At 67.8% G+C, this 109702-nt stretch carries 109 protein-coding genes, 1 tRNA gene and 2 pseudogenes (1 of these 112 cut by a window edge); 57 read left to right on the forward strand and 55 right to left on the reverse strand.

The window, feature by feature from the left end; genetic code table 11:
- Positions 1 to 36: 36 nt before the first annotated feature.
- Positions 37 to 113: transfer RNA gene (locus tag ACIQ1T_RS10320), tRNA-Met, on the forward strand.
- Positions 114 to 379: 266 nt separating this feature from the next.
- On the forward strand, positions 380 to 1069 hold the full coding sequence (locus ACIQ1T_RS10325; protein WP_395944461.1) for a sce7726 family protein: 690 nt from the start codon (positions 380 to 382) through the stop codon (positions 1067 to 1069).
- Here ACIQ1T_RS10325 and ACIQ1T_RS10330 read toward each other — a convergent pair.
- From ACIQ1T_RS10330 to ACIQ1T_RS10345, 4 genes are all read right to left on the reverse strand, one after another.
- On the reverse strand, positions 1066 to 2148 hold the full coding sequence (locus ACIQ1T_RS10330) for a hypothetical protein (protein ID WP_395944462.1): 1083 nt from the start codon (positions 2146 to 2148) through the stop codon (positions 1066 to 1068). The two genes, ACIQ1T_RS10325 and ACIQ1T_RS10330, sit on opposite strands and share 4 nt — an antisense overlap.
- Before the next feature lie 14 nt (positions 2149 to 2162).
- A complete protein-coding gene (locus ACIQ1T_RS10335) occupies positions 2163 to 2660 on the reverse strand; it encodes an ImmA/IrrE family metallo-endopeptidase (RefSeq protein WP_395944463.1) in 498 nt (165 codons plus the stop codon).
- 16 nt (positions 2661 to 2676) lie between these two features.
- Positions 2677 to 3183: a hypothetical protein gene (locus ACIQ1T_RS10340; RefSeq protein ID WP_395944464.1), complete on the reverse strand. Its 507-nt coding sequence runs from the start codon at positions 3181 to 3183 to the stop codon at positions 2677 to 2679.
- 390 nt (positions 3184 to 3573) lie between these two features.
- Positions 3574 to 3804: a helix-turn-helix domain-containing protein gene (locus ACIQ1T_RS10345; protein ID WP_395944465.1), complete on the reverse strand. Its 231-nt coding sequence runs from the start codon at positions 3802 to 3804 to the stop codon at positions 3574 to 3576.
- A 137-nt stretch (positions 3805 to 3941) separates the two neighbouring features.
- On the opposite strand from ACIQ1T_RS10345, the gene ACIQ1T_RS10350 reads away from it, so the two are divergent.
- The 4 genes and pseudogenes from ACIQ1T_RS10350 (at position 3942) to ACIQ1T_RS10365 (ending at position 6754) form a co-directional block, all read left to right on the forward strand.
- The gene (locus ACIQ1T_RS10350) at positions 3942 to 4322 is read left to right on the forward strand and encodes a hypothetical protein (RefSeq protein WP_395944466.1); all 381 of its coding nucleotides are present in this window, start codon (positions 3942 to 3944) and stop codon (positions 4320 to 4322) included.
- A 538-nt stretch (positions 4323 to 4860) separates the two neighbouring features.
- Positions 4861 to 5007: pseudogene (locus ACIQ1T_RS10355) on the forward strand (sigma factor-like helix-turn-helix DNA-binding protein); the annotation flags it as partial.
- A gap of 126 nt (positions 5008 to 5133) precedes the next feature.
- Positions 5134 to 5874, forward strand: coding sequence for a hypothetical protein (locus ACIQ1T_RS10360; protein ID WP_395944467.1), 741 nt, complete (start codon positions 5134 to 5136; stop codon positions 5872 to 5874).
- 1 nt (position 5875) lies between these two features.
- Positions 5876 to 6754 (forward strand): hypothetical protein, encoded by an 879-nt coding sequence (locus tag ACIQ1T_RS10365; protein ID WP_395944468.1) that lies wholly within the window; start codon positions 5876 to 5878, stop codon positions 6752 to 6754.
- A gap of 486 nt (positions 6755 to 7240) precedes the next feature.
- Here ACIQ1T_RS10365 and ACIQ1T_RS10370 read toward each other — a convergent pair whose 3' ends face one another.
- On the reverse strand, positions 7241 to 8404 hold the full coding sequence (locus ACIQ1T_RS10370; RefSeq protein ID WP_395944469.1) for a tyrosine-type recombinase/integrase: 1164 nt from the start codon (positions 8402 to 8404) through the stop codon (positions 7241 to 7243).
- A gap of 558 nt (positions 8405 to 8962) precedes the next feature.
- Between ACIQ1T_RS10370 and ACIQ1T_RS10375 the strand changes: the two genes are divergently transcribed.
- The gene (locus ACIQ1T_RS10375) at positions 8963 to 10144 is read left to right on the forward strand and encodes a glycosyltransferase family 4 protein (RefSeq protein WP_395944470.1); all 1182 of its coding nucleotides are present in this window, start codon (positions 8963 to 8965) and stop codon (positions 10142 to 10144) included.
- A 303-nt stretch (positions 10145 to 10447) separates the two neighbouring features.
- On the opposite strand, the gene ACIQ1T_RS10380 is transcribed toward ACIQ1T_RS10375, so the two are convergent.
- The 3 genes from ACIQ1T_RS10380 to ACIQ1T_RS10390 are packed head-to-tail and all read right to left on the reverse strand — an operon-like array spanning position 10448 to position 14254.
- Entirely contained in the window at positions 10448 to 12751 is a 2304-nt protein-coding gene (locus ACIQ1T_RS10380; RefSeq protein WP_395944471.1) for a TonB-dependent receptor plug domain-containing protein, read from the reverse strand.
- Entirely contained in the window at positions 12748 to 13695 is a 948-nt protein-coding gene (locus ACIQ1T_RS10385) for a FecR family protein (protein ID WP_395944472.1), read from the reverse strand. Before ACIQ1T_RS10385 ends, ACIQ1T_RS10380 begins: the two co-directional genes overlap by 4 nt.
- Positions 13696 to 13732: 37 nt before the next feature.
- Positions 13733 to 14254 carry an RNA polymerase sigma factor gene (locus ACIQ1T_RS10390; protein ID WP_395944473.1) on the reverse strand — a complete coding sequence of 174 codons (522 nt, stop codon included), beginning with the start codon at positions 14252 to 14254 and terminating at the stop codon, positions 13733 to 13735.
- A gap of 363 nt (positions 14255 to 14617) precedes the next feature.
- Between ACIQ1T_RS10390 and ACIQ1T_RS10395 the strand changes: the two genes are divergently transcribed.
- The 4 genes from ACIQ1T_RS10395 to ACIQ1T_RS10410 all read left to right on the forward strand — a co-directional run bounded on the left by ACIQ1T_RS10395 (position 14618) and on the right by ACIQ1T_RS10410 (position 16963).
- Positions 14618 to 14788: a hypothetical protein gene (locus tag ACIQ1T_RS10395; protein WP_395944474.1), complete on the forward strand. Its 171-nt coding sequence runs from the start codon at positions 14618 to 14620 to the stop codon at positions 14786 to 14788.
- 71 nt (positions 14789 to 14859) lie between these two features.
- Positions 14860 to 15255: a hypothetical protein gene (locus ACIQ1T_RS10400; RefSeq protein WP_395944475.1), complete on the forward strand. Its 396-nt coding sequence runs from the start codon at positions 14860 to 14862 to the stop codon at positions 15253 to 15255.
- A gap of 269 nt (positions 15256 to 15524) precedes the next feature.
- Complete coding sequence (locus ACIQ1T_RS10405) at positions 15525 to 16247, forward strand: cytochrome c oxidase assembly protein (RefSeq protein WP_395944476.1); 723 nt, start codon at positions 15525 to 15527, stop codon at positions 16245 to 16247.
- On the forward strand, positions 16244 to 16963 hold the full coding sequence (locus ACIQ1T_RS10410) for a cytochrome b (protein WP_395944477.1): 720 nt from the start codon (positions 16244 to 16246) through the stop codon (positions 16961 to 16963). Before ACIQ1T_RS10405 ends, ACIQ1T_RS10410 begins: the two co-directional genes overlap by 4 nt.
- 7 nt (positions 16964 to 16970) lie before the next feature.
- Here the strand turns inward: ACIQ1T_RS10410 and ACIQ1T_RS10415 are convergent.
- Positions 16971 to 17576 (reverse strand): annotated as a pseudogene (locus ACIQ1T_RS10415) (c-type cytochrome); the annotation flags it as partial.
- A gap of 136 nt (positions 17577 to 17712) precedes the next feature.
- Between ACIQ1T_RS10415 and ACIQ1T_RS10420 the strand changes: the two are divergent.
- From ACIQ1T_RS10420 to ACIQ1T_RS10435, 4 genes are read left to right on the forward strand one after another with little or no spacing between them, the layout of a single operon-like run.
- Positions 17713 to 18078, forward strand: a complete 366-nt coding sequence (locus ACIQ1T_RS10420) for a c-type cytochrome (protein WP_395944478.1) — start codon at positions 17713 to 17715, stop codon at positions 18076 to 18078.
- Positions 18068 to 19045, forward strand: a complete 978-nt coding sequence (gene coxB / locus ACIQ1T_RS10425; RefSeq protein WP_395944479.1) for a cytochrome c oxidase subunit II — start codon at positions 18068 to 18070, stop codon at positions 19043 to 19045. Before ACIQ1T_RS10420 ends, coxB begins: the two co-directional genes overlap by 11 nt.
- Positions 19042 to 21582, forward strand: coding sequence for a cbb3-type cytochrome c oxidase subunit I (locus tag ACIQ1T_RS10430; RefSeq protein WP_395944480.1), 2541 nt, complete (start codon positions 19042 to 19044; stop codon positions 21580 to 21582). The genes coxB and ACIQ1T_RS10430 overlap by 4 nt, the downstream gene beginning before the upstream one ends.
- Before the next feature lie 2 nt (positions 21583 to 21584).
- A complete protein-coding gene (locus ACIQ1T_RS10435; protein ID WP_395944481.1) occupies positions 21585 to 21896 on the forward strand; it encodes a hypothetical protein in 312 nt (103 codons plus the stop codon).
- Positions 21897 to 21930: 34 nt separating this feature from the next.
- Here ACIQ1T_RS10435 and ACIQ1T_RS10440 read toward each other — a convergent pair whose 3' ends face one another.
- Both ACIQ1T_RS10440 and ACIQ1T_RS10445 read right to left on the reverse strand, forming a co-directional pair.
- Positions 21931 to 22311, reverse strand: a complete 381-nt coding sequence (locus ACIQ1T_RS10440; protein ID WP_395944482.1) for a hypothetical protein — start codon at positions 22309 to 22311, stop codon at positions 21931 to 21933.
- A 4-nt stretch (positions 22312 to 22315) separates the two neighbouring features.
- Complete coding sequence (locus ACIQ1T_RS10445) at positions 22316 to 23143, reverse strand: TIGR02587 family membrane protein (RefSeq protein ID WP_395944607.1); 828 nt, start codon at positions 23141 to 23143, stop codon at positions 22316 to 22318.
- Between the two features lie 146 nt (positions 23144 to 23289).
- On the opposite strand from ACIQ1T_RS10445, the gene ACIQ1T_RS10450 reads away from it, so the two are divergent.
- Positions 23290 to 24183, forward strand: a complete 894-nt coding sequence (locus tag ACIQ1T_RS10450) for an SDR family oxidoreductase (protein ID WP_395944483.1) — start codon at positions 23290 to 23292, stop codon at positions 24181 to 24183.
- 213 nt (positions 24184 to 24396) lie between these two features.
- Here ACIQ1T_RS10450 and ACIQ1T_RS10455 read toward each other — a convergent pair whose 3' ends face one another.
- Entirely contained in the window at positions 24397 to 25458 is a 1062-nt protein-coding gene (locus tag ACIQ1T_RS10455) for an NAD(P)-dependent alcohol dehydrogenase (RefSeq protein WP_395944484.1), read from the reverse strand.
- A 138-nt stretch (positions 25459 to 25596) separates the two neighbouring features.
- Positions 25597 to 26493, reverse strand: a complete 897-nt coding sequence (locus ACIQ1T_RS10460) for a LysR family transcriptional regulator (RefSeq protein WP_395944485.1) — start codon at positions 26491 to 26493, stop codon at positions 25597 to 25599.
- Between the two features lie 100 nt (positions 26494 to 26593).
- Between ACIQ1T_RS10460 and ACIQ1T_RS10465 the strand changes: the two genes are divergently transcribed.
- Together ACIQ1T_RS10465 and ACIQ1T_RS10470 are read left to right on the forward strand one after the other, a co-directional pair.
- Positions 26594 to 27082 carry a cupin domain-containing protein gene (locus ACIQ1T_RS10465; protein ID WP_395944486.1) on the forward strand — a complete coding sequence of 163 codons (489 nt, stop codon included), beginning with the start codon at positions 26594 to 26596 and terminating at the stop codon, positions 27080 to 27082.
- 54 nt (positions 27083 to 27136) lie between these two features.
- Positions 27137 to 28123 carry an aldo/keto reductase gene (locus ACIQ1T_RS10470; RefSeq protein WP_395944487.1) on the forward strand — a complete coding sequence of 329 codons (987 nt, stop codon included), beginning with the start codon at positions 27137 to 27139 and terminating at the stop codon, positions 28121 to 28123.
- 15 nt (positions 28124 to 28138) lie between these two features.
- On the opposite strand, the gene ACIQ1T_RS10475 is transcribed toward ACIQ1T_RS10470, so the two are convergent.
- Entirely contained in the window at positions 28139 to 29467 is a 1329-nt protein-coding gene (locus tag ACIQ1T_RS10475) for a metallophosphoesterase (protein WP_395944488.1), read from the reverse strand.
- Between the two features lie 242 nt (positions 29468 to 29709).
- On the opposite strand from ACIQ1T_RS10475, the gene ACIQ1T_RS10480 reads away from it, so the two are divergent.
- The 7 genes from ACIQ1T_RS10480 (at position 29710) to ACIQ1T_RS10510 (ending at position 39074) form a co-directional block, all read left to right on the forward strand.
- The gene (locus ACIQ1T_RS10480; protein WP_395944489.1) at positions 29710 to 31950 is read left to right on the forward strand and encodes a TonB-dependent receptor; all 2241 of its coding nucleotides are present in this window, start codon (positions 29710 to 29712) and stop codon (positions 31948 to 31950) included.
- A 159-nt stretch (positions 31951 to 32109) separates the two neighbouring features.
- Complete coding sequence (locus ACIQ1T_RS10485; RefSeq protein ID WP_395944608.1) at positions 32110 to 33612, forward strand: CoA-acylating methylmalonate-semialdehyde dehydrogenase; 1503 nt, start codon at positions 32110 to 32112, stop codon at positions 33610 to 33612.
- Between the two features lie 7 nt (positions 33613 to 33619).
- Positions 33620 to 34795, forward strand: coding sequence for an acyl-CoA dehydrogenase family protein (locus ACIQ1T_RS10490; RefSeq protein ID WP_395944490.1), 1176 nt, complete (start codon positions 33620 to 33622; stop codon positions 34793 to 34795).
- The gene (locus ACIQ1T_RS10495; protein WP_395944491.1) at positions 34792 to 35853 is read left to right on the forward strand and encodes an enoyl-CoA hydratase/isomerase family protein; all 1062 of its coding nucleotides are present in this window, start codon (positions 34792 to 34794) and stop codon (positions 35851 to 35853) included. The genes ACIQ1T_RS10490 and ACIQ1T_RS10495 overlap by 4 nt, the downstream gene beginning before the upstream one ends.
- A gap of 26 nt (positions 35854 to 35879) precedes the next feature.
- The gene (mmsB, locus tag ACIQ1T_RS10500) at positions 35880 to 36788 is read left to right on the forward strand and encodes a 3-hydroxyisobutyrate dehydrogenase (protein ID WP_395944492.1); all 909 of its coding nucleotides are present in this window, start codon (positions 35880 to 35882) and stop codon (positions 36786 to 36788) included.
- 74 nt (positions 36789 to 36862) lie between these two features.
- Complete coding sequence (locus ACIQ1T_RS10505; RefSeq protein WP_395944493.1) at positions 36863 to 37801, forward strand: flavin reductase family protein; 939 nt, start codon at positions 36863 to 36865, stop codon at positions 37799 to 37801.
- A gap of 91 nt (positions 37802 to 37892) precedes the next feature.
- Positions 37893 to 39074: an acetyl-CoA C-acyltransferase gene (locus ACIQ1T_RS10510; protein ID WP_395944494.1), complete on the forward strand. Its 1182-nt coding sequence runs from the start codon at positions 37893 to 37895 to the stop codon at positions 39072 to 39074.
- Here ACIQ1T_RS10510 and ACIQ1T_RS10515 read toward each other — a convergent pair.
- The 4 genes from ACIQ1T_RS10515 to ACIQ1T_RS10530 all read right to left on the reverse strand — a co-directional run bounded on the left by ACIQ1T_RS10515 (position 39071) and on the right by ACIQ1T_RS10530 (position 44518).
- Positions 39071 to 41479: an ATP-binding protein gene (locus ACIQ1T_RS10515; protein ID WP_395944495.1), complete on the reverse strand. Its 2409-nt coding sequence runs from the start codon at positions 41477 to 41479 to the stop codon at positions 39071 to 39073. The two genes, ACIQ1T_RS10510 and ACIQ1T_RS10515, sit on opposite strands and share 4 nt — an antisense overlap.
- 86 nt (positions 41480 to 41565) lie before the next feature.
- Positions 41566 to 42132, reverse strand: coding sequence for a hypothetical protein (locus ACIQ1T_RS10520; RefSeq protein WP_395944496.1), 567 nt, complete (start codon positions 42130 to 42132; stop codon positions 41566 to 41568).
- A gap of 66 nt (positions 42133 to 42198) precedes the next feature.
- Positions 42199 to 42606, reverse strand: a complete 408-nt coding sequence (locus ACIQ1T_RS10525; protein ID WP_395944497.1) for a CBS domain-containing protein — start codon at positions 42604 to 42606, stop codon at positions 42199 to 42201.
- 67 nt (positions 42607 to 42673) lie between these two features.
- On the reverse strand, positions 42674 to 44518 hold the full coding sequence (locus tag ACIQ1T_RS10530; protein WP_395944498.1) for a von Willebrand factor type A domain-containing protein: 1845 nt from the start codon (positions 44516 to 44518) through the stop codon (positions 42674 to 42676).
- A gap of 165 nt (positions 44519 to 44683) precedes the next feature.
- Here ACIQ1T_RS10530 and ACIQ1T_RS10535 point away from each other — a divergent pair, with 165 nt between their 5' ends.
- Positions 44684 to 46546: a monovalent cation:proton antiporter-2 (CPA2) family protein gene (locus ACIQ1T_RS10535; protein ID WP_395944499.1), complete on the forward strand. Its 1863-nt coding sequence runs from the start codon at positions 44684 to 44686 to the stop codon at positions 46544 to 46546.
- 4 nt (positions 46547 to 46550) lie between these two features.
- Here ACIQ1T_RS10535 and ACIQ1T_RS10540 read toward each other — a convergent pair whose 3' ends face one another.
- Positions 46551 to 47162, reverse strand: coding sequence for a hypothetical protein (locus ACIQ1T_RS10540; protein ID WP_395944500.1), 612 nt, complete (start codon positions 47160 to 47162; stop codon positions 46551 to 46553).
- Positions 47163 to 47390: 228 nt separating this feature from the next.
- Here ACIQ1T_RS10540 and ACIQ1T_RS10545 point away from each other — a divergent pair, with 228 nt between their 5' ends.
- The 3 genes from ACIQ1T_RS10545 (at position 47391) to ACIQ1T_RS10555 (ending at position 49717) form a co-directional block, all read left to right on the forward strand.
- On the forward strand, positions 47391 to 48416 hold the full coding sequence (locus tag ACIQ1T_RS10545; protein ID WP_395944501.1) for a S1/P1 Nuclease: 1026 nt from the start codon (positions 47391 to 47393) through the stop codon (positions 48414 to 48416).
- Between the two features lie 160 nt (positions 48417 to 48576).
- Positions 48577 to 49383 carry an RNA methyltransferase gene (locus tag ACIQ1T_RS10550; protein ID WP_395944502.1) on the forward strand — a complete coding sequence of 269 codons (807 nt, stop codon included), beginning with the start codon at positions 48577 to 48579 and terminating at the stop codon, positions 49381 to 49383.
- 10 nt (positions 49384 to 49393) lie between these two features.
- Complete coding sequence (locus ACIQ1T_RS10555; RefSeq protein ID WP_395944503.1) at positions 49394 to 49717, forward strand: YnfA family protein; 324 nt, start codon at positions 49394 to 49396, stop codon at positions 49715 to 49717.
- Positions 49718 to 49806: 89 nt separating this feature from the next.
- Here ACIQ1T_RS10555 and ACIQ1T_RS10560 read toward each other — a convergent pair whose 3' ends face one another.
- Positions 49807 to 50658, reverse strand: coding sequence for a hypothetical protein (locus tag ACIQ1T_RS10560; protein WP_395944504.1), 852 nt, complete (start codon positions 50656 to 50658; stop codon positions 49807 to 49809).
- 372 nt (positions 50659 to 51030) lie between these two features.
- Here ACIQ1T_RS10560 and ACIQ1T_RS10565 point away from each other — a divergent pair, with 372 nt between their 5' ends.
- Positions 51031 to 51588, forward strand: coding sequence for an OmpA family protein (locus ACIQ1T_RS10565; protein ID WP_395944505.1), 558 nt, complete (start codon positions 51031 to 51033; stop codon positions 51586 to 51588).
- 72 nt (positions 51589 to 51660) lie between these two features.
- On the opposite strand, the gene ACIQ1T_RS10570 is transcribed toward ACIQ1T_RS10565, so the two are convergent.
- Together ACIQ1T_RS10570 and ACIQ1T_RS10575 are read right to left on the reverse strand one after the other, a co-directional pair.
- A complete protein-coding gene (locus ACIQ1T_RS10570) occupies positions 51661 to 52371 on the reverse strand; it encodes an NAD-dependent deacylase (protein ID WP_395944506.1) in 711 nt (236 codons plus the stop codon).
- Between the two features lie 158 nt (positions 52372 to 52529).
- The gene (locus ACIQ1T_RS10575) at positions 52530 to 53432 is read right to left on the reverse strand and encodes a LysR family transcriptional regulator (RefSeq protein WP_395944507.1); all 903 of its coding nucleotides are present in this window, start codon (positions 53430 to 53432) and stop codon (positions 52530 to 52532) included.
- A gap of 164 nt (positions 53433 to 53596) precedes the next feature.
- Between ACIQ1T_RS10575 and ACIQ1T_RS10580 the strand changes: the two genes are divergently transcribed.
- From ACIQ1T_RS10580 to ACIQ1T_RS10605, 6 genes are all read left to right on the forward strand, one after another.
- The gene (locus ACIQ1T_RS10580) at positions 53597 to 54703 is read left to right on the forward strand and encodes an S-(hydroxymethyl)glutathione dehydrogenase/class III alcohol dehydrogenase (RefSeq protein WP_395944508.1); all 1107 of its coding nucleotides are present in this window, start codon (positions 53597 to 53599) and stop codon (positions 54701 to 54703) included.
- A gap of 71 nt (positions 54704 to 54774) precedes the next feature.
- A complete protein-coding gene (locus ACIQ1T_RS10585; protein ID WP_395944509.1) occupies positions 54775 to 55161 on the forward strand; it encodes a VOC family protein in 387 nt (128 codons plus the stop codon).
- Between the two features lie 10 nt (positions 55162 to 55171).
- Positions 55172 to 55426, forward strand: a complete 255-nt coding sequence (locus ACIQ1T_RS10590; RefSeq protein ID WP_395944510.1) for a FitA-like ribbon-helix-helix domain-containing protein — start codon at positions 55172 to 55174, stop codon at positions 55424 to 55426.
- The gene (locus tag ACIQ1T_RS10595) at positions 55423 to 55836 is read left to right on the forward strand and encodes a type II toxin-antitoxin system VapC family toxin (RefSeq protein ID WP_395944511.1); all 414 of its coding nucleotides are present in this window, start codon (positions 55423 to 55425) and stop codon (positions 55834 to 55836) included. The genes ACIQ1T_RS10590 and ACIQ1T_RS10595 overlap by 4 nt, the downstream gene beginning before the upstream one ends.
- The gene (gene fghA, locus ACIQ1T_RS10600; RefSeq protein ID WP_395944512.1) at positions 55837 to 56673 is read left to right on the forward strand and encodes an S-formylglutathione hydrolase; all 837 of its coding nucleotides are present in this window, start codon (positions 55837 to 55839) and stop codon (positions 56671 to 56673) included.
- 33 nt (positions 56674 to 56706) lie between these two features.
- Positions 56707 to 56934, forward strand: a complete 228-nt coding sequence (locus ACIQ1T_RS10605; RefSeq protein ID WP_395944513.1) for a hypothetical protein — start codon at positions 56707 to 56709, stop codon at positions 56932 to 56934.
- Positions 56935 to 56939: 5 nt separating this feature from the next.
- Here the strand turns inward: ACIQ1T_RS10605 and ACIQ1T_RS10610 are convergent, their stop codons facing one another.
- On the reverse strand, positions 56940 to 57245 hold the full coding sequence (locus ACIQ1T_RS10610; protein ID WP_395944514.1) for a hypothetical protein: 306 nt from the start codon (positions 57243 to 57245) through the stop codon (positions 56940 to 56942).
- A gap of 150 nt (positions 57246 to 57395) precedes the next feature.
- Here ACIQ1T_RS10610 and ACIQ1T_RS10615 point away from each other — a divergent pair, with 150 nt between their 5' ends.
- Positions 57396 to 58007 (forward strand): superoxide dismutase, encoded by a 612-nt coding sequence (locus tag ACIQ1T_RS10615; RefSeq protein WP_395944515.1) that lies wholly within the window; start codon positions 57396 to 57398, stop codon positions 58005 to 58007.
- A gap of 87 nt (positions 58008 to 58094) precedes the next feature.
- Positions 58095 to 59030 (forward strand): MBL fold metallo-hydrolase, encoded by a 936-nt coding sequence (locus tag ACIQ1T_RS10620; RefSeq protein WP_395944516.1) that lies wholly within the window; start codon positions 58095 to 58097, stop codon positions 59028 to 59030.
- Positions 59031 to 59061: 31 nt separating this feature from the next.
- Here the strand turns inward: ACIQ1T_RS10620 and ACIQ1T_RS10625 are convergent, their stop codons facing one another.
- Positions 59062 to 59271, reverse strand: a complete 210-nt coding sequence (locus ACIQ1T_RS10625; RefSeq protein WP_395944517.1) for a hypothetical protein — start codon at positions 59269 to 59271, stop codon at positions 59062 to 59064.
- Positions 59272 to 59538: 267 nt separating this feature from the next.
- Here ACIQ1T_RS10625 and rpsD point away from each other — a divergent pair, with 267 nt between their 5' ends.
- From rpsD to ACIQ1T_RS10640, 3 genes are all read left to right on the forward strand, one after another.
- On the forward strand, positions 59539 to 60156 hold the full coding sequence (gene rpsD, locus ACIQ1T_RS10630; RefSeq protein WP_395944518.1) for a 30S ribosomal protein S4: 618 nt from the start codon (positions 59539 to 59541) through the stop codon (positions 60154 to 60156).
- 197 nt (positions 60157 to 60353) lie between these two features.
- Positions 60354 to 60737 carry a hypothetical protein gene (locus ACIQ1T_RS10635; RefSeq protein WP_395944519.1) on the forward strand — a complete coding sequence of 128 codons (384 nt, stop codon included), beginning with the start codon at positions 60354 to 60356 and terminating at the stop codon, positions 60735 to 60737.
- Positions 60738 to 60895: 158 nt separating this feature from the next.
- On the forward strand, positions 60896 to 63280 hold the full coding sequence (locus ACIQ1T_RS10640) for an EAL domain-containing protein (protein WP_395944520.1): 2385 nt from the start codon (positions 60896 to 60898) through the stop codon (positions 63278 to 63280).
- A gap of 9 nt (positions 63281 to 63289) precedes the next feature.
- On the opposite strand, the gene ACIQ1T_RS10645 is transcribed toward ACIQ1T_RS10640, so the two are convergent.
- Positions 63290 to 64387 carry an NADH:flavin oxidoreductase/NADH oxidase gene (locus ACIQ1T_RS10645; protein WP_395944521.1) on the reverse strand — a complete coding sequence of 366 codons (1098 nt, stop codon included), beginning with the start codon at positions 64385 to 64387 and terminating at the stop codon, positions 63290 to 63292.
- Between the two features lie 274 nt (positions 64388 to 64661).
- Between ACIQ1T_RS10645 and ACIQ1T_RS10650 the strand changes: the two genes are divergently transcribed.
- Entirely contained in the window at positions 64662 to 65042 is a 381-nt protein-coding gene (locus ACIQ1T_RS10650; RefSeq protein ID WP_395944522.1) for a hypothetical protein, read from the forward strand.
- Here the strand turns inward: ACIQ1T_RS10650 and ACIQ1T_RS10655 are convergent.
- The 8 genes from ACIQ1T_RS10655 to map form a co-directional block, all read right to left on the reverse strand.
- A complete protein-coding gene (locus tag ACIQ1T_RS10655; RefSeq protein WP_395944523.1) occupies positions 65026 to 65463 on the reverse strand; it encodes an acyl-CoA thioesterase in 438 nt (145 codons plus the stop codon). The two genes, ACIQ1T_RS10650 and ACIQ1T_RS10655, sit on opposite strands and share 17 nt — an antisense overlap.
- Positions 65463 to 65816 carry a Grx4 family monothiol glutaredoxin gene (gene grxD, locus ACIQ1T_RS10660; protein ID WP_395944524.1) on the reverse strand — a complete coding sequence of 118 codons (354 nt, stop codon included), beginning with the start codon at positions 65814 to 65816 and terminating at the stop codon, positions 65463 to 65465. The genes ACIQ1T_RS10655 and grxD overlap by 1 nt, the downstream gene beginning before the upstream one ends.
- Before the next feature lie 130 nt (positions 65817 to 65946).
- A complete protein-coding gene (locus ACIQ1T_RS10665) occupies positions 65947 to 66855 on the reverse strand; it encodes an oxidoreductase (RefSeq protein WP_395944525.1) in 909 nt (302 codons plus the stop codon).
- A 4-nt stretch (positions 66856 to 66859) separates the two neighbouring features.
- Positions 66860 to 67102: a BolA/IbaG family iron-sulfur metabolism protein gene (locus tag ACIQ1T_RS10670; protein WP_395944526.1), complete on the reverse strand. Its 243-nt coding sequence runs from the start codon at positions 67100 to 67102 to the stop codon at positions 66860 to 66862.
- Between the two features lie 67 nt (positions 67103 to 67169).
- Positions 67170 to 67694, reverse strand: a complete 525-nt coding sequence (locus tag ACIQ1T_RS10675) for a GNAT family N-acetyltransferase (protein ID WP_395944527.1) — start codon at positions 67692 to 67694, stop codon at positions 67170 to 67172.
- Positions 67691 to 68698: a N(4)-(beta-N-acetylglucosaminyl)-L-asparaginase gene (locus ACIQ1T_RS10680; protein WP_395944528.1), complete on the reverse strand. Its 1008-nt coding sequence runs from the start codon at positions 68696 to 68698 to the stop codon at positions 67691 to 67693. The genes ACIQ1T_RS10675 and ACIQ1T_RS10680 overlap by 4 nt, the downstream gene beginning before the upstream one ends.
- On the reverse strand, positions 68698 to 69438 hold the full coding sequence (gene radC, locus ACIQ1T_RS10685) for a DNA repair protein RadC (protein ID WP_395944529.1): 741 nt from the start codon (positions 69436 to 69438) through the stop codon (positions 68698 to 68700). The genes ACIQ1T_RS10680 and radC overlap by 1 nt, the downstream gene beginning before the upstream one ends.
- Before the next feature lie 51 nt (positions 69439 to 69489).
- Entirely contained in the window at positions 69490 to 70308 is an 819-nt protein-coding gene (map, locus tag ACIQ1T_RS10690) for a type I methionyl aminopeptidase (RefSeq protein ID WP_395944530.1), read from the reverse strand.
- A 325-nt stretch (positions 70309 to 70633) separates the two neighbouring features.
- Here map and ACIQ1T_RS10695 point away from each other — a divergent pair, with 325 nt between their 5' ends.
- Positions 70634 to 72001: an OmpP1/FadL family transporter gene (locus ACIQ1T_RS10695; RefSeq protein ID WP_395944531.1), complete on the forward strand. Its 1368-nt coding sequence runs from the start codon at positions 70634 to 70636 to the stop codon at positions 71999 to 72001.
- Positions 72002 to 72093: 92 nt separating this feature from the next.
- Here ACIQ1T_RS10695 and ACIQ1T_RS10700 read toward each other — a convergent pair whose 3' ends face one another.
- Positions 72094 to 73623: a DEAD/DEAH box helicase gene (locus tag ACIQ1T_RS10700; RefSeq protein ID WP_395944532.1), complete on the reverse strand. Its 1530-nt coding sequence runs from the start codon at positions 73621 to 73623 to the stop codon at positions 72094 to 72096.
- A gap of 228 nt (positions 73624 to 73851) precedes the next feature.
- Positions 73852 to 74724 carry a hypothetical protein gene (locus tag ACIQ1T_RS10705; RefSeq protein WP_395944533.1) on the reverse strand — a complete coding sequence of 291 codons (873 nt, stop codon included), beginning with the start codon at positions 74722 to 74724 and terminating at the stop codon, positions 73852 to 73854.
- A 55-nt stretch (positions 74725 to 74779) separates the two neighbouring features.
- On the opposite strand from ACIQ1T_RS10705, the gene ACIQ1T_RS10710 reads away from it, so the two are divergent.
- From ACIQ1T_RS10710 to ACIQ1T_RS10720, 3 genes are all read left to right on the forward strand, one after another.
- On the forward strand, positions 74780 to 75109 hold the full coding sequence (locus tag ACIQ1T_RS10710; RefSeq protein ID WP_395944534.1) for a DUF1491 family protein: 330 nt from the start codon (positions 74780 to 74782) through the stop codon (positions 75107 to 75109).
- A 194-nt stretch (positions 75110 to 75303) separates the two neighbouring features.
- Entirely contained in the window at positions 75304 to 75606 is a 303-nt protein-coding gene (locus tag ACIQ1T_RS10715) for a hypothetical protein (RefSeq protein WP_395944535.1), read from the forward strand.
- A gap of 377 nt (positions 75607 to 75983) precedes the next feature.
- Positions 75984 to 76385 carry a hypothetical protein gene (locus tag ACIQ1T_RS10720; protein WP_395944536.1) on the forward strand — a complete coding sequence of 134 codons (402 nt, stop codon included), beginning with the start codon at positions 75984 to 75986 and terminating at the stop codon, positions 76383 to 76385.
- 30 nt (positions 76386 to 76415) lie between these two features.
- Here the strand turns inward: ACIQ1T_RS10720 and ACIQ1T_RS10725 are convergent, their stop codons facing one another.
- A complete protein-coding gene (locus ACIQ1T_RS10725; RefSeq protein ID WP_395944537.1) occupies positions 76416 to 77816 on the reverse strand; it encodes an alpha/beta fold hydrolase in 1401 nt (466 codons plus the stop codon).
- A gap of 385 nt (positions 77817 to 78201) precedes the next feature.
- Positions 78202 to 78606, reverse strand: coding sequence for a winged helix-turn-helix transcriptional regulator (locus tag ACIQ1T_RS10730; protein WP_395944538.1), 405 nt, complete (start codon positions 78604 to 78606; stop codon positions 78202 to 78204).
- Positions 78607 to 78728: 122 nt separating this feature from the next.
- Here ACIQ1T_RS10730 and ACIQ1T_RS10735 point away from each other — a divergent pair, with 122 nt between their 5' ends.
- Both ACIQ1T_RS10735 and ACIQ1T_RS10740 read left to right on the forward strand, forming a co-directional pair.
- Entirely contained in the window at positions 78729 to 79481 is a 753-nt protein-coding gene (locus ACIQ1T_RS10735) for an SDR family oxidoreductase (RefSeq protein ID WP_395944539.1), read from the forward strand.
- Positions 79482 to 79588: 107 nt separating this feature from the next.
- Entirely contained in the window at positions 79589 to 81205 is a 1617-nt protein-coding gene (locus ACIQ1T_RS10740; RefSeq protein ID WP_395944540.1) for a family 43 glycosylhydrolase, read from the forward strand.
- Between the two features lie 6 nt (positions 81206 to 81211).
- Here the strand turns inward: ACIQ1T_RS10740 and ACIQ1T_RS10745 are convergent, their stop codons facing one another.
- The gene (locus ACIQ1T_RS10745) at positions 81212 to 82957 is read right to left on the reverse strand and encodes a sensor histidine kinase (RefSeq protein WP_395944541.1); all 1746 of its coding nucleotides are present in this window, start codon (positions 82955 to 82957) and stop codon (positions 81212 to 81214) included.
- A gap of 161 nt (positions 82958 to 83118) precedes the next feature.
- Here ACIQ1T_RS10745 and ACIQ1T_RS10750 point away from each other — a divergent pair, with 161 nt between their 5' ends.
- Positions 83119 to 83556: a SufE family protein gene (locus tag ACIQ1T_RS10750; RefSeq protein WP_395944542.1), complete on the forward strand. Its 438-nt coding sequence runs from the start codon at positions 83119 to 83121 to the stop codon at positions 83554 to 83556.
- 91 nt (positions 83557 to 83647) lie between these two features.
- Here the strand turns inward: ACIQ1T_RS10750 and ACIQ1T_RS10755 are convergent, their stop codons facing one another.
- Positions 83648 to 85723 carry a TonB-dependent siderophore receptor gene (locus ACIQ1T_RS10755; protein ID WP_395944543.1) on the reverse strand — a complete coding sequence of 692 codons (2076 nt, stop codon included), beginning with the start codon at positions 85721 to 85723 and terminating at the stop codon, positions 83648 to 83650.
- Positions 85724 to 85771: 48 nt separating this feature from the next.
- Between ACIQ1T_RS10755 and ACIQ1T_RS10760 the strand changes: the two genes are divergently transcribed.
- The gene (locus tag ACIQ1T_RS10760; RefSeq protein WP_395944544.1) at positions 85772 to 86965 is read left to right on the forward strand and encodes a DUF1624 domain-containing protein; all 1194 of its coding nucleotides are present in this window, start codon (positions 85772 to 85774) and stop codon (positions 86963 to 86965) included.
- Between the two features lie 51 nt (positions 86966 to 87016).
- On the forward strand, positions 87017 to 87475 hold the full coding sequence (locus ACIQ1T_RS10765; RefSeq protein ID WP_395944545.1) for a hypothetical protein: 459 nt from the start codon (positions 87017 to 87019) through the stop codon (positions 87473 to 87475).
- A gap of 2 nt (positions 87476 to 87477) precedes the next feature.
- Here ACIQ1T_RS10765 and ACIQ1T_RS10770 read toward each other — a convergent pair whose 3' ends face one another.
- Positions 87478 to 88191: a DUF6456 domain-containing protein gene (locus ACIQ1T_RS10770; protein WP_395944546.1), complete on the reverse strand. Its 714-nt coding sequence runs from the start codon at positions 88189 to 88191 to the stop codon at positions 87478 to 87480.
- On the reverse strand, positions 88188 to 88559 hold the full coding sequence (locus tag ACIQ1T_RS10775) for a chromosomal replication initiator DnaA (RefSeq protein WP_395944547.1): 372 nt from the start codon (positions 88557 to 88559) through the stop codon (positions 88188 to 88190). The genes ACIQ1T_RS10770 and ACIQ1T_RS10775 overlap by 4 nt, the downstream gene beginning before the upstream one ends.
- Before the next feature lie 340 nt (positions 88560 to 88899).
- On the opposite strand from ACIQ1T_RS10775, the gene ctrA reads away from it, so the two are divergent.
- Positions 88900 to 89601 (forward strand): response regulator transcription factor CtrA, encoded by a 702-nt coding sequence (ctrA, locus tag ACIQ1T_RS10780; RefSeq protein WP_395944548.1) that lies wholly within the window; start codon positions 88900 to 88902, stop codon positions 89599 to 89601.
- 57 nt (positions 89602 to 89658) lie between these two features.
- On the opposite strand, the gene ACIQ1T_RS10785 is transcribed toward ctrA, so the two are convergent.
- From ACIQ1T_RS10785 to fliI, 5 genes are all read right to left on the reverse strand, one after another.
- On the reverse strand, positions 89659 to 90570 hold the full coding sequence (locus ACIQ1T_RS10785; protein WP_395944549.1) for an oxygenase MpaB family protein: 912 nt from the start codon (positions 90568 to 90570) through the stop codon (positions 89659 to 89661).
- 173 nt (positions 90571 to 90743) lie between these two features.
- Entirely contained in the window at positions 90744 to 92594 is a 1851-nt protein-coding gene (gene ilvD, locus ACIQ1T_RS10790; protein WP_395944550.1) for a dihydroxy-acid dehydratase, read from the reverse strand.
- 109 nt (positions 92595 to 92703) lie between these two features.
- Complete coding sequence (locus tag ACIQ1T_RS10795) at positions 92704 to 93825, reverse strand: endo-1,4-beta-xylanase (RefSeq protein WP_395944551.1); 1122 nt, start codon at positions 93823 to 93825, stop codon at positions 92704 to 92706.
- An 81-nt stretch (positions 93826 to 93906) separates the two neighbouring features.
- Positions 93907 to 94317 carry a flagellar export protein FliJ gene (locus ACIQ1T_RS10800; protein WP_395944552.1) on the reverse strand — a complete coding sequence of 137 codons (411 nt, stop codon included), beginning with the start codon at positions 94315 to 94317 and terminating at the stop codon, positions 93907 to 93909.
- 129 nt (positions 94318 to 94446) lie between these two features.
- Positions 94447 to 95793 carry a flagellar protein export ATPase FliI gene (gene fliI, locus ACIQ1T_RS10805; protein ID WP_395944553.1) on the reverse strand — a complete coding sequence of 449 codons (1347 nt, stop codon included), beginning with the start codon at positions 95791 to 95793 and terminating at the stop codon, positions 94447 to 94449.
- Between the two features lie 208 nt (positions 95794 to 96001).
- On the opposite strand from fliI, the gene ACIQ1T_RS10810 reads away from it, so the two are divergent.
- On the forward strand, positions 96002 to 97504 hold the full coding sequence (locus ACIQ1T_RS10810) for a methyl-accepting chemotaxis protein (protein WP_395944609.1): 1503 nt from the start codon (positions 96002 to 96004) through the stop codon (positions 97502 to 97504).
- Between the two features lie 46 nt (positions 97505 to 97550).
- On the opposite strand, the gene ACIQ1T_RS10815 is transcribed toward ACIQ1T_RS10810, so the two are convergent.
- Complete coding sequence (locus tag ACIQ1T_RS10815) at positions 97551 to 98174, reverse strand: LysE family translocator (RefSeq protein WP_395944554.1); 624 nt, start codon at positions 98172 to 98174, stop codon at positions 97551 to 97553.
- A 40-nt stretch (positions 98175 to 98214) separates the two neighbouring features.
- Positions 98215 to 99117, reverse strand: coding sequence for an EamA family transporter (locus ACIQ1T_RS10820; protein ID WP_395944555.1), 903 nt, complete (start codon positions 99115 to 99117; stop codon positions 98215 to 98217).
- Between the two features lie 84 nt (positions 99118 to 99201).
- On the opposite strand from ACIQ1T_RS10820, the gene ACIQ1T_RS10825 reads away from it, so the two are divergent.
- From ACIQ1T_RS10825 to ACIQ1T_RS10840, 4 genes are all read left to right on the forward strand, one after another.
- The gene (locus ACIQ1T_RS10825) at positions 99202 to 99684 is read left to right on the forward strand and encodes an Lrp/AsnC family transcriptional regulator (protein WP_395944556.1); all 483 of its coding nucleotides are present in this window, start codon (positions 99202 to 99204) and stop codon (positions 99682 to 99684) included.
- A 260-nt stretch (positions 99685 to 99944) separates the two neighbouring features.
- Positions 99945 to 100925 (forward strand): cysteine synthase A, encoded by a 981-nt coding sequence (gene cysK, locus ACIQ1T_RS10830; RefSeq protein ID WP_395944557.1) that lies wholly within the window; start codon positions 99945 to 99947, stop codon positions 100923 to 100925.
- A gap of 51 nt (positions 100926 to 100976) precedes the next feature.
- Positions 100977 to 102197 (forward strand): DUF2336 domain-containing protein, encoded by a 1221-nt coding sequence (locus ACIQ1T_RS10835; protein ID WP_395944558.1) that lies wholly within the window; start codon positions 100977 to 100979, stop codon positions 102195 to 102197.
- 151 nt (positions 102198 to 102348) lie between these two features.
- On the forward strand, positions 102349 to 102777 hold the full coding sequence (locus ACIQ1T_RS10840) for a MucR family transcriptional regulator (RefSeq protein WP_395944559.1): 429 nt from the start codon (positions 102349 to 102351) through the stop codon (positions 102775 to 102777).
- 118 nt (positions 102778 to 102895) lie between these two features.
- Here the strand turns inward: ACIQ1T_RS10840 and ACIQ1T_RS10845 are convergent, their stop codons facing one another.
- From ACIQ1T_RS10845 to ACIQ1T_RS10875, 7 genes are all read right to left on the reverse strand, one after another.
- Positions 102896 to 104014 carry a DUF2336 domain-containing protein gene (locus ACIQ1T_RS10845; RefSeq protein WP_395944560.1) on the reverse strand — a complete coding sequence of 373 codons (1119 nt, stop codon included), beginning with the start codon at positions 104012 to 104014 and terminating at the stop codon, positions 102896 to 102898.
- Positions 104011 to 104928 (reverse strand): hypothetical protein, encoded by a 918-nt coding sequence (locus ACIQ1T_RS10850; RefSeq protein ID WP_395944561.1) that lies wholly within the window; start codon positions 104926 to 104928, stop codon positions 104011 to 104013. Before ACIQ1T_RS10850 ends, ACIQ1T_RS10845 begins: the two co-directional genes overlap by 4 nt.
- Before the next feature lie 65 nt (positions 104929 to 104993).
- Positions 104994 to 105749 (reverse strand): ABC transporter permease, encoded by a 756-nt coding sequence (locus ACIQ1T_RS10855; RefSeq protein WP_395944562.1) that lies wholly within the window; start codon positions 105747 to 105749, stop codon positions 104994 to 104996.
- A complete protein-coding gene (locus tag ACIQ1T_RS10860; protein WP_395944563.1) occupies positions 105746 to 106525 on the reverse strand; it encodes an ABC transporter ATP-binding protein in 780 nt (259 codons plus the stop codon). The genes ACIQ1T_RS10855 and ACIQ1T_RS10860 overlap by 4 nt, the downstream gene beginning before the upstream one ends.
- Positions 106518 to 107561, reverse strand: coding sequence for an ABC transporter substrate-binding protein (locus ACIQ1T_RS10865; protein WP_395944564.1), 1044 nt, complete (start codon positions 107559 to 107561; stop codon positions 106518 to 106520). Before ACIQ1T_RS10865 ends, ACIQ1T_RS10860 begins: the two co-directional genes overlap by 8 nt.
- A 44-nt stretch (positions 107562 to 107605) precedes the next feature.
- A complete protein-coding gene (locus ACIQ1T_RS10870; RefSeq protein WP_395944565.1) occupies positions 107606 to 108787 on the reverse strand; it encodes a TonB family protein in 1182 nt (393 codons plus the stop codon).
- A 594-nt stretch (positions 108788 to 109381) separates the two neighbouring features.
- Positions 109382 to 109702: the 3' portion of an alpha/beta hydrolase gene (locus ACIQ1T_RS10875; RefSeq protein WP_395944566.1), read on the reverse strand. Its footprint extends 693 nt past the window's final position; 321 of the gene's 1014 nt are visible here — the last part of the coding sequence; the start codon falls outside the window, past its right edge; it ends in the stop codon at positions 109382 to 109384.

Genomic DNA, 109702 nt, shown 5'->3' on the forward strand with positions numbered 1-109702 from the left:
TCTCGAACAGTTCTTCCTCACGAAACTACCGTTTGCCGCGGGATGGAGCAGCCCGGTAGCTCGTCAGGCTCATAACCTGAAGGTCGTAGGTTCAAATCCTACTCCCGCACCCAAGATTTAGCCCGCTATTCCAATAGGATAGCGGGCTTTTTATTGCCTGAAATCCTGCGGCGAAATCCAGCTCTGGAAGCCACGTGGAAGCACTCGGCTCGCAAATGCAAGCGCGACACAGTTCGATATCACACCTGCGAGAGGTGTTCCGCTTCCCGCCATGTCTTGGACCGCGCAGAGCCCAAGGGCTGGGAGGGGGCAAAGTCTGCTGGGGCCTAGGCAAAATCGCGAGGTTGAAAGATGTTTTGGTGTTTGAGACAACCGAGAGATGACAAGGTCCAACAGCTTCGTGTTCGGCGCCAAGGCTCCGAGCGAGCAGATGATCAAAGGATTTGTCCTGGATCATCTGCGGACCGAAAATCCGGCGTGGGCACGTTCAGTCGTAGCGAGTGAGTTTTGCTTAGGCGAAACGGGGGTGCGCGTGGACTTGGCTCTGCGTGGTGTCGAGTTCCTGGGCATCGAGATCAAAAGCGAACTAGACACGCTTAAGCGACTCCCGACGCAAATCGAGGCCTACAAGGGCTACTTTGACCGTGTCGTGCTCGTGGTGGCGTCGTGCCACGTTAGACATCTCGACTGGTCCGCGTTGCGCGAGGTCGATGTTTGGACAATGTCGGCGAGCGGAAGAGTTGACGTGGTAGCCTCACGAACCAAGTTACCAGTCGCCAAATGCCTCTCGGACCTCCTTACGGCGGAAGAAATGAGAAGGGTGGCTGGGGGCGCTTCGGCGGAGGACTACCAAGCCGCATTTTTCGACGTGTTCTCGCGTCGCCACGGCGATACGAGCAGGGCATTTTGGGATCTCGTGGAAACGCGCCCCATTGCCGTGGACGATCTCCATGAGCTCAGTCGTTTTCGGAAGGAACGTGACCGAGCGGTGGCTTGGGCCCGCCAGCAGCAGCAAGATTGGTCTTCGTGGAGTGCCTCTCTAGCCCAAGTCGCGCAGCAGGTGGCTTAGTCGGACCAATCCTCGTCTGTGTCGTACAATCCTGCCGGGTTGCCATGCCACAGTTGCCGATGGAGATGGATGTTTATCCTGGCCGCTGCTGCGCTCTGCTGCGATTTGATCCCGTCCACGGCCTTCTTGGATGTCTTTTCAATCATCTGGCACCCCCAAACGTGAAGGTCCTTATCCCAACAGTCAGCCTTCACGGCCTTCTTTGCCTGCGCGATATATGCGGCGGGCCGTTCTGCACGCGTCACAGTATCGGACCGGAAAAAGTCCCACTTTGAGCCGCCGGCATAGTCGATCCGCGGCGAAGGGCTGCCACCTCCGCCGAGTTGCTTCTCGGCACGAGCACTTCCCCGGTCGCTGTAGATCAGTCCGGCCTCCCCGGAGGCTTTTTTGACATTGTCAAAATGGGTGCGTTCAAAGATGGCCTGATCCTTCACGCCGACAAACGACGATGGGAAGGAAGAGGCGGAGACGCACAGCGTCGCCTTTGGCAGATGGCCTCTCACCCGTTCGATGGTCTTAACCGTGACGGCCACGTTCCCCAGCAGGTCTTCATTTTGCCGACCGAGATCGAGGACGAAGCAAAGATCGCTTCCACCGTCAGTCGCGGAGCCGACGATTTGAGCGATGCCCTCCGCTGCAGCAATCATCCGTTTAGTGACGTGGACCGCCATTCCCCGGCCGAGTGCCGCAAAGCGCTCTGTCTGAGAAGGAATCTCCTTGGGATCCATTAGCTGTATGGCCGGGATGAGATTGTTATGCTCTTCGATGAAGGCGCACCAGTTCTCATACCCATTGGAGGAAGCCCGTAAGGCCGCTAGTTGCTGAAAGACGGGCCTGCCATGGTCTTCGTCCAAACCGGCCGGGCAGACATCGGCAATGTAAGGGCGGCTCCCATAGGCCTTCTCAACCCGTCCGAGGGACTTCTCAAGTGTCGCGGCCGTGAACCAGTTCTTCAACTGAATGACAGGGAGGAGGGCGTCCTTATCCTGGCTGGGGAGTTCCTCTAGCGCCTGCATCTCGGCACCATTTAACGCGAGGATCGGAATGTAAGCGGTGGAATTCCAGTCACGCAGTCCCAAACACATTCCCCCTGCTAGGCTAGCCCTAGTCGAATCCTCATTGCACCCTCCGATACTTCGAACTTCTCGGCAAGGTAGCTTGTTATGTCTGTTACCTCGAGAGATCGGGCGCGATCAAGCCAGGCGGAAACCAGATCGTCTGGCATGAGAATATCGGCAGCCAAGCGGTTTGCCTGCGCCTCCTTCCAGTCGGAGACCTCGGAACGATAGAGGATGTCGTCTGTGATGCCGTCGCCTATGAATTCCTCATGAAGCAGGAAGTGACTTATCTCGTGGGCGATGGTGAAGCGCTGGCGGCCTGGGCTGTCGTGCCGATTGACGCGGACCACATAACCTGACGGTGCTGATGGGTCCGGTCGAATTTCGCCCGAAATTCCGGCAGGGAGTGTCGCGGCTCGGAGTTTCAAGCCCAACTCTTCGGCAATAGCCGAAAGTTTCACTGGGGCGCGATCCTGCCTACGCCGGATAAGGTCCTTGCGTACTGGATCGAGATTTCGCCACTCGGTGCTCATAGGTCTGCTCCCATCGCTAAAGATCGCCCACGGGAACGTCATTTTCGGTCGTACCTTCCGGCACGGCGCGACGGGCTGCTGATTGGAGGATCACCTCGTCCAGGCGACGCTCAAACTCAAGTCGGAGGTCGCCAGATGCCAGTTCATCGCCCAGGTAACTTTTGACGAGGCTTTCGATGTGAGTTCGCAGGTCGCCATTTCTGATCTGCGCGCTCACATGACCCTTCGCGGCAGATTTTGCTACCGAGCGAAATGCCGCGAATCCCCAAATGGCGAGTGCGGCGATAAAGATGCCGATGATTGTGAGAAGCACAGCAGCTGCCGATAAGAGTGTGGCGGCGAGGTCTGCGTAGCTCATTCCGACCGGACTCAGGCGGAAGCCGACCCCTTGGAAAACGAGAATGACGACCGCAGTCACCAATGCGGATCCTGCTCCGATGGCAAGGGACTTAATCATTGGTTTGAAGTTGGGTCCTTGGCTGAGGCCGGAGATGGCGCCGAATGAATCGTTACCCGTGATCAATGCCATCGTTCTGGGAAATCAGAAATGCTGGATGATAAAGCGTGGTGGGAGACTAGGCCGCGTGGGCAAATAGCTCCCGGCGATTGAGGGCAAGATAAAAGCCGCAAGGTGCGGGTGGGGTTCGGGGCGGAAAAGGCGAGCATCTTCAATCACATTCGACAAGGCGCGTTCTAGCTCTTCACCTTTGAATTGCCTGTATGTCTTTGAAAATAAAGGCGAAAACGCACCTTATTCAACCTGCAACGCATACTGAAGAGCGCCAGGACGGTGCCGGTCGGTCAAGGGCGGCTTCGCCGTCGCTGCCGCGATGGGCGCATATTGCGCCCACCCCTGACGGCCCGGCCCCTATCCTGGCTGATGGCTACCATGCGTTGCTGACGGCCTGCTGCCTCAAGCTTTCAGTCGGACCCCAGGTCCACCCGTTCCGTCCGCAGCCAAAAACACCACTCCCTCTGCCTCTAGCGCGGATTGCAGGCGCTCCAGCGTGCTGGTCTGCATCCCTCCACGGTTCGTTTCGAAACGGTGGATGGTCGAATCCGCGACATTGGCACGTTCAGAAAGCACCCGAACGCTGATCCCAAGGCCTGCACGGGCCATACGTATCTGAGCAGGGCTAATCATTCTCGGCGAAAATCTCCGACAAATTGCAGAATTCTGTTGACTGAGTCGGTGAATTCCGATGAACTCTAGCCGAAATACTCCGAGATTCCACCGCTTAGCATGGCTGAGCGGCCGAGCGGCTGCGCGGGAGGTCACGCATGTCTTATGATCAGAGACTCACTTGGCATCGAAATTGGCTGGCGCTGGATGACCAGCACAATCGTCACCTCGATGCGTGGTGCGAGCTGAATGGTAGGCTGGAGCGGCAGCCAGGGTGGTTTGCGCTGACAGACGCTGAAAAGGACGCCGCGCAACATGCCAGCGGCCTTTCCGAAGTGGAGGCGCTCCTTCGCATTCTCCATCGACGGCTCATTCGGTTATTGCGCAAGATGCCCACCAGTCCGAGCCGCGATTACGATGACATATTGGCGAACCTCCGCGTTGCCGAGCGGCTTAGTCCTCCCGAAGAGCACCCGGTGGTCCATGGCATACTGAAGCGAGCGGTTCGCGACCTCGATGCGATCCGCAGGGCGCCATGAGCAACCGGCGCCGCAAGCCAGATAGGGCGCTCGCTCGCGCCCTCGTCAGGAATGCGCGTGCCTTCCATGAGATGGGGCAGGCAGCTCGGGGCCGGTCAGGCGGGTCATCCGCCTACTACCTCGCTATCACTATCGAACTCGGGCTGAAGGCCTACCTCCTGCATCGCGGCATCACTGACCAGTGAAACCGCGTTCACATCAGGTATGATCTCACCAAAGCACTCCGGTGCGCGCGCATGGCAGGCCTCAGGGACATCTCAGAAGGCATCCAAGAGATGGCTGAGGTTCTCTCCCCGCTCTACGCCTCTGGAGCGCTTTCCAGAGGCGTGGGCGGGCCGTCCGAGCCCCTACCGTCCCGAGGTGGCCGACCGAGCCATTCGTGCTCTGCTCGACAATGTGCAGGCCTTCACTGGCGACGAAGGGAGGGAACGTCGGTGACCAACCCCGAAGCTCCATTGAAACGTCAGGGCCTTTGCGGCGCCAAGTCCAACGAGCATCGGCTTCTTATTCGGGCCATCACTGAGCTCCCCAAGGAGACCGTGATGTCTTCGTTCTGCATCGGATGGCCGGGTTGGATTACGACCAGATAGCGGAGCTGCTCGGCATGGACCGCGAACGCGTCCAGGCACGACTCGCTGGCGCGCTTGTGCAGATATCGGAAACGCTCCGAGCGGCCGAGGGCTGAGCGGTGGGCGGCGATCCGACCTCGACACAGGCGCGCTGCCGTGGCGCAAACGGACGCGTGACCCTCTTTGATTGCTCCTTTCCGAAGAGAGTGCAATGAAGCGCGTTCGTGTGGGGGATCGTCATGATGGCTGACTGGCTCGAGACGCTGGAATCCTTGGTCAAGGATGAATGGAAGGAACACGGGGTCGCCCTGTTGTTGAGCCGTGTGCCTGCCTTGATGGCCGGGTGCGGATTCAGCATGGAGGAAATACTTAAGGGCAGAAAATGGAGAGTTTTCCTTGAGACGGATCCCCAGGTAGAGGGGCGGTTCAGGGTGATTCAAAATGAGGGGCATTCCATTGTGTGGGGTGTCGTGCCCGCAGACGCGCAGGTGTCGGAGCCGTACAGTCGGTATTTCCGAACCCGGACAAGCGCCAAGCCCATTCGTTTCGCCCCCGCAGCGTGGAAAGCTTTTACTCTTCCCATTCCCGAGGACCGCCGCCGATGGATTGTCGATGAGCCGTCCATCGGATTCGCTGATCACCCGGCGGAGAATGTGCCGGAGACAGGCTATGAGATCGAGCGACGATTCATCGTTCCGGAGGAGACTGGCGGCGATAACGAGGTGTTCAAAGCCGAGGTTCAAGCCAGCATCGCATCTTGGGCCTCGGAACTTCAGATAGAGGTGTCTCGGTTTGGCCTCGGGCGAAAAAGAGTTCCCGTATCCAAGGCTCAACGTCCGGCGACGATCATAGCTGAAGGCGGGGCTGAGACGGCGCTGGATCAGTTAATCGGCTTGCTTCAGCCTGCGGAACGAACGCGCATTTCTCTGCCTCTCGATGTCGTCGAGCGCCTACGTTCGATCAGGTTGGCGTCCGAGCACTAGGATGCTGATCGGCGTTGCGGGCGTGCCCACGCCGCATTTCAACACTTTCCAGAAACAAAGCGGGAAACTCGCGGGTTCGGGGCATTCCGTCTTTGGCGTGCCCAGCAAACCTGAGAATGGGGCCTGGAAAACCGGTGCCTCAACTGCGCGGACGTTGATCGACCGCGCCATCGCTCTGATCAATGCCGATAATCGCAATGCGGCTGAGGGGTTCGGGGTCATCTGTCTCGCCCATGAATGGGACGATCTCGACGCCTTCGAAAGTGAGTTGTTTCCGGCGGCCCTCGTGCTGCGTGTGAAACTTCCCTTTCCGCTAGTCATCGACGGAGAGGCCGGGCGTGTGGCGTTCAACACAGTGCTTGGCACCATCGGAAAGGAAGTTCCGACTCTGATCCGAGCGACGCGGGCAATGAGATCAGAAGTTGAGGCGCGACGAAATCGCAGTCCGGTTTTGCTTCCAGTCGGCAACTTTAAATCTGACGCGTTAAGGCCGTCGATCGAAGGGCTGTCGAAGGCCTTACTGCAAGCCGGTAACCCCGCAGAAAAGGTTCAGACGGCATGCCGCGAAATTGAGGCTCGGCATCCCTTCAAGCCGAAAGGCAGTGACAAGGGATTCCGCGACGACGCCGATGTGATTTTCCGGTCTCCGGGGCGCGATCTTCACGGCCGACTGTGGGAAAAACCCGGCGAAGGCCATGACGCGCGGTGCGCGTTGAACGGATGGTTCCGTTTGGGGGGACCAATCGCCTCGGGATTTCACTTCGACTGCACCCGCCCACCTCGGTTGGAAGGACGATTTTGCAACTGCCACGGAGCCGAGGGTGAGTTTGTGGGCAAGCCGCATCTCAACATCGCGCCGAATGATTATGTGAGGATTTAGTGATTTGGGCGACAGCCTTGCTGTCGCCCGAAATCCCTTGTTGCCAGCCTTGGTCTTGGACCGTCGTGTCTTATGCGCAGCAACTCAACGATGGGGGGATCTGCAGAACCAGCCCATCGATCTCAGTCGCAACACAAGGCGATTGCATTTCGCAACATCTGCAATCGCCATTCGCAAGGCACGTCCCGCAAACGCGGTTAGTGCGCACGTGGCTTAAAACCTACTTGTGTCACGTAGAACCTAACGGATCATTGCGCAAGATGGTTCTACAGCAGCGTCGGCGCAAACCCGTTGCGGTTCTCGCAATCGGTTCCGATGGTCACGTATACATATGGTGATGATCCGAAAGCCAAACAAGCTGACCGAATGCATTGTAGCAAAACTGGTGTGATGGTCCTGCAATGTCCAAAACGGACGTGAGCAAAATGGATCGCATCCAGACCCTCATTAAAAATGTCTCTCCATTTGGTTGGTCTTCCGCACCAGTCACCCCAGCGCCATCGCCAACCGTCCCGCGATGCGGGTTGCCGCTTCCCTGACCGGATGATCCGCCAGGTGCGCATATCGAGCGGTGGTCTGGACCTGCGTATGGCCGAGCAGCTTGCCGATCATCGGCAAGCCTTCGCCCGCCAACACGCCGTCCGATGCATAGGTGTGCCGCAGGTCGTGGATGCGAACATCCTCCAAGCCAGCGGTCTTTCGGATGCGCCGCCACGGATGCTGAAGGTCGGTCAGGTGGCGCCCTTCCAGCTTGCCGACGATGACATAGGGATTGCCATCGACCTCGGGCAGCTTGCGCAGGAGCTCGACCACGGCGTCGCCGAGATAGACTGTCTTCGGTCCGGTCTTGCTATCCGGGAGCCGGAAGCGGCCCGCTTTAAAGTCGATGTAGCTCCACTTGAGCGTCTGGATTTCGCGAAGGCGGCAGCCGGTTAGAAGCAGCAGTTTAAAGGCGGCGACAGCGAAGCGGCTTTCCGCGCCTGTGCGCTCGGCCTCTTGAAGGGCCGCGCCCAGGCGCTCGATCTCTTCGGGCGACAGGAAGCGCTCTCGCTTGCGCTCGGGGAAACCCTTCACGTCGTCACAGGGGTTGGTGCGCTTGTCCCTCATGCCCCACACCTCCGCCAAGTTCATCATCTTGGAGAGGACGCCCAGCACCCGGTTCGATTGATAGGGGGTGTGCGCATACTTCCCATGAAGCTCCGCCACATCGGCCGAGGTCACCGTCCGCACCCGCTGCTTGCCGAAGAACGGGTTGATGAAGAACTCGACGGCGCGCTTGTATTCGTAGGCGGTGGTCGGCTTGCAGCGCACCGCGACGTGCTCCTTCAGGAACCGTGCGCCCAACTCCTGGACCGTCGCCGCCTGGCGCTCCAAGTCCCGAAGCGTTGCCGGATCGTCACCGCCGCCGCGCACGGCGCCCAACATGCGGTTGGCCTCGCGCCGGGCGATCTCCGCCGTCACCACGCCATGCTGGCCCAGCGCCATGCGCCGGGTGCGGCCGTGTCTCCGATACTGGATCAGATAGAAGCGTTTGCCGTTCGGCATGACGCGAACGCCGAACCCCGGCAGTTCGCCGTCGAAAACGATGTAGTCCTTGGCGCGCGCCTCTAGGCGGTCCACCACGCGCTTGCTCAACTTCTCGCCAGCCATCTCCAAGTCCTTTCCCAGCACATCCACCGCCTCTCAGGCCGGTCGATCCGTGGAAGCAAGACGGAAGCGTTCGGCGGAAAAGCAGGGCGAAATAGATCGCAGGAACGGTGATTCAGATAGGCGAGGTCGTCAACAGAAAGTCAGGCGTAGTAGGGCTTTGAGCGATAGTAAGAAGTGCAATCGCACAATGCGAAAACAGTAGATATCGTTCTCATAACCTGAAGGTCGTAGGTTCAAATCCTACTCCCGCACCCAAACAAATAAGCCGTCAGATCAACGATCTGCCGGATTTTTGCTGAACAAAATCCAGCACCCAAGTCCGACAGACAGGCGTGGAAGGCCGCCCGGCGCGCAAGCCAAGGCACAGCGGGGTCTGGATCCCGATGCGGGGAACTCGTCGCACCATCGGCCTGCAACCGACTGACCGCGGCGTCCGTCCGGTCCGTAGGGAAGACCCCGCTCACGGCATGTCGGTGTCCTCGTCGTAAGGCGTCTGAGCCTCGGCGGCGTCTTCCCGACATCTGCCGGGTGCGTGTCCGGCCTTGTCCGGAGAAATCCATGTATCCGTCGCTGCAGCCCTTCTCTTCCGAGGCCTCCGTCCTGCCCTTCGCCCGTCGAGGGCGGGTTGCGACGACGGGCGGTCGGCCGGATCAGGCCGTGCGGACCGCGATCCTGCTGCCGCCGGGATGTCGGTTTTCCGCGTCCCGTCCGAACTCGATGGAGACGGTGGTCCGGACCCTGGCCGGTGCGACGGGGACGGCTCACATCAGGATCTTCTGCGACGAGGGCGCCGACGACCATGGCCTGTCCAATGTCGAAACCCTGCCGGTCGGACCGAAACGGCTGAGCGTCCTCAAGGCGCGGCTGCAGGCCTTCCGCCCCGAGATCGTCGAGCATCACCAGCAGGTGAAGCAGGCGGTCGGGATCGCGGCGGCCCTGCCGAAAGTCCGCCACGTCCTCTACCGGCACAATGCGCTCAAGGCCCCGCAGAACTGGATCGACCGTCTGCGCTACAATGCGCGCTACAGCCGGATGGATGGGCTGATCTTCGTCAGCGAGGCCGAGCAGCGGGCCTTCGCCCATGTCTATCCCGCGCTCGCCGACCGCGCCTGGGCTGTGCCGAATCCGATCGATGCGCGGCTCTGGGCCGCCGCGCCCGAGATCCGCGAGCCGGTGATCGCCTTCGCGGGACGGGCGATGGCCGCCAAGGGGCTGTCAGAGATCTGCGCCGCCCTGCCTCAGGTTCTGCAGGCGCATCCGACCTGGCGGGCGGTGCTGCTGCTCAACGACTGGGAGCAGCATCGCGCCTGGGCCGAGCCTCATGTGGCGCCCCTGTCGGTGTTCGGCGACCGGGTCGAGGTCCTGCATTCGGCGCCGCTCTCGGAGGTCCGGCGGCGGCTCCGTTCGGCGGCGATCGCCCTGACGCCGTCCCTCTGGAGCGAGCCCTTCGGTCTGGCGGCCGTGGAGGCCCATGCCGCCGGCGCCGCCCTGATCTCGTCCGGCCGGGGCGGCCTGCGCGAGGCCAGCGGCCCTCATGCCCATTATCTCGTGGAGGTTACGCCCAGGACCCTGGTGACGGCCATGGACTGGCTGATCACTCATCCACTCGAACGTCAGGCCATGGCGCGTGCGGCCCAGCAGAGGGTGATGGAAGCCCATTCGCCGGGACGGCGGGCTCGGGATCTGTTGCGGGCGCGTCGCCAGATTCTGGCGGGGGCGTCGAGCCCTGTGGCGTTCTGAGGGAGGCGCTGGAGGGGAAGTCTCGACGACGGCGCCGTCCGGGAAGGAAGGGCCACCGCCGTTCGGCGATGGCCCACATCCCGCATCGTGGACAGGGGGGCGGTTGGCACGTGCGGGATGAGCGGCGAGGGGGGAAGAGGATCCCTCGCCGATCGGGTCAAAAGAGGCTGAAGAGGGGGGCGGCGGCGGAAATGCGGACGGGCGTCAAATGTCTTCCTAAAGGTCGCCGCGTTGCGGCTTTCGAGGGAAGACGCCGCCCAGGGCGATCGACCTTACGGTCCAGTCGAAAAAGGCGACGGACGCTCAGAAGGCGGTTTCGAACCCGAGCCTGACGGTCAGGGGGCGCAAGGGGACGGCCTGCGGATCATAGAGCTGGTAGGGCGAGCCGATGCCGTAGCGGACGGCGGCTGCGTCCAGAGGGTTGGAGACCCTCAGACTCAGGGCGCGCCGTTCGTCGCCCAGGCGCGCCGTCAGTTCGGTGCGGATGTAGCCGCCCTGGGCGGCGTCGAGGCCCGGACCCAGACCCAGTCTGGATTCGCCGATGTAGCGCAGGTCGGCGCCCAGGCTGAGCGGCAGTCCAGCGACCGGCCCGGCGTCGTAATCCACGCTGAGCTGGGCGCCGATCGGGGCGACGTTGGGAATCTCCGCACGCGTGACGCCGATGATGGAGGGCCGGTCGATCCTGACGAGACTGTCGTTGACGAACAGGCCGCCGCGGATCTCGAGCCTCGGCGACGGCGCCCAGGCCGCACGCGCCGACACGAACCGGATCCGCCCGTCGCCGATATTGCCCGTCACCAGGTCCCCGCCCTGAGTGGCGACGTCCGCCTGGATGTCGCGCCAGTCCAGACGACCGATGGAGACCTCGGCCGTGATCTGCGCGGCGTCGGGCGTGCGCAATCCGGCTTCGATGAGACGGACCCGGTCGGCGGCATAGGTCTGGACGCCGGCGTCGCCCTCGGTCACGCCTCCCGGGCGGACGGCCCGGTCGAAGCGCGCGAACACAGACCAGTCGAACGGCGTGGTCCATCGCGCGGAAATCGTGGGCGTGACGTCCAGGCTGACGCCGTCGTCATCCGGGCGACCTCGGACCGCATTGGGGCCGATCAGGGTGGCGTCGTAGACGATGCGGACCGCTGCCAATCGCCCTCCGAAGGCCAGACGCAGATCGGGGGACGGGCGGGCGACGACCTCCCCGAACACGGCGGCTTCGGCGAAGCTCCGCCCCAGATCCGAACCGTAGACGGGCGTGGGATCTGGAGAGAGATCGAGCCCGCGTCGTTTCGCCGTGGTCTCTCCGAGCGCAAGCGCGCCGCCGCCGGTCCACGACCAGAAGCCGGCCGCTCTGGTTTCCGCCCTGAATTCGCTGGACAGCGCCCAGACCGACTGATCGCGGTCGACGACGGATGGCGAGGCGTCGCCGAGGCCCGTCGCATCGAAACGCTCATGGAGGTCCTGATACGAGACACTGGTCGCCGAGGTCAGTCGGAGATCGCCGAGGTCGCGACTGGCCGTAATCCCGCCCAGCCACAGGCTGCTGCGATAGGGTTCGGCGACGGCGCGGGTCTTGACCATCCGACGGTCCTGGGCGCGCACCGTCTGGGCGTCGTCCGACGAGATGGACTGGGCGACGCCGAGGAGGTCGACCGTCCATCCCGCCCGCACAAACCGAAGCGCCGCCCTGCCGCCAACCGTGTCGATATGGTCGGCGTTGTCGGTCGCCCTCACGGGGTTGTCGAGAAAGCCCCCGTCACGCCGCGCGTAGGCGACCAACCGAAGCGCCGCATCGCCGCCGAGCGGACGGTTGGCGACAAGCGTGGCGTCGCCGCCCGGCGCGCCCCCCGATGTCGCCGACAGCCCAACCAGGACCCGCGAGGTGATCTGTCCGAGGTCGGGCGATGTCGGATGCAGTCTGACGACGCCGCCGATCGAGCCGGCTCCGAAACGGGCGCCCTGGGGGCCTTCGAAGACCTCGAGACGGTCCATGTCGACGAGGGCGAGATCGGGGTCCGGCGAGCCGTAGTTGAGCCGGAGGTCGCCGAGATATTGACCGATCGTGGATTGAAGCGGTCCGTTGAACGCCGAATCCGCGACGCCTCTGACGAACAGCTTGTTGCGCCCCTGACCTTGCCGGGTCGAGTCCACGCTGGCGGACAGGTCGGCGACGGTCTCGCTGGACGCCAGACCTTCGGCGCGCCGGAGACCGCTCGGTGAGACGAGCACCTGCCCCGTGGCCTCGGCCAAGCCGCCGCGACGCACCGACGCCGTTACCATCACATCCTCCAGAACGGCCGTCGGCGGCGGGGTCGGCGGCGCGGATCTCGTGCTGGGCAAGGCTTCGATCCGATAGACGCCTGGTCCGGACCGGATTGCGCGCGCGCCCGCCGGGCGCAACAGACGCGCGAAGGCGTCCTCGGTCGTCATCCGCCCGGAGACCCCCGGGGTCCTTCGGGTGCGAAGCGGTTCCGGGACGACGACATCGACGCCTGCCTGGGCTGCAATCGCGTTGGCGCCGTCGACCACAGTGCCCGGCCCAACCTGGAAGACGGGGCGCGGCTGAGGCGCCTGAACGAGCATGGCCGCGACGATGACGGCAGGGGCGATCACCGCGCCGGTCGTCCGCTGATCCGCCAGCCCGCATTCGTGTGGGCGACCTCGGCGTCGAGGAGAAGTTCGAGCCTGCGTCTCAACGCCTCCGGATCCCCTGTAACGGTCACGCTCCCGGAAAAGCGGCCTTCCCCCATCGACGGTGTTACGGCCACGGGCTCGCCGAGCGCGCGCGCGAGGTCGTCGGCCACGACAGACACCCGCTCGTTGTTGTAGGTCAGCCGGCCTTCGCGCCAGGCGCCGACGGCGTCGAGGGCGACGGAGCGGCGATCGAATCCCTGGCCGTCAGCTATGACCGCGTCGCCGGGGCGCAGGGTCAGACTTCGGTCGTCCTGATCGACGCGGACCAAGCCTTCGGAGACGGCCACCCGCGCGCCGTCGTCGGCCAGGCGGGTGACATCGAACACCGTACCCAGATCCGTGACGGCGATCTCGCCCACAGCCAGCGTGAAGGGGCGCCGGTCGTCGTGGGCGACCTCGAACAGGACGCGTCCCGCTTCAAGCTCCGCGATTCTCGGGTTGCGGCGGTCCAGTCGCAGACGCGTCGCGCCGGCGACCTGGAGGACCGTTCCGTCGGCCAGGGTAAGCGCCCGCTGTTCGCCGGCGGCGGTCTCGACCAGCCAGGGTTGAGGGCGGGTGATCCAGCCATATCCCCCGGCGCCGAGGGCGACTGCGGCCACCGACGCCGCTGCGGCCATCCCGAACCAGCGCGTCGAATGACGAGAGGTCCGGCGCTTGGGTCTGCGGAACGGCACGACAACCGGATCGGACAGCACCTCGACCGCGTCGGCGTCTGCGGCGGCCAGCCGCCAATAGGTCTCCTTGTGGGCCGGGTCCTGGTCGAGCCAGGCCTGCCAGTCCTCCCAGCCGTCGAACTCCGGGTCGTTGACCTGCACCAGCCAGTTGACCGCAGCGCGATTGATGGATTGCGGAGTGTGGTTCATCGGCATGTCCTCAGGACGCCGCCGTGGCGCAATTGCCTCATGCTTCGTCTCCGTCGAGGCCAAGAATGGCGGCATAGGCGCGCCTCAGATGCTTCTCGACCGTGCTCAACCCCATCCGCAGATCCTCAGCAATATGGCGCTGGGTTTCGCCGTCGATCCGATGGCGACGAAAGATGGCGGCCGCCGGATCGCCGAGCGCCTCCAGGCGCGCATGGACCTGAGCCAGAGTCTCTCGGGCGATGAGGGCGCGCTCGGCCTCCGGCGCCTGGGTCGTCGAGGGGAGGCCCCCATAATCCGTTTGGACCCAGTCGCCGTCTCGTGCCGAGGAGCGACGGCGGCCGCGCTTGTGATCCAGCACGGCCGTATACACCATGTGGTAGAGGTAGGCGCGGGGATTGCCGACGGGCGCGCGAGCGGCCCTGAGACGAATCCAGACCTCTTGGAGGATGTCCTCGGCCTCGTTCACAGCGCCCATCGCTCGGGCGCGGCGCTCGAGGTCCGGCCTCAACTCCCGAAAAGCCGCCTCGAGACCGGCGGCCTGTGATGATGGCGCATCCATGTCCGCCCTATACGCATATCGGGGCGGAGGTCGGCAATATGGGGACCGTCGCATGTCCCATCGACATTCGCTGTCGTGACGGCGCGGACCTGAAATCGGTCAAGCCGAGAATGTGATCGGAGATGTGGGGCATCGTATGGATCGTGCTCGCGCACCCAAATCAAAAAGCCCCGGCTGGTCAAAGCAGGGGCTTTCTGCTGTCCCACCCGACCGCCAAGACAAACCAAAGGCCGATCCCCAAGAACCGCTCGGAAGCCGCGCGAGTGGAGGCGTCGACGATGCCGGGGTCGTGACAGGGGCGGCGGTGAACAGGCGCCGGCGTGCGGCGTTCTGTCCGGACAGCGAATGCAACGGAGACCGATCATGGCGTCCGAGACCGATCCGAAATCCCCTGACGAACCCCGCGATCTGGTCCGGGATCTGACCGATCCCGGCCGCGTGTCGTCGGCGTTGCGCGAGCGCGACAAGATCGCCGCGCGACGGCGAGGCCGGCGGATCTGGGGCGATCAACGCGATCGCATCCTGTCGGCCTAGGCCGGCGGAGGCGTCGAATGGCGGCGAAACTGAAAGTCTTTTGCTGGTCCGACGGATTTCACGCTTTCAGCGTGGCGACGCGTTCGCGGCCCAAGGCGCTCGAGGCCTGGGGCTCCAGACAGGATCTGTTCGCCACCGGCCTGGCCCGCGAACTCAGCGGCGGGCCGGACTATGAGGCTGCGTTGGCGGACCCGGGCGCGGTGATCGAACGCGGTCTGTCCGTCGACATCGGCAAACTGGGCAGGGCGGCCAAACCGAGGGCGGCCTCCGGCCCGTCCAAGGCCAAACGTGAGAAGATCGCCCGACTTGAAGCCGCGCTGGAAGCCCTGGACATCGACCACGCACAGGCCGGGGGCGCGCTCGACGACCAGATCGCCCAGATCGAGGCCCGGCGCGCCGCCTTGAACCTGGACCACGCCAGGGCCCGCAAGCGGCGGCTGGCGGAACTGAAGAAGGCGAGGGGCTGACGCCTGTGTGACGGCGCCGTTGGCAACGGCCGCCGCCAATGAAAATCGGCCTTCGGATGACGCTGGACAGGTCGGTCGGGCTTATCGGCGCCTTCTGCGATCAGGTGTCGCCGCGGTCAGGGCAGGGAGGTCGCCGGTCTCCCCCTCGCCGGGTTCGGCGACCGAAGGTCGCACGCGATCAACCGTTTCCTGCGGGAACCCGCGCCGCGCCCGGGCCTTTCCCAAGCGAAGCTTCAGGGGATGCGCGTGCTTTCAAACGAGCCAGGGTCATGAGCGCCGCGCCTGTGTGGACGCCCTATTGCGGTCCGGCGCCTGACGCCGGAGACTGGCGCTGGAATCTGGATCCGGTGCTGCTGGCCTTGCTGGTTCTGGCGACGGGGCTGATCGTCTGGCGGTTGCAGGGAAGGCGGCGCGCCTTCGGTCTGGCCGCCATGGCGGTGCTGGCGCTCGGTTTCGTCTCGCCCTTGTGCGCCCTGAGCTCGGCCCTGTTTGCGGCGCGGACCGTGCATCATGTCCTGCTGGTGGCGGTCGCCGCGCCCCTGCTGGCGGCGATCCTGCCCGAGCGGCGCGCTGGATCTCTGCTGCTGGCGACGGCCGTCCAGGCGGCGGTGTTCTGGGCCTGGCACGCGCCGGGCGCCTATGCGGCGGCCCTGTCGAACGACGGGCTCTACTGGATCATGCAATCGAGCCTGGTGGCCAGCGCGGTCTGGTTCTGGGCGGCGGCGCGAGCGGCGTCGGCGCCGACCGCCGTGGTCGCCCTGCTGGCCGCCATGCTGGCCATGGGCCTGCTGGGCGCGGTGCTGACCTTCGCCGGCCAGGCGGTGTATGCGCCCCACGCCTATACGACCCTGGCCTGGGGTCTGACGCCGCTGGAGGATCAGCAGGCGGCGGGACTGATCATGTGGGCTCCGGCGGCGGCGCTCTATCTGGTCGCGGCCCTGTGGCGGCTGGGCCGGATGCTGGGGCCGGATGTCGAGGCGCGTCCGGCGTGATCGAAAAACTGTTCAGGCAACTGCTGGAATGGGCGGCCGGTCACCATGACGAGGGCCGCTATTCGCCGGTCGGCGTCGGTTTCCACTGGATCATGGCCGGACTGGTGATCTTCCAGATCGGCTGGGGCTTCTGGATGGGACGCCAGCCGGTGGGCGGCGCCATGGTCGCGGCCTATGACCTGCATTTCGCGATCGGGGTGCTGATGCTGATCCTGGTGATCGGACGTCTGTCGTGGCGACTGATGGCGCCGGACCTGATCAACGACGCCGACAAGCCCGGTTGGGAGAGCATGGCCGCCCATGTGACCCACTATGTCTTCTACACCTGCCTGTTCGGCCTGCCCCTGACGGGCTGGGCCATGGTGTCGGCGACCGACCGGACGCGCCAGCTGGAGACCCTGGGCTTCATCAAATGGCCGATGTTGCCGCTGCAGGACCTGTCGAACACCCAGCTATGGGCGATCGAGGCGGCGGCGGAATGGATGCACTGGGGCATGGTGGCGACCCTGATCCTGATGATCCCGATCCACGCCGGGGCGGCGCTCAAGCACCATCTGATCGATCGGGACGACGTGTTTCACGCGATGCTGCCGGTCGTGCCGCAGCTGCGACCGAAGCGGACCCGCTGGCAGCGGCGCTGGCGGGCGCTGGAGCGGAAGGTCGCGACGACAGCCAGGTCGCTATGGCGCGCGCTTCTGCGTCCGAAAGCGGTTTGACGGCGGCGGCCATGACGCCGCGCGGATCGTTGCGGCGGTCGCCGGACTTCCAGCGCTCGATCTGTTCCAGCGTATAGGCGAAGGGCTGACCCACGATCTGCGGATTGCCGCCCCGGCCCGTACCCTGGCCATCAGCGCCGTGACAGGAGGCGCAGGCCACGACGCCCCGCGCGGGATCGCCGTTCAGATAGAGGGCCGGCGCGGGGGCGTTCGACGCGGGCGCGGTCGCGGGGGCCGGCAGGGCCGCGTAATAGGCCGCGACCTCTCGGCGGCCCTTCTGGTCCAGCGCCTTGGCGATGCGGGTCATGGCGTCGTCGGGACGCAGGCCCGAGGCGTAGTCCTCCATCTGTTTCTGCAGATAGCCGGCGTCCATCCCCGCCAACCGGGGCGCAGCCAGGCCGTCGCCGCCGCCGTCCAGCCCGTGGCAGGTGAAACAGGCGTTGGCCGCCCCGCCCGCGCCGCCGCTCATGGCGATGATCCGCCCGTCGGCGCTGAAGGCGCGGTCCGTCTCGCCCGGCGTGGAATCGCAGGCGGCGACCAGGCCGCACAGGGCCAGACCGAGGGGAGCGAAGGAGAGATGGGACAGGCGCACGTCGAACGAACCCGTCCTCATGGTGAAGGTTCCGGCCGGCCCGCGCCCTGGACGGCGTGTCGCAGGGGGGAACCTCCGTCCCGGCGAGGGATTGGTCTGGTGAAGCTTCAGGGGCGGGGATGAGTTGTTCGACGATCGCGGCAGGATGAGAACGGCCGTGCTCGCCGCCCTCGCGGTCGCCGCGCCCGGTCTGGGGGCCTGTGTCGACAAGGCCGACCTGCCGCGTCCGGTCGTACAGGGTGATCCCGCGCGCGGCCTGGCCGTGATCCAGTCCGTCGGCTGCGCCGCCTGCCACAAGACGCCCGGGGTGGCCTGGCCCGAGGGGCGGACGGCGGGCGATCTGGCCGGTTTCGGCGCCCGGCCGATGATCGCCGGACGCCTGCCGAACCAGCCTGACGTCCTGACCCGCTGGCTGATCGACGCCCCCTCGCTGGATCCCGGAACCGCCATGCCGCCCATGCCCCTGACACAAGCCCAAGCCCGCGACGTCGCGGCCTATCTGTATTCGCTCGATGAAGACTGAGACCGCCCCCGGAACCGCCGGCTGGCCCCCGCCCGTACTTGATCCGGCGGGCCCCTTCGCCGCGCCGATCGAGACGGTGGCCTGGGTGCTGTTCGTCATGGCCGCCGTGGTCATGACCGTGGTGTTGATCGCCCTGGGCGTCGCCCTGTTCGGTCCGCGCAAGTGGAAGCAACGCGTCGGCGGCGAGCGGCTGGTCTGGATCGCGGGCCTGGTCTTTCCCGTCGTGGTTCTGACGGGTCTGCTGATCTACGGCCTGAGCACGACGGCGCGGATCGCCGACGGCCCCCGGCCGGGCGAGATGCGGGTGCGGGTGACGGGCGAGATGTGGTGGTGGCGCGTCGCCTATCTGGACGACCAGGGGCGCGAGATCGTCCAGGACGCCAACGAGGTCCATATCCCCGTCGGCCAGCCGGTCGTGTTCGAGCTGGAGAGCGCCGATGTGATCCACAGCTTCTGGGTGCCGCGCCTGGGCGGCAAGACGGACATGATCCCCGGCCGGCGCAACTTCATGCGGCTGCAGGCGGACGAGGCGGGGACGTTCGGCGGCCAGTGCGCCGAATACTGCGGCGGGCCGCACGCCCTGATGGGGCTGGTCGTCGTGGCCCATGCGCCGGAAGACTACGCCGCCTGGCGCGAGCGGCAGGCGCGTCCGGCCGCCGCCGTGGCCTCGACCCAGGCGCCCCTGGCCCTGATCGACCAGGGGCGGAACGTCTTCGACGCCTCGGGCTGCGCCGCCTGTCACACGATCCGCGGAACCGAGGCCAATGGTCTCGCCGGCCCGGACCTGACCCATGTGGGATCGCGCCAGACCCTGGGGGCGGGCATCCTGCCCAACAATCAGGGGACCATGGCCGGCTGGATCTCGGACAGTCAGAGCCTGAAGCCCGGCAACCGCATGCCGGCCTATCCGGTCCTGGCGGGCCGGGACCTGCGCGCCGTCGCCGCCTATCTGGAAAGCCTGAAATGAGTTCGGAAACCGGGTTCGATCCCGAACTCTACAAACGCTTCCCGACCCAGGAGCCTCGTCCCGAGGGCGAGCTGGAGCAGCTCGAAGAGGTGTGGTGCGGCCCGCGCAGTCCGTGGGAGTGGATCACCGCGATCAACAACAACTTCATCGGCGTCTATTACGTCGGCGCGGCCATGCTGTTCTTCGTGCTGGCCGGGGTGCTGGCCCTGCTGATGCGGACCCAACTGGCCCTGCCGATGACGGGCTTCCTGGCGCAGGAGACCTACAACCAGATCTTCACCATGCACGGCACGGTGATGATGTTCCTGTTCGCGGTGCCGGCGGTCGAGGCCCTGGGCGTGCTGCTGCTGCCGCAGATGCTGGGGGCGCGCGACCTGCCGTTCCCGCGCCTGTCGGCCTATGCCTTCTGGGCCTATCTGGTCGGAGGGCTGGCCTTCTTCTGCTCTCTGTTCTTCGGCCTGGCGCCGAACGGCGGCTGGTTCATGTATCCGCCGCTGACCGGCATGGCCTATTCGCCGGGGATCAACGCCGACTTCTGGCTGCTGGGCATCGGCTTCATCGAGATTTCGGCCATCGCCGGCGCCATCGAGATCATCGTCGGCGTCCTGAAGACCCGTGCGCCGGGCATGAGCCTGGACAAGCTGCCGATCTTCGCCTGGGCCATGCTGATCTTCGCCTGCATGATCATCATCGCCTTCCCGTCGGTGATCCTGTCGACCCTGTTGCTGGAGCTGGAGCGCGCCCTGGGCTGGCCCTTCTTCGACGCGGCCAAGGGCGGCGATCCGATGTTGTGGCAGCACCTGTTCTGGTTCTTCGGCCACCCTGAGGTCTACATCATCTTCCTGCCGGCGGCGGGGGCCATGTCGACCCTGATCCCGGCCGTGGCCCAGACGAAGCTGGTCGGGCACAGACTGGTGGTCCTGGCCATGCTGGCGACCGGCTTCATCAGTTTCGGCGTCTGGGCCCACCACATGTTCACAACCGGGATGCCCCAGATCTCGATCAACTATTTCAGCGCCGCCTCGATGGCCGTCAGCGTCCCGGCGGGGGTGCAGGTCTTCGCCTGGATCGCCACCCTGGCGGCGGGGAAGATGCGGTTCAACACGCCCGGCCTGTTCGCGGTCGGCGGGCTGACGACCTTCGTCATGGGCGGGCTGACCGGCGTCATGGTGGCCATGGTGCCGTTCGACTGGCAGGCCCACGACAGCTATTTCATCGTCGCCCACCTGCACTATGTCCTGATCGGCGGCATGGTCTTCCCGATGTTCGCGGCCATCTATTACTGGACGCCGATGTCCAGCGCCCGGCCCCTGTCGGAACGCTGGGGCAAGTGGATCTTCTGGCTGATGTTCATCGGCCATAACGTCACCTTCCTGCCCATGCACCTGACCGGGCTGATGGGGATGCCGCGACGGGTCTATACCTATCTGCCCGAGCGGGGCTGGGATCTGCCGAACATGATCTCGACGGCGGGGTCGTTCCTGTTCGGTCTGGCGGTGCTGTTGTGGGTGATCGACATGATCCGCAACTTCCGCCCCTTCGGAAGCAAGGAGGCGGGCAATGTCTTCGGCGGGCCGGGCCTGGAGTGGCTGCCGGCGGGTCTCTATTCACTGCGGTCCATTCCCGTCATCACCAGCCTGTATCCGGGCTGGGAGCAGAAGGGGCTGGCCAGGCAGGTCGAGGCGGGCCGCTATTTCCTGCCCGGCGCGCCGCGCGGCGAACGCGAGACCATCGTGACCAGCCCGCTGAACGCCGAGCCCCAGTATCTGCTGCGGATGCCCCGGCCCTCGAGCTGGTATGTCTGGGCGGCCATCTTCACCGCAGGCTTCTTCCTGATCCTGACGATCCAGGCCTATCTGGTTTCGGTGATCTGCGGCGTTCTGGCCGTCTACTGCATCCTCAAATGGTGCTGGACCCTGGACCGGCCCAGCGGAGACGCCACGGTGGACATCGGCGGGGGCGTGCGTGTGCCGACCTATGTGTCGGGCCCGTCGAGCCACGGCTGGTGGGCCATGGTCATCACCCTGATCGTGTCAGGCATGGTCTCGGTCATGGCCGGGTTTTCCTACATCTTCCTGTGGAGCCGCCGCCCCGATCTTTGGCAGGCCCCGCCCGAGATCATGTCCCTGGTCCTGGTCCTGGGGCTGGCCGCCGCCGCCGCCGTCCTGGCCTGGCTGTCGTTGAAGGCCCTGGCCTTCGATCGACCGCGCAGCGGCCTGATCGCGGCGGTCCTGATGCTTCTGGCCAGTCTGGCGATCATCGCGGCCTGGGCTGTCGAATTCGACGCCTGGTGGAGCGTGGGTCTTCGGCCCGACCTCAACAGCCAGGGCGCCACCGTCTTCGGCCTTCTGGCCTGGCAGGGGATGTTCGCGGGCATCGTCGGCCTGATGGGTCTGTTCGCCCTGGCGCGCTGGACCTTCGGTCTCGTGAATTCCAGCCGGCCGGCGACCTATCAGCTGATCGCCCTGTTCATCGGCTTCTCGGCGGCCCAGGGCGCCTACGGGGCTGTTCTGACCCACCTCTTCCCGGGTCATTGACCATGCGCCGCTGGCTGATCCTCCTGGGCGGGCTGCTGATCTGGGCGACCCATTTCCTGGGCCTCTATCTGATCACCTCGGTCGCCGACGTGGTCGCCACAGCCGACGATCCCGTCTGGCGCCTGGCAGGCGCAGGCTTCAGTCTCGTCTGTATCGCGGGCGCGGCCGGTCTGGGCGTCGCCATCGCCAGGGCGGGACGACGCGGGCCGCAACCCGATCCGAGGCGGTTCGAGCATTCGGTGGCGCTCGGCGGTTGCGTCATCGGCGGCATAGGCGTCGCGTTTCAGACGCTTGCATTGCTCATCGTCGGCTGAGGCCGGCCTGGTCCGGCGGGGCCGGGGTCCAGCCTCAGGGCGCGGACCAGCCCCTGACCGTGACGACGGCGGCGCGCGGGTCGGCGTCGAAGCGCAGATAGGCCTTGGCGTGGCCGTGACCGGGGACATAGTCCAGCGTCGCCGTCGCGACCTCTCCGTCCAGCTCGCCTTCGATCGCGACGGCGGCGGCCGTGTCGTCCCCGTCATTGACGACCTTGACCGTCGCGACCTGGCCTGCCGTTGTGGACTGGATCTCGACGATATGCGCGCTCAAGGCCGGCGGGGCGGGCGGCTGGATCGCCTCCCAGACGATGACGCCCAGGGCCGAGAGGGTGACGAGGGCGCCGACCAGCGCCATGGCCCACTGAAGGCTGGGACGAACGACGGTGGTCCGGGGCGATTTCTTTGTCGGCATGATCTCAGACCAGAAGGCGAGCGGCGGCTGCGCCGATGGCGGCGGGGAAGCCCAGTATCACCGTCGTCTGGACGACGCCGGTCAGGCCGTGGCCGTCGGTGCGTCCGAACACGAAAAGGGCGAACAGGCTGATCCCCAGGGCGATGGCGTATCCGGGCAGGGTGAAGTGGAAGAAGGCCTTTGCGGGATGGTCCGCCTCCTCCTGCCCTGCGAACCCGGCGTTGAACACGATCAGATGGAGCAGCAGCAGGGAGACGACGACCAGGGCCAGGACATGGATGGTCGTCGCCTTGTAGGCGATCAGGATCATTTCCTCGGTCGGGGCGACATTGAGGGCGAAAAACAGGGCGCCGGCCGCCATCAGAAAGAGCTCGCCGACATAGGAGGCGTGGTCTTCGTCGCCTTCGCCGCCGCCTTCGCCGCTTAGCTGCCGCCGCGCCAGCAGGGCGCCCATGGCGCCGGGGACGGCCTGCAGGGCGACCATGCCCAGAGCCTCGCGCGGCGGGGCGTCCCACTGGACCACGGCGAACAGGATCAGCAGGATCGAGGCGGTGATGAAACCCACGGCCAGGGCGACCGCCGTGTCCAGCACGTCATTCAAGACGCCCGTCCGCTTGGAGAAGCCGGCGTAATAGGCCAGGCCGTACAAAAGGGGCAGGCCCGCGGTCATGAACAGCAGCAGGCGCCACCGATCCATCGTCACGCCCTGAGTCCACATCTCCATGGTCATCAACAGAGGGATGTTGAACACCAGGGCGCCCGCGAACGCGCGGCCGAGGTCCCGCATATAGGCGCGTTCACGACGCGGATCGAAGAAGGCGGGAAGGGTCATCGCCACGCCAACGCTCAAGGTCGAGCTTTGGCTCCGGCGCCGCTTCCACCTCGTTCCTGACGCTGGAGCGGCGGGGCGCGGCCCGGGGGGAACGGGCGCCGGGGCGTCGAGTTGTCTCAGGGAACCCCCGGAGCCAAGGAGCCCACATGGCCGACCGTTTGAGTCTGCAGGATCCCCGCGATCAATACCCCAGGCCGCCCTTCCCGAAACAGCCGCAGTCCGCGCCCGGTCTGGCCGCAAGGATGGACCCCGAGCCGGATCACGGCGAGACCAGCTACAAGGGGTCGGACAGGCTGGCGGGGCGCAAGGCCCTGATCACGGGCGGCGATTCAGGCATCGGCCGGGCGGCGGCCATCGCCTATGCGCGTGAAGGCGCGGATGTCGCCATTTCCTATCTGGCGTCCGAGGAAAAGGACGCCGCCGAGGTCGTCGCCCTGATCGAGGCCGAGGGGCGCAAGGCCGTGGCCCTGCCGGGCGATGTGACCGATGAAGCCTGGTCGCGCGAACTGGTCGAGAAGGCCGTCGCCGGACTGGGCGGGTTGGACATTCTCGTCATCAACGCCGGGCGCCAGCAGTATCGGGAGACGATCGCCGAGGTCTCCAGCGAGGACTTCGACAAGACGCTGAAGACCAACCTCTACGCCCTGCACTGGATCGCCCAGGCGGCGGTTCCGCACCTGCCGCCCGGCGCTGCGGTGATCACCACGGCCTCGATCCAGGCCTATGATCCGTCCGCCATCCTGCTGGACTACGCCACCACCAAGGCCGGGATCGTGGCCTACACCAAGGCCCTGTCCAAACAGCTGATCGAGAAGGGCGTCCGCGCCAATGTGGTCGCACCCGGACCGTTCTGGACCGTCCTGCAGCCGTCGGGCGGCCAGCCGACCGAAAAGGTCGCCAAGTTCGGCGCGCAGAGCGCCTTCGGACGTCCCGGCCAGCCGGTCGAGATCGCGCCGGTCTATGTGCTGCTCGCCTCTCAGGAGGGCAGCTATATCACCGGCGAGGTGTTCGGGGTCACGGGCGGCGCCGGCGTCGCCTGATCGAGCGAGGGGCCGGTCGTCCAGCCGGCCCTTTTTCGCGACGCCGCCATCCAGAAGCTGCAGGCCAGGAAAACAGCCTCCTGCCGACCACGCCCGAGAACCACGCGATCGACAGCCGTGCTGGACCTGATGAAGCGCGACGCGGCCTGCGCCAGGCGCGCCGTGCGGAAAGATCCCGGCGCGACGGAGCGTCGTCGCGCCGGGAGCGCGGCGTCAGGCCGCTTCGGCCGTCAGCGAGGCCATGTCGATGACGAAGCGATAGCGGACGTCGGACTTTTCCATCCGGTCGAAGGCGTCGTTGATCTGATCCATGCGGATCGTCTCGCACTCGGGATGGATCGATTTGGACGCGCAGAAGTCGAGCATCTCCTGGGTCTCGGCGATGCCGCCGATGGGCGAGCCGGCGATGCGGCGACGGCCCAGCAGCAGGGGGGTGGTGCTCATCTCGTCCATGGGGCCGATCTGGCCCACGATCACCAGGGTGCCGTCCACGTCCAGCAGCGGGGTGTAGAGGTTCAGGTCATGCTTGACCGGCACGGTGTCGATGATCAGGTCGAAGCCCGAGCCTGCGCTCTTCATCGCCGTCTCGTCGGTCGAGATCAGCAGGGCGTGGGCGCCCAGGGCCTTGGCGTCGGCGGCCTTGTCGGGGCTGCGGCTGAGGACGGTGACATGGGCGCCGAGGCCGACGGCCAGCTTCACCGCCATATGGCCCAGGCCGCCCAGGCCGATCACGCCGACGCGGCTGCCGGGGCCGACGCCCCAGGTCTTGAGCGGCGAATAGGTGGTGATGCCGGCGCAGAGCAGGGGGGCGGCGCGGGACATGTCGAGCGCCTCCGGCACGGACAGGACGAACTCCTGGCGCACGACGATGGCCTTGGAATAGCCGCCGGCGGTCGCCTCGCCCGTGATCCGGTCCTGACCGTTGTAGGTGCCGGTATTGCCTTCGCGGCACAGCTGCTCCTCGCCTTTGGCGCACTGGTCGCACTTCTGGCAGCTGTCGACCATGCAGCCGACGCCGACGCGGTCGCCTTTCTTGAAGCGGGTCACGTCGGCGCCGACGGCGCTGACCACGCCGATGATCTCGTGGCCGGGCACCAGGGGATAGGACGACCAGCCCCAGTCGTTACGGGCGCTGTGCAGGTCCGAATGGCAGACGCCGCTGTAGAGGATGTCGATGGCGACGTCGTTGGCGCGCAGGTCGCGACGATCGAAATGGAAGGGGGCGAGCGGCGCCTCGGCGGACGCGGCGGCATAGCCGATGGTCTTCATGGTCAATATCCCGATGAGGTGAGGAGACCGGCGGGCCAGCGGCCGGCCGAAGTCACGATCAGACTAGTCTCTGTTTGATCTCCCGATTAGTGCGGCTTGCGCACATGGACCTATCGTGTCCGTTCATGAATGGAGCGGGTCTGGTCAGGGACCGCGATAGCGCAGGGCCTCGACCAGCAAGGCGAAGGCCGGGGTCGGCTGGCGGCGGCTGGGGTAATACAGGTGATAGCCGGGAAAGGGCGGGGACCAGTCCTCCAGCACGCGCACCAGCCGCCCGTCGTTCACATGGGCCGTCGTCTGGCCTTCCAGCAGGCAGGCCAGGCCGAACCCGGCGGTGGCGGCGGTGATGATCATCTGGGCGTCGTTGAAGGCCAGCTGGCCGTTGACCCGCGCCTTGACCTCGCGCCCGTCCTTCTCGAACTCCCAGGCATACAGACCCCCCAGGGTCGGCAGACGCAGGTTGATGCATCGGTGGTCGGTCAGGTCGTGCGGCGTCAGCGGCGCCGGGTGGTCGGCGAGATAGGACGGCGCGGCGACCACCGACATACGCACCTCCGGGCCGATGCGGACGGCGATCATGTCCTGAGCCACCTGCTCGCCCAGGCGGACCCCGGCGTCGAACCGTTCCGAGACGATGTCCGTCAGCCCCTGGTCGAAGCTCATGTCGACGTTGATGTCGGGATACTCCCGAAGCAGGGGCTCCAGCGCCGGCCACAGGATGGTCCGGGCCGCATGCTCGCCGGTCGTGATGCGGATATTGCCGGCCGGCTTCTCGCGCAATTCCGTCAGGGCGGACAGGCGGGCGTCGATCTCCTCGAAGGCCGGCTGCAGGGTTTCAAGCAGACGTTCGCCGGCCTCGGTCGGCGCCACGCTGCGGGTCGTGCGGGTCAGCAACCGGAGCCCGAGCCGCGTCTCCAGCCGCCGAACCGTATGGCTGAGCGCCGACTGCGACGTGCCCAGCCGACCGGCCGCCTTGGTGAAGCTGCGCGCCTCCGCCACCGCCATGAAGGCCGCCAGATCCCCCAGTTCTTCCCGTCGCACTCATGAACTCCCGATATAGGCCCTTGTCGATCATAGCGTCTAATAGGCAGGTGGCGCGCCGTCTATCTTGAAGACAGCCCGACGCCGAGACATCGAATCCATGCGCCGAATAGTCCTTGCCCTGCTGATCCTGGCCGCGCCTTCGGCCGTTCAGGCTCAGAGCCAGACCCAATGGAGCCCCGCCATGAACATCCAGCGCAGCGGTGAAAAGCCGTCGGCTGTTCCGCCCGCCGACTATTTCACCGGCACGGTGCGTCTCGACGCCCCCTTCCAGGCGCCGGCCCCTGCACGCGTCGGCGGTGCGACCGTCACCTTCGAACCCGGCGCGCGCACCAACTGGCACACCCATCCGCTGGGCCAGACCCTGATCGTCACGTCCGGCCTGGGCTGGGTTCAGCTGGAGGGCCAGCCGGTCCAGGAAATCCGGCCGGGCGACATCGTCTGGATCGCGCCGGGCGAACGCCACTGGCACGGCGCCACGGCGACGACCGCGATGAGCCATATCGCCATCGCCGAGTCCCAGGACGGCAAGGCCGTCGAATGGATGGAGCCCGTCACCGACGAACAGTTCCAGCCCGCCTCGCACTGACCTGCGAACACCTGCGGAGGCCGTGCCGCCGCAGACTATTGATGAGGAACGGATATGAAGACGCGCACGCTCGGAAACAGCGGCCTGAAGGTGTCGGCCATCGGCTTCGGCTGCATGGGGCTTAATTTCGGCTATGCGGCCGCCCTGGGCAAGGCCGAGAGCATCGCCCTGATCCGTCAGACGGTCGAGCGGGGCGAGACCTTCTTCGACACGGCGGAGGTCTATGGTCCCTATACCAACGAGGAGATCGTCGGCGAGGCGTTGAAGGACGTCCGCGACCAGGTGGTGATCGCCACCAAGTTCGGCTTCGCCTTCGCGGACGGCAAACAGACCGGCATCGACAGCCGGCCCGAGACCATCCGCGCGGCGGCCGAGGGTTCGCTGAAACGTCTCGGGATCGAGACGATCGACCTGCTCTATCAGCACCGGGTCGATCCCAATGTGCCGATCGAGGATGTGGCCGGGACGGTCAAGGATCTGATCGCGGAGGGCAAGGTCCGCCATTTCGGCCTGTCCGAACCGGGCGCCGCCACGGTGCGTCGCGCCCACGCGGTCCAGCCGGTCGCCGCCCTGCAGAACGAATATTCGATGTGGACGCGCGGGCCCGAGACCAACGGCATTCTGGAGGCCTGCGAGGAGTTGGGCATCGGCCTGGTGGCCTACAGTCCGCTGGGCAAGGGCTTCCTGACCGGGGCCATGAAGGGGGCGAAGATTCCCGAGGGTGACTTCCGCAAGCTGCTGCCGCGCTTCACCCCGGAAGCGATGGAGAAGAACCAGGCTCTGATCGACCGCATCACCCAGATCGCGGCGGACAGGCAGGCGACGCCGGCCCAGATCGCCCTGGCCTGGCTGCTGGCCCAGAAGCCTTGGATCGTGCCGATCCCCGGCACGACCAAACTGAGCCGTTTCGAGGAGAATATCGCCGCCGCCGACCTGGAGCTGACCGAGGCCGATATGGCCGCGATCGGCCAGGCCCTGACGGAGATCGACGTCGAGGGCGCCCGCTATCCCGAGCATCTGATGGCCACGGTCGGCCGCTGATCGATCGGCGCGGCCTCAGCGCGAGGCGAGCAGGGCCTTGCCGGCGACCGACTTGAGCTTGAGGTCCGGCGCCTCTGTGAAGACCAGATCCGAAACGCCGAAATACTCGACCTGATTGGTCGCGCACCAGTCGGTCGTCACGATACGCACCGGGGCGGCGTGTTCCTGTTCGAACGTCTGGGCGTACAGGAAGTCGCCGTTGCGCTGATCCAGCGGCATGGGACGGTCCTGATTGGCGCGACGCATGAACTGGGCCAGCCGGTCAGGCGTCACTTCGGCGACCATAAGCTTGCCGTCGAACCGCACCACAGCGTCGAAGTCGAAGCGCGAGACCGGTCCGTTCGCCAGGCTCGCGCCCAAGGTGGTGTGACCTATGAAACCGGCCTGGGCGCCCGTGGCCCGGGCCAGGGCGGCGGCGACGGCGCGACCGGTATCGCCCAGCGAGAGCGCCCGAGGCGAAACACCCAGGACGGTCGTTTCGTCGGCGGTCAGCGTGTCGTGCAGTGTGGCCGCGATCCGGTCCGCCACGTGGGCGGACGGCCTAGCCCCGGCCGACACCGGGATGGAGACGGCGTCACCGGCCCCGCCGAAGGTCAGGACGGTGTAGGCGCTGCTCCACGATCCGGTGTGGACATACAGGCTGCGGCCCTGGCGATGCTGGAACAGCAGGTGATTGTGCCCTCCTACCATATGGGCTCCGTCAGGCAGCAGGGGCAGGATGTCGCGATCGCCGGCGACGCCCGCGTGGCTCATGACCATCATCAGGTCGGCGCCCGCCAGGGCCTGGGTCAAGTTCGCACGGGCCCACGCGCCCGGCGGGGGAATGTCCAGCCTGGGGCGACTGGCCGCCGGATAGGTGTTCAGCGCGTCGGTGGCCACGCCGACGATCCTCAGCCGGCGTCGACCCAGCGCCAGGTCGGCGACGGCGGGGGCGAAGGAGCGGCCCGTACGGGCGTCGACGATGTTGGTGACAACCGTTGCACCCAGATCCCGCAGACGGGCGACCACCTCGGCCAGGTCGGGCGTGATGTCATTGTCGTGGTTGCCCAGGTTGACGACCGTCGGCGCGAGCTTTGGCAATTCGGCAAGGAAGGCCCAGTCGATCGCGCCGCCGGACCGGACCGCGACCACATTGCCGTGTTCGAAGACATCGCCGTTTACGGCGATGACGTGGGGCGTCGTTCCGGTCGCGACCTCGGCCTCCAGCGCGGCGAGCAATTGGCCGGTCCGGTCATAGGCGGAATGCAGGTCTGACATCGCCAGGACCCGCAAGGACGCGGTTTCGCGCCGCGCGGCCTCGATCGCGCGGGCCGGCGTCGCGGAGATCAGGGCCGTGGCGGCCATTCCGCCTAGCAGGCGCCGACGATGCAATGGAGAAGATGAAACGGACACGATTCGATGCATTTTCACCGTTCGCTTCCCTTCGCAATGGCTTGACGTCGGATTGGCGTCGGGAAACGCACGGTTTCGTGCGGTCTGTGGTCGCGTCGTGAAAAGTTCATCCAGAGTATCGCTTCTGCGATGGAGATTCGATGCGCTGAGGCCTAGGTCACGGCCGCCTTCCAGCCTTCGGGAATATTCCACACATGACACGCCGCCTCACCGCCCTCGCCGTTTCGGCCAGCAGCCTCGCGCTCCTCCTCGCGGCGCCGGCCATGGCGCAGTCGGTCGCCACCGCTCAGGACGCCGCGGCCGTCGACGAGATCGTCGTCACCGCGCAGCGCCGCAGCGAGAACATCCGCGACGTGCCCTTCGCTGTCACCGCCCTGAACACCCAGACCCTGACCGAAATCTCAGCCGGCGGCGCCGACATCCTGTCGCTTTCGGGACGGGCGCCCAGCCTGCAGGTCGAAAGCTCTAACGGTCGCTACGCGCCGCGCTTCTACATCCGCGGCCTCGGCAACGTGGACTTCGACTTCACCGCCTCGCAGCCGGTCTCGGTGGTGATGGACGACGTGGTGCTGGAGAGCGTCTACCTGAAGGGCTTCCCGATGTTCGACGTGCAGCAGCTCGAAGTGCTGCGCGGTCCGCAAGGCACCCTGTTCGGCCGCAACACCCCGGCCGGCGTGGTCAAGATCGACACGGTTAAGCCGTCGGACGAATTTACCGGTTTCGGCTCGGTTACCTACGGCAACCTGGGTTCGACCCGTGCAGAGGCGGCGGTCACCATGCCGGCCGCCGACACCCTGCAGGTTCGCGGCGCCATCCTCTGGAATCACCGCGACGACTGGGTCAACAACGCCTACAATCCGTCCTTCGCCGACGCCAACGATGACGACCTGGGCGGCTTCGACGACATCGCCGCCCGTCTCCACGTGGCCTGGCAGCCGACCGACCGCCTGTCGACCCTGCTGACCCTGCAGGCCCGCGACTATGAAGGCACCGGCACGATGAACCGCGCCAACGCCCTGACCACCGGCTCGAACGAGCTGAACGGCAATTTCGACCGCGACACCGTCTATTATGACGGCGGCCGCAACAACTTCCAGAAGCAGAAGACGACCTCCGAGTCGCTGAAAGTGGCCTATGACTTCGGTCCCGCCACCCTGACCGGCGTCGTCGCCTCGTATCAGGGGTCGTCCTCGGGCGACGGCGACATCGACGGCGGCGTGGCCTCGGCCCCGACCGGCACGCCCTACAAGACGCCGTTCAACTCCGAGACCGGCACCCTGGACAGCGACCTGCAGCAATACACCTACGAACTGCGCCTGGCCTCGAACGGCGAAGGCCGCCTGGGCTGGCAGGTCGGCGCCTTCTACTGGGACGAGCGGTTCAACCTGGTCTCGGGCACCTTCAACGGCACCGGCAATCCGGCCCCTACGCGCGTGACCGACATCGTGCAGAAGTCGGATTCCTGGTCGGTCTTCGGTCAGGGCAGCTACAGGCTGACCGAGGCCCTGAAGGTGACGGCGGGCGTCCGCTACACCGACGACAGCCGCGACTACAACGGCCGTATCGTGCTGGGCGCGGGCGCGGGCGGCACGGGCGCGATCTCGGTGGGCGACGAGAAAATCAGCTGGGACGTCAGCGCCCTGTATCAGGTCAACGATGACCTGAACCTGTTCGCCCGCGTGGCCAGCGGCTATCGCGGTCCGTCGATCCAGGGCCGCAACCTGCCGGTCCTGACCACGGCCGATTCCGAGACCGTCATGTCTTACGAAGCCGGCTTCAAGGGCCGCCTGTGGGACGGTCGCGCTCGCGTGAACGGCGCGGCCTATGTCTATGAAGTCAGCGACATGCAGTTCACCGCCATCGGCGGCGCTGACAACTCCAACCGTCTGATCAACGCCGACAAGGGCGAGGGCTACGGCCTGGAGCTGGACGGCGACGTCTATCTGGGCGCGGGCTTCAGCCTGGCGGCCGGCGCCTCGTGGAACCACACCGAGATCAAGGACAGCGACCTGCTGGTCGCCATCTGCGGCTCGGCCTGCACCGTCACCGATCCGATCGTCACCGTGGGCACGACGCGTCGCGCCAACATCGACGGCAATCCCTTCCCGCAGGCGCCGGAATACACCGCCAATCTGACGCTGAACTACGTGCGTTCGATGGGCAATGACACCGAACTGTTCGCTTCGACCGACTGGGTCATGCAGAAAGACTTCAACCTGTTCCTCTATGAATCGGTCGAATTCATGCAGGACACGGCTTTCGAGGGCGGTCTGCGCGCCGGCTGGCGTAACCTGGCCTCCGGCCTCGAAGCGGCGGCCTATGTCCGCAACCTCACCGATGAGGAAAACGTCATCGGCGCCATCGACTTCAACAACCTGACCGCCTTCGTCAACGAACCCCGCACCTACGGCGTTCAACTGACCAGGCGCTTTTAAGGTCCGTATGGGCCTGACAGGACGGCCGTCGCGGGCGACTGCGGCGGCCGTCTTGCGTGGCGGGGCGGAAAGCCTGTTCCGTTTTTCCGCTGCAAGAGGCCGATCCTGCCTGCTATGACGGTTGCAACAGCAATAACGTCACAGGGAATCTCAGGTATGGTGCGCGACATTCGCCACTTCATCGACGGCGCGGCCTTCGATGGCGCGTCGGGTCGTTTCGGCGACGTCTTCAATCCCAACACCGGCGAGGTCCAGGCCCGCGTCCAACTGGCCAGCGTCGGCGAGGTCGATCGCGCAGTCCAGGCGGCGCAGAACGCCTTCGACGGCTGGGCCAGCACCAATCCGCAGCGCCGCGCCCGCGTCATGTTCGACTTCAAGCGTCTGGTCGAGGCGCGGATGGACGAACTGGCCGAGCTGCTGTCCAGCGAACACGGCAAGGTCATCGCCGACTCGAAGGGCGACATCCAGCGCGGGCTGGAGGTTATCGAGTTCGCCTGCGGCATCCCCCACGCCCTGAAGGGCGAATACACGCAAGGGGCCGGCCCCGGCATCGACGTCTATTCGATGCGCCAGCCGCTGGGCGTTGTGGCGGGCGTCACCCCGTTCAACTTCCCCGGCATGATCCCGATGTGGATGTTCGGCGTGGCCATCGCGGTGGGTAACACCTTCGTGCTGAAGCCGTCCGAGCGGGATCCGTCCCTGCCGGTGCGCCTGGGCGAACTGATGTTGGAGGCCGGGGCGCCGAACGGGGTGCTGAACGTGGTGCACGGCGACAAGACCGCCGTCGACGCCATTCTGACCCATCCGCTGGTCCACGCCGTCAGCTTCGTCGGCTCGTCCGACATCGCCCACTATGTCTATCAGACCGGCGCCGCCAACCATAAGCGGGTCCAGGCCATGGGCGGGGCCAAAAACCACGGCATCGTCCTGCCCGACGCCGACATGGCCCAGGTGGTCAAGGATCTGACCGGCGCCGCCTTCGGCTCGGCCGGGGAACGCTGCATGGCCCTGCCGGTCGTGGTGCCGGTCGGCAAGAAGACCGCCGACGAGCTGCGCGAGCGTCTGGTGGCGGAGATCCCGTCCCTGAAGGTCGGCGTTTCCACCGACGCCGAGGCCCATTACGGCCCGGTGGTGACCCAGACCCACCGCGAGCGGGTGCTGGGCTGGATCGACAAGGGGGTGCAGGAAGGCGCCGAACTGGTCGTCGACGGGCGGGAGTTCAGCCTGCAGGGACACGAGAAGGGATACTTCATCGGTCCGTCGCTGTTCGACCATGTGACGCCGGACATGTCGGCCTATCAGGAAGAGATCTTCGGTCCGGTTCTGCAGATCGTCCGTGCAGAGACGTTCGAGGAGGCCCTGGCCCTGCCGTCGAACCATCAGTACGGCAACGGCGTCGCCATCTTCACCCAGAACGGCCGTGCGGCCCGCGATTTCGCGGCGCGGGTCAATGTCGGCATGGTCGGGATAAACGTGCCGATCCCGGTGCCGGTCGCCTATCACACCTTCGGCGGCTGGAAGCGCTCGGCCTTCGGCGACATCAACCAGCACGGCATGGAGGGCGTCCGCTTCTGGACCAAGACCAAGACCGTGACGGCCCGCTGGCCTGACAGCGCGCTGGAGCACGCCGACAGTTCGTTCGTCATTCCGACCATGCGCTGAGGTCGGCATGGACTTTCAGCTGAACGACGACCAGCGCGCCATCCAGGACGCGGCGCGCGCCTTTGCGGAGGCCGAACTGGCCCCGCATTCGGCCAAGTGGGACGAGGAGAAGCATTTCCCCGTCGCCACGATGAAGGCGGCGGCCGAGATGGGCTTTTGCGGCATCTACACCGGCGAAGAGCATGGCGGCCTTGCCCTGGGCCGGGTCGAGGCCGCGGTGATCTTCGAAGAACTGGCGCGCGGCGACGTGGCGACGGCGGCCTTTCTGTCGATCCATAATATGGCGACCTGGATGATCGACCGGTTCGGCTCGGACGAGTTGCGCGGCCGGTTCATCGCCGATCTGGTCAGGATGGGGCGGCCCTCAAGCAGCGAAGCGGTAGGGGGGCAAACATGTATCGCCTCCTACTGCCTGACCGAGCCGGGGTCGGGTTCGGACGCGGCGGCGCTGCGGACCACGGCGGTCCGCGACGGCGACCATTATGTGCTGAACGGCTCCAAGGCCTTCATCTCCGGCGCGGGGACCAGCGACCTCTATGTCGTCATGGTCCGCACGGGCGGGGAGGGGGCGAAGGGGGTGTCGGCCGTCGTCGTCGAGGCCGGAACGCCCGGCCTGTCGTTCGGCGCGCAGGAGAAGAAGATGGGCTGGAACGCCCAGCCGACCGCCATCGTCCAGTTCGACGACTGCCGCGTTCCCGTCGCCAATCTGTTGGGCGAAGAGGGGGCGGGGTTCCGTTATGCGATGGCCGGTCTGGACGGCGGACGGCTGAACATCGCCGCCTGTTCGCTGGGCGGGGCGCGGCTGGCGCTGGAGACGGCCCAGGACTATGTCGCCACGCGCAAACAGTTCGGCAAGCCGGTCGGCGACTTCCAGAACACCCAGTTCAAACTGGCCGACATGGCCACCGATCTGGAGGCGGCGCGGCTGATGGTGTTGCGCGGCGCCTGGGCCATCGACACCGACCATCCGGAAAAGACCAAATGGTGCGCCATGGCCAAGCGTCTGGCCACCGACGCCTGTTTCCAGATCGCCGACGAGGCCCTGCAACTGCACGGCGGCTACGGCTATCTGAAGGACTATCCGCTGGAACGGATCGTGCGCGACCTGCGGGTCCACCGCATCCTGGAAGGCACGAACGAGATCATGCGCGTCATCGTGGCGCGGGAGTTGACTAGAGCATGACCACTGAATCCGAGATCATCGCCCGCATCGAGAACGGGGTGGGACGGATCACCCTGAATCGGCCCAAGGCGATCCACGCCCTGACGCACGGGATGTGCGAGGCGATGATGGCGGCGCTGGCGGACTGGAGTTCGAATCCCTCCGTCTCCTCCATATTGATCGACCATGCGGGCGAGCGGGGCTTCTGCGCCGGGGGCGACATCCGGATGATCGCCGAGAGCGGCGCCGGCGACGGCGTGGACGCGCGCGCCTTCTTCCTGGCCGAGTATCGGCTGAACGACCTGCTGTTCCACTATCCCAAGCCGGTGACGGCCGTCGTCGACGGCATCGTCATGGGCGGGGGCGTCGGGATTTCCGAGCCGGCCGATGTGCGGATCGCCACCGAACGGACCACCTTCGCCATGCCGGAAACGGGCATCGGCCTCTATCCCGAGGTCGGGGCCGGCTGGTTCCTGCCGCGCCTGCCGGGCCAGACCGGGACCGGGACCTGGATCGGGCTGACGGGCGCGCGGTTGAAGGCGGCGGATACGGTGGCTCTGGGCCTGCACACCCACTTCGTGCCCAGCGAGGGCGTCGAGGCGCTGAGGGCCGATCTGCTGGCCGAACCCGCCGACCCGGAAGCGGTCGCGGCGCGGCACGCCAGGGACGCCGGGCCTGCGCCGCTTGCGCCCCATCGCGAGGCCATTGATCGGCTGTTCGCCTTCGACACGGTCGAGCAGATCTTCGCGGCTCTGGAGGCCGACGGATCGGACTGGGCCCTGGCCCAGTTGGCGACGATGAAGACCAAGTCGCCGACCTCGCTGAAGGTGACGCTGCGCCATATTCGCGAAGGGGCCAAGGCCGCCTCGTTCGGCGCCAATATGGCCGTCGAATACGCGCTCAGCGGCCGGATCGGCTCGACCCACGACTTCCAGGAAGGCGTGCGCGCGGTGATCGTGGACAAGGACAACGCCCCGCAATGGTCCCCGGCGGACCTGTCGGGCGTTCAGGCGGCGACGCTGGACGCCCTGTTCGCGCCGCTGCCGGATGACGAGAAATGGACGCCCTTCGTCAGATAGGGGCGCCGAACAAAGGGAGAGAGACAATGACGAAGATCGCCTTCATCGGCCTGGGAAACATGGGCGGCGGCATGGCGGCCAATCAGGCGAAGGCCGGCCATGCGGTCGCCGCCTTCGACCTGAGCGCGGCGGCGCTGGACAGGGCCGGGGCCGCCGGCTGCGCGCCGGTCGGATCGGTGATCGAGGCCGTGCGCGACGCCGAGGTGGTGATCACCATGCTGCCCGCCGGCCCCCATGTGCTGAAGATCTATTCGGAACAGATCATCGGCGCGGCGCCCAGCAGCGCCCTGCTGATCGACTGTTCGACCATAGATGTGGAGACGGCGCGCAAGGTGGCGGGGCTGGCCAAGGCGGCGGGCTACGCCTTCGCCGATGCGCCTGTGTCGGGCGGCACGGCGGCGGCCGATGCGGGCACATTGGCCTTCATGGTCGGCTGCGACGAGGGCGACTTCGCCCGCGTCGAGGCGGCGCTGGATCCGATGAGCCGGATCACCATCCGCGCCGGCGACCACGGGGCGGGGCAGGCGGCCAAGATCTGCAACAACATGCTGCTCGGGATCAGCATGATCGGCACGTGCGAAGCCGTGGCCCTGGCCGAGAAGCTGGGTCTGGACCCGGAGCGGTTCTTCGAGATCGCCTCCAAATCCTCGGGCCAGTGCTGGAGCGTCAGCAGCTATTATCCCTGGCCCGGCCCGGTGCCGACCGCCCCGTCGAACCGCGACTATCAGGGCGGGTTCGCCACGGCCATGATGCTGAAGGATCTGAAACTGGCCCAGGACGCGGCGGCCAAGGCCGGCGCCTCGACGCCCCTGGGCGCCCAGGCCGAGGCCCTCTACGCCCTGTTCGACGGTCTGGGGCATGGCGGACGCGACTTCTCGGCCCTGCTGCAGATGTTGCGCGGACAGTTGAAGGCTCTGGACGAAACATCGGTCTGAGGCATGGCGTCGGCGGGCGGACTTCCCTTATTAGGGACGCTCTCTCGCCTTTCAGTCTCGGACCGTCCCGCCCCATGATCGCATCGCCGCCCCGGATCGGAGGCCTGGACGTCGAAGCCTGGGGCGATCCCGAGGATCCGGTCGTCCTGCTGGTCGGGGCGCCCGAGCGTCTGTCGGCGGACTGGAAACGGTCGGTGCGGGCCCTGGTCGAGGCCGGGCGTCACGTCCTGCTGACGCGCGGCGGCGAGGACGAGTTCGCCCTGCGTCAGGCCCTGGTCGAGATGTCGTCGCGGCCCGCCATCCTGTGCGCGGCCGAGGCCCTGCCGGTCGTGGCGCCCGCCTTGGCCGTCACCGGCCCGGCCCTGGCCAGTTGCCTGATCGTGGTCGGAGAGGCCTCGGCGGACGCCCTGGCGGCGCTGAACGGCCTGCCGGTCCTGATCGTAGCGCGCGACGCCGAAGACGAAACCATAGACGCCGCTCAGGTCGGTTTCCTGGAGGAGCAGGCGCCGCGCGAGGCCCTGCATTATCAGGCGGGCTCCGACCCCCGCACCCTGCGCGACGCCCTGGGCTGTTTCGCGACCGGGGTGACGGTGGTGACGACCACGGACGAGGAGGGACGGCCCGTCGGCCTGACCGCCAACTCCTTCTCCTCGGTGTCGCTGGATCCGCCGCTGATCCTGTTCTGCCTGGCGCGCAGCTCGTCCAATCTGGAGCGGTTCCGCCAGGCCGAGCATTTCGCCATCAATGTCCTGCACATCGGCCAGCAGCCGATGTCGGGCGCCTTCGCCCGCTCGAACGCCGAGCGGTTCGAGGGCGTGGTCTGGGAGGCCTGGGAGACGGGCGCGCCCATCCTGTCCGGCTCCCTGGCCAGTTTCGAATGCGCCACCCATCAGGTGGTCGAGGCCGGGGACCATCTGGTCTTCATCGGCCGGGTGACCCGCGCCCGGTTCGAACCGCGCCGCGACCCGCTGCTCTATTTCCGCGGACGATACCGGCGGCTGCACTTCGCCTGATCGCTGGATCACCTGATAGACGGGGGGCGCGCCGGTTCACATTCTGGACCCGGATGGCTATCTCTTGCGCCAAACAAGAGGAAACCCGTCCATGTCCGATCCCGTCGTCATCGTCTCCTACGCCCGCACGCCCATGGGCGGCTTTCAGGGCGTCCTGTCCGACGCCAAGGCGACCGATCTGGGGGCTGCGGCGGTAAAGGCGGCGCTGGATCGGGCGGGCCTGTCGCCGGACAGGGTCGAGCAAATTATCATGGGCTGCGTCCTGCCCGCCGGTCTGGGCCAGGCGCCGGCGCGTCAGGCGGGCATGGGGGCGGGCCTGCCGATCTCGACCGAGGCGACGACGATCAACAAGATGTGCGGCTCGGGGATGCAGGCGGCCATGATGGCGCGCGACGCCCTGCTGGCCGGCTCGGCCGAGGTGATCGTGGCGGGCGGCATGGAGTCGATGACCAACGCCCCCTATCTGATGCAGAAGCACCGGGGCGGCGCCCGGATCGGCCACGATGTCATCTCCGACAGCCTGTACCTGGACGGGCTGGAAGACGCCTACGAACCCGGCAAGCTGATGGGCCAGTTCGCCGAGGACACGGCCAAGGCCTATCAGTTCACCCGCGAACAGCAGGACGCCTACGCCGTCGCCAGCGCCGAACGGGCCAAGGCGGCCCAGACCTCGGGCGGCTTCGACGCCGAGATCGCCCCGGTCGAGGTCAAGACGCGCAAGGGCGTGGTAACGGTCGACCGTGACGAACAGCCGACGAAATCCGATCCGTCCAAGATTCCCAATCTGCGTCCCGCCTTCGGCAAGGACGGCACCATCACCGCCGCCTCGGCCGCCTCGATCTCGGACGGCGCCGCCGCCCTGGTGATGATGCGCCAGTCGACGGCGGACGCCCTGGGTCTGACGCCGGTCGCCCGCGTGGTCAGCCAGGCCGCCCACGCCCACGAACCCAGCCTGTTCACCACCGCGCCGGTCTTCGCCCTCAGGAAGGCGCTGGAGAAGGCGGGCTGGGCCGCCGACGCGGTCGATCTGTGGGAGGTCAACGAGGCCTTCGCCATCGTGCCGATGATCGCCATGCAGGAGCTTGGAATCCCGCACGACAAGATCAACGTCAACGGCGGCGCCTGCGCCCTGGGTCATCCGCTGGGCGCGTCCGGCGCGCGGGTCCTGACCACGCTTCTGTCGGCCCTGAAGGCGCGCGGCGAGACCCGGGGCATGGCCGCCCTGTGCATCGGCGGCGGCGAGGCGACGGCGATGGCGGTCGAGCTGATCTAGGCCGCGAAAGCGGCCTTCATCGGCTGAACGGTCTGCGCCGGGCGCTTCACCGGCAGGTCGAAGCTGACGACCGTGCCTATGCCCGGTTCGCTCTCCATCACCAGCTGGCCGCCGTGCATCTCGATCAGCGACTTGGTCAGGGCAAGGCCCAGGCCGGTCCCTTGCGTGGTCTTGGAATGCTGTCCCTCGACCTGTTCAAAGGGTTGGGCCAGGCGAGCCAGATCCTTGGCGGCGATGCCGATGCCGGTGTCCGTGCAGGCGATGCGGACCCGGTCCTCGCCCGCCGCACCCTTGAATGGGCGAACCGACAGGGTGATGGCGCCGCCGTCGGGCGTGAACTTCACCGCGTTGGAGATCAGATTCAGCATGATCTGTTTCACGCCGCGATGATCGGCCTCGATGTCGGGCAGGTCGTCGGCCTCGATCGACAGGGTCAGGCCTGAATCCTGGGCCTTGCCGCGCATCAGGCGCACCGCGTCCTCGCACAGCTCGCGCAGCGACACCGCCTCGTAGTGCAGGGTCATCTTGCCGGCCTCGATCTTGGCCATGTCGAGGATGTCGTTGATCAGGCTGAGCAGGTGCTGGCCCGACTTCAGGATGTCGCCGGCATAGCCCTTGTACTTTTCACCCACGGGACCGAACAATTCGGCGGCCATGATCTCCGAGAAGCCGTTGATGGCGTTCAGCGGGGTGCGCAGCTCGTGGCTCATATTGGCCAGGAACTCGGACTTGGCCTGGTTGGCGGCCTCGGCCCGGGTCATGGCGATCTCGTATTTGCGCGCCAGCTGGGACAGCATTTCCTGGCTGGATTCCAGTTGAACGACGGTGCGGCTCAGATCCTCGACGGCGCGACGGCGCTCGGCCTCCTCGCGCTTGATGGCGGTGATGTCGGCGGCGGTGACGACGGAGCCGCCTTCCGAGGTGAATCTTTCGGCCAGCTGCAGCCAGCGTCCGTCGTGCAGTTCGACCTCGCGCAGACCGGCGCGGCCGTCGGTCGGCGCGTGCTCGGCCTTGATGGCCAGGGCGGCGATCCGGTTCAGATCGTCCTTCAGCGCGCCCCGCCGCACGACGCCGTGCTCGAAACCGAAGGCGTCCTCGAACCCCTGGTTCCACAGGATCAGCCGTCCCTGGCGGTCGAACAGGACGAAGGCGTCCGAGATGCTCTCGACCCCGTCGCGCAGCCGGCTTTCGGCGGCCTGGGCGGCGGCCTTGGCGCGGCGGGCCTCGGTGATGTCCAGGGCCACGCCCAGTATGGCTGAAAAGCCGGTGTCGCCGCGTTCGCCGCGCGCCTGGCCGCGCGCGTCGATCCAGCGTGTGCGGCCCTCTTCTCCCGGCACGGGGAAGGTCACCTCGAAGGCGCCATAGGACGAGGCCTGGCGCAGGGCGTGGCGCACCTCCTCGCGGAACCGCGGATGGACGCGGTTCATGACGTCCTCGGCCGGCACGACGCCGCCGCCCTGGAAGCCGAGCAGGGTGGCCATATAGTCGGACAGGGTGACTTCTTCGCCCTCCAGGTCCCATTCCCAGACGCCGCAGCGCGCGGCCTCGACGGCGATGCGGAAGCGTTTCTCGGACGAGGCCCATTCACGACGGGCGCGGGCGCGGCGCGCGCCCTGCAGCAGGAACAGGACCAGGGCGCCCAGGCCCACCACCAGCGGGGCGCCCAGGACCCAGGCCTCGTCCAGCAGGGCGGCGACGCCGCCGGGCGGTCCCGCCTCGACAGCCACGACATAGGGGCCGGCCGGCGCGATCGGGGCGGCGACGACGGAGCGTTCGCCTTGCGCCGTTGCGACGCTCTGCGGCCGATCCATGGAAGCCAGGGCCTCGGGGGTCAGGGCGTCGGGGGGCACGCCGACGACCGTCTGGGCCGTCCGGCCGATCTCGTCGGCGCGCGACGAGGCCAGGACGACGCCGGCGGAAGACACGATCCGCATCGCCTGGTCTTCCGGCAGGGGAGGCGCGATCCGCGCCTCCAGCCGCCGTCCCGAGGCGTCGGCGCCCGGCACGACCAGGACGCCCTCGCCCTGGGTCGCCAGGACGGCGCCGTCGGCGGCGATGACGGCGAAACCGACGTCGGGCGCGACGCGGCGGGCGGCTTCGACCGCAGCTATGGGTTCGGCGTTCTGGCGCAGGGCGGCGGAGCCGGCGTCCAGGCCCGCGCGGGCGGACCGCATCAGGACGGCGGTCTGGCTGGCGGCGAGGCGCGCGTTCAGCGTCAGGTTCTCGTCGCGCAGGATGTGGGTCTCACGCGCGGGCCGCCCCGCCTCGCGCGACAGCAGCAGGGCGTAGCCGGCCATGCCCAACGCCAGGGTCAACACGCCGATGCGCAACCAGGCCGGGGCGCCGGAGGCGCGGTCGGTGGCGCGTCGCCCCCGCCGATCTTCCCGCCGCTCCTGGCCCCGCAAGGCGTTCTCCCACACAAATCAGCTATCGGGGGAATCTAGGCTGCGTCGCGGATTCCTGTCGAGGCTTGGTTAATGCTTTCTGAAGCTCAGGCGGCCGCGGCTGGGGATGGAAGACGCGCCGGGGCCGTTTCCAGCACATTGGTGACGGCCTGAAGCGTGTCGCGGGCCTGGCGCGCCAGGGCCAGGACGGCCGGAGGGGCGTCGTCCGGGCTTTCCGCCACCAGCTCCATCAGGTCGTCGGCGATCTGCATCAGCTTGGGCGCGGCGGCGATCAGCCGCGCCTGGAACTCGATACGCTGGGGATCGCGGTCGTATTCGGCGCCGGGCACGCGCCAACCGCCCCAGTCGGCGGCGTCGGTGACCACGACCGGATAGGTGCCGGGGAAGGGATGGTGCAGGCAGTCCTCTTCGGTCTGCCACTTGTTGCGGGCCCGCAGCAGGCGCCAGGCCCCCATGTCGGCGCCGGCCGGATCCTCGGCGGCCAGCATCAGTTCGGCGGCGGTGAACTCGCGGCCCAGGCCGACGTCATAGGTGACGCGCACGGGTTCGTCGAAACCCTTGGCCCAGACCGGCTGGACCTTTTCGACGGTCGCCCAGGCGCCGACGCATTCGACCCAGACCTTCTGACCCTTCTGGAACTGCGCGCGCGCCATCCACCCTCTCCGACCATTTCAAGGCAGGATGAACGACGAGCGTTAGCGGCCCGTGAGGGCAAAGGGTTAACGCGAGATGCTCTCCAGCGTCTCGCCGGCGTATTTCTCCTTCACCCGGGTCGACAGGTCGCCCAGCGAGATCACGCCCACGATCCGGCCATGCTTGTCGACCACGGGGGCGCGGCGGATCTGACGCGAACCCATCAGGTCCAGCACCGACTTCAGATCATCGGTGTCCAGAACCGTCTGCGGGTCGCGGGTGATGTATTCGACGACCGGGGCGGTCGGCGCGCCGCCGCCGGCGACGGCGCGCACGACGATGTCGCGGTCGGTGATCGTACCGATCAGCTGGTCGCCGTCGGCGACGGGCACGAAGCCGAAGCCGCCCTTGGCCATGCGGGCGGAAACCTCCTGGATGGTGTCGCCGGGGCGGGCCAGATGCACGTCCCTGGTCATTACGTCGCGGATCTTCATGGCGGGTCTCCTCGCGTTTGCCGTCGCGCTGAGAACCCGCCGCGAAGGGGGCGGTTCCTGCAGGGGCCTAGGGTTCCCGACGCTCGGGCAGGGCCTGGGCGGCGCGGACCATCTGCACGAATTCGGCCCGGTCGCCGTAGGGATCCTCGCCCCGCGCGCCCTGCGCCTGGTCCAGCACCCGGTCCCAGCCGTAGTCGGCGGCCAGCCACGGATCATTCCTCAGCTTCTGGCCGAAGGCGGCGACGGCCAGGGCCCAGCGCGTGGCCTCGGGCGGCTGGGCGCCGACGGGGCCGGAGGCCGGATTGGCCAGGGGCTGGGAGATCAGTTCCGACCGGTCGCGACCCGGCTGTTTGTAGCGGATCTGGACGAAGCCGATCTCGCCGTTCGGGTCGCCGCGTGGCGCGGGGCGGTTGTCGGCGTAGCGGCGCTCGGGAACCTGGGTCGGGCCGCCGACGGGGGTGATCTCGTACAGGGCGGTGACGCTGGCGCCCGATCCGACCTCGCCCGCGTCGATCCGGTCGTTGTTGAAGTCCGCCTCGTTCAGCAGCCGGGTCTCATAGCCGATCAGCCGCCATTCGGCGACGCGGGCGGGGTTGAACTCGACCTGGATCTTGACGTCGTCGGCGATGGGGAAGGCGCCCTTGTCGAAGGCCGGGCCGAACAGGCGGCGCGCCTCGTTCAGGTCGTCGACATAGGCCGCCGTGCCGTTGCCGGCCTGGGCGATCGCCTGCATCCGCGCGTCCTGATAATTGCCGCGCCCGAAGCCGTAGACCGAGAGATATATCCCCGTGCCGCGTTTCTCGGCGACATAGTCCTCCAGCCGCTTGTTGTCGGTGACGCCGACGTTGAAGTCGCCGTCGGTGAACATCAGGATGCGGTTGACCTTGGCGCGGGCGAAGCCGGCCTGGGCCTGGTCGTAGGCGTTGGTCATGCCGGTGGCGCCGGCCGTGCCGCCCGAGGCGCGCAGGCTGGCCACGGCGCAGCGCATCTTCAGCTTCTCGTCGCCGGGCGTCGGCTGCAGGGTCGTGCCCGCCCCCTCGGCGTAATAGGTGACCGACAGGCTGTCCTGCGGGCGCAGCCGGTCGATGGCCAGGTTCATCGCCTTCTTGGCCAGGTCCAGCTTGTCCGGGCTGTTCATCGAGCCGGACACGTCGACCAGGAAGGTCAGGTTCAGCGGGCGGCGCTCCCCCTCGGGCAGTTCATAGCCCTGCAGGCCGATATGGGCGATCTGGCGTTCCGGCGCCCAGGGCGCGGCGGCGACGGCCGTGGTCACGGCGAAGGGCCGCCGCTGCGTGTCCGGCCGGGCGTAGCCGTAGTCGAAATAGTTGATCAGCTCCTCGACCCGCACCGCATCGGCGGGCGGCCGCGTGCCTTGATCGATGAAGCGGCGGACATTGGAATAGGCGGCCGTGTCCACGTCGATGGAGAAGGTCGAGACCGGCTCGTCCGCCGTCCGCTTGACCGGATTGGGCGTCGCGTCGGGATAGTGTTCGGTGTCAGCCCGGGGCGGCTGGCCGGGAATGATGCGCGAGCCGGACACGACGACCGCGCTCGCACCGGCGACGGCAGGCTGCATTGGAGCGGGCGGAGGTGGTGGCGGCGGAGGAGGAGGCGGTGCGGGCGGGGGCGGCGGGCCGGGAACGATAACGGGCGGCCCCGAATATTCGACCCGATCCTCCTTCCGTGAAGGTGCGATCGTCACGGGGGCGGGCGTGGCGACCGCCATCGTACGTCCTAGCGGTCGGACGACGGGCGGTGGGGGCGCCAGATCGAACCCCAGCGGCGCGCAGGCAGCAGGGGTCGGCTCGCCGTCCATAGGCTTGGCCAGCGCCACGGTGGGCAGGGCGGCGGGCGGGGCGGCGACGGACAGGCCCAGGGCGGCGACGACGGCGGTTCTGGCGAGACGCGACATGGTGTCCTCCGGTTGTTCTTGTCGCCACTCCGCGGACAGGCTGGGGCGAAACTGTGGCGTTTCGGTCGCTGGCGTGACGCTGATCCACGACCGTGTCGTCGGCGCCATCTCGCAATCCGGCGCGACCATCCCCACAATGGGGGTTCGGAACTTCAAGGGGGCGAGATGGCCGAAGCAGGTACGGGACTGGATCTGGGGGCGGCCGCCGCCCTGTTGGCGGCCGGCGTGGTCGCCGTGCCGGTGTTCAAACGGGTCGGCCTGGGCTCGGTCCTGGGCTATCTGGCGGCCGGTCTGGCCATCGGCCCGTTCGGCCTGAAACTGTTCCGCGAACCCGAGACCATCCTGCACGTCGCCGAGTTCGGCGTGGTCATCTTCCTGTTCATCATCGGTCTGGAGATGCGGCCCAAACGCCTGTGGGGCCTGCGCAAGGAGATCTTCGGTCTCGGCGCCGCCCAGGTCCTGGTCTGCGGCCTGATGATGACGCTGGCGGCCATGGCCGTGGGCGTGCCCGCCGCCGTCGCCTTCGTCGGGGCCATGGGCTTCGTCCTGTCCTCGACCGCCGTCATCATGCAGATGTTGGAGGAGCGGGGGGAACTGGCCGGCCCGTCGGGCCAGCGCGCCGTCTCCATCCTGCTGCTGGAAGACCTGGCCATCGTGCCCCTGTTGGCCATCGTCGCCGTCCTGGCCTCGCTGACCGGCGTGGCGGACGAACACGCCCCGCCCCTATGGCAGACCATCGGCTTCGCGGTTGCGGCCATCGGCGGAGTGCTGCTGGCCGGCAAATATCTGGTCGATCCGATCTTCCGCCTGCTGGCCCGCTACGGCGGGCGCGAGGTGATGACGGCCGCCGCCCTGCTGGTCGTGGTCAGCGCCGCCGGGGCCATGGCCCTGGGCGGCCTGTCGATGGCCATGGGCGCCTTCCTGGCCGGGGTGCTGCTGTCGGAATCGACCTTCAGGCATCAGCTGGAATCGGACGTCGAGCCGTTCCGCGCCATCCTGCTGGGCCTGTTCTTCCTCAGCGTCGGCATGTCGCTGGACGTGTCGGTGGTGATCGACGACTGGCGCATCGTCCTGGGCGGCGTGCTGGGCTTCATGGTGGTCAAGTCCATCGGCATCTACGGCGTCGCCCGCCTGTTCAAGGCCTCGCACCGCGAGTCGCTGGAGCGGGCGGCCCTGTTCGCCCAGGGCGGCGAGTTCGCCTTTGTCCTCTATGGCGCGGCGGTGGTCGCGGGCCTGTTCTCGTCGACGGTCGGCGCCATGCTGACGGCCATCGTCATCCTGTCCATGGCCCTGACGCCCCTGACCACCCTGCTGATGACCCGTCTCCTGCCCAAGGACGAACAGTCGCCGGAGGATGCGGACGGCGTCGACTTCGCCAGGGATCTGCGCGGCCAGGTGCTGATCATCGGCTTCGGCCGCTTCGCCCAGGTGGTCGCCCAGCCGCTGCTGGCCAAGGACGTGGACGTCTCGATCATCGAGAACGACGTGGAGATGATCCAGGCCGCTTCGCAGTTCGGGTTCAAGGTCTATTACGGCGACGGCACCCAGCTGCACACCCTGCGCGCCTCAGGGGCGGACGAGGCCGAGATCGTCCTGGTCTGCGTCGACAAGCCCGAGGCCGCCGACCGGATCGTGGAACTGGTCAAGTCCGAGTTCCCGACCACCAAGATCATGGCCCGCGCCTTCGACCGCGGCCATTCGATGCGGCTGATCCAGGCCGGGGTCGACTACCAGATCCGCGAGACCTTCGAATCGGCGCTGAAATTCGGTGAGCGGGCCCTGGTCGAACTGGGTCTGGAGGAGGCCGAGGCCGCCGAGACCATCGGCGACGTCCGCCGACGCGACGAGGCGCGTCTGGATCTGCAGCTGACCGGCGGCCTCAAGGCGGGCCGTCAGCTGATGCGCGGCAATATGCCGACGCCGCAGCCCGCGCCCTATATCAAGCCGCGCCGCGAAGGCCGTCTGCTGAACGAGGACGAGGCGGGCCCGCCGGCGCCGAAGGCGCGCAGCGAACCCGCCGACGCCTGACGCCTTACTGGGCGCCGACTTCCTGGGCTTGGGCGCCGATCAGCTCGGCCCGGGCGCGCAGGCCGGCGTCCTGGGACACCGCCGTGGCGATGGCGTTGAAGCGGTCGACCGCCAGGCCCGAGCCTTCGACTGCGGCGGTCAGCTGGGCGCTCTGCTCCGGCGTGGCCTGACCGTTCTGGACGGTGGCGGTGACGGCGCGGATCTTGACCATGGCCTGGGTGAACTGGGTCAGTTCGGCTTCGGTCACGCCGGCGGCGACCGAACCGGCGACCGGCGCCGGGGCCTTCAGCGCATTGATGCGGGCGTTGACGACCGGGCTCTCTGCGGCCGCAGTCGAGATGGCGTTGAAGCGCACGACCTCAAGGCCGGACTCCTGGACGGCGGCGGCCATTTCGGCCTGCTGCTCCGGCGTCGGCTGGGCGCCGTTCAGGGCGTCGCTGACGGCCCGGACGCGGGTGATGGCGGAGTCGTACTGACGCAGTTCCTCGTCGGTGAAGGTCGAGGCTTCGGCGGCTGCGGGGGCAGCCGCCGGCGCGGTTTGGGCCTGGGCCTGGGCGCCGGCGGCGGCCAGGAGGGCGGCGGTGGAGACGATAAGGGCGAGACGGGGCGCGCGCATGGCGTGTCCTTTCGGTCTGGCGTCCACAGGGCGCCGCAGGATGCGGCGACGGCGCAGTCACGCCGACGCTCCCCGCAGGATGTGGAGCCTGAAAAGGGACAAAAGGAACGGAGAGCCCGACAAGCATAGGCATATGGCCCCATGTTGCAATGCAACAGACGGGGCGATGGGCTGGAGAGCCGATCACCGATGCGTTAGAGGGCCTGATCTTCGCAAGGGTTCGTCCTCATGAAACGTCTCGCCATCGCCGCCGCCGCCCTGGCCCTCGTCGCCGTCGCCGCGCCCGCCGTCCAGGTCGACGCCTGGGGCAACACCGGCCACCGGCTGATCGGCGTGGCGGCCATGCGCGGCCTGCCGGACGACGTGCCGGCCTTCCTGAAGACCCCGGGCGCGATCGCCGACGTCGGCGAACTGGCGCGCGAGCCTGACCGCTGGAAGGGCGCCGGCCAGCCGCACGACCGCGAACGCGACACCGCCCACTTCATCGACCTGGACGACAACGGCCATGTCTTCGACCAGCGCGGCATGACCCTGGCCGAGCTGCCTCGCCTGAAGTCGGAATATGACGCCGCCCTGACCAGGGCCGGTCTGGACGTCGACGACGCCGGCTACCTGCCCTACGCCATGATCGACGCCTGGCAGAACCTGGGCCGCGACTTCGCCTACTGGCGCGTGCTGAACGCCGCCGAGAAGCGCGAGACCAATCTGGAGCGTCAGGCCTGGTACCGGGCCGACCGCATCCGTCGCGAGGCCCTGATCCTGCGCGACATCGGCGTGATGGGCCATTATGTCGGCGACGGCTCGCAGCCGCATCACACCACCATCCACTTCAACGGCTGGGGCGACTTCCCCAATCCGGAAGGCTTCACCAACTCGCGCCAGACCCACGCCGCCTTCGAGGGCGCCTTCACCGGCCGGGTCGCGCGTCTGGACGCCATCGAGGCGGCCATGCCCGCCTCGAACGTCGAGGGCTTCGATCCCAAGGCGCGGATGACGACCTATCTGACCACGACAGTCGGGACGGTGGTTCCCTTCTATCGTCTGGAGAAGGCCGGCGGCTTCGCCGAGGGCGACGCGCGCGGCGCGGCCTTCGCCACCGAACGCCTGGGCGCCGGCGCGGGCGAACTGCGCGACTGGATCATCGCCTCCTGGCGCGCTTCCGCCACGGCCCAGATCGGCTGGCCGGCGGTCAAGGTCGCCGAGGTCGAGGCCGGAACCGCCGATCCCTGGATCGCCATGGTGGGCGAGGACTGATCGGGATTTGGCCGAGAGGCGGATGAATGGTGCTAGTGAGGAGTGCTAGTGAGCAAGGGGTGAGCCGAAGCGTCGGTTCGTGCGGCGCCCGCTCACCTCTCGCTCACTAGAACTTTTCACCAGCACTCATCCCTCCACGCCGCGTCAGTACCCATACTCCATGTCCGACCTCGCTCCCCCCGCCGTCATCCTCGACAAGTCGCAGATGGCCGAGAACATCGGCGCCGTGGCGCGGGTGATGGCCAATTTCGGCCTGACCGACCTGCGCCTGGTCTCGCCGCGCGACGGCTGGCCCCAGGAACGGGCCTGGGCCACGGCCTCGGGCGCCGACTGGGTGCTGGAGGGCGTGCGGGTGTTCGACAGCGTCGCCGAGGCCATCGCCGACCTGAACACCGTCTTCGCCACCACGGCCCGCCCGCGCGAGACGCGCCAGCCGGTCCGCACCCCGCGCGAATCCAGCCGCGTCCTGTATGACGACACGGCCTCGGGTCTGAAGACCGGCCTGTTGTTCGGCGGCGAACGGGCGGGGCTGGAGACGACCGACATCGCCCTGTGCGCCGGCATCACCACCATACCGATCGACCCGAAACACCATTCGCTGAACCTGGCCCAGGCGGTGGCGATCAACGCCTATGAGTGGCGCACCCTGATCCTGGACGCCCCGCCGCCGCGCTTCCGCGAGGCCGAGCCGCCGGCGTCGAACGAGCTGCTGATCGGTATGTACGAACATCTGGAGGAGGAGCTGGAGAACGGCGGCTTCTTCTATCCGCCCGAGAAGAAGCGTTCGATGAGCCAGAACCTGCGGGTCATGCTGGGCCGCGCCGCCTTCTCCGAACAGGAGGTCGCCACCATGCGCGGCGCCATCCACGCCCTGTCGCGCGGCCGCGGCCGGGTGCTGGCCAAGCTGGCGGCGGAACGGGCGGCCAAGGCCTCATCAAGCACCGAGCCGCCGCGCGGCGAGGGTTAGGGGAACGAGGATGAAGCTTCTGCTGATCTATCCGTTGGCGGCGCTGGCGGAGATCGGCGGCTGTTTCGCCTTCTGGGCCTGGCTGAAGCTGGATCGGTCGCCGCTGTGGCTGGCGCCGGGCTTGGTCTGTCTGATCGCCTTCGCCTGGCTGTTGACCCTGGTCCCCAGCGATGCGGCGGGCCGGGCCTTCGCCGCCTATGGCGGTGTCTATATCTGCGCCGCCCTGGTCTGGATGGCGGTGGTCGAGAAGACCACGCCCGACCGGTGGGATCTGATCGGCGGGGCGGTCTGCCTGGTCGGAGCGGGGCTGATCCTGTTCGGCCCGAGGGGCTGAATGGTGAGGCGTGCTAGTGCTAGTGAGCCGTTCTAACCCGCGTCGAGATATTCGCTCACCTCTTGCTCACTAGCACTAGCACGGATCGCTCACCCCGCCCCCAGCAGGTCCGACCAACGCCAGCTGCCCTTGCCTAACGCGATCCGCGCGCCGTCCGGCCGATCCTCAAGATCCAGCACGGCAAGGCCCGTCATCCGCTGGTTCTTGCACTCGGCCGGGGCGAAGGCGACCTCCAGGGCGATGGCCTGACGCACGCCGGCCAGACCCTTGCCCGACTGGTTGCGGCTCTGCAGCCAGTCGCCGTCCCAGACCAGCATGGCGCGGCCCGAGGCGTTCATTTCGTGGCTGGCGGCGATGACGGCGCGGCGGACGGCGGTGTCGTCGCGCACCGCGTCCTGCACCCAGCGCACCATGTCGCAGGATCCGCCGCCCGAACCTGAGCCAGAACCGGTCCCGCCAGACCCGCCGCCGCCTCCGACCCCGTTGCCTCCGCCGCCGCCCGGCCCGGACCCGACCGTGGTCGCACCCGCTATCTGGGCCGCGCCGAGCAGGGGTAGGGGCGGTCCCGGCGGCGCAGGCGCGGCGGGCAGGGGCTCCACGTCCGGCGGAACCCGGTCGACCACCAGCCGGGGGCGGGCGGCGGCGACAGCGGGCGGGGCGCGACGGGGCGCGGGCTTTTCGGGGGCGGGCGCCTCGGTCGCCGCGGCGGGGGCGTCGGGCGTGGGCGAGGGATCCGGCGCGGGAACGCGGGCGGGCGGCGGCGGGGGAGGCGGCGGCGGGGGAGGCGGCGCGACCAGTTCGACCAGGATCGGCGGCGCCTGCGGCGTGGCCAGGCTGGGCGTCTCCGGTCGGACGGCGGCCATCATCAGCACCAGGGCCGCGTGCCCGACCACCACCGGCGCGACCGCCAGGGCTCGCCGTCGCGTGCCGGCGCCGCTCAATCGCCTATCCGTGATGCGGTGTGAAACGTCGTTCGCATGGTCATTTCCAACGAACCCCTGTAAAAAATCGCAACGACCTGTTGAAAACATCCGGTCGCGTCAGGAACGTGGCGTCTCTGGAATACAACCGCCAAGATGTCGTGGATCGGCGATAGATCAGCCGGTCCGCCGAACAGCGAAGCCTGTTGGCGGCCCAACGTCTGATCTCGCGCCCAGGTTCCGAAGTTTCGCAATGTTCGTGCTGAAATCCGCATTTCCTTATGGCCAAGCTGACATTTTTCAGCCCGAAGCACGTCATTACTCCGCCTTCTCGCCTACCACAGTTTCACCTGGCGCATGAACTGGGCGTGGCGCCCCCAGCAAGAAGGAGACATGAACTTGAGCAGATCGAAACTCAGGACGGCAGTCCTCGGCGGCGCCCTCATCGCCCTCGGCTTCGCGGCCAGCGGCTGCGCCAGCCATCGTTTCGTGCGTGATCAGGTCGAGGTGGTGGATACGCGGGTGACCGGTGTCGAGGGCACGGCGGGCCAGGCCCTCCAGCGCGCCAACGACGCCCACAAGCTGGCCGAGGGCAAGTTCCTCTACCAGGTCGTCCTGTCCGACGACTCCGTGAAGTTCCCGACCGACGCCTCGGCCCTGTCGCCGGAGGCCGAACAGCGCCTGGCCCAGTTCGCCCAGCGTCTGCAGGGCGAGAACAAGAACGTCTATCTGGAAATCCAGGGCTTCACCGACGCGACCGGTCCGGCCGAGTACAATAATCAGCTGGGCGACCAGCGCGCCGAGGCCGTGCGTCGCTTCCTGAACCGTCAGGGCGTTGCGCTGAACCGGATGGCGACCATCTCCTACGGCCCGGAAAACCCGGTGGCCTCGAACGACACGCCGGAAGGCCGTTCGCAGAACCGCCGCGTGACCATCGTCGTCCTCGCCTAACGGCTGAAGACGCACGTCCCCGCCTGCGCGGGGATGACGGCGGTCGCTTCGCAGCGGCCGCCGTTTTGGCGTCTACAGGGTGTCGAAGAAGGCCGGCACGGCCTGGGTCGCGGGGCCATAGACCCCCTCGTCGAACAGGCGCGCCCCTTGCGTCGGCTCCAGATTGATCTCGACCGTCCGCGCCCCGGCGTAACGCGCCAGCTGGACGAAGCCCGCCGCCGGATAGACAGCGCCCGAGGTGCCGATGGAGACGAACAGGTCGCAGCTCGCCAGGGCCTGTTCGATCCGCTCCATGGCCAGGGGCGTCTCCCCGAACCAGACGATATGCGGCCGCATCCGTCCCTGCGGATGATGGGGCGAGGCTTCGTCCGCCGTCATGTCGCCGGGCCAGTCCATCACCGTGTCCGACCGGGTGCAGCGCGCCTTCAGCAGTTCGCCGTGCATGTGGATCAGCTCGAACCCCCTGGCCGGCGGCGTCTCGGCGTGGGCCCGGTCGTGCAGGTCGTCGACATTTTGGGTCACCAGCAGGAAGTCGCCGCTCCACCGCGCCGCCAGATCGGCCAGGGCCCGGTGCGCCGCATTGGGCGCCACCTCGGCCAGCTGCCGCCGCCGCAGATTGTAGAAGTCCTGCACCAGGGCCGGATCGGCGGCATAGCCTTCAGGCGTGGCCACATCCTCGACCCTGTGTCCGCACCACAGGCCGTCGTCGGCGCGGAAGGTGGGCACGCCGCTCTCGGCCGATATGCCGGCGCCGGTCAGGACGACGAGGTTGCGATGGGTCATGGTTCTGATTAGCGCGTCCCGCGCCCCCGGTCAGCCTGCGTCCGGCTGTGACGTAGGCATGGTCTAAACCTGACTATATGGATACGTACCTGCGAACCAATCTCAAAAATCTGCACTAAAGTGCACTAAAAAATTTTTCGGCGGTCAGAGGACGAGCTTTATGGGGTCTGCTCCGCCGACCCGTTTAACGTCGCCAGACTGGCCCTCAGCCAGTCGATCATCAACCGCACCTTGGGGGGGACATGGCGGGGATTGGGATGGACGGCCCAGACACCTTCGTCGGGCGGGCGATGTTCGGGCAGGACGGCGATCAGGGCGCCGGTCTGCAGCGGCTCGGTCACATAGAAATCTGGAAGTTGGCACAGGCCCAGTCCCTGGATCGCGGCGTCCAGAACGGCCGCGCCCGAGTTGCAGCGCCAGCGGCCCTGGGGGCGGAACTGGATCTCGCGCCCGGCCTCGCTGAACCGCCAGTGTTCCGAGGATCCGGTCAGCAGGTCGTGGGCCGGCAGTTCGGCCAGATCGCGCGGCGCGCCCCGCCGGGCCAGATAATCGGGGCCGGCGCACAGGATCAGCCGCCGCGAGGCCAGCCGTCGCGCGATCAGCCGCGAGTCGGTCAGATGGCCGAACCGGATGGCCAGATCATAGCCGTCGCCGACCAGATCGCGCAGTCGGTTGTCCAGATCCAGTTCGATCGACAGTTCGGGATGATCGCGGGCGAACCGGTTGACCGCCGGGGCCACGAACCGCTCGCCGTAGGAGACGGAACAGGTCATCCGCAGCAGGCCGCGCGGGGCGCTGTCGTCCGGCTGGACGGCGGCCAGGGCCTCGTCCCGTTCGTCGATCAGGCGGCGGCAGCGGGCCAGGAAGTCGCGGCCCGCATCGGTCAGTTCGACCCGGCGCGTGGTGCGGTTCAGCAGCCGGGTCTGCAGCCGGTCCTCCAGCCGCGCGATCTCGCGACTGACCGCCGAGGTCGACAGGCCCAGCCGTTTCGCAGCCGCCGAGAAACTGGCCTGTTCGGCCACGGCCGTGAATTCGTCGATCCCGTCCCAGCGACTGCTCATGCGGACGGTGCAGCATGATTGTCCCTGTCAGGCAATAATGTTTTGCGTTTGTCGCCGTTTCGCCAAGCCCCGACCCGGCCTAGAACAAGCGCAACAGACAACTGTCCCTCATGTAGCGAGCCGCCGCGCGGCGAGCGTTAGGGACGTCCGAAGGACCAGGAATTATGAAAACCCGCGCCGCCGTCGCCTTCGAGGCCAAACGCCCGCTTGAGATCGTCGAGGTCGATCTGGAAGGGCCGCGCGCCGGCGAGGTGCTGGTCGAGATCAAGGCCACCGGCATCTGCCACACCGACGCCTATACGCTGGACGGCCTGGACTCCGAGGGCATCTTCCCCTCGATCCTGGGCCACGAGGGCGCGGGCGTGGTGGTCGAGGTCGGACCGGGCGTGACCTCGGTCGAGGTCGGCGACCACGTCATCCCGCTGTACACGCCGGAATGCCGCCAGTGTAAGTCGTGCCTGTCGCGCAAGACCAACCTCTGCACCTCGATCCGTTCGACGCAAGGGAAAGGCCTGATGCCCGACGGCACCAGCCGCTTCAGCTACAAGGGTCAGGCCATCGCCCACTATATGGGCTGCTCGACCTTCTCGAACTTCACTGTCCTGCCCGAGATCGCCCTGGCCAAGATCCGGAAGGACGCGCCGTTCGACAAGGCCTGCTACGTCGGCTGCGGCGTGACCACCGGCGTCGGCGCCGTGGTCAATACGGCCAAGGTCGAGCCGGGCGCCAACGCCGTGGTCTTCGGCCTGGGCGGCATCGGCCTGAACGTGATCCAGGGGCTGAAGATGGTCGGCGCCGACATGATCATCGGCGTGGACATCAACGACACGAAGGAAGAATGGGGCCGTCGCTTCGGCATGACCCATTTCGTCAATCCGAAGAACGTCTCGGACGTGGTCGCCCATCTGGTCGAGATGACCGGCGGCGGCGCCGACTACACCTTCGACTGCACCGGCAACACCGTGGTCATGCGTCAGGCCCTGGAAGCCTGCCACCGCGGCTGGGGCGAGAGCGTCGTCATCGGCGTCGCCGAGGCCGGCAAGGAGATCGCCACCCGCCCGTTCCAACTGGTCACCGGCCGGGTCTGGCGCGGTTCGGCCTTCGGCGGCGCGCGTGGCCGCACGGACACGCCGAAGATCGTCGACTGGTACATGGACGGCAAGATCGAGATCGACCCGATGATCACCCACACCTTCGGTCTGGAAGACATCAACAAGGCCTTCGACCTGATGCACGCGGGCGAAAGCATCCGCTCGGTGGTGGTGTTCTGATCGAGGTCAGTTGCCAAAAGCAACCGACTGATATCTGATCGCCCGACCAAAAGGGAGGGAAGGGAAGACAAATGTTCACCCACGTCACCGTCGGCGCCAACGACATCGAGGCGTCGCGCAATTTCTATGACGCCGTGCTCGGCGCCCTGGGCGCCGAACCGGGGCAGGGGCCGGATCCCAAGGGGCGCTACTGGTGGCGCACCCGCCTGGGCGCCTTTGCGATCGGCAAGCCCATCGACGGCGAGCCGGCCTGTCACGCCAACGGCGGCACCATCGGCTTCGCCGCCAAGGAAGCCGCCATGGTCGAGGCCTTCCACGCCGCCGGCGTGGCGTCGGGCGGGACTTCGATCGAGGATCCACCCGGCCTGCGCGAAGGCCCGTTCGGCGGCCTGTATCTGGCCTATCTACGCGACCCCTCGGGCAACAAGATCTGCGCCATGCACCGGGTGAAACCCTGATCTGGAACGGATGATAGCACCATGCTATCATCCGGGCATGGCTCAGGTCCTGGTTCGTAATCTGGATGATGCGGTGGTGGCGCGACTGAAGCGTATCGCCGAACGCGAGAACATGTCTCTGGAGCAGAAGTTCAGAGACATGGCGACCCGCGAGGTGCATCTGGCCGAAGAGCGGTTCGAGGCTGTGGCGGCGCGTGTGCGAGAGCAGCTGCGCGGAGCCACCTTGGACAGCACGGCTCTGATCCGCGAGGACCGGGATCGGTGAGCCGGGTCGTCCTGGACGCCAGCCTGATCATGAAATGGTACCTGCCCGACGATCCTCTGTTCGAGGACGCTCTGGCTTTGCGTGACGGCATGGATGGGGTGGCGCCCGCCTTCGTTCAGATCGAGCTGGCGAACGCGCTCTGGAAATATGTGCGGGCCGGGCTGCTGGACATCGACAGCGCCTGCGCCGTGGTGTCCAGCGTTGCGGGGCGGCTGGAGCTGGTTGCGGACGAGGATCTGATCGAGGCGGCGCAGAGGCTGAGCGCGTCGCTCGATCATGCGGTTTACGACTGCCTCTATATTGCCCTGGCTCGACGTGACGGGCTGGTCCTGGCCACTGTGGACAAGCGTCTGGCCGCTCGCGCCGCTGATCTCGGCGTCGATGTTCGTTATCTGTCTAAGGCTGTCTGAATGTTAGAAACCACCAAGACCCACGCCGTCCACGGCGGAACCCTGCGCTATCTGAAGCACGACAGCGCGACCACGGGCACGCCGATGACCCTGTCGGTCTTCGTTCCGGCGGGCGAGGGGCCGTTCCCGGTCCTGATCTGGCTGTCGGGCCTGACCTGCACCGAGGATAATTTCACCACCAAGGCCGGCGTCTATCAGGCCGCCGCCGAACATGGCGTCATCATCGTCGCTCCCGACACCAGCCCGCGCGGGGAAGGGGTCGCTGACGATCCGGCCTATGACCTGGGCCAGGGCGCGGGCTTCTATCTGGACGCCACCCAGGCGCCCTGGACGCCGCACTTCCGTATGGAATCCTATGTGACCGGCGAACTGATCGCCCTGATCGACGCCGAATTCCCGACCGCCGGCGTCCGCTCGATCTCGGGCCATTCGATGGGCGGGCACGGGGCCCTGACCCTGGCGCTGAACCATCCCGACCTGTTCCGGTCGGTCTCGGCCTTCGCCCCGATTTCATCCCCGACCCGCTGCCCCTGGGGCGAGAAGGCCTTCACCGCCTATCTGGGGGAAGACCGCGCCGCCTGGGCCCGCCACGACGCCGCGCTTCTGATGGAGGCGGGCGCCGCCAAGGGCGTCTATGACGACATCCTGATCGACCAGGGCGACGCCGACAGCTTCCTGACCGACCAGCTGAAGCCCGAACTGCTGCAGGCCGCCGCCGAGGCTGCAGGCCAGACCGTCACGATCCGGATGCAGCCCGGCTACGACCACTCCTATTTCTTCATGACCAGCTTCATCGCCGACCACGTCGCCTTTCACGCCGCGCGGCTGAAAGCCTAGGCGCGGTCAGGTCGGCGGTGCTACAGGGGCGCGATGAGCGCCTCCGATCCCTATGAGCCCATGTTCTCCGCCCTGTGTCGCGAGGTGGGCTTCTGCCTGCACGACAAGGGCCAGAAACGCGTCATCGCCGCCCTGCCCAAGGGGCTGGATGCGGCGGTCAAGGCGGTCTTCGCCGCCGAGGGCGTGGACGAGCCGAACGCGCCGGGCGATCTGAAGCGCGCGGTGCGCGAGTGCCTGAAGTCGAACCTGCCGGCCGACTGATCGGCTCAGGGCGTCGGGACGACTTCTGTCCGGGTTCCGGACGGTGTCGTCACGGTGGCTGTGCGCGTCGTCACGGGCGCTTGGCCCGCCTCCTCAACCGTCGTGGTGGTGACCGTCTTCGAATAGAAGGTCTGGCTGACGCGGCAACTCGGGCCGGTGAAGTCGGTGAGGCCCAGGGCCGGCTCGGGGGTGCAGGTCGCTTCGGAACGCGCGGCCAGATCGGCAGCGGCCTGATCGAACCTCTGGAGGCTGGCGCAACCCGTCGCCGATACGGCGAGGGTCAGTAGGCCGGCGAATCCGATACGCGACATGACGTCCTCCGGTTGACGCATGGACAATCGCGCGCCTTGTCGGTCATTGCAAACAGCCAAGCTGAACAAAAACCCGACGAAATCGCTTGGGTCGTGCGCCAGACGCCCTAAATGGGTGTCAGAGAACCAACCGTCTTCAGGAGATCGACCATGGCCTTCACCCTGCCCCCGCTGCCCTACGCCTATGACGCGCTGGAGCCGGCCATCGACAAGGAGACGATGACCTTCCACCACGACAAGCACCACCAGACCTATGTCGACAACCTGAACAAGGCCGTCGACGCCGACGCCTCGCTGCAGGGCAAGTCGCTGGAAGAAATCTTCACCAGCATCTCGACCGCGCCCAAGGCCGTCCGCAACAACGGCGGCGGTCACTGGAACCACAGCCTGTTCTGGGAACTGCTGGCCCCGGCCGACCAGGCCGGCGAACCCTCGGCTGAACTGGCCGCCGCCATCGACAGCGACCTGGGCGGCTTCGACAAGTTCAAGGAAGACTTCAACGCCGCCGGCGCCGCGCAATTCGGTTCGGGCTGGGCCTGGCTGATCGTGCAGAACGGCAAGCTGAAGATCACCTCGACCCCGAACCAGGACAATCCGCTGATGGACGTCGTGGACGAGCGCGGCGAAGTCATCCTCGGCGCCGACGTCTGGGAGCACGCCTATTATCTGAAGTACCAGAACCGCCGCGCCGACTATCTGAAGTCGTTCTGGACGGTCGTGAACTGGAACAAGGTCAACGAACTGTACGCCGCCGCCAAGTAAGGCGCGCCTTCGGTTCGATAAGATGACGCCCGCCGGAACCTCCGGCGGGCGTTTTCGATTCAAGCTGGACCACGAGGAGAGAAGCGAATGCGTATTCTGATGGCGACGGCCGCGACGGCCGCCCTGATGCTGGCGGCCTGCAATCCGCAGGCGACCGAGCCCAAGGCCGGAGAGCCCGCTCCGCCCAATCCGACCCAGACCGTCGCCGCCCCGGCCGAGAAGCCGGTTTACAGGTTCAAGATCGGCGCCCTGGACGCCATCGCCCTGTACGACGCCCAGAACCCCGTGCCGAACGACAACAAGGTGTTCGGCGTCGGCCTGACGCCCCAGGCGGTCGCCGCGCCCCTGACAGCCGCCGGTCAGCCGGCCGATCCGATCATGCTGGAGATTCACCCGCTGCTGGTGAAGAACGGCGCGCGGACCCTGCTGTTCGACACCGGCCTGGGCGCCGGCAAGGGCCAGTTGATGCAGAGCCTGCGCACGGCCGGCGTCGATCCGGCCGCGATCACCGACGTCCTGATCTCGCACGGGCACGGCGACCATGTCGGCGGCCTGGTCGCCAACGGCGCCCTGGCCTTCCCCAACGCGGCGATCCGGATGTCCGAGGCCGAATGGGCCTCGATCCGCGCCAATCCCGAGATGGCCGATCTGGTGCGGGTGATCACGCCCAGGGTCCAGGCCTTCCAGCCGGGCGGCGAGGTCGCGCCGGGCGTCACCGCCCAGGACACGGCCGGCCATACGCCGGGCCATGTCGCCTATCTGATCGCCGACGGCCAGAACCAGCTGCTCTACACCGGCGACCTGATGCACCACTGGCTGCTGTCTGTCGAACATCCGGACTGGAACACCGGCTATGACGACGACCAGGCGGCGGGCAAGAAGGCCCGGCTGGACGAGATCACGGCCCTGCGGGCCTCCGGCGCACACATCTACGCCTATCATTTCCCCTTCCCGGGCCTGGGGCGAATCCAGACGCGGGAGGACAAGGCGGTCTTCATCTCGGAGGCGCAGCCGGCGAAGTAGGGCGTCTGGCGCCGGGCGCCGGGTGCGCCGCTCAGGCGGGCCTGGCGTCCAGATGGACGATGCGGCTGCGGTCGGCGCGGCGATCCGCGCGTCGCTGGCGCAGGGTGGCGTGCAGGGCGTCGGCCAGGGCCAGAAGCTGGTGGTCGGGCAGGGGCTCGACCAGATGATCGACGTGCGCCTTCAGGATGCGGAAGCCCCGGTCGGAGATGCCGTGTTCCAGGTCCTTGGCTTGTTGTCCCATGTTTGCCTCCTTGAGGGACGCAATGTTCAGTTGCAGACCCACAGGGGAAGGCGGGCGAGAGCGGCTTGGTTCCCCGCCATCGTGCTTAACGGGCGGGGAAGTCCCGGCGGCGCTTGACTCGCGCCGATCCTCTGGCCATAAGCCCCGCCTTTCCCGCATCCCGTCAAACGGAGGCGTGGAAACCTATACGGACGATGCGTGGACCGCCGTTGAGATCGCATTCCCAATCGAGGGGACGCCGGGCCGCATCAGTGAAAAGAGAATAGAATGTCCAAGCGCCACAGCGCCAAGTACAAGATCGACCGGGCCATGGGTGAGAACCTGTGGGGCCGCGCCAAGTCGCCGGTCAACAAGCGTTCTTACGGTCCCGGCCAGCACGGTCAGCGTCGCAAGTCGAAGGTTTCGGACTTCGGTCTGCAACTGAAGGCCAAGCAGAAGCTGAAAGGCTACTACGGCAACATCACCGAGAAGCAGTTCGCCAAGACCTACGACGAAGCCGCGCGTCGCAAGGGCAACACCTCGGAAAACCTGATCGGCCTGCTGGAATCGCGTCTGGACGCCATCGTCTACCGCGCCAAGTTCGTCCCGACCGTCTGGGCCGCCCGCCAGTTCGTCAGCCACGGCCACGTCCTGGTCAACGGCAAGAAGGTCGACATCGCCTCCTACCGCGTGAAGCCGGACGACGTCGTCACGGTGAAGGAAAAGTCGCGCAGCATGGCTCTGGTGCTCGAAGCCCAGCAGTCGTCGGAACGCGACATCCCGGATTACCTGGAACTGTCGGACCGTTCGTTCTCGGTTCGTTATGTTCGCGTTCCGGAACTGTCGGACGTGCCTTACGCCGTGAAGATGGAACCGAACCTGGTCGTCGAATACTACGCTTCGTAAGCTGCGCCTACGAAGCCCTCTCCGAGTGGGCTATCGTCCTTCGGGCTGCTTGAGCCCGTTGGTCGCCGCCCTGGAGATTTGAGTTGGAAGGGCCCCGGATCCGTCCGGGGCCCTTTGTCTTTCAGCCTGTTCCCTTTGGGGGCGAACAGGCGCATTCTCGGGCTGTTCAGGGTTCGATGGAGCAGGGGAGGCCGCCGGTGAAGCGCGCCGTCTTCAGACGCATGGCGATCATCGCCGCTGCAGCAGCGGGCCTGTCGGCCTGCGCGGGAAGCCTTGATCAGCCGACTGTCTCGACCGCCGGAATGCCGGGCGCGCTGGAGCCGATCCACGCCGCCGCCTTCACCAAGGACCAGGCCGTCTTCTGGGTCAGTTCGAACGGCTGCACCGACAAGGACGACCTGATCCCCATCGTCAGCATCAAGGGCGCGGACGCGGTCATCACCCTGCGCCGGATCGACGAGGACACCTGCAAGGCCCCGTTGGTCGAGGGTGTCGAATTGAAGTGGTCGTTCGAGGAACTGGGTCTGACGCCGGGCTCGCCCGTCAGCGTCAACAACCCCTATCAGATGCCCCAGACCTGAAGTCGGATGCGAATTCCGGCGTGAATTCAGCCGGAACCTGAGGTTGGGTGCGCGGAAACCCTTAATCCCTGTTTAGGGTTTGGTTATCCGTCTTGATCGTTAGTCGGTTAAATACCCTCCCTGTAATGAACGCTGACCTATCCTTCACAGGACCAGTGATGCGTATCCTCACCTGCCTGACCGGCGAACATAACCTCCTGCTCGTGGCCCTGGCCGCCGTGCTGTGCGTTATCGGCTCGGCCATCACCCTGCGCCTGTTCCAGCGGCTGCGTTACGCCGGCAGGGGGGCGCGGACGGCCTGGACCTTCATGGGCGCGGTGGCGACCGGGGCGACCATCTGGTGCACCCATTTCGTGGCCATGATCGCCTATGATCCGGGCGTGCAGGTCGCCTACGAGCCCCTGATGACGGGCCTGTCTCTGGGCGTCGCCATCGCCGGCAGCGCCCTGGCCCTGACCGTGGCCGCGCGCCGGTTCCGTTTCGCGGCGGAACTGGGCGGCGCCCTGTTCGGCCTCGCCGTCACCGCCATGCACTATACCGGCATGGCCGCCTTCGCCGCCGAGGCCGTGATCCAGTGGTCGGCCGCCTATGTGGCGGCTTCGGTCGTCGGCGCGGTGGTCCTGGGCGCCCTGACCTTCAACCGCGCCCGCGCCGCGGGCCGCAACGGACCGATCTGGCTGGCCGTCGCCCTGATGGTCGGCGGCATCGTGGCCCTGCACTTCACCGGCATGGCCGCCATGACCATCCTGCCCTTCGCGCCGGGCGTCGGCGACATCACCGCCGACCACGCCAATGAGGTCGTCGCCCTGGCCGTCGCGGCCGTGGGCCTGATGGTCCTGGGCACCGGCGCCGCCAGCCATGCCCTGGACATGCAGTCGCGCGTCCAGGCCAAGGCCCGGCTGGAACAGATGGTCGAGGGCAGCGTGGACGGCATGGTTGTCGAACAGAAGGGCCGTATCCTGGCCGCCAACGCCGCCTTCGCCGAACTGGTCGGGGTCGATCACGACGCCCTGGTCGGCCGCAGCCTGTCGCAATGGATCACGGGGCTGGGCGACCTGTCGATCGGCGCCCTGACCCAGACCAGTCTGGCGTCCGAGCTCGGCGTCGCCATTCCGGTCGAGGTCGCCGTGCGTCGCGACGCCCAGGTCGGGGACGCCGCCTTGATGATCTACGCCCTGCGCGACCTGCGCGCGCGCCTGGCGCAGGAGCGTCGCATCGCCCACCTGGCCCGCAACGACAGCCTGACCAACCTGCCCAACCGCGCCTCCTTCCTGGAGTGGCTGACGAAACAGACGGCCTTGGACAGCGGCCACGCCAGGGTCGCCCTGCTGGCCATGGATCTGGACCGGTTCAAGGAGATCAACGACATCCACGGCCATGCCGCCGGCGACCAGTTGCTGGTCCGCATCGGCGAGCGGATGCGCGCGACCCTGCGTCAGGGCGAGTTCGTGGCCCGTCTGGGCGGGGACGAGTTCATGGCCATTGTGCCGGTGGACCGTCGCGAGGACGCCCTGGGCCTGGCCGACCGTCTGCGCGACGCCGTCGTCGCCCCGGTCGACCTGGGTCACGCCGAGGTCGCCTGCGGTCTCAGCATCGGCGTCGCCGTCTGGCCCGACGATGCGGCCGACGTCTCGGCCCTGATCAATGACGCGGACCTGGCCATGTACCGGGCCAAGTCGTCGCTGACGACCGACGTCTGCTTCTACGAGGAAGAGATGGACGAGGCGGTCCGCAACCGTCGTCGCATCATCAAACAGCTGCGCGAGGCCCTGGACCATGAGCAGTTCAGCCTGAACTGGCAGGTCCAGGCCGCCGTGGATACCGGCGAGGTGACCGGGTACGAGGTGCTGCTGCGCTGGGAGCAGCCGGACGGCAGCTTCGTCTCGCCCGCCGACTTCATCCCCCTGGCCGAGGAGACCGGCCTGATCCTGCCGATCGGCGAATGGGTGTTGCGCAAGGCCTGCGCCGAGGCTGCGACCTGGGACGAGCCGTACAAGATCGCCGTCAACCTGTCGCCGGTCCAGCTGAGCCACGTCGACTTGCCGCGCCTGGTGCATCAGATCCTGCTGGAGACGGGCCTGGCCCCGTCGCGGCTGGAGCTGGAGATCACCGAGACGGCGATGATCAGCGACCTGGAACGCACCACCCACATCCTGCGCCAGCTGAAACTGCTGGGCGTCTCGGTGGCCATGGACGACTTCGGCACCGGCTATTCGTCGCTGTCGACCCTGCGCGCCTTCCCGTTCGACAAGATCAAGCTGGACCGCTCCTTCATGTCCGAACTAGACGGCGGACCTCAGTCGGCCGCCATCATCCGCGCCGTCCTGGCCCTGGGCGAGAGCCTGGAGATCCCGGTCCTGGCCGAGGGCGTCGAGACGATGGAGCAGCTGACCTTCCTGCGCGACCAGGGCTGCGACGAGGTTCAGGGCTATCTGCTGGGCCGGCCCAAGCCGGTCGCCGACAGCCGGATCCAGGAGGCCGCCCTGACCCTGTGGCGCGCCGAGGTGGGCGAGGACGGCCTGGTCCTGATCCGGGCCGCCTGACCGCAGGCCCTACTTGCCGTAACCGGGCCAGTGGGCCGCGCCGGCCCGTTCGTACTGGGGCGGCAGGCCCTCGCCGTGGCCTAGGGCGACGGCCGCGTGGTGGCCCCAGTTGGGGTCGTCCAGCACGGCGCGGGCGACGGCGATTATGTCGGCCTGGCCCGAGGCCACGATGTCCTCCGCCTGTTGCGGATCGAAGATCATGCCCACGGCCATGACGACGGCGTCCGGCACGGCCTGTTTGACGGCCTCGGCGAACGGGACCTGATAGCCCGGCTCCCCGCCCGGAATATCGGCGCGCGGCACATTCCCGCCCGAGGTCAGGTGCAGGTAGTCATAGCCCATGTCGTGCAGGGCGCGGCCGAAGGCGGTCACCTCGTCCAGCGGCACGCCGCCCTCGACCCAGTCCGAGCCGTTGAAACGGACGCCCAGGGCCTTGGTCCTGGGCCAGGCGTCGCGCAGGGCCTGGGCGACCCGCAGCGGGAAGCGGGCCCGCGCCCCGGCCGAGCCGCCATACTCGTCGGTCCGCTGGTTCGACAGCGGCGACAGGAATTCGCACAGCAGATAGCCGTGGGCGGCGTGCAGTTCGACCAGATCGAACCCGGCCCGGTCGGCGCGGCGCGCGGCGTCCTCAAAGGCGGCGACCACCCGGTCCATGTCCGCCTCGGTCATCTCGGTCGGGGTGTGCCAGTCGTCGCGGAAGGGCAGGGCGGACGGGCCGTAGGTCCGCCAGGCGCCCTCCTCGGCGGTCAGGGCGCGACCACCCTTCCACGGCGCGCTGGTCGAGGCCTTGCGGCCCGCATGGGCCAGTTGCACCCCGATGGGCGTGTGGGAATAGGTGCGAACGCCGCGGATGATCTCGGCGAAGGCGGCTTCCTGTTCGTCGTTCCACAGGCCGGCGTCGTCGGGGGTGATCCGGCCCGCGGCCTCGACCCCCGTGGCCTCGATGATGACCAGGCCGGCGCCCGACAGGGCCATCCGGCCGATGTGCTGGACGTGCCAGGGCTGGGGAACGCCGTCGATCGCCGAATACTGGCACATGGGCGCGATGGCGATGCGGTTCTTCAGCGTCAGGGGGCCGATGCTGCGGGGAGAGAAGAGCTGGCTCATGAGGGGGCGTCCGGGGAGGGGGTGAGACCGTAGCTATGCCGGTTGCTGTCCCGATCAAGGGCGGACCTTTCCGATTGTTCACCTGCCTTGCCGAAAATTCACGTGCCTGATCAGGCTTCACACGCCACAAAAGCGTCAAGCTTCATTAGGGGATCACACCAATGCTTCGTCTCGCTCTCGCCATCGCCATCGCCGCCCCGCTGCTGTCGGGCTGCATCATCGTCTCGACCGAAAAGCCGACCACGCGCGTCATCACCGCCCCGGCGGGCGAGTGATGCGCGGCGCGCTGAAGGTCCTGGCGGTCGCGGCGCTCGCCGCGCCGCTGCTGTCGGCCTGCGTGATCTACGACAATACGGCCGGCGAAAACGTCTCGGTCAACGTCACGCGCAACGACGCGCCTCCGGCCGAGGCCATTCGCGAAGCCCGCTTCGCGGACGGCGCCCTGGTGGTGCGGGTCGATTCCAACGGCTGCACCCAGGCTGCGGACTTCGAAGTGTCGCTGGCGGACAATTCGCCGACCGAGATCACCCTGCGCCGCACCAAGCAGGACCTGTGCAAGGCGCTGGTCCCCGACGGCGTCGAACTGCGCTGGACCTATGCCGACCTGGGGCTGGAGCCCGGCACGCCGGCGCGGATCCTCAATCCGCTGAAATAGTCTCGAACACCGTCACCATCGACGGCGGTATGCGCTGCGGCCTCAGGGTCGCGGCGTCGACAAGGCACCATTCGGAGACGCCCTGGGCGCAGACGCGGCCCTGGGCGTCCTCGATCCGGACATAGCGGTTGAAGCGCGGCCCCTGCGGGTCGCCGACCCAGGTCCGTGCGACCACGCCCGTGGCGCCGGGCGCGATGGGACGCAGATAGTCGATCTCGTGCCGCAGGGCGACCCACGAACATTTCGCCCGCGTCGCCTCGTCGAAGCGCGCGTTCCAGTGGGCCGTGCCCGCGTCCTGCAGCCAGCCGACATAGACGACATTATTGACGTGGTCGTTGGCGTCGATGTGTTCCGGCCGGACCTCCAGCGGAACGACGAAGACCTCGCGGTCCTCGCGGGGTTGAAGGACCGTGCGGGCCATCAGGCCTCGCCGAGCGGAACGCCTTTTTCGACCATCAGGGCCTGAAGTTCGCCGGCCTGGAACATCTCGCGGATGATGTCCGACCCACCGACGAATTCGCCCTTCACATAGAGCTGCGGGATGGTCGGCCAGTCGGTGAAGGCCTTGATGCCTTCGCGCAGGCTCTCGTCCTGCAGCACATCGACGCCGACGAAGCCTGCGCCGATCTGATCCAGGATCTGCACCGCCAGCGAGGAGAAGCCGCAGCGCGGCTGGTCCGGCGTGCCCTTCATGAACAGCACGACGTCGTGCTGGGCGACGGTGTCGCCGATGAAGGCGTGGACGGGATCGGCGGCTTGAACGGTGTCGGTCACGGGAAAGGGCCTTTCGTGAAGTCCGTCAGCTAGGGAGAGGCGATGGCCGGGTCAAGGCGCCCGTCGCGGCGACGTGACATCCGGTCGCGCGATCAGGGCCGATATCGGCCCCGGTGTCCGGCGGTGGGGATCAGGCGGCGCGCGACGCCGTGACCCGCGCCATCTCGATCTGGGCGGCGAGACCGGGGGGCATGTCGCGTTCCGGCGTGGCGGCCAACATCTCCAGCCTGTCGGTGTCGGTGGCCCGCACGATGACGCTGGAAATGGCCGGGTCGGTCAGGACATAGCCCAGGCAGATCGCCTCGGCCGGCCAGTTGGGCGTGCGATACAGGAAGCCGAAGGCGTCGCTCTGGCGTGACTGGGGCGGGCGTTTGGGGCCGCCGCCCATGCCGAACAGCCCCTTCTTGACCGGGGCGTCGGGGCCGCGCGGCTTGGAACGCCTGTCGGTGAAATAGTCGTAGGCGAAGACCGCCATGTCCTGTTCGCGGGCCGCCCGAACGCGATTGCGCACCTTCCAGTCGGCGTTGATGTCGAACGGGGTCAGCAGGGCGTCGAAGGCGCCGGTCGAGACATAGGCGTCCATGACGTCGCCGCCGCCGGCGACGCCGAGCAGCTTGATCCGGCCCGTGGCGCGCAGGGCCTTCAGGGCGTTCAACGACGACTGCGGCAGTTCATGCTCGCCCGGCTCCTGCAGCACGGCCACGTCGATCCAGTTCAGGCCCGAGAAGTGCAGCGCCCGGTCGATGGCGGCGGTCATGGCCTCGGCCGAGAAATCGCGGGTCGTGTCGCGGCCGGCGCCGACGCCCAGGGTCACGCCGACGGTGACCAGCTTGCGGTCGACGTGGGACAGGGCCTCGCCCAGCACCTCGGCCGCGACCGGGTCGGCGGTCTCCAGCCGATAGCTGTTGATGCCGGCTTCCAGCGCCGAATAGACCAGGTCCAGTCCGGCCTCGCGGCCGCGCGCCAGACTGTCCGAGCCGAAGCTGAGCGTCAGGTTCGAAACGGCGGCGCCGGACACGCCGAAGGGGCGATAGCGCATGGGGTCAGCCCTCCTTGGCCGGCGCGGAGGTTTCCAGCGCCAAAGCGTGCAGTTCGCCGCCCATCTGTCCCTTCAGCGCCGCATAGACCAGCTGATGCTGGCGCACGCGCGGCACGCCGGCGAAGGCGCTGGAGACGATGCGGGCGCGATAGTGGTCGCCGTCGCCGGCCAGATCGTCGATGGCGATCACGGCGTCGGGAAAGGCCTCGACCAGGTGTTGGCGCAGCGTTTCGACGGTCATGGGCATGGGCGGAACTCTCGGGACTTTCGCCGTCAGGATGCCGGATAAACCTTAATGGCGGACTACGCTGGGCCTAGGGGTGTTTCGCCCGTTCGAACAGCTGGACCGGCTGGTCCTTGTAGGTGGTCCGGGCATAGGGCCGATAGCCGACCCGTTCCGCCAGACGGCTGGAGGCGAGGTTCTCGGGCGAGATCATGCACACGGTCCGCGCCGCCGACAGGTGCGCGTCTGTCCAGGCCAGGGCCGCCTCCAGCGCCTCGCCGGCGAAGCCTTGGCCCTGGAAGGCGGGCGACAGGCCCCACCCCAGTTCGGGATCGATCAGGGGCGGCTCGATCAGCCGTCGATGGTCCAGGATGGAGACATTGCCCAGATAGGCCCCGCCGTCGCTCAGCCGGATCGTCCAGCTGCCGTAACCGTTCACGCTCCATTGGCCCAGGTCGCGCAGCAGGCGGAACCACACCTCCTCGCTGGTCATGGGGCGGCCCGTGATGTGGCGGGTGAAGTCTTCGTCGGCCCACAGGGCCAGCAGGTCGTCCAGATCGGTCAGGGCGATCGGCGTCAGCACCAGCCGCCCGGTCTTCAGGATCGGCCGGGTCATCCGAAGAGGGCCTCGGCGCGCAGGATCTCGGACGATCCGTCCGCGCGGGTGACCGCATAGGTGAAGCCGGGCTGCAGGGCGAAGGCGCCGACCCGACCGTCCCGGCTCAGGGCCAGCATCCCGACCTGGGCCTCGGCCACGGCGCGGCCGCGCAGCCGGGCGATGCGTTCGACCACCTGGCGGCAGGCGGCCGTGGGCTCCAGCCCGTGGCGCATGGCCTCGACCACGGCGTGCGAGCCGCAGACCCGCAGCACCTCCTCGCCGACCCCGGTCGCCGTGGCGGCGCCGACCTCGGCGTCGACGAACAGGCCGCCGCCGACGATGGGGCTGTCGCCGACCCGGCCCCGCATCTTGAAGGCCATGCCCGAGGTGGTGCAGGCGCCGGCGATGCGGCCGGCGGCGTCGCGGCCCAGCACGCCGATGGTGTCGTGATCCAGGGGCCCGCCGGAGCCGGCCTTGCGCCAGTCGTCGTTCTCGCTGTTGGCGCGGGGGGCGTAACGGGCCGTGGTCAGCCATTCGCGCCAGGCCTCCTCGGCCTCGGGCGTCAGCAGGTTCGTCGCCTCGAAGCCCTCCGCCAGGGCGAAGTCGCGCGCGCCCTCGCCGACCAGAATGACGTGCGGCGTCTTCTCCATCACGCGGCGGGCGACCGAGACCGCATGGACCACGTCCTCCAGGGCGCAGACGGCGCCCAGGCCGCCGGCGTCGTCCATGATCACGGCGTCCAGGGTCACATGGCCGTCCCGGTCCGGATAGCCGCCCAGGCCCACGGAATGATTGGTCGGATCGGCCTCGGGCGTGCGGGCCGCCGCCTCGACCATGTCCAGGGCCGAACCCCCCGCCTGACGGGCTTTCCAGCCCTCGGCGTTGGCGGCGGCGCCGAAGTCCCAGGTCGAGGCCAGGACCACCGGCGCCGCCTCCGCACGGGCGGTCGTCGCCGCCGGAGTCGCCGCCAGAGTCGCCGCCCCGGTCGCGGCCAGAACGCCGCGCCGCGAAACATTCACCATCACATCAGGCCCAATTGCTTGAAGCTGGCCACCCCGTCGCGGCCGACGACCAGATGGTCGTGAACCTCCACGTTAAGGGCGCGGCCGGCCTGCACAACCTGTTTCGTGATCTCGATGTCGGCGCGGCTGGGGGTGGGGTCGCCGGACGGGTGGTTGTGGACCAGGATCAGGGCGCTGGCCGACAGCTCCAGCGCCCGTCGCACCACCTCGCGCGGATAGACGGGGGCATGGTCGACCGTGCCCCGGTTCTGCAGCTCGTCCAGGATCAGCTGGTTCTTCTTGTCCAGATACAGGACCCGGAATTGCTCGCGCGGCTCGTGCTGCAGGGCGACGCGCACATAGGCCAGCAGCGCGGTCCAGGACGAGATGACGGGGCGTTTGGCGGTCGGCTCGCGCGCGATCCGGCGGGTCACGTCGAAGATCAGCTGCAGATCCAGCGCCACCGCCCGCGTCGCCTTGCCGGGCACATAGTTCAAGGATCGGGCGACCAGATCCTCGATCGCCTCGTGGCTGGCCGAGCCTATCCCCTCCAGCCCGCCGAACCGGGCGATCAGGGCCTTGGCCAGGCCCTTGACGTCCTTGTAGGGGACCGAGCGGAACAGCAGCAGTTCCAGCAGCTCATAGTCGGGCACGGCGCCCAGTCCGCCCTTGGCCGCGCGCTCGCGCAGCCGGTCGCGGTGACCGCTGTGCTGCGGCTTGGACCTGACGGCGACCGGCTTTGAAGGCGTGTCCTCGAGCATGACTCCTCCATTCCGCGCAACCTGTGCGGAATGGCGGGGCTTATCAAGGGTTCAGTTGGGGCGGAACAGGCCGGCCGGCGAGGCGGTGAAGATTTCCAGCCCGTCTTCCGTCACCCCGATCGTGTGTTCGCACTGGGCCGACAGGGACTTGTCCCGCGTGACGGCGGTCCAGCCGTCGGACAGAACCTTCACATGCGGCTTGCCCAGGTTCACCATCGGCTCGACGGTGAAGAACATGCCCGCCTTCAGCACCGCGCCCTCGCCCCTGCGGCCGTAATGCAGGACATTGGGGCTGTCGTGGAACACCCGGCCGATGCCGTGGCCGCAGAAGTCGCGCACCACGCTCATGCGCTGGGCTTCGACGAATTTCTGGATGGCGAAGCCGATGTCGCCGAAGGTGGCGCCCGGCCTGACCTGTTCCAGGCCCAGATCCAGCGACTGATAGGTCACGTCGATCAGCTTCTTGGCGCGGGCGTTGATCTCGCCGACCGCATACATGCGGCTGGAATCGCCGTGCCAGCCGTCGACGATGACGGTGTGGTCGATGTTGACGATGTCGCCGTCCTTCAGCACCCGGTCGCCGGGAATGCCGTGGCACACCACATGGTTGATCGAGGTGCAGACGGTCTTTTCATAGCCCTTGTAACCCAGGCAGGCGGGCAGGCCGCCGTTGTCCAGGGTGAACTCGCGGATCAGGTCGTCGATCGTGCTGGTCAGCACGCCCGGCTTCACATGGGGGGTGATCATGTCGAGCGCTTCGGCGACCAGGCGGCCGGCCTTGCGCATGCCCTCGAAATCCTCCGCCGTGTGAATGCGGATGGCGCTGGAGCGGACCAGGGCGTCGGTTTCCAGATCGGGCGTTTCGTACATGGTCTCAATCGGCGTCGGGGAAGGGTCTGAGATGGCCATCCTATCACGGATGCGCAAGGCGATTGTGCGGCGGTGACGGATTCCTTCCCTTGCGGAATATATGAGTGTGTGTTGCCCGCCACTGTCCTTCAGCAGAATGGACCTGCCGTTACGTCACCTCTCGCCGGTGTGATCGTGTGCGGTTTTCTGGACACAGTTTCGCCCGTTTCGCGGCGGAGAGCGGCCATGCATGCAACGTTTTCATGTCGAAAGCGCTGCCTTGCAGCGTCTCTCCCCGATACCCACCGCCGCGTTGATGGCGGGGGCAACTCTATAGGAATGGTATATGACTCCCAGGAATTTCGCCCGCATGGGCGGCGTCGCGCTGACCACTGTCCTTCTGGCCGGCGTCGCCGCGCCGGCCATGGCCGGCTCCTTCTATGTTCAGGAACAGTCGACCCGCGGCCAGGGCCGCGCCAACGCCGGCGTGGGCGCCGACAAGGGCGTGCAGTCCCTCTGGTGGAACCCCGCCGCCATCGCCGGAACCCAGCGTGAAGTCTATGTGGGCGCGCACGGCCTGATCCTCGACTCCGACGTCGACAACCGCGGCTCCAGCCTCAGCTACAACCTGCCCGCCCCGACCCCGCCGTTCCCGGCTGGCACCATCCTCAGCGGCTCGACCGTCGTCGCGGGCGACCCGCACGTCCACGAAGTGGTCGAAAGCGGCATCGTGCCGAACTTCGCCGTCTCCATGCCGGTCGGCGACCGCTTCAATGTCGGTCTGGCCGTCCAGGCGCCTTACAACTTCACCACCAAATACGAGCAGCCGGACTTCGCGCGCTACGACGCCCTGACGTCGGAACTGCGCTCCGCGAACGTCAGCCTGGTCGCCGCCATGACGGTCACCGACTGGCTCGACATCGGCGCCGGCTTCGACGCCCAGTTCGCCAAGGCCACCCTGTCTTCGGCCCTGCCGAACCTTCCGACCGTCGCGGGCGTCGCGCCCCTGGTGCTGATCCCGGCGGCCACGGACGGCCGCAACCAGCTTGAAGGCGACGGCTGGGATTACGGCTGGAACGCCGGCGCCCAGATGCATTTCGGCAAGCTGGACCTGGGCCTGTCCTATCGCTCCAAGATCGAGCACGAGCTGGAAGGCACGGTGAACATCTCGGGCCTGACCGGCGCCCTGGCCGGCGCCAATGTCTCGGCTGACGGCCAGGCCAGCTTCAACACCCCCTGGTACGCCACCCTGTCGGCCCGCTACGCCGTCAACGACAAGCTGACCCTGAACGCCCAGGTCAACCAGATCGGCTGGAGCGAGTTCGACGCCATCCGCGTGACCTACGGAGCCACCGGTTCGTCGACCATCGTTCAGGACTATGACGACGTCACCACCGGCGCCATCGGCTTCGACTACCAGATCGATCCGACCATGACGGTCCGCGCCGGCATCGGCTACGACCCGACCCCGACGCCGGACGATCACCGCACCGCCCGCATCCCGGACGGCGACCGCTTCCTGTATGCGGCCGGTCTGTCCAAGACGATCGGCGCCATGACCTTCGACGGCGCCGTCACCTACATCGACATCGACACGGCGACGATCAACGACACCCGCGACGTCTATGGCAACGGCCTGGTCATTTCGAACCTGCGCGGCGAGGCCAAGGGCCACGGCGTCGGCTTCTCGATGGGCGCGACCTGGAACTTCTAAGGTCGCCTCACGGCTGAAACGCGAAACGGCGGCTCCTGCGAAGGAGCCGCCGTTTTTCATTCCTCCCCCGCAAGCGGGGGAGGATCGAACCATCAGCCCTTGGCGGCGCCGCCGTAGCCCTTGCCGCCGTTCGACGGGCGGCGACGCGGACGGCGCTTGATTTCGCCCTCCGGCTTGGCGTTGTCGTTGATCGAGGGGACGCGCTCGTTGCCCAGCGGATTATAGGCGCGTTCCGGACGGGCCGGCGCGGCCTCGCCCGTGGCGCGGTTGCCGCGACGCTGGCGATGCGGCTGGCCGCCGCCTTCCGGACGGACGCCTTCACGATGCGGGGCGCGACGACCGCGACCGCCCCGGCCGCCCTCGTTGCGCTCGCCGCCTTCGCGTTCCGGCATGGTCGCCTTCTTGCCGACGCCGGTCGCCATGATGGTGGCGTCCAGCTGGCCCAGGGCCTTGTCGTTGCGGCGGTCGATGGCCGGAATCTTCTGGCGGGTGACCTTCTCGATGTCGCGCAGCAGCTTCATCTCGTCGCCGGCGACGAAGCTGACGGCGGTGCCGTCCTTGCCCGCGCGGGCCGTACGGCCGATGCGGTGGACATAGGATTCCGGCACGTGCGGCAGTTCGAAGTTCACGACGTGCGAGACGCCGTCCACATCGATGCCGCGCGCGGCGATGTCGGTGGCGACCAGGACGCGCAGCTTGCCCTTCTTGAAGGCTTCCAGGGTGCGCTCACGCTGGGGCTGGCTCTTGTTGCCGTGGATGGCGCCGGCTTCGACGCCGCCGGCTTCCAGATAGGCCGCGACCTTGTCGGCGCCGTGCTTGGTCTTGGTGAAGACCAGGCAGCGCTTGTATTCCGGATCGCTGAACATCTCGGTCAGCAGGGCGCGCTTGCGGCCCTGTTCGACGTGGACGATCGACTGGCTGATGCGCTGGACGGTGGTCGATTGCGGGGTGACCTGGACCTTGACCGGATCCTTCAGCAGTTCGCCGGCCAGCTTGCCGATCTCCGACGGCATGGTGGCCGAGAAGAACAGGTTCTGGCGGCGCGCCGGCATACGGCTGACGATCTGGCGGATCGGCTTGATGAAGCCCAGGTCCAGCATCTGGTCGGCCTCGTCCAGGACGAAGATTTCGGTCTGCGACAGGTCCAGGGTCTTCTGCTGGATATGGTCCAGCAGGCGGCCGGGGGCGGCGACCAGGATGTCCAGCCCCTGTTGCAGGGCGCGTTCCTGGGCGCCGTATTTCACGCCGCCGAAGATCACGGCGACGCGGAAGCCCAGGTGGGCGCCGTAAGCCTTGAAGCTCTCGCCGATCTGGCTGGCCAGTTCACGGGTGGGGCTCAGGATCAGGGCGCGCGTCGTGCGCGGCACGGGCGGGGTGCGGTTTTCGGCCAGGCGATGCAGGATCGGCAGGGCGAAGGCGGCGGTCTTGCCGGTGCCGGTCTGGGCGATGCCCAGCAGGTCCTTGCCCAGCATGACGTCGGGGATGGCCTTTTCCTGGATCGGGGTCGGCTTGGTGTAGCCGCTCGAGGTCAGGGCCTGCAGCAGGGCCTTGTTCAGGCCCATGGATTCGAATGTGGTGCTCACAGCAGTGTCTTTCGCGTGCGGCAGGGCGCATCTGGCCATGGCATGACGCCGTCGGGCCGCGCACCGCCAGTCCCGACGGGGCTTCGAGATGAAGCCTGCGGGGTGGATCGGGCGCCGCCCCGCGTGTCCGGGCAGCGAATGAACTTGAGGGGCCGGCGGCTTCTACAGACAGGTCAGAAACTGACCCACACGCGCTGGAGACGCCGGAGATCGCGATTGTGCGATGCAGCGCAAATGGGCGCATCGCGGGGATAAGTCAAGTCGGGGTCAGACCTGGCCCATCGACAGGAAGGCGCGGCCGGCGGCGAAATCCCCGGTTTCGAAGGTCGAACGGGCCACGCTGCCGTCGCGGAAGACGAACTCCACGGTGAAGATCTCGCGCGGATCCAGCGCCGCCAGGGCGTCGGCGGCCTGGGCCGGGAAGACCCAGGCCTGTCCGGTCTCGCGGCCCTGGGCCAGCAGGCCGGGGTCCGCCGTGGTCACGCCCGCCGCCCAGATGGCGCGGCGCTGGGCCAGGGGGGGCAGTTCGCGGGCCAGCCAGGGGCGCGGCGCCACGGCCCGGTCGCGCAGAACGATCCGCACGCCCGTGGGCCGCGACCGGCCGCGCCAGGACACCACGGCGGCCAGCTGGTCCGGCCGTTCGATGCCGCCGACCACGCCGAACCGCACCGGCGAGGCGCCGGTCGTCGTCGCCTGCATCAGCCGCCAGGTCGGCCGCGCATAGGCGGCGCGATCCGCGCTCCAGCCCGCCCGGTCGCCGGGGAAGGTCATGCGCGCGGTCCGCGACCAGCCGGAAAAGGCGTTCTCGACGCGGCCGCTGACCGTCTTCAGGTCGGCGGAGCCGCAGGCGGTCGAGGCCGCGCGTGCGCGGGCCCGGGCGGCGGTCTCGGCCAGTTCGCGGTCGTTGGCGCCGGCGCGCAGGGCCGCGCCCCGCGCCTGCCAGGTCGAGGCGCTGAGGGCGGCGGTCAGTTGCGGCTGAAACAGGCCGCAGCGTTCGTTGGCGGCCAGGACGAAGCTGCGCTCGTAGAAACGGTCGGCCGGACCCGCCGTCGCGGCGCCGGGGACGGCGACCGTCGCCGCCGCGATCAGCACGACGGCGATCGGCGCTTGGGCTCTTCGGGGGAAAAGGCCTATCCTCATGGCCCGACCCTAGCGCCGTCGCGTTTGGGTCTCGTTTCCGGACAGGGTTAGCGAATTGCTTCTTTCCAGCGACCTGTGGGTCAGCGCCCTGATCCGCCGCGCCCAGCTCGAGGGCGCCTACGCCACCGTGGTGAACAAGGGCGACGATCGCGCCGGCTCGGTCATCGTCAAGGCCTATGACACCTCGACCCGCACGGCCAAACTCTACACCGAGGCCTTCGGCCAGGACGGCGAGCGGCTGTGGATCCAGCCGGTGACCAGCGACAGCGAGAGCGAACTGGACGCCTATGTGGCCCGCCAGCGCGGCTACGACCCCGACCTCTGGGTGGTCGAGATCGAGGACCGCCAGGGTCGCCATTTCATCACCGAAAAGGTCCAGGCCTAGGGGCGGCGCCGAACCTCTCCCTCCCCTGCGGGGGAGGGTGGTCGCGCCGCAGGCGAGACCGGATGGGGGCGGCAGAGCTGAACGACTCAGACCCGTGCGCCCGAACGTCCGCTGTTCAGACAGACGCAAAGTTCGCAAACCGACCCTATGCGGACCTTGGATTCGGCAATGCGCTCGCGATAGGCTGATCCGCTATGAAAAATATCCAAGTCATCGATGGTGCGATTAACGCCAGCTACTCGATCTTCGCGGCCACCGATGAAGAGTTTGAGGCGATTTTTCCTCGCAAGGGCCAGGACATCGAGTTCTCGGAGGATTTCTTCCGTAGAGCAAAAGCGGAAGCGGCTACCGCCATCATGAAACGTATCTGGGAAAGGCGGGTCGACAAAAAGGAGGTCGTGGGCATCCACGGAACTCTTTTTTACGGTCTTCCCGAAAAAAAGAAATTCTACGAACGGAAGCGCGAGCCGGTCATAGATTGGCGCTATGTCCCCTAAGCCATCATGATTTTGACGAAGCTGAGATAGGGATGAGTTTATGACGGGGCCGAACTGGCGCTCGTCCAATCAACAAAAGACGCCCTAGATCAGCTTATCAAGAAACTGTCTGGTGGAAGCGACCACGACTATGTGGCCGATCCTCTCTGGCGAGCCGTAACGGTGTCGGCTTCCGAAGCTACCAAGCGGATCCGCGCACCCTCGGTATAGGGCAGCAATCCACCCCTCTCTGACATTCCCAGCATCCGCTTAGGGGGCTCCGATGATCGACGGGTGTGGGGCCCGCTTCCAGGCCAAGAGTCTATTTCGCGTTCCGACCCTCAGCGGACGTTCATTGCGCCAAGGGTCCTGGTCGTCCAAGGGACCAGCTTCCAGCCGTGAAGGAGCTCGTCATCAGTCACGTCCAGCACAGAAGTCCGTCTGCCGCCCGCCAAATCGTGGCCAGCGCGGTCGCCGTAGCGGCCTATGTCATAGCCGCGCTTTGCATAGGTTGGATCGTGTCGTTCCTGCTTCAGCCCATGGGATACGTCTGGCTCCGGTTCGCAATCGAGGCCGCGATTTCGACCTGCTTGGGTATGATCGCCAGCTGGCGATTGACGAACGCCCTGTTTCCCAACCGATCAGGAAAATGGATCTTCGCGGCTTTCGCCGGAGTGGTTGTGCTCGTCTCACTGCCGGCTGGGAACAGCTCGATCAACGGGTTGCATATAGGCCAGGCGCTGCTCTTGGTCGGCCTCGCATACGGCCTGTTCTGGCCGCACCGAAAAGGTGCTCGCTGACGACAGCGACCGATTCCATCCTGCGGCCGCTCACTGATTTGGCTTCGGACGAGAGGCGCACGATCCCGGTCCGTCTGTTCCGGCGTCAAACGCCGAAACGATGCTGACAAAACACTCCGGGGCCGCGAAGGGCAGCATGTGCGCCCCGTCGATCACTGTGGCGAACCTAACCTGACCGGCCTTGGACAGTGTCGCGGCGTGAGCGACAGCCCCTTCGTAAGGCGTGTTTGGGTCCAGTGTGCCATGGATCACCAGGGTGCGCGGCATCGCCGCAGGGCTGCGGCCGTAGAAGACATCGCGGTCGTAAAGCGGCGCTGAAGAACCGACGAGCAGCCCCGGCAGGGCGCTGGTGAAGAGCGCCTCACGGGCTTCGACTTCGACATCGACCGCGGTCAGGTCGCGACGGCCGTTGTTCTCGGAAGCGTTCATGAGGATGACGAGCGGAAGAGCAGGCGAGGACTGTGGATACTGGCCCAACTGGTCGAATGCCGCCTCCAACTCAGCCCGAACCGCCACGAGCCGTGATGCATCGCCCTGGCTCAAGGCGGAAATGACGGCCGGGATTTGATCTCGGAGTTGCGGGAAGTTCAACAGGGTCGCGAGAAACTGACGCAGGTCGCCGCCAGGCGCCGTTTCCGCCCAGAGCGCCTTACGGTCCGGATCAGCGAGAAGGGCCGAATAGGCTTCAGCCTGATCCTCGGTCAGCAAGCGCCTGCCGACCTTGTCCACTACCGCCGTCCGATGACTGAGGTCCCATTCCGGAGACGCCTCGGATGGGACCAGGCCGTCAAGGATGATGCCGTCGAGCGGCACGGGTGCGGTCTGAAGCATCCTGAGAATGAGCTGGGTGCCATACGACACGCCGTAGACTTGGACGGATCCCTCGCCACGGTAACGGGTGATAAGCGCCGACAGATCATACGAGGCGTTGGTCACCGTGAAGGCCTGGGTACGAGCGAGGTCTCCGTACATTCCGCCGATGCATGACCCCCACTCGGCGCCGGCCAAGGCATAGCCGCCGTCGCTGTCGCCAGCCTCTTCGATAGGGCAGAGGCGGGTTGAATACCCGGTGCCGCGATGATCCGGGATGATGAGGTCACGGTCCGGAAACGCCGCGTGCAGGGTATCGAGAAACGGGTAGAAGGAAGCCCCGCTTTCCCCTGGACCGCCGGCGATAAGCCAGACCTGGCCCGTCGCCGTCCCGCTGACTGCAGGAAATTTTCGGACGAACAGATCCACGGCGCCGCCAGTCTGATCGTTCGGCCGGAGAGGAACATGGCTGACGGCGCAAAGGCTGCCGGCCAGGTTCGGCAGGGCGCTGTCGTCACAGGGACTGAAGTGGTCATCGGCGACGGCCGAGCCGCACGACAGGGCGAAGATTAGCCCGCCAAGTACGAGGAGCCCGACGAGGGAATGGATGGTTTTCGACATGTTGGACCCCCGGGCGCGACTGTCGCGCCGTGGATCAAGAGCCTTTGCGCACGCCCGGCAGATGCGCGTCGCAGCATTAAGTTTTCTCAATGAAGTGAGCTGGCGGAGGGCAAGGACAAATGGCTCCTTCCCGCCCTTTGCCGACCCTCTGAGGGTTCACTTGAGAGCCTGCAATGGCCGCGGGGTCAGATACGGTCTTCCGCCCCTAATTCCGCAGGCGATCTCGTCCGTTTTCAACGCCTTATCCGCCGAAAGCCGCAATCGACCTCGCACGCCCGAAACCGGCCCTATACTCTCGTCCGGTCTTTGAAAGCGTGAACCCGGCGGCGGCGAAAGTGCACGAAGTGCACTGAGTACACCCTGTTTTTTTGGGCGGACCGGCGCCCTATCCCTTCTTCGCATCGAAGGCCGCCCGCGCCGCCTCGATCCGGTCGATGTTCTTCTCGGCCCAGGTCCAGACGCCGCAGAAGGCCTCGGCCAGGGTCAGGCCCAGATCGTCCAGCCGATATTCCACTTTCGGCGGGATCACCGGATGGACCGTCCGCACCACCAGCCCGTCGCGCTCCATCTGGCGCAGGGTCTGGGTCAGCATCTTCTGGCTGATGTTCCCGACCAGCTGCCCGACCTGGGTGAACCGGGTCTCGCCGTGTTCGGCCAGGACCTCGAGGATCAGCATGGTCCATTTGTCGGCGACCCGGCCGATCACCTCGTTGACCAGGGCCTCGACGCGGGGATCGGCGACCTCTCCGGTCTCGGGATGTGCGATTCTTGCGGGCGGAACGGCCGTCATGTCCATTTCTTTCCTTGCGGTAAGTATGGCGATTTCAAGTGCCTACTTTCCATTAGAGAGTGACTGTCATACCTGATCTTCATCGTCGGCGCATCCCCCGCGCCTCGCCAATGGAGACGACCATGAACATCACCGGCAACACCATACTGATCACCGGCGGCGGCTCCGGCATCGGCCGCGCCCTGGCCGAGGCCCTGCACGCGCGCGGCAACCAGATCATCATCACCGGCCGCCGCGAGGGCGTTCTGCAGGAGACCGCCGCCGCCAATCCGGGCATGGCCTGGGCGACCCTGGACATGGAGGACGCCGCCGCCGTCGCCGCCTTCGGCGCCCGGATCGTTCAGGACCACCCGGCCCTGAACGCCGTCATCCTGAACGCCGGGATCATGAAGGCCGAAAACCTGAAGGCCGCTCCGTTTGACTTCGCCACGGTCGAGGCGACCATCACCACCAATCTGCTGGGGCCGATCCGCCTGACCGCCGCCCTGCTGCCGCATCTGCTGGCCCAGCCGAAGGCGACCGTGGTGACCGTGACCTCGGGCCTGGCCTTCACCCCGCTGGCGGCGACCCCGACCTACAACGCCACCAAGGCGGCCATCCACTCCTGGACCCAGTCCCTGCGCCATCAGCTGGCGGACACCACGATCGAGGTGCTGGAACTGGCCCCGCCGGCCGTGGCCACCGACCTGATGCCGGGCCATGCGGACAACCCCAACTCCATGCCCCTGGCCGATTATACGGCCGAGGTGATCGGCCTGATCGAGCGCGGCGACACCCCGCGCGGCGAGATCCTGGTCGACCGGGTCAAGCCCCTGCGCTTCGCCGAGGCTGACGGCTACGAGGCCGTGTTCGCCATGCTGAACGGCGCGCGCTAGGGGCGTCGATTCATCCGCCCACGGCCAGGAGGGGCCGTGGGCGACGGGTGACGGAGGGGCCGGCGACCTGTAGGGTGATAGCGGTAACAACGAGCGGGGCCGCCCTCATGACAATCGCACGCCGGGACCTGTTCGCGGGCCTGATTGCAGGGGCGGCGGCGCCGGCCCTGGCGGGGGCCGCCCCGGCCCCGCACGCAGAGCCCGCGCCTGGGTCGCCGACCTGGGGGCGCGGTCCGGAGGGCCAGCGCACCGCCGACCTTGGCGACGGGACCTTCCTCAATCCCATCGTCGCCGGCGACCATCCCGATCCGACCATCCTCAAGGACGGCGGCGATTACTACATGACCTTCTCGTCCTTCTATTCCTATCCGGGTCTGGTCATCTGGCATTCGACCGACCTGGTGAACTGGACCCCGGTCGGGCCGACCCTGTTCAAGCCCCTGGGGGCCATCTGGGCCGTGGACCTGGTCAAGCACCAGGGGCGGTATTTCATCTATATTCCGGCCAATCCGGACGACGGCGGCTGGTCGATCTACGCCATCTGGGCCGACGACATCCGCGGCCCGTGGAGCGACCCGATCGATCTGAAGATCGAGGGCTGCATCGATCCCGGCCATGTCGTGGGCGAGGACGGCAAACGCTATCTGTTCACCAACGGCGTGCGCAGGATTCGTCTGACCGACGACGGCCTGGCCACCGACGGCGTGCTGGAAAAGGCCTATGAGCCCTGGCGTTATCCGGACGACTGGGTGGTCGAGAATTTCGCCCCCGAGGGCCCCAAGCTGCTGCGACGCGGCGACTGGTTCTATCTGGTCACGGCGGTGGGGGGCACGGCCGGTCCGGTCACCGGGCATATGGTGATCGCGGCGCGGTCGCGGTCGGTGCAGGGACCGTGGGAGCATTGCCCGAACAACCCCCTGGTCCGCACCGTTAGCGAGGCCGAACCCTGGTGGTCACGCGGCCACGGCAGTCTTGTCGAGGGACCGGCGGGCGACTGGTGGATGGTCTATCACGGCTACGAGAACGGCTTCCGCACCCTAGGGCGTCAGACCTTGCTGGCGCCGGTGGAATGGACGCCGGACGGCTGGTTCCGGGTGCTGGGCGGGGATCTGTCCCGGCCGATGGCCAAGCCCGGGGGCGGTCGGGCGGGGCCGTCGGGCCGGCCGCTGTCGGATGATTTCTCGGTCGACCGGATGGGGGTGCAGTGGGCCTTCCACGACCCGGCGGCCGACGAGGCCGGCCGCGCCGTCTATGAGCCCGGCGGCCTGCGGATCAGGGGGCGGGGCGCCTCGCCCGCCGATTCATCGCCCCTGACCTGTATCGTCGGCGACCGCGGCTACGAGGTCGAGATCACGCTGGAACTGCAGGGCGAGGTCGAGGCCGGCCTGCTGCTGTTCTATAATCACAAGGCCTTCGTGGGCCTGGGCTTCACCGCATCCGCCCTCAAGACCTTCGAATATTCCGAGGAACTGACCTGGGCCCGGCAATCGCACGACGCCCGCGCCATGCGTCTGCGGATCGGCAACGACGGCAATGTCGTGACCTATCACTATTCCTATGACGCGGGACGGACCTGGCGGCGGCACGACACCCGGATGGAGGTGTCCGGACTCCATCACAACGTCTTCGGCGGCTTTCTGAGCCTTCAGGTCGGCGTGTACAGCGCCGGCGACGGGGCGGTGGTGCTGAAGGACTTCACCTACCGGGCCCTGACGAAGACCTAGGCGCGCTCAGGCCTCGACGCGTTCCCGGACCTCGACCGGCGCCTCGGGCGCGGCTTCCGGCTCGGGCGTCGCCGTGTCGTCGGAGGCGACCGGCACGACGGGCAGGCGGACCATGACGGCGGTGCCTTCGCCCAGGGTGCTGTCGATGCTCATCCGGCCGCCGTGCAGTTCGGTCAGCGAGCGGACCAGCGACAGGCCCAGGCCGGTCCCCTGCGCCTTCTGGTCTGCGCCGCCGGCCTGTTCGAACGGGCGTCCGATGCGCTGCAGGTCCTCCGGCGCGACCCCGACGCCGGTGTCGGACACGACCAGTTCCAGGCAGGGGCCGATCCCGTCCAGGGTCAGGGTGACCGAGCCGCCGGCGGGCGTGAACTTCACTGCGTTCGACAGCAGGTTCAGCGCCATCTGTTTCAGGGCGCGGGCGTCGGCGACCACGGACAGGGGGTTGGACGGCAGGACGGGGGCCAGTTCGACGCCCTTCTCGTCCGCCTGGACGCGGATCAGGGCCACGGCGGCCGAGATCGGGTCGCGGGCGTCGAAGGTCTCCAGCGCCAGCTCGTAGCGTTCGGCCTCGATCTTGGACAGGTCCAGCACGTCGTTGATCAGGTCCAGCAGGTGGCCGCCGGCCTGGTGAATGGACTCGGCATAGCCGGCGTAGCGTTCCGGCAGGGGGCCGAACAGCCGCTCGCGCATGATGTCCGCGAAACCGATGACGGCGTTCAGCGGGGTGCGCAGCTCATGGCTCATATTGGCCAGGAACCGCGTCTTGCCGGCGCTCTGGGCCTCGGCCTCGACGCGGGCGCTCTCCAGGCCCAGCTCACGGGCGAACTGGGCCGTGCCGTCGAACGCCTGGGCGATCAGAAGCGCATGGCCGCCGTCGTGGTCGAAGCGGCGCAGGATCATGATGACGCGCCGGTCCAGGGCGACGCGGGGGCTGAACATCACCTCGGCCGTCTGGCCGGCCAGGGCGCGCTGCAGGGCGGCGGCGACGGCGGGCCGGTCGGGGGCGTGGATGGCGGCGATCAGACCCTGGTCGACCAGGGCGGCGATCGAGACCGACGGCGGGGGCGAGCCCCAGGCCGCAGCGGCGCGGCCGGACGGCTCCAGCAGCAGGGTCAGGCCCGGCTGGCTGTTCAGCACGGCCTCGACGCGGAGGCTGTCGTTCTCGGCCAGGATCAGGCGACGCTGGCGCTCGCCCCAGGTCAGGCGGATGGCGGCGGCGGTTGCGGCCAGGGCCAGCAGGCCCGAGACCGCGGCCAGGACGGGGGGCTGGGCGGTCGAGCCGTTCAACAGGGTCGAGATCAGGCCCGAGATCAGCGGCAGGATCAGGGCGGCGATGCCGACGCGGGTCAGGCGGTCGTCGCCGATGCGTGGATGGTCCAGGGCGATCCCGGCCGCCAGGGGCATGACCAGCAGGCCGGGCAGGGCGCCGGTCGCGCCGCCGGTCAGGCCGGCCGCCGCCACCGAGGCCAGCAGCCAGACGGCCATCAGGGTGAACCGTATGCCGACGGATTCGCGCACCATCAGCACCACGCCGCAGACGCCGGGCAGGGCCATCAGCAGCAGGGCGGCCAGCACATTGTGCTGCAGCACGTCGAAGCTCTGGGCCGCGAAGGCGGTCACGCTGGCCGCCACCGCCCAGCAGGCGTGCCACAGGGCCACCATCGACGGGGCGATGGCCGACGCTTCCGTCGACGAACGGGCGGCGTTCGTCGGGCGCTGGTCCTGCCGGGGCTGTGGTGGGTGGATGTACAAGCGATATGGCCGGTTGTTTCTCGCCCCGAGCCTAAACCCGGCAATGAGTCGGTGCGAGGGCGCTCCCGTGCCAGGCGATATCCGAACACGCGTTCACCATGATTTTCGGGGGACAAATCGGCTGGTTGTCGTTAACGGCCGCGCGGCCTATCTGGCGGGCCATGACTGATCGCACGCCCCCGACCGACACCCTGGACCAGACCCTGACGGAACTGGCCGACGATTTCGACCTGCTGGGCGACTGGGAGCAGCGGATCGAATACGTCATCGAACTGGGCAAGGGGCTGGCCCCGCTGGATGATGCGCACCGGGTCGAGCCCAACAAGGTGCCGGGCTGCGCCGCCCAGGTCTGGCTGGCGACCGAAGCCGCCGACGGACGGGTGTGGTTCGTCGCCGACAGCGACAGCGCCCTGTCCAAGGGCAATATCGCCCTGCTGCTGAAACTCTATTCGGGCCGCACGCCGGCCGAGATCCTGGCCTTCGACGCCAGGGCGGCGCTGGACCGCCTGGGCCTGCCCTCGGCCCTGACCCGCCAGCGCGCCAACGGCCTGAACAGCATGGTCGGGCGGATCCGGGAGGCGGCGCTGGCGGCGGGGTGAGGCGTGGGTGAGAAGTGCTCGTGCTAGTGAGCCGTCAGTTGACGCCTTGCAATCGAGTCTTGCTCACCAGCACTAGCACTCTTCACTGATCCTACAGCGCCACCCTCAGCGACGCCCGCACGCTGCGCGGGGCGCCGGGGAAGATCCACAGGGCGCTGTAGGAGCTGGCGGCGTAGCGCTCGTCGAACAGGTTGTCGACTTCCACGCGGGCGGTGACCTGGGGCGTCAGGCCGTAGTCCAGGGCCGCCTTGGCCTTCCAGTAGGCGGGCAGTTCGGGCGCGCCCAGCGCCAGGCCGCCGGCCCGGTCGCCGACGTAGGATGCGCCGGCCATGACCGACCAGTCCGTGCCGTGCGGCGTGGCGAACCGGCCGATCACGAACAGCGAACCCGAATGTTCCGGCACGTTCAGCACGGCGTCGGTGGCGAAGGCGGCGTCGTCGGCGGTTGCGTCGGTCCAGCCGTAGTTGGCCACCACCTGCCAGGCCTCGTCGATCCGCAGCGACCCGTCCAGCTCGATCCCGCGCGTGGTCAGTTTCCCGACCGGGGCCAGATAGTTGGGATCGACCGGGTCGGTGGTCAGGATGTTGGTCTTCTCGATGTCGAAGACGGTGGCGGCGAGATCCAGCCCGTCCCAGGCGCCGGCGAGCCCGATCTCGGAGCCCTGGCCCTCTTCCGGGGTGAAGCCGGAGCCGTCGCGGCCCGTGCCCGAGTTCAGCACGAAGGACCGGCCGTAGCTGGCGTGGGCGGTCAGGGCGTCGGTCAGGCGGTAGCGGGCGGCGAACCGGTAGTCGATGGGCGTGTCGCTGGCCTCGCCCACGGCGCCGGTGCGGTTGTTCTGGATCCGCTGGCTGTAGTCGTCGAAGCGTAGCCCGGCCGACAGGCTGAGGCGGTCGGTGACCTCCCACAGGTCCTGCGCATAGACGGTGACGACCTCGCGGGTCTCCAGATTGTCGGTGAAGGGCAGAGGCGTCGGGGCGGGGACGGCCCCATAGACCGGATCGAAGACGTCGATGGGATAGGGATTGGCCGCCGTCGGATTGATCCGCAGCCACTTCTCTCCATAGGTCAGCTGATACCCCTTGAGCCCGAAGGCCAGGTTGTGGACGCCCAGGCCGGTCGCGACCGCGCCGGTCAGCTCCAGCCGGGCCGACAGGTCCTCGACGCTGAAGTCGCGGCCGCGACGCTGGCGCCATAACTGGTCGCCGACCAGACGCGACTGGTCGCTGGACAGGCCGCGCAGCGAGCCGCCGCGCCAGGCGATCCCGCCGTTCAGGCTCCAGGCGTCGTTCAGGGCGTATTCGCCGGTGATCTGGTGGCGCTCGTTGCGGAACCGGGTCGGGCCGTCGCCGGGCTCGCCGTAATAGTTGGACTCCGGCAGGGCCAGGGCGTCGCCGTCGATCGCCGGCATCCCCCGGTCGAACAGGGTGGTGAAGCTGGTGAACTCGCCCACATAGGTCAGGCGCAGGTCGGCGTTGGGTCGCCAGGTCAGGGACGGGGCGATCACGGTGCGGTCCAGGCCCACATGGTCGCGCCAGCCCGTGCTGGTCTCGCCCGCCAGGACCAGCCGCCCGGCCAGGTCCTCGGTGATCGGGCCGGTCACGTCCAGCTCGCCGCGCCGCAGCCCGAAGGAGCCGACGGTTCCGGTGAAGACGGCGTCGGTCGCGAACTTGGGCGTCTTGGACACCAGATTGACGCGGCCCGCCGGGTCGATGTCGCCGAACAGGGCGCCGGACGGGCCCTTCAGCACCTCGATCCGCTCGGCCGTGGCCGGATCGCGGGGCGGGGCCATGCCGCGATTGGCCAGGAAGCCGTCGACATAATATTCGGCCCCGCCGTCGGGCGTGCCCAGGAAGCCGCGGATGGCGAAATTGTCCATCACCCCGCCACGGTTGTTCTGCTGGCTGACGCCGCTGACCAGTTCCAGCGCATCGGCCAGACGCGTCGCGCCCACGGCCAGGATCAGGTCGTTCTCGATCGAACGGCTGGATGGAGACATCAGATCCGTGTCCCGGCCCGCGCCCAGGGTGCGGTCGCGCGGCGCCTCGCGTCGGCCCAGGACGACGATCTCACCCAGAGTCGGGGTGTCGGCCGAAGCATCGGCGGCGGCGGCGGGCGGTTGGGCGGCGGCCATCAGGCAGGCGACGGCGCAGCTCGACAGGAGGGACAAATCAGACTCCGTTTGTAACGTTATACTATATCGGCTATCCGCTCCGGCATGTCGCTGTCAACCGCCACGCTCGCCCCGTCGTCGTCCGTCGTCGCCGCGTCCGTCCTCACCGGAGCCGGATCGCGCATCCGCTCCATCGACGCCCTGCGCGGGCTGGTGATCCTGCTGATGCTGGTCGACCATGCGCGGGAGTTCTTCTTCTTTCACGCCCAGGTCTCGGACCCGATGGACGTGGAGACGACGTCGCCGGCCCTGTTCTTCACCCGGCTGTCGGCCCATCTGTGCGCCCCGGTCTTCGTGGCCCTGACGGGACTGGGGGCGTGGCTCTATGCGAACAGGAACGGGGGCGCGAAGGCCGCGTCGGGATTCCTGCTGAAGCGGGGGCTGTTCCTGGTGGGGCTGGAGCTGACGGTGGTCAGTTTCGCCTGGACCTTCTCGCTGACGCCGGAGACGATCTTCCTGCAGGTGATCTGGGCCATCGGCCTGTCGATGATCGCCCTGGCGGCCCTGGTCCATCTGCCGCGATGGGCCCTGATCGCGGTCGGTCTGGTCATCGTGCTGGGGCACAATCTGCTGGACCCGATCAGCTTTCAGCCGGGGCAGCCGGGTCATGCGCTCTGGGCCGTGCTGCACGATCGCGGCGTCGTGGAATCGCCCTGGGGCGGTCAGGCGCGGACCTCCTATCCGCTGTTGCCGTGGATCGGGATCATCGCCCTGGGTTACGGCGCCGGGCCGTGGTTCGCGGGGCCGCAGGCGCAGCGGCTGAAGCGGCTGGCGCTGACGGGTCTGGGGGCGCTGGCCCTGTTCGCCGTGCTGCGGACGATAAACCTGTATGGCGAGCCGACGCCCTGGGCGGTTCAGGCGACGCCGATCCAGACGGTGATGAGCGTCCTGAACCTGACCAAATATCCGCCCTCGGCCGACTTCGTCCTGCTGACGCTGGGCGCGGGATCCTTGATCCTGGCGGGGCTGGAGAAGGCGCCGGATCGTCTGGTCGGCCTGCTGGCCGTGTTCGGCGGGGCGCCGCTGTTCTTCTATCTGATCCACCTCTATGGCCTGCACCTGCTGCACATCGGGGCGCTGGCGGTGTTCGGACCCAATCAGGGCGAAGGATTCAGCGTGCCGGGCGTGGGCTGGCTGTGGCTTCTGGCGGCGGCGGTCGCGCTTCCCTGCTGGTTCGCCTGCCGCTGGTTCGCCGGGCTCAAGCGGGCCAGCAACCAGCCGTGGATGAAATATCTCTGAGACGCCTGCGGCTGGATGACGCCTTCATCGGCCATTCATATGCAAGGCGTCATGACAAAACCGCCGATCCTCGCCGTCGTTCTTCTTCTTTTGACCGCGTGCGGCGAGGAGGTCTCGACGACAGCGCCGACGCCGGCGCCCGTGCACGCCGAGGTCGAGCCCGTCATCGACGCCTCGCCGGAGGCGTCGGCCGTCTGCGTCGACGACTATATTCGCTCGAAGCTGGGCCTGGCCCTGATGCGGACGGCCACGGAGCCCTTGCCAGGACTAATGGCGTTTCCGGTCAGCGAGCCCGAACTGATCGGCGAGAGCTTCGACGCGGATGTGGTCAAGATCTGTCGCGCCACGGCGCAACTCGCCACGGTCCACGGCAAGCGATCCGCCCGCGTGACCTATGAGTTGCGATGGCCGGCGGACGGGCGGGACCTGGAGGTCAAACTGATCGACGCCGCCGCCTTCCAGGCCGCCTTTACGGACATCTATCGCGACTATCTGGCGTCTCAGCCCTGAGCTCATCCGATGCCGTAATGGTCGGCCAGCGACTGCAGCGCCTGTTTCAGCATGGTCTTGCCCTGGCGGCGACGCAGCCCCAGGCCGGTCTCGGCCAGCTTCAGGCTGTCGCCGTGCACGCAGATCCGGTTCAGGATCGGACGCAGCCGGGGACCGGCGGCGGCCAGGGCCGCCTCGACGCGACGTCCCGCCGCCAGGGTGCGGTCGCCCGGCTCGACCCGAGCGGCCGAACCGGCGCCGGAGCGGGGCAGGGCGTCCCATCGCATGGTCAGGGACGGGCCGGACCGGGCCTGTTCCACATCGGCGCGCAGGCGTTCGCCGGCGGCGGCCTCGGCCGGCGTTAGCCAGGGTCGACCGGCCGCATCCTTGCGCCGGGCCAGCCAGGCGATGGGGCTTTCGCCCAGATTGGCCGCGTGGCGCACCATGCGGCCGTCGTCGCCGACCAGGTCCCGCACCCCGTCGATGACGCCCGGCCGACCCGGCGCCGGCGCCGGCGCGGCGGCGTCCGCAGCGGTGCGCGCGACCCATCCGCCGAGCGGCCGCGCCTTCAGGCCGGGATTGTCGATCAGGCTGCGGAACTCGGGCTCGGCCAGGGTCAGGCTGATGCGGCCGCGGCGATCGGCGCCGAGCCGAAGGGCGTAGACGCCGTGCTCCGCCGCCAGCCAGGCGCCCCTGCGGACCAGCAGGTCGCGGGCGCGTTCGACGGCGCGGGTCATTGCGGCAGCTCGCAGCGCGGGGCCTGGTACAGGCCGGCGATACAGGTCTCGAGTTGGCTCAGCAGTTCGTCGACCCGGCGGCCGTCCCGTTCGTCCTCGGCCCAGCGACAGGCTCGACCCACCGTGGCGCGGTTGACGCCGAAGACGTGGCCGACCCGTTCCAGCGTCCAGCCGAAGGCGATGTGCGACAGATACATGGACAGCCAGCGGGCCTTGGAGGTCAGGGGGTCCAGCCGCCCGCCCTCGGTCATCCGTTCCGCCTGGGCGCCGGTCCGGACCGCGACCAGATGGACCGCCAGCCCGGCCTTGCCCCGGTCCTCGTCCGTGACCGGCACCCTGTATTCCTCCAGCATCCGAGTTCCTCCCATCGCGAAATCCCGACGCCATCCTAGTCGTCATGGCGCCTGTGATAGGAATATCGTCCTATGCAACGTCAGAAACGGACGTGAGGCCTGGTCGGTCAAGGGATTGGCGGGAGGCCGGTATGCGACCTCGGGGGGCCGAACGACCGGACCGGGAGTCGACATGGTTAATAAATTTCGAATCATTGACTCCGGACTCTCGACGGCGATTCGCAAATCAGCTTAGGAACGACTCAATCGCCCGGCGTTAACCCTTCTTAAGGTTTTCGGGTCTTAACTTGCGAACAAGGTTACCCGGCTGTGAGCCTGGGTGGTTACCGCAAAGCTTTTGCCTGGAGGGGCACGAATGCGCGTCCTGTTGATTGAAGACGATCACGCTACCGCCCAAAGCATCGAGCTGATGCTGAAGTCGGAAGGCTTCAACGTCTATACGACCGACCTGGGCGAGGAAGGCATCGATCTGGGCAAGATCTATGACTACGACCTCATTCTGCTTGACCTGAACCTGCCTGACATGAGCGGCCTCGAGGTCCTGCGTCAGCTGCGCGTCGGCAAGATCAACACGCCGGTCATGATCCTGTCGGGCAGCCACGAGATCGAGACCAAGGTGAAGACCTTCGGCGGCGGCGCCGACGACTATCTGACCAAGCCCTTCCACAAGGACGAACTGATCGCGCGCACCCACGCCGTGGTCCGTCGCTCCAAGGGTCACGCCCAGGCGATCATTCACACCGGCGAGATCGCCGTGAACCTGGACGCCAAGACGGTCGAGGTGAACAGCCACCGCGTTCACCTGACGGGCAAGGAATACCAGATGCTGGAGCTGCTCTCGCTCCGCAAGGGCACGACCCTGACCAAGGAAATGTTCCTGAACCACCTGTACGGCGGCATGGACGAGCCCGAGCTGAAGATCATCGACGTCTTCATCTGCAAGCTGCGCAAGAAGCTGGCCACCGCCGCCGACGGCAAACACTATATCGAGACCGTCTGGGGCCGCGGCTATGTGCTGCGCGACCCGGCCGAGGCCGGAAACAGCGTCGCCGCCTGATCGGCTGCGGATCTGGAAGTTTGAAACGCCCGCCGGAAACGGCGGGCGTTTTGCGTTTCACCCCCGATACAGCCAGTCCGGCGGCAGGCCCATGCGGACGCAGGCCTGGGCGGGCGGGGCGTTGCGGAGCGGCAGGCGGTCGGCCGTGCGGGCGACGGCGCGGACGATCCGGGTCTGGGCGGGCGTCAGGCCGTGGCGGGGATCGAGGCCCAGGCGGGCGGCGACCGGCGGCGGGGTCAGGTCGACGGCGGCGCGGATCAGCAGGTGCTGCAGCGGGCGGGCCAGCCGGGGCAGAGCCGGAGCGCGGCGCATGATGTCGAGGAAGTCGAAGACGATGGGTGAAGGCGTCAGCCGCGGGGTCATGGCCGCCAGTTGGGCCTCCCAGTCCGCCTGGGAGGTCGGGGCGCCGGTCGCGCCGTAGAGACGGGCGGCGGGGGCGGCCTCGGCCCAGGCGCGGTCGCGGTCCCGGGGCGACAGGGGGCGGACGAAGCGGTGATAGGCCTCGCCGAAGCCGTAGCCGGCCGTGGCCTGGACCCAGTCCAGCAGGTCCGTATCGTCGGCGGCGTAGGGCCGGCCGTCGTCGGCGCGGCCGGTCACGCGGGCATGGCGGCGGCTGACCCCGGCGATCATGGCCTCGGCCTGGGATCGGGCGGCATAGACGGTGACCATGGCGGCTAAACCCGTGCGCTGCAGGCGTGGCACGGGATCGGTGCGGAAACGGGTGTGGTCCCAGACCCCGGCGCGGACGCGGGCCTCGGCGAGTTCCAAGATCACCGCCGCGACCCCGCCGATGAACAGGCTGATGGGGTTCTTGAACAGCCGCCACGAGAGGGAGTCCGCCGGGACCAGGGCGGGTTCGCCCTTCGGCTCCGCGAAGTCGACGGCGGGCAAACCCTCCGGGCGCAGGAATTCGCCCGCGGCGGCCTCGACGCGGCGATGGAGCGGAGCGGGCAGAACCAGGGCGGTCATGCCGGGAAAACCGGCAAGTCTGGGTTGCGGTTCCGCCCTTCCTCTAGAGCCTGTCGGCTGAGGTGGAATCGCTTCGCGATTCCGCTGATGCCGTGAAACAGGCTCCAGAGTCATGCTGGATCGAAATCTGAGATCAGTCGGACTGCGTCCAACTGATCCGATTTCGGTTTAGGTCACCGTTCGACCTGACTGACGTCGCGCACCGCGCCTCGGGCGGCGTTGGTGGTCATGGCGGCATAGGCGCGCAGGGCCGGAGAAACCTCGCGAATCCGTCCGATGGGCTTCCAGGCGTCCTTGCCGCGCGCCAGCATGGCGTCGCGGCGGGCCGTGATGACCGCCTCGTCCAGGGCCAGGCGGATGGTGCGGTTGGGGATGTCGATCTGGATCGGGTCGCCGGTCTCGATCAGGGCGATCAGCCCGCCTTCGCCCGCTTCCGGCGAGACATGGCCGATCGACAGACCCGAGGTGCCGCCCGAGAACCGGCCGTCGGTGATCAGGGCGCAGGCCGCGCCCAGCCCCTTCGATTTCAGATACGACGTCGGATACAGCATCTCCTGCATCCCCGGCCCGCCCTTGGGGCCTTCGTAGCGGATGACGACCACGTCGCCGGCCTGGACCTGACCGACCAGGATGCCGGTCACGGCCGCGTCCTGGCTGTCATAGACGCGGGCCGGGCCGTTGAAGGTCAGGATGGATTCGTCCACCCCGGCCGTCTTCACGATACAGCCCTCGGGCGCGATGTTTCCGGACAGGACCGCCAGGCCGCCGTCCTTGGAGAAGGGGTGTTCGACCGAGCGGATCACGCCGGTCTCGCGGTCCGTGTCCAGGTCCTCCCAGCGTTCGGCCTGGCTGAAGGCGACCTGGGTCGGCTTGCCGCCCGGCGCGGCGCTGAACAGGTCGCGGGCCACCTGGCTGTTGGTGCGGCCGATGTCCCAGCGCGACAGGGCTTCGGACAGGGTGGCGGCGTGGACGGTGGGCTGGGTCGCGTCGATCAGGCCGCCGCGCTCCAGTTCGCCCAGGATGGCCATGACGCCGCCGGCGCGGTGGACGTCTTCCATATGGACGTCGGCCTTGGCGGGCGCGACCTTGCACAGGCAGGGGACACGGCGCGACAGCCGGTCGATGTCGTCCATGGTGAAGTCGACCCCGCCCTCCTGGGCCGCCGCCAGCAGGTGGAGCACGGTGTTGGTCGAGCCGCCCATGGCGATGTCCAGGCTCATGGCGTTCTCGAAGGCGGCGCGGGTGGCGATGCCGCGCGGCAGGGCCGTGGCGTCGTCCTGATCGTACCAGCGGTGGGCCAGGTCGACGATCAGGCGGCCGGCCTCCTTGAACAGGGCCTCGCGATCCGCGTGGGTGGCCAGGACCGAGCCGTTGCCGGGCAGGGACAGGCCCAGGGCTTCCGTCAGGCAGTTCATCGAATTGGCGGTGAACATGCCCGAGCAGGAACCGCAGGTCGGGCAGGCCGCCTTTTCGATCTCGGCGACCTCGTCATCGGAATATTTGTCGTCGGCGGCGGCGACCATGGCGTCGACCAGATCGAGGGCGCGCTTCTTGCCCTTGATCGTGACCTTGCCGGCCTCCATCGGCCCGCCCGAGACAAAGACGACGGGGACGTTGATCCGCATGGCGGCCATCAACATGCCGGGCGTGATCTTGTCGCAGTTGGAGATGCAGACGATGGCGTCGGCGCAGTGGGCGTTGACCATATATTCGACGCTGTCGGCGATCAGCTCGCGGCTGGGCAGGGAATACAGCATCCCGCCGTGGCCCATGGCGATGCCGTCGTCGACCGCGATGGTGTTGAACTCCTTGGCCACGCCGCCGGCGGCCTCGATCTCGCGCGCGACCAGCTGGCCCAGGTCCTTCAGGTGGACGTGGCCGGGCACGAACTGGGTGAAGCTGTTGGCCACGGCGATGATCGGCTTGCCGAAGTCGCCGTCCTTCATGCCGGTGGCGCGCCAGAGTCCGCGCGCGCCCGCCATGTTGCGGCCGTGGGTGGAGGTTCTGGAACGCAGGGCGGGCATCGGAGACGCTTTCAGGATGGATCGTGCCGACGAATGGGTCGGTGAATGAGGTCTTTGGAATTAATCCGCGCTGTAGCCAACCCCCCGAGGCGTGATTATGTCGCCTGGCTCAGGTCTGGAACGCCGCCGCCAGGGCCGCCGCCATCGGATTGGGGCGGCTGAAACTGTCGAAGGGCAGGGGTTTGTCGCGGCCGTCGTCCATACCGCCCTGGCGATAGAAGCTGTCGGTGTCGCGCAGGCCCCAGACGGTGAAGGCGAACCTCTGCGTCTCGGGCAGGGTCATGAAGGCCTCGGCCAGTTCGGAGACGCGCGCCGTCTGCCGCGTGATCCGATCGGCCTGGCTGCGGAAATCGAGCTTGTTGTCGCTGCGCAGGGTGCAATCCAGTTCGGAGACGTGGATGGGCAGGCCGAACTGGGCGACCTGGCGCATGAAGGCGGCTATGGCGCCCTCCTTGATGTCGATCCACAGGTGGGACTGCAGTCCCAGCCCCTGCAGGGGGCAGCCGGCCTTCAGCAGGCGTTCGACCAGCTTCAGGAACTGGGCGCCCTTGGCCGGCACGCTTTCCTGATTGTATTCGTTCAGGAACAGGACGGCGTTGGGGTCGGCCAGCCGCGCCCTTTCGAAGGCGCGCAATATATAGCCGTCATGGCCGTAGCGGCGGCTCCAGTGGCAGTCGCGCAGTCCTGATCCGTCGTCCAGGATCGGCTCGTTGACCACGTCCCAACTGCGCGCCCGGCCGCGATAGCGGCCGGCCAGGGCGGCGATATAGCCGTCGAAGGCGCGATCGAACTCGGCGCCGTCCAGGCCGGAGAAGGCCTCCTCGCCCTGGGCGTACCAGATCAGGGTATGGCCGTGCAGGGCCATGCCGTTGGCCTCGGCGAAGGCGGCGATCCGGTCGGAGCGGTCGAAGCGGGGACGATCCAGGCCGTCGGCCAGGATGTATTCCATCTTCATTTCCCACTCGGGCGTCAGCTGGCTGATGTTGGCGCGGGCCAGGGTCGCCCAGTCGGGATCGTCGATCTGCATCGCCTTGATCGCCGTGCCGAAGGGGCAGGGGGCGAGGGACTTCAGCGGCGGCACGGACAGCGGGGTCGGCTCGGCCGAGGCGAAGCGGTCGCAGGCGGCGAGGGCCAGCGTGGAGCCGAGGAGCGCGCGGCGGGACCAACCCTTCTCCCCTTGCGGGAGAAGGTGGCGAGCGAAGCGAGACGGATGAGGGGTTTCAGGCTTCATCCGTATTCTCGCAGCGTCGGGGTGCGACCCCTCATCCGGCCCTGCGGGCCACCTTCTCCCGCAAGGGGAGAAGGAAGTAGATCAAACGGCCCGCCTGCGCAGGCCCAGTTCGTCGAAGGCGGCGGTTTCGCGCCGGGCCTGGGCGACCATCTGGTTCAGGCGGGTGGTTTCGGCGACGTGCTCGAACTTCTTCAATTCCTCGAAGGCGCCGGTCAGGGCGTCGCGGGCGCCGGCTTCCTCGGCGTCCAGCACGGTCAGGTCGCCTTCGGCGGTGGCCTTGCGCGATTTCCAGCCGTTCAGATAGGCGGCCAGCATCATATTGGCGTCGGCGTCCGCACGGGCGCGTTCACGCTCGACCTCGACCTCGGCGTCCAGGACGGCGATGCGCATTTCGGCGGTGGCGCGGCGCGAGGTGATCTCGGCCAGGCGCTTCTGCAGCGTCTCGACCTCGTAGTTGGAGATGCGGATCAGGGATTGGGCCCAAGCGGTCATGAGATCACGATGCAGTCTAGTGGTTAAGAATGAGTGGCGAGTGACGCGTGGCGAGTGACTAGTTGGAGATGGATTTGAGGGCGTGCGGACAAACGGCGGGCCGACTGTCTCGCCACTCGTCATGCGTCACTAGCCGCTGTGGATCATTCCCTGGTTCAGTATGGTCTCAAGCCGAACGAACGACTCGGCCAGGCTGGTGTGGTCGTCCTTGTCCTGACCCAGAAAATCTTCCAGCGCGGGGTTCAGCGCGATCGCGCGGTCCACGATGGGATCGGCCCCGGTGCGATAGGCGCCGATCTTGATCAGCTCCTCCATGTTCGCATAGGCCGACAGGCATTGGCGGGCGCGCTTGTTCAACTCGCGCTCGGGCGGGGTCTGGCAGGCGGGCATGGTGCGGCTGACCGACTTCAGCACGTCGATGGCCGGGAAGCGGCCGCGTTCGGCGATCTTGCGGTCCATGACGATGTGCCCGTCCAGAATACCGCGCACGGCGTCGGCGATGGGCTCGTCATGGTCCCCGCCGTCGACCAGGACGGTGAACAGGGCGGTGATGGGCGCGGCCGTGGTGCCGTCCGGGCGGGCCGGACCGGGACCGGCCCGTTCCAGCAGTTTCGGCAGTTCGGTGAAGACGGTGGGCGTATAGCCCTTGGTGGTCGGGGGCTCGCCCGCCGCCAGGCCGATCTCGCGCTGGGCCATGGCGAAACGGGTGACCGAGTCCATCAGGCACAGGACTTCCAGATCCTGGTCGCGCAGGAACTCGGCGATGGCCATGGTCATGTACGCCGACTGGCGGCGTTTCAGGGCGGGCTCGTCCGAGGTGGCGACCACGACGACGGCGCGTTTCAGCCCCTCCTCGCCCAGGGTCTCTTCCACGAACTCGCGCACTTCCCGGCCCCGTTCGCCGATCAGGCCGACCACGACGGCGTCGCAGGTGGCCTGGCGCGCCAGCATGGACAGCAGCACCGACTTGCCGACGCCGGACCCGGCGAAGATGCCCAGGCGCTGGCCCCGGCAGGTGGTGGTGAAGACGTCCATGGCGCGGACGCCCAGATCCAGCCGTTCGCCCACCCGGCCGCGCGAATGGGCCGGGGGCGGGGGCGCGCGCAGGGGATAGGGGGCCGGTCCCTGGGGCAGGGGGCCCTTGCCGTCGATGGGCTGGCCGAAGGCGTCGATGATCCGGCCCAGCCAGGCGGTGGTCGGGCGCACGCTGGCGGCCTGGTCGATGATGCGGATGTCGGCGCCGGGGGCCACGCCCTCCACGGGGCCGAAGGGCATCAGCAGGGCCTTGGAATCGCGGAAGCCCACGACCTCGGCCGGCAGGGGCTGGTGACCGCGGCGGCTGATCTCGGCCCGGGCGCCGACCGCGAGGCGGCTCAGCCCGCCGCGCGACTCGATCAGCAGGCCCGAGACGCCCGCGACCTTTCCGGTGACCACCAGAGGATCGATCGCTTCGACGGCGGCGACGAGATTGCGCAAAACAGACCCCAGGAACAGGCGTTAACCAGATGGGCCATCGTGGTTAACGAGCGGTGAAGCCCGGTCGTTTTTGCCGGGTCGACCGTATCTTCCCTGAGTAGTCGTACGGAGGTCAGACAACCCCTGCGGGCAAGATTCCGGAAACCATTTGGCGCGCTACGTTTACAACGCCGACGCGATGACGCGGGTGGTATTCACGGGGTGGGCCATGTTCGCCAAACAGCGACGCGCACGTATTCAGATGCAGGACCGGCTGACCGACCTGGACGGCAAGATGGCCGCCATCGGTCGCTCCCAGGCCGTCATCGAGTTCAACCTCGACGGCACGATCATCGAGGCCAACGACAATTTCCTGACCGCCATGGGTTACCGGATGGAAGAGATCCGGGGCGTGCATCACCGCCAGTTCATGGATCCGATCGAGGCCGCCTCGCCGGACTATGCCGCCTTCTGGCGGGATCTGAACGCGGGTCAGTTCATGGCTCGCAAGTTCCGTCGCCTGGCCAAGGGCGGGCGCGAGATCTGGCTGCAGGCCAGCTACAACCCGATCTTCGGCGCCGACGGGCGGCCGATCAAGGTCATCAAACTGGCGGTCGACATCACCGCCGAGGAGCAGGACGCCCATCGCCGCGAGACCGAACGGCAGGAGGCCGAGCAGGCGCAGAACATCCTGGTCGAGGCCCTGGCCGCCAGCCTGGCCAAGCTGTCGGCCGGCGATCTGACGGCCCGGATCCAGCAGCCGATGGGCGGCAGCCACGAACGGGTCAAGACCGACTACAACACCGCCATCGAAAGCCTGCGCCAGACCCTGGACCAGGCCCTGACGGCGGTGTCGGGCCTGCGCGGCGGGGCCGACGAGATTTCCAGCGCCTCGGACGACCTGTCGCGGCGCACCGAACAACAGGCGGCCAGTCTGGAAGAGACGGCGGCGGCCCTGGACGAGATCACCGCCACGGTGAAACGCAGCGCCGAGGGCGCGCGTCAGGCCTCGGCCGCCGCCGCCGGCGCCAAGTCCGAGACCGACCGTTCCGGCGAGGTGGTGCGTCAGGCCATCGCCGCCATGGACGGGATCAAGCGCTCCTCGGCCCAGATCAGCGACATCATCGGGGTGATCGACGAGATCGCCTTCCAGACCAATCTGCTGGCCCTGAACGCCGGGGTCGAGGCGGCGCGCGCCGGCGAGGCCGGTCGCGGCTTCGCCGTGGTCGCGTCCGAGGTGCGGGCCCTGGCCCAGCGGTCGGCCGAGGCGGCCAAGGAGATCAAGACCCTGATCACCTCGTCCACCCACGAGGTGACGCAAGGGGTGAAACTGGTGGACGAAACGGGCTCGGCCCTGGCCGCCATCGCCGTCAAGGTGGCGGAAATGGACGCCCTGGTCGGCGAGATCGCCGCCTCGGCCCAGGAACAGTCGACCGGCCTCAACCAGGTCAATGTGGCCGTCAACCAGATGGACCAGGTCACCCAGCAGAATGCGGCCATGGTCGAACAGACGACCGCCGCCGCCGCCAATCTGAAGAGCGAGGCCAATCAGCTGGCCATGCTGGTGCAGCGGTTCGAGACCGGCGGCGACCGCCAGAAGACCTCGGCGCGGGATGCCGGCCGGGACGACGACGGTCCCATCCCGCTGGCCCGGGAACGCGCCCGCGTCCGCGCCTTCGCCGGAGGGGGCGGCATGACCGCCTCGCCGACGCAGGACTGGGAAGAGTTCTAGCGAGCCGGTCGTCCCGTCGGTCGCGTCTCGGCGAGGTTGGCGGGCGTCACGCCCGCGAGACGGCCAGTTTCAGGCCGAACAGGATGAAGACGCCGCCGGTCAGCCGGTCGAGCGCGGTCACGACCCCGGGTTTGCGCAGCAGGCGGCCCAGGGGCGCCGTGGCGGCGATCAGCAGGGCGAACCAGACCAGCGACAGCCCCACATGGATGCAGGCCAGCAGGAAGGACCAGACCGCCACATTGGCCCCTTGCGGGATGAACTGCGGAAGAAAGGTCACATAGAAGACGCCGACTTTGGGGTTCAGGATATTGGTCATGAAGCCTCGACCCAGCGCGGCCACGCCGGCGGCCCGATTGTCTCCCGCCGCGGTGTTCAGGGCGGTGCGCGGCCTGAAAACAAGTTTGACGCCGAGGTAGATCAGATAGGCGGCGCCGGCGAACTTGATGACGGCATAGGCCAGTTCCGACGCCTGGAGCAGGGCGCCGAGGCCGACCGCCACCGCCGCGGCCCAGACCAGGCAGCCCAGCATGATGCCGGTCCCGGCGAAGATCGCCGATCGTGCGCCGTCCGAGGCCGCGGATCGCAGCACCATGGCCGTGTCCACGCCGGGTGTGATCGTCAGCACGGTCGCGGCCGCGATGAAGGCCAGCAGCAGGGCGGGGTCGAACATGGCGGACACCTGTCGTGGGACGCCGCGACCATGAGGCCTGTCAGGGCGTTTCGGCAAGCGTCGTTGGCTCGCGCGTGGTCAGGATGGCCCCGACCGAGGCGGCGACGATGGCGGCTATGGCCAGCCACTGCTGACCAGTCAGGTGTTCGTGCAGGACGATCAACCCCGCCAGGGCGCCGACCGCAGGTTCGGCGCTGAGGACCACGCCGAAGGTGCGTTCGGGGATGCGGCGCAGGGCGATCATCTCCAGCGAATAGGGCAGGGCGCTGGAGAAGACGGCGACCGCGATCCCGGCCAGCAGCAGGGCCGGGTTCAGCAGGGCGGCGCCGGCGTGGGCCACGCCGAAGGGCAGGATGACCAGGGCCGCCACGCTCATGCCCAGGGCCACCGACTGGCCGGCGTGCAGGTGCGACAGCCGCTTGCCGAAGACGATGTACAGGGCCCAGCACAGGCCGGCGAAGGCGGCCAGGCCCATGCCGACCGGATCGAGCGCGGCCGCCCCCGCCTTCAGCGGCAGCAGCAGGATCAGGCCCAAGACGGCGAAGCCGATGCAGACGAAATGGATCGGCTTCCTCGAATGGATCAGGGCCAGGGTCAGCGGCCCCATGAATTCGATGGCGATGGCCAGGCCCAGCGGAATGGTCCGCAGCGCCATGTAGAAGCTGAGGTTCATCGCCCCCAGCACCACGCCGTACAGGGCGATGGCGCCCATATCCGCGCGGGTCAGACGGAACCGCCACGGCCGGAACACGGCGACCAGCAGCAGGGCCGAGATGCCGACCCGGTAGGCGGACGTCCCCTCGGCGCCCACGGCGGGGAACAGGGTCTTGGCGAAGGAGGTGCCGCAGGCCAGCGTGATCATGCCTGTGAACAGGGCCAGATAGGGGGACAGCCGCCGCGCCAGCGGAGAGGTCAGGCGGGATTTCAGGGCGGCGTCGGTCATGGGGCGGATGTAGCCGAAACCGGCTTGCGCTTCCCGGCGATTTCCGGCCTGAGTGCGCCTGAAATCGTCACGAAAGGCGCTTCAATGACGAATTTCGTCACTCTCGACGATTTCGACCATCGGCTGCTGGCGCGGGTGCGTCGGAACAATCTGGAACCGGCGCGGGTCACGGCCGAGGCGGTGGGCCTGTCGGAGTCCGCCGTGCTGCGGCGTCTGCGCCGGCTGCGGGCCGAGGGGGTGATCCGCGCCGATGTGGCGATGATCGATCCGGCGCGGGTCGAGCCTCGCATCGTGCTGCATGTGCTGGTCGAGATGAACACCCAGGATCGCAAGGTGATGGACGGCTTCCAGGCCCGGATGCGGGCCAGTTCCGAGGTGCAGGGCTGCTGGGACGTGACCGGGCCGACCGACTATCTGGTCACGGTCGCGGTGCGGTCGATGGCGGAATACGAGGCCTTCGGCATCCGGGAACTGACCCCGGACAAGGGGGTGCGGTCGTATCAGAGCATGATCGTGATCCGCGAGGTGGTCGGCTTCGATCCGGCGCGGGCGGTGCTGGGGCGGTAGGGGCGATGTTTTCGTTCTAGAAGGCCGTCATCCTCGCCCTTGTGGCGAGGATCCAGAAACCCGGTGTTCAGGCAGGGCGTACACTGTAGATGCACCGGGAGTCTGGATCCTCGCCACAAGGGCGAGGATGACGGCAAGGAGGGAGCGGGGATGAGCGGGAGTGAGGCGTATCGACAGAAATCCTCGCCGTCGCCCTCTTGCGGATCGCACGCGCGGCCTATCTGTTAGCGCACCTATAAGATCCCACCCGGAGCCTTCCCATGTCCGACTTCAGCTATGACGCCTCCCGCCACCTGAAGAAGGGTCGGGGCAAGGTCTATGACTCCATCATCGACACCATCGGCGACACCCCGATCGTGCGCCTGCCGCGCCTGTCGGCCGAATACGGGGCCAAGGCCACGGTCCTGGCCAAGCTGGAGTTCTTCAACCCCATCGCCTCGGTCAAGGACCGGATCGGCGTGGCCATGGTCGAGGCCCTGGCCGAGGCGGGCAAGATCGACGCGAACACCGTCCTGGTCGAGCCGACCAGCGGCAACACCGGCATCGCCCTGGCCTTCGTCGCCGCCGCCAAGGGGCTGAAACTGATCCTGGTCATGCCCGAGAGCATGTCGATCGAGCGCCGCAAGATGCTGGCGCTGCTGGGCGCCCAGCTGGAGCTGACCCCGGCCGAGAAGGGGATGAAGGGCGCCATTGCGCGGGCTCAGGAACTGATCGAGACCACGCCCAATTCCATCAGCCCCTCGCAGTTCGAGAACCTGGCCAATCCCGCCATCCACCGGGTGACCACGGCCGAGGAAATCTGGAACGACACCGACGGCGCGGTCGATATCGTGATCGCCGGCGTCGGCACGGGCGGCACCATCTCGGGCGTCGGTCAGGCGCTCAAGGCGAAGAAGGCTTCGGTACAGATGATCGCCGTCGAGCCCGAGGCCTCTCCGGTCCTGTCGGGCGGCGCGCCCGGTCCGCACAAGATCCAGGGCATAGGCGCCGGCTTCGTGCCCGCCATCTATGACCCGTCGGTGGTGGACGGGGTCGAGGCGGTGTCGAACGACGACGCCTTCGACATGGCCCGCAAGGTGGCCCGCACCGAGGGGGTTCCGGTCGGCATCAGCTCGGGCGCGGCCCTGACCGCCGCCTTCCGCCTGGCGGCCAGGGACGAGAACGCGGGCAAGACCATCGTGGTGATCATCCCGTCCTTCGCCGAACGCTATCTGTCCACGGCCCTGTTCGAAGGCCTGTAGGCAAGCTTAGCCGATACGTCGGGTTAACCCGAACCCGTTTAGCTTGCGAGAATGAGCGAGGCATCGGCCCTGATCGACGAAGAGGCGGCGCGGCCCGCAGCGAACCGGGCGCGCCATGCCTTGTTGAAGCGCCTGGCCGATGTCGTCTCCCTGCCCGCCAGCCGGATCAACGCCTTCGAGCGGGCGGTCACGGGCGACCTGCTGGTCGATATGCTGCGGCTGGCCTCGATGGAGGAGCGCAAGCGGGTGGCGGCGCGGCTGGCGCCCCTGGCCGAACTGCCCAACAGCGTGGCGCGGCTGCTGCTGCGCGACCACATCGAGATCGCCCGGCTGCTGATCGAACAATGCGCCTCGCTGAGCGATGCGGACCTGGTCGGCTGCGCGCGCGACGCCGGGCCGGAGCATCGCCTGGTCATGGCCGGCCGGCGCGGCCTGTCCGAGATCGTCACCGAGACCCTGTTCACCTTCGGCGAGATGGAGGTGATGGAATGCGTGCTGCGCAACCGCACCGTCCGCCTGTCCCAGATGGGGGTCGAGGCGGTGGTCGGACTGAGCCGGACCCATCCCAAACTGTCGGCCCTGCTGCTGAAACGGCCCGAGCTGCGGCCCGCCGGGGCCTATGTGATGTTCTGGTGGTGCGGAGCGGAAGACCGTCGCACCATACTGCAGCGGTTCGCCGTGTCGCGCGAAGTCATGCAGGAGGTGTCGGAAGACGTCTTCGCCATGGCCGCCGCCGAGGACTGGTCCGACCCGGTCGCGCGCAAGGCCCTGCAATTCATCGAACGCCGCCAGCGCAACCGCGCCGCGATCTCCAAGAGCCCCTACGACAGTCTGGAACACGCCATATCGGTGGCGGCGCGCGACGGCCTGTCGCGCGAGACGGCGGCCGAGATCGCCTTCCTGGCCGGGATCAAGCCGCTGACCGGCGCCAAGGTCCTGGGCGATCCCGGCGGCGAATCCCTGGCCATACTGTGCAAGGCGACGGGTCTGTCGCGCGTGGATCTGCTGAACCTGTGGCGGTCGATGCGACGGCCGGAGACGACGGCGGACGGCGCGATTCATCCGGACTGGGACCGTGTACAGATCACCTACGAGATGCTGGCGGTTGATCGGGCGCAGACGGTATTGCGTTACTGGAACTGGTCTCTGTCCTCGGCGCTGACGCCTACTCTTCTGCGGGCGATTCGCGAGGGCGAGGATGACGTGGTCGATGAATATTCGGCCCCCGAGCGCGCCGCCATGATGGTGTTGGCCGAAAACTTCGGCCGGTAGAGCATTGCTACCCTGAAGTGTTGTTTTGTCGCGTGAAGCTCACGTGTACATGTCCAGATTGCTTTTGAGGTCAAACAACACTATGAGCCGAAGGGGAGGATTCGGCTGGCGTTTCAGTCGAATTGAATAGATCAAGAAAGAGACGCCAGAAATGGAAGAGAAGCCCGAGCTGCTCGAAATGACCGCCGACATCGTGTCGGCCTATGTCGGCAACAATTCCGTGTCCGCCGACGCCCTGCCTGCGCTCATCGCCAATATTCACGCCGCCCTGTCGGGTGTTTCGAACGGCCCCGTCGAGGTCGAACCGGAACCCAAGGAGCCGGCGGTGCCGATCCGCAAGTCGATCGCTCCGGACTTCCTGATCTGTCTGGAAGATGGTCGCAAGTTCAAGTCGCTGAAGCGTCACCTGCGCACCAAATACGACATGAGCCCTGAAGAATACCGCGCCAAATGGGGTCTGCCGAAAGACTATCCCATGGTCGCCCCGAACTACGCCAAGGCCCGTTCGGAACTGGCCAAGCAGATGGGTCTGGGCCAGGGCGGTCGCAAACCCGCCCGCGCCCCGCGCGCCAAGAAGTAGGATCGGTCTTTACCGATAGAGAGCGCCCGCTTCCGCAAGGAGGCGGGCGTTTTTGCTTGTCGGGCGCGACCGTCTCCCTCCCCCCGGGGGAGGGAGAGGCGGCCGGTGTTGTTCTCGATTACGCCGCCTGGGCGACGCGGCGCATACGCCAGAAGCGCAGGGTGCGCAGGGCGGCTTCCTTGGTCAGTTCGCCGTACATGCGGCCATAGGCGGCGGCCTTGCCCATGGGATTGGCGTCCGCGCCCAGCAGCGACACCGCATAGGTCAGATAGATGGCGCGATCGATGTCCGCCGCCTTGCAGACGACCGACAGGGCGTCCAGGTCGCGACGATCGACAATGCCGCGCGCCGTATGGAAATCGACGTCCGACAGGCGCGACAGGGCCACCAGGAAGGGCGTGCGGCCCTTGGAGCGCAGGAAGCGGATCAGCACCTGCGGCGTCAGCTGACCGGCGGCGTGAAGTTCGTCGACATAGGCCTGGCTCTCGGCGTAGTCGGGCGGCAGGGCGCCGTCGTCGGTGGCGACGCGGGTGCGGCCGGCGGCCAGGGCCGCCTCCAGCAGCTCCGGGTCCATGCGGGCGTTCTGTTCCAGGATCTGATGGCGCAGCCGGGCCTCGACCACGAAATACATCTCGTTCAGCAGGTCGGCGGGCAGGGTCTTGCGTTCGACCGTGGCGGCGTGAAGGGCCGGATTGACCTTGGCGCGCTCGACCGCGCTTTCGGACGCCGCGCGCGACAGACGGGCGCCGTCGTTGCGCAGCAGGGCGCCCAGGGTGTCGTCGTCGCCGCGCGCGACGATGATCTCTGACACGGCCTCGGGCACTTCGATACGGCCGGAGACGGCGCGCATATGGTCCTGGCCATGTTTGCTGACCACGCCGATCAGGTCCTCGTCGGTCAGGACGGTGGAGGCCCGCAGCACCGGTTCGGCGACATCGATATTGTCGTTGGCCAGGCGGCGGATCAGGCTGTGCGGAGCATTGGGGGCGTCGGCGAAGCGGGCGGCGAGTTCAGCCCGGACCGCCGTCTCCATCTCGTCCGCCAGGGTCTCCAGAACGGAGCCGTAGAGTTCGGTCTCGGCCGCGCTGTGTTCGACGCCGCCGAAGAAGTGGTCGGTCAGTTCACGCAGCAGAAGACGACGTTTCTCGCTGGAGCCTTCGCCGGCGAGGGCGATCAGCTGCGGCAGGCGCGAGGCCTGGATGGTTTCGGCTTCCACGGCGGACATCTGATCGGTCATGGCAGGTCGTCGGCCTGGGTTTGAGGCATGGCGCGGACGGAGCCGTCGCTGCTGCGAAGCAGGGCGGGCGGACCGTCGGGCTGTGCGAGGTCGGCGGAGGAGGGTGTCTGGGTCATCTCGACCGGCAGGGCGTCGAGATAGATGGGCTGGACCGCGCCGATCGGGTCGGGCTGGCGGCCCGCCTGACGGTGGACCGAATAGAAGCGCGGCCCCTGGACCGGGGCAAGCGCGGCCTGGACCATGGCCGGCGGCTCGGCGGAGCGCGGCTCGGCCTTGGCCTCGGCGCGGGTCTTGGAGGCGGAAGGTTCGGCAGCGTCCTGGGCCGCGGCCTCGGCGGCGGCTCCAACCGAGGCCTGGCGCTGCAGGCGGAAGATCGGCGCGTCGCGACGCGGGGCCATCGGGTCGAAGGCGGGCTCGGCGGGCGGGACGTCGGCCTGGGCCTGGGCCTGGGCCTCGACCGCCGCCGCCTCGGCGGGCATGGGGCGCGGCGTCTGAGTCTGGGCGGCAGTCGGGATCGGCGCGGCTTGGGCCGGCGCATCCTGCGGCGCGGCATAGGCCTGGGGCAGGGTCGGGGTCGGGGTCGGCGAAATCCAGTCGCTGGCGGGGGTCAGGCCGCGACGCGGGGCGGGCGTCGGGGACCGGGGCGGCGCGGACGCCGGGGCCGGGGCCGGGGCGGGCGCGTCGAGCCGGGCCAGGGGAATGGGGCTGACGGGGGTGTTGGCGACGGCGACGACCCGCGTCGGCTGCGGCGCGGTCTGGCGCGACGACGCGGCGGCGACGGGCGGCTTGCCGGGCCAGGACAGGTAGCGGAGGCCGCTCGCGGACTGGGGCGAGGCCGTCGCCTGAGCCATGGCGGCGCCCGACGCGGCGCAGGCGGCGATCAGGACGGTCGACAGGATCAGGGCGCGTCGCAAGGGGGGGAACTCACGCGAGGACGAGGGACAATCGTCAGGCTAGGCGAATATCGCTTAACCCCCCGCTAACGGCGCAGCATGAATCTTTCGATCAGGCCGACGACGGCGTTCAGCAGCAGGCCCAGCAGGGTCAGGCACAGGACGCCGGCCAGCATTTCGGCGGTGCGAAGCCGGTTGCCGGCCTCCAGCAGTCGCCAGGCCAAGCCTTGCGTCGCGCCGGATCCCGAGACGAATTCGGCCACGACCGCCCCGATGACCGCCAGACCCGCCGCCACCCGCAGACCCTCCAGGGCGAAGGGCAGGGCCGAGGGCAGCCGCAGCCGCCACAGCCGTTGCAGGGGCGTGGCGCCATACAGGTCGAACAGCCGCTCCAGATCCGGATCGGCCGACTTCAGCCCGGTCAGCATCCCCGAGAACAGGGGGAAGAAGGCGACCACGGCCGCCAGGGCGACCACGGCCCGGTCGGCGTGATCCAGCCCGGCCCAGATCAGCACCAGCGGCGCGATGGCCACGACCGGCGTGACCTGCAGCGCCACCGCCAGCGGCCGCACGGCCCGTTCCCCGGTCGGGTGCAGCGACACCGCCAGGGCCAGGCCGCCGCCGACCAGCCCGGCCACGACCAGGGCCTGGACCGCCATGGAGAAGGTGACCAGGGCGGAGGCCGCCAGGCGCGGACCGGCCTGGACCAGGGCGACGGCGACGGCGCTGGGCGGCGGCAGGAAATAGACCGGGACCTCCAGCAGACGGCAGGCGGCCTCCCATCCCAGCAGCAGGACGGAGATCAGGGCCAGCGGCGGCAGGAGGTCGGTCGCGCGTCTCATGCGGCCTTTCCCCCCGCGCCCATGCTGGCGTCCAGGGCGGCGGCGACGGCCTCGACCGCCTGGCGATAGAGGGGGGCGGCGCGCCAGCCTTCGGGGCGCGGCGGGATGCCCGGCGTCGCCAGATCGGCGATCGGACGACCGTCGGCGGCGCCCAGCACCACGACCCGCTGGGCCAGATAGACGGCCTCTTCGACGTCATGGGTGACGAAGACGATGGCGGGCCTGGGCCGGGCCGCGGCCCACAGGGCGTGCAGATCCTCGATCAGGCGGCGACGGGTGACGCTGTCCAGGGCGGCGAAGGGTTCGTCCAGCAGCAACAGGTCGGGGGCGGTGACCAGGGCGCGGGCCAGGGCGGCGCGCATGGCCATGCCGCCCGACAGTTGCGACGGCCGGGCGTCCAGCCGCCCGCCCAGACCGACTGCAGTCAGGGCGGCGGCGGCGCGGTCGCGGGCGGCCTGCCGAGACACGCCCGCCAGTTCCAGCGGCAGGGCCGCATTGGTCAGGGCGTCGGCCCAGGGCATCAGGGTCGGGTTCTGGAAGACGACGCCGGTGCGGCCGACGTCCGCAGCGCGGACCACGGCGCCCGAGGTCGGGGCCTGCAGCCCGGCGAGCAGGCGAAGCGTGGTCGACTTGCCCGCGCCCGAGGCGCCGACCAGGGCCAGGATTTCGCCCGGCTGGACGGTCAGGTCGATGGGGCCGAGCGGCGGGCGGGCCGAGGCGCCGGAACCGGGCCAGGCCACGACCGCGCCGTTCAGGGCGGCGATAGGCTCAGCCACGGCCCGGCAGATAGTTGTCGGTGAAGGCCTCGCGCCAGTTCAGGCCGGGATCATAGACCCCCGCCTGGCTGGTCGTCTCGAAGAAGGCCTGCCAGCGGTCGGCCGTCATGGCGCCCAGGCCGTAGAGGGCGGCGTCGCCCCCGTCGACAATGGCGTTGTCGCGCAGCTTTTCGCGGGCCTGATCCAGCACGGCTTGCGGGATGTCGGGATTGTCCTTGCGGATCAGGGCGTCGCCCGGCGCCGCATCGCCGCGCAGATAGTCGCGCCAGCCCTCGGCCGAGGCGGCGATGAAGCTTCGCAGGGTGTCGCCGTTGTCCCGCGCGAAGGCGGTCGGCGCCAGGACCATGGCGGCGTAGGAGGGGTAGCCTTCGTCCGCCAGCAGGAAGGTCCTGGGCGTGAACCCCGCCTCCTGTTCGATGGTGTAGGGCTCGTTGGTCAGATAGCCCTGCTGCACCGCCCGTTCGTCGGCCAGGAAGGGCGCGGGGTTGAAATTGTATTTGCGGACCTGGTCGTCGGTGAAGCCGTATTTGGCCTTCAGCCAGACCCAGAAGGCGTTGATCGAGGCGTCGGCCAGCAGGAAGGGCCGGCCGGCCAGATCGGCGATGGTCTCCAGCGCCGGGTCGGGGTGGGCGATCAGGACTTGGGGGTCCTTCTGGAAGAAGGCGGCGACGGCCTTCACCGGGGCCCCGGCCGCGACCAGGTTCATCGGGATGAAGCTGTTGGAGCCCATGCCCAGTTCGACGGCGCCGGCCGCCAGCAACTGGGGCACGTTGACGCCCGGTCCGCCCTGGACGATCTGGACGTTCAGGCCGCGCTTCTCATAGGCCCCGGTGGCCAGGGCCTGGTAGAAGCCGCCCTGTTCCGCCTGGGCGCGCCAGTCGGTGGCGAAGCGCAGCCGCACACGGCCCTGTTCGTCCACCGGCGCCTCGGTCCGTCCGCAGGCGCGCAACCCCAGGGCCGCTCCGCCAAGCGCGACGGCGCCGCCCGCGAGCAGGGCGCGGCGACGGGTCAGCAGGCGATTCCCGGAGGTGGTCATGCGCCTGATTTACGGGGGGATGCGGGCGATGGGAAGGCGCAGCTTCAGTCGGCGCTCGCAGCCCCCGTCGCGGCATCGTCGTCGGCAAGGCTTTCGCCCATTCGATAGCGCACGGGCACGACGCAGCGGATGCCGGCGTTGAAGGCGGGTGTCGCCGTGCTGCCCTGAACCATCCGACGGGCGTCGTCGCCGAACGCGGCGGCGGGTTGGGACTCGATCACCTCGACATTGCCGATGGCGCCCCAGGGCGCGATGTCGAACCGGACCAGGGCCCAGCCTTCGATGCTGCGCTGGCTGAAGGCGGCGGGATAAATCAGGTCGCGCCGCGCCTTGAACCGTTCGCCGATCTCGGCCGGGCAGTTCTGCAAAGGATCCTTGCGCTGGTCTTCGGGCGGTAGGGGCGGGGCGGGCAGCGGTTCGCCCCAACGATAATAGTTGGCGACGCAGCCCTTGCGCGCGGGGCCCGGCTTGGCGCTGCTGTCGGATATGGCGCGCCGCGTCTCGGCGTCGAGATCGGCGTCGCCGGAGGAGCCCAGGGTCTCGACATCGGTGAATTCGCCCGCCGCGTCGATGTTCCAGCGTACGATGGTCCAGGTACGGGCGCCGGGCGACGGACGCCGTCCCGTTAAGAAGTCGGGATAGGAGACGAGGCTCGGTCGCCGACCGCCCCAACGGTCTCCGCAGTCGGCGCCGTCGCCGCCCAGACGCAGCGCCACGGCCTGACGGATGGGGCGGGTCGTCTGGCTGACGGCGAACAGTTTCATGAGGTCCGAGGTGTCCGTCTCGGCCTGGGCGAGGGGCAGGGTGCGCCAGCGGATCGTCAGGCGGCAATCCTTGTGCGCCTCCGCTGGAAAGCGCCAGCCGGCCAGCACGGCCTGGGGCGCGGCGTTGTCCCTGACCCCGACGGGGATCGACGAGGGTTGGACCGGGCGAATGTCCAGGGTCCGGCCGTCATCCGCTATGCTGAAGTCCAGCAGGCCGTCGCTGACCGGTCCGCCGCGCGTGAAGGCCGTCGGCGCGAATTCTTCGGCCACGAGGGGCTGAACCGCAACATCGCCGCACGTCGCCGACGCCGATGGAAGCTGGATCGCCGCCGTTTCGAGCGAGGTCGCATCGGGTGTCGGCAGCGGGCGCAGCGGGCCGTCCAGGTATTCGATCCGATCCTGCGCCGAGACGGACGTGGCGGCGAGGCCGAGGGCAAGGGCGGAAAGGGCGGTTGCACGCATGAGTATCTCCGGTCGCCCGACAGGGGTGCGGCACGGATCGGCGTCTGTCTAGCGCGGTAATGTGAAGCATGGCCCGGATCGAGCGGCGGCCCAATTGAGCGAGGGGACGAAGCGTCCGGGCGAACCCGTGCTCTTCGTCCCCTCGCCAAGTCCGGGTTGGACTTGGCCTTTCGGGTCAGGGCCTTGGCGTCGGCGTCGTCGTGGGCGAACCCGCAAGGACGGTCGGCTGTATCCTGTCGCGCTCCTGGTCTCCGGCGTACCGCGGCATTGCGTCCGCGTCGTCCATCGATCCCGATCCGGTTCCCCCGCTGCCGGCGGCCCGAGGGCCGTCGAAGACTGGAGCCGTGGATCCCGCCCGTCGCACGTTACGATCCGGAGATCGCCCGAAGCGTCGGGTCGGAGAGCCGGGCCGGTTCGCTTGATTTCCGGGGTCTCCCCTGGATTTCCGCGCCCCCGTGTCCCTCGGCCCGTTGACGTTCTCGCGAAACCCGTTATGAGGCAAGCGCCCGAACTCGCCCCGATGTGCATGACTGGCCCGGCGGCGGTGGACAAGATTGTTAACATCGGTGGACGGATCAAATTCGCCTTGGCGGATCAGTGGTTTGTCTTGTCCACAGAAACGGCGTTCTCCGCCTGGCCGGCCAGCCGTCCGTCGATCCATCGCCGAATGGCGGTGCGGCTGCCGCGCGCGGCGGGGCCGCCGAAATGCAGAAAGCCGTGGGGGACTTCGGGCACACGGATCAGGTCGGCGTCCGACGCCTCGCCCCAGCGGGCGGCCATCAGCAGGCTGTCCTCGAACAGGGGGTCGTAGTCGCCGGCCAGGAACAGGGCGGGCGGCAGGCCGGTCAGGTCGGCGTAGAGGGGCGAAATCTCGGGGCTGCGCAGGGCCGCCTCGTCGCGGTCGGGGGCCAGACG

Origin of the sequence: Brevundimonas sp., from assembly GCF_044336875.1 — a bacterium.
In the GTDB taxonomy this organism is placed as follows: domain Bacteria; phylum Pseudomonadota; class Alphaproteobacteria; order Caulobacterales; family Caulobacteraceae; genus Brevundimonas.

Bases quoted from the DNA above. Each gene is read 5' to 3' on its own strand.
- ACIQ1T_RS10325 (WP_395944461.1), top strand. From the start codon at position 380: ATGACAAGGTCCAACAGCTTCGTGTTCGGCGCCAAGGCTCCGAGCGAG.
- ACIQ1T_RS10335 (WP_395944463.1), bottom strand. From the start codon at position 2,660: ATGAGCACCGAGTGGCGAAATCTCGATCCAGTACGCAAGGACCTTATC.
- ACIQ1T_RS10345 (WP_395944465.1), bottom strand. From the start codon at position 3,804: ATGATTAGCCCTGCTCAGATACGTATGGCCCGTGCAGGCCTTGGGATC.
- ACIQ1T_RS10350 (WP_395944466.1), top strand. From the start codon at position 3,942: ATGTCTTATGATCAGAGACTCACTTGGCATCGAAATTGGCTGGCGCTG.
- ACIQ1T_RS10360 (WP_395944467.1), top strand. From the start codon at position 5,134: ATGGCTGACTGGCTCGAGACGCTGGAATCCTTGGTCAAGGATGAATGG.
- ACIQ1T_RS10365 (WP_395944468.1), top strand. From the start codon at position 5,876: ATGCTGATCGGCGTTGCGGGCGTGCCCACGCCGCATTTCAACACTTTC.
- ACIQ1T_RS10370 (WP_395944469.1), bottom strand. From the start codon at position 8,404: ATGGCTGGCGAGAAGTTGAGCAAGCGCGTGGTGGACCGCCTAGAGGCG.
- ACIQ1T_RS10375 (WP_395944470.1), top strand. From the start codon at position 8,963: ATGTATCCGTCGCTGCAGCCCTTCTCTTCCGAGGCCTCCGTCCTGCCC.
- ACIQ1T_RS10385 (WP_395944472.1), bottom strand. From the start codon at position 13,695: ATGAACCACACTCCGCAATCCATCAATCGCGCTGCGGTCAACTGGCTG.
- ACIQ1T_RS10390 (WP_395944473.1), bottom strand. From the start codon at position 14,254: ATGGATGCGCCATCATCACAGGCCGCCGGTCTCGAGGCGGCTTTTCGG.
- ACIQ1T_RS10395 (WP_395944474.1), top strand. From the start codon at position 14,618: ATGGCGTCCGAGACCGATCCGAAATCCCCTGACGAACCCCGCGATCTG.
- ACIQ1T_RS10405 (WP_395944476.1), top strand. From the start codon at position 15,525: ATGAGCGCCGCGCCTGTGTGGACGCCCTATTGCGGTCCGGCGCCTGAC.
- coxB (WP_395944479.1), top strand. From the start codon at position 18,068: ATGAAGACTGAGACCGCCCCCGGAACCGCCGGCTGGCCCCCGCCCGTA.
- ACIQ1T_RS10430 (WP_395944480.1), top strand. From the start codon at position 19,042: ATGAGTTCGGAAACCGGGTTCGATCCCGAACTCTACAAACGCTTCCCG.
- ACIQ1T_RS10435 (WP_395944481.1), top strand. From the start codon at position 21,585: ATGCGCCGCTGGCTGATCCTCCTGGGCGGGCTGCTGATCTGGGCGACC.
- ACIQ1T_RS10440 (WP_395944482.1), bottom strand. From the start codon at position 22,311: ATGCCGACAAAGAAATCGCCCCGGACCACCGTCGTTCGTCCCAGCCTT.
- ACIQ1T_RS10445 (WP_395944607.1), bottom strand. From the start codon at position 23,143: ATGACCCTTCCCGCCTTCTTCGATCCGCGTCGTGAACGCGCCTATATG.
- ACIQ1T_RS10450 (WP_395944483.1), top strand. From the start codon at position 23,290: ATGGCCGACCGTTTGAGTCTGCAGGATCCCCGCGATCAATACCCCAGG.
- ACIQ1T_RS10465 (WP_395944486.1), top strand. From the start codon at position 26,594: ATGCGCCGAATAGTCCTTGCCCTGCTGATCCTGGCCGCGCCTTCGGCC.
- ACIQ1T_RS10470 (WP_395944487.1), top strand. From the start codon at position 27,137: ATGAAGACGCGCACGCTCGGAAACAGCGGCCTGAAGGTGTCGGCCATC.
- ACIQ1T_RS10475 (WP_395944488.1), bottom strand. From the start codon at position 29,467: ATGGCCGCCACGGCCCTGATCTCCGCGACGCCGGCCCGCGCGATCGAG.
- ACIQ1T_RS10480 (WP_395944489.1), top strand. From the start codon at position 29,710: ATGACACGCCGCCTCACCGCCCTCGCCGTTTCGGCCAGCAGCCTCGCG.
- ACIQ1T_RS10490 (WP_395944490.1), top strand. From the start codon at position 33,620: ATGGACTTTCAGCTGAACGACGACCAGCGCGCCATCCAGGACGCGGCG.
- ACIQ1T_RS10495 (WP_395944491.1), top strand. From the start codon at position 34,792: ATGACCACTGAATCCGAGATCATCGCCCGCATCGAGAACGGGGTGGGA.
- mmsB (WP_395944492.1), top strand. From the start codon at position 35,880: ATGACGAAGATCGCCTTCATCGGCCTGGGAAACATGGGCGGCGGCATG.
- ACIQ1T_RS10505 (WP_395944493.1), top strand. From the start codon at position 36,863: ATGATCGCATCGCCGCCCCGGATCGGAGGCCTGGACGTCGAAGCCTGG.
- ACIQ1T_RS10510 (WP_395944494.1), top strand. From the start codon at position 37,893: ATGTCCGATCCCGTCGTCATCGTCTCCTACGCCCGCACGCCCATGGGC.
- ACIQ1T_RS10520 (WP_395944496.1), bottom strand. From the start codon at position 42,132: ATGGCGCGCGCGCAGTTCCAGAAGGGTCAGAAGGTCTGGGTCGAATGC.
- ACIQ1T_RS10525 (WP_395944497.1), bottom strand. From the start codon at position 42,606: ATGAAGATCCGCGACGTAATGACCAGGGACGTGCATCTGGCCCGCCCC.
- ACIQ1T_RS10530 (WP_395944498.1), bottom strand. From the start codon at position 44,518: ATGTCGCGTCTCGCCAGAACCGCCGTCGTCGCCGCCCTGGGCCTGTCC.
- ACIQ1T_RS10535 (WP_395944499.1), top strand. From the start codon at position 44,684: ATGGCCGAAGCAGGTACGGGACTGGATCTGGGGGCGGCCGCCGCCCTG.
- ACIQ1T_RS10540 (WP_395944500.1), bottom strand. From the start codon at position 47,162: ATGCGCGCGCCCCGTCTCGCCCTTATCGTCTCCACCGCCGCCCTCCTG.
- ACIQ1T_RS10545 (WP_395944501.1), top strand. From the start codon at position 47,391: ATGAAACGTCTCGCCATCGCCGCCGCCGCCCTGGCCCTCGTCGCCGTC.
- ACIQ1T_RS10550 (WP_395944502.1), top strand. From the start codon at position 48,577: ATGTCCGACCTCGCTCCCCCCGCCGTCATCCTCGACAAGTCGCAGATG.
- ACIQ1T_RS10555 (WP_395944503.1), top strand. From the start codon at position 49,394: ATGAAGCTTCTGCTGATCTATCCGTTGGCGGCGCTGGCGGAGATCGGC.
- ACIQ1T_RS10565 (WP_395944505.1), top strand. From the start codon at position 51,031: ATGAACTTGAGCAGATCGAAACTCAGGACGGCAGTCCTCGGCGGCGCC.
- ACIQ1T_RS10570 (WP_395944506.1), bottom strand. From the start codon at position 52,371: ATGACCCATCGCAACCTCGTCGTCCTGACCGGCGCCGGCATATCGGCC.
- ACIQ1T_RS10575 (WP_395944507.1), bottom strand. From the start codon at position 53,432: ATGAGCAGTCGCTGGGACGGGATCGACGAATTCACGGCCGTGGCCGAA.
- ACIQ1T_RS10580 (WP_395944508.1), top strand. From the start codon at position 53,597: ATGAAAACCCGCGCCGCCGTCGCCTTCGAGGCCAAACGCCCGCTTGAG.
- ACIQ1T_RS10585 (WP_395944509.1), top strand. From the start codon at position 54,775: ATGTTCACCCACGTCACCGTCGGCGCCAACGACATCGAGGCGTCGCGC.
- ACIQ1T_RS10590 (WP_395944510.1), top strand. From the start codon at position 55,172: ATGATAGCACCATGCTATCATCCGGGCATGGCTCAGGTCCTGGTTCGT.
- fghA (WP_395944512.1), top strand. From the start codon at position 55,837: ATGTTAGAAACCACCAAGACCCACGCCGTCCACGGCGGAACCCTGCGC.
- ACIQ1T_RS10605 (WP_395944513.1), top strand. From the start codon at position 56,707: ATGAGCGCCTCCGATCCCTATGAGCCCATGTTCTCCGCCCTGTGTCGC.
- ACIQ1T_RS10610 (WP_395944514.1), bottom strand. From the start codon at position 57,245: ATGTCGCGTATCGGATTCGCCGGCCTACTGACCCTCGCCGTATCGGCG.
- ACIQ1T_RS10615 (WP_395944515.1), top strand. From the start codon at position 57,396: ATGGCCTTCACCCTGCCCCCGCTGCCCTACGCCTATGACGCGCTGGAG.
- ACIQ1T_RS10620 (WP_395944516.1), top strand. From the start codon at position 58,095: ATGCGTATTCTGATGGCGACGGCCGCGACGGCCGCCCTGATGCTGGCG.
- ACIQ1T_RS10625 (WP_395944517.1), bottom strand. From the start codon at position 59,271: ATGGGACAACAAGCCAAGGACCTGGAACACGGCATCTCCGACCGGGGC.
- rpsD (WP_395944518.1), top strand. From the start codon at position 59,539: ATGTCCAAGCGCCACAGCGCCAAGTACAAGATCGACCGGGCCATGGGT.
- ACIQ1T_RS10640 (WP_395944520.1), top strand. From the start codon at position 60,896: ATGCGTATCCTCACCTGCCTGACCGGCGAACATAACCTCCTGCTCGTG.
- ACIQ1T_RS10645 (WP_395944521.1), bottom strand. From the start codon at position 64,387: ATGAGCCAGCTCTTCTCTCCCCGCAGCATCGGCCCCCTGACGCTGAAG.
- ACIQ1T_RS10650 (WP_395944522.1), top strand. From the start codon at position 64,662: ATGCGCGGCGCGCTGAAGGTCCTGGCGGTCGCGGCGCTCGCCGCGCCG.
- ACIQ1T_RS10655 (WP_395944523.1), bottom strand. From the start codon at position 65,463: ATGGCCCGCACGGTCCTTCAACCCCGCGAGGACCGCGAGGTCTTCGTC.
- ACIQ1T_RS10665 (WP_395944525.1), bottom strand. From the start codon at position 66,855: ATGCGCTATCGCCCCTTCGGCGTGTCCGGCGCCGCCGTTTCGAACCTG.
- ACIQ1T_RS10670 (WP_395944526.1), bottom strand. From the start codon at position 67,102: ATGCCCATGACCGTCGAAACGCTGCGCCAACACCTGGTCGAGGCCTTT.
- ACIQ1T_RS10675 (WP_395944527.1), bottom strand. From the start codon at position 67,694: ATGACCCGGCCGATCCTGAAGACCGGGCGGCTGGTGCTGACGCCGATC.
- ACIQ1T_RS10680 (WP_395944528.1), bottom strand. From the start codon at position 68,698: ATGGTGAATGTTTCGCGGCGCGGCGTTCTGGCCGCGACCGGGGCGGCG.
- radC (WP_395944529.1), bottom strand. From the start codon at position 69,438: ATGCTCGAGGACACGCCTTCAAAGCCGGTCGCCGTCAGGTCCAAGCCG.
- map (WP_395944530.1), bottom strand. From the start codon at position 70,308: ATGTACGAAACGCCCGATCTGGAAACCGACGCCCTGGTCCGCTCCAGC.
- ACIQ1T_RS10695 (WP_395944531.1), top strand. From the start codon at position 70,634: ATGACTCCCAGGAATTTCGCCCGCATGGGCGGCGTCGCGCTGACCACT.
- ACIQ1T_RS10700 (WP_395944532.1), bottom strand. From the start codon at position 73,623: ATGGCCAGATGCGCCCTGCCGCACGCGAAAGACACTGCTGTGAGCACC.
- ACIQ1T_RS10705 (WP_395944533.1), bottom strand. From the start codon at position 74,724: ATGAGGATAGGCCTTTTCCCCCGAAGAGCCCAAGCGCCGATCGCCGTC.
- ACIQ1T_RS10715 (WP_395944535.1), top strand. From the start codon at position 75,304: ATGAAAAATATCCAAGTCATCGATGGTGCGATTAACGCCAGCTACTCG.
- ACIQ1T_RS10725 (WP_395944537.1), bottom strand. From the start codon at position 77,816: ATGTCGAAAACCATCCATTCCCTCGTCGGGCTCCTCGTACTTGGCGGG.
- ACIQ1T_RS10730 (WP_395944538.1), bottom strand. From the start codon at position 78,606: ATGACGGCCGTTCCGCCCGCAAGAATCGCACATCCCGAGACCGGAGAG.
- ACIQ1T_RS10735 (WP_395944539.1), top strand. From the start codon at position 78,729: ATGAACATCACCGGCAACACCATACTGATCACCGGCGGCGGCTCCGGC.
- ACIQ1T_RS10740 (WP_395944540.1), top strand. From the start codon at position 79,589: ATGACAATCGCACGCCGGGACCTGTTCGCGGGCCTGATTGCAGGGGCG.
- ACIQ1T_RS10750 (WP_395944542.1), top strand. From the start codon at position 83,119: ATGACTGATCGCACGCCCCCGACCGACACCCTGGACCAGACCCTGACG.
- ACIQ1T_RS10760 (WP_395944544.1), top strand. From the start codon at position 85,772: ATGTCGCTGTCAACCGCCACGCTCGCCCCGTCGTCGTCCGTCGTCGCC.
- ACIQ1T_RS10765 (WP_395944545.1), top strand. From the start codon at position 87,017: ATGACAAAACCGCCGATCCTCGCCGTCGTTCTTCTTCTTTTGACCGCG.
- ACIQ1T_RS10770 (WP_395944546.1), bottom strand. From the start codon at position 88,191: ATGACCCGCGCCGTCGAACGCGCCCGCGACCTGCTGGTCCGCAGGGGC.
- ACIQ1T_RS10775 (WP_395944547.1), bottom strand. From the start codon at position 88,559: ATGGGAGGAACTCGGATGCTGGAGGAATACAGGGTGCCGGTCACGGAC.
- ctrA (WP_395944548.1), top strand. From the start codon at position 88,900: ATGCGCGTCCTGTTGATTGAAGACGATCACGCTACCGCCCAAAGCATC.
- ACIQ1T_RS10785 (WP_395944549.1), bottom strand. From the start codon at position 90,570: ATGACCGCCCTGGTTCTGCCCGCTCCGCTCCATCGCCGCGTCGAGGCC.
- ilvD (WP_395944550.1), bottom strand. From the start codon at position 92,594: ATGCCCGCCCTGCGTTCCAGAACCTCCACCCACGGCCGCAACATGGCG.
- ACIQ1T_RS10795 (WP_395944551.1), bottom strand. From the start codon at position 93,825: ATGAAGCCTGAAACCCCTCATCCGTCTCGCTTCGCTCGCCACCTTCTC.
- ACIQ1T_RS10800 (WP_395944552.1), bottom strand. From the start codon at position 94,317: ATGACCGCTTGGGCCCAATCCCTGATCCGCATCTCCAACTACGAGGTC.
- ACIQ1T_RS10810 (WP_395944609.1), top strand. From the start codon at position 96,002: ATGTTCGCCAAACAGCGACGCGCACGTATTCAGATGCAGGACCGGCTG.
- ACIQ1T_RS10815 (WP_395944554.1), bottom strand. From the start codon at position 98,174: ATGTTCGACCCCGCCCTGCTGCTGGCCTTCATCGCGGCCGCGACCGTG.
- ACIQ1T_RS10820 (WP_395944555.1), bottom strand. From the start codon at position 99,117: ATGACCGACGCCGCCCTGAAATCCCGCCTGACCTCTCCGCTGGCGCGG.
- ACIQ1T_RS10825 (WP_395944556.1), top strand. From the start codon at position 99,202: ATGACGAATTTCGTCACTCTCGACGATTTCGACCATCGGCTGCTGGCG.
- cysK (WP_395944557.1), top strand. From the start codon at position 99,945: ATGTCCGACTTCAGCTATGACGCCTCCCGCCACCTGAAGAAGGGTCGG.
- ACIQ1T_RS10835 (WP_395944558.1), top strand. From the start codon at position 100,977: ATGAGCGAGGCATCGGCCCTGATCGACGAAGAGGCGGCGCGGCCCGCA.
- ACIQ1T_RS10840 (WP_395944559.1), top strand. From the start codon at position 102,349: ATGGAAGAGAAGCCCGAGCTGCTCGAAATGACCGCCGACATCGTGTCG.
- ACIQ1T_RS10845 (WP_395944560.1), bottom strand. From the start codon at position 104,014: ATGACCGATCAGATGTCCGCCGTGGAAGCCGAAACCATCCAGGCCTCG.
- ACIQ1T_RS10855 (WP_395944562.1), bottom strand. From the start codon at position 105,749: ATGAGACGCGCGACCGACCTCCTGCCGCCGCTGGCCCTGATCTCCGTC.
- ACIQ1T_RS10865 (WP_395944564.1), bottom strand. From the start codon at position 107,561: ATGACCACCTCCGGGAATCGCCTGCTGACCCGTCGCCGCGCCCTGCTC.
- ACIQ1T_RS10870 (WP_395944565.1), bottom strand. From the start codon at position 108,787: ATGCGTGCAACCGCCCTTTCCGCCCTTGCCCTCGGCCTCGCCGCCACG.